Consider the following 91,286-nt stretch of genomic DNA (forward strand, 5'->3'; position numbering starts at 1 on the left):
ACGTGGGTGTTGTGGGATCTGGCGGTGCCGTACCTCGGTTTCCGGCCCGGCCCCCCCACGGGGGTGGCGGCCGGGGGGGGGCCGGTTCACCCTGCCGTCACGGGCCCGGCCGGGCCCGTGACGGCAGGGCTCAGTCGAAGCGCAGGTCGGACAGCCGCCGTTCGAGCGCGGTGACGTCGTCGTCGGGTGCCACCTCGGACGGACGGGCGGCCATGAGGGCGGCCAGCTCACCGCCCGCCCGCCGGATGCGCGCGGGCAGCCCCTCCGTGTACGTGTCACCGCCCGACCCCCAGTCCTCGGACGCCGCGTACACCGCGGTGGGGACGACGGCCGCCCGCAGGTAGGAGAACAGCGGGCGCAGCGCGTGCTCCAGGACCAGGGAGTGGCGGGCCGTGCCTCCCGTCGCCGCGATCAGGACCGGCTTGCCGGAGAGGGCCTCCGGATCGATCAGGTCGAAGAAGGACTTGAACAGCCCGCTGTAGGAGGCGGTGAAGACGGGGGTCACGGCGATCAGACCGGCGGCTCCCGTCACCGCGCCGATCGCGGCGGCCAGTGGGGGCGGCGGGAAGCCGGTCACCAGGTTGTTGGCGACGGCGACGGCCAGCTCGCGCAGCTCGACGATCTCGGTCTCCACCTCGAGGTCCTGGGTGGCGAGTTCGCCGTGGACCGCCTCGGCGAGACGGTCCACGAGCAGACGGGTGGAGGACGGGGTGCTCAGCCCCGCGGACACGGCGACGAGTTTCATACGGCACTCACCTCTTCCTGGGCTTCCCGGCCTTCCCGATCCTTGAGCAGCGAAGCGTGCGTCGGCGCGTCCGGCACCTCGGCGGGGCGCCCCTTCGCGAACTCCTCGCGCAGCACGGGCACCACCTCCTGGCCGAGGATGTCGAGCTGTTCCAGCACCGTCTTCAGGGGCAGGCCCGCGTGGTCCATCAGGAACAACTGCCGCTGGTAGTCGCCGACAGTCTCGCGGAAGGAGAGGGTCCGCTCGATGACCTGCTGCGGGGAGCCCACCGTCAGCGGTGTCTGCTCGGTGAAGTCCTCCAGGGACGGTCCATGGCCGTAGACCGGAGCGTTGTCGAAGTAGGGGCGGAACTCCCGCACTGCGTCCTGCGAGTTCTTCCGCATGAAGACCTGCCCGCCGAGACCGACAATGGCCTCCTCGGGGCGGCCGTGGCCGTAGTGGGCGTAACGCCGCCGGTACAGCTGGACCATCCGCCGTGTGTGCTCGGCCGGCCAGAAGATGTTGTTGTGGAAGAATCCGTCACCGTAGTAGGCCGCCTGGTCGGCGATCTCCGGCGAGCGGATCGAGCCGTGCCAGACGAACGGCGCTACGCCGTCCAGCGGGCGGGGCGTCGACGTGAAACCCTGAAGGGGCGTACGGAACTTCCCCTCCCAGTCCACGACGTCCTCGCGCCACAGCCGGCGCAGCAGCCCGTAGTTCTCCCGGGCGAGCGGAATGCCCTGCCGGATGTCCTGCCCGAACCACGGGTAGACGGGCCCGGTGTTCCCGCGTCCCAGCATCAGGTCCACTCGCCCGTCCGCGAGGTGCTGGAGCATCGCGAAGTCCTCCGCGATCTTCACCGGGTCGTTTGTGGTGATCAGGGTCGTTGCGGTGGACAGGATCAGGTTCTCGGTGCGGGCGGCGATGTGGCCGAGCATCGTGGTCGGGGACGAGGGCACGAACGGCGGGTTGTGGTGCTCACCGGTCGCGAAGACGTCCAGGCCCACCTCCTCCGCCTTGAGCGCGATGGCGACCATCGCCTTGATGCGCTCGTGCTCCGACGGCGTGCGGCCTGTGGTCGGATCGGGCGTCACGTCCCCGACCGTGAAGATGCCGAACTGCATGGGTGCCTCTTCTTTCCGGCAGTCGTGTGAGGTGGGGAACGCTAGGCGCCGGGCGCACGAGCGTCATGACTGTGCGTGCACGGGGTCGAGTCCTCCAGCGCCCGTCTCGGGCGAGTCTGCGTCATGCGCTGTCGCTCGTGACGGATGGTTGCCGTCGGGGCCGACCTCAGATCCGATGCCCCGTTGCCGGAAAGGAGTTCATCCATGGCGCATGAGCCGATCCTGGTGCTTGCCGCGACGGGCGGGCAGGGCGGTGCCGTGACCGAAGCGCTGCTCGCCCGGGGGGTTCGGATCAGGGCGCTGGTCCGCGACCCCGGCCGCAGTGCCGCGCGGCAACTGGCCGACCGGGGTGTCGAGGTGGTGGCGGGTTCTCTGAGCGATCCCGGGTCGCTCGCCGCGGCCATGCGGGGGGTGGCCGGTGTCTTCGCGTTCACCACCCCCTTCGAGGCTGGTGTCGAGGCGGAGGTGGACCAGGGGCGGGCGATCCTCGCCGCGGCGGCGCGGGAGCGCGTTCCGCATCTCGTGTTCAGTTCGGTCGCCGGGGCCGACCAGGACAGCGGGGTACCGCATTTCGAGAGCAAGGCGCGCATCGAGGCTGAACTGACCGCAGGTGGTGTGCCGTACACGATCCTCGGGCCGACGTACTTCTTCGACAACGCACTGGGCGGAGCGGAGCGCATCCTCGACGGTGTTCTCGATCTGCCGCTGCCGCCCGACCGGCCGTTGCAGCAGCTCGCCCGGCCGGACCTCGGCGCGTTCGCGGCGGAGGTGCTGCTCAACCCGGCTCCCTACGTCGGGCGGCGCATCGAACTGGCCGGCGACGCACCGACTCCCACTCAGATGGCGGCCGCGCTCGGTGCGGCGCTGGGACGGGAGGTCCGCCATGAGTACGTCCCGCTGTCGGCCATCGGCAATCCGGACATGCACGCGATGTGGACGTTCCTGAACGGGCCCGGCTACCGCGTCGACATCCCCGCCCTCCGTGCCGCCCACCCGGAGATCCACTGGACCCGCTTCGCCGACTGGGCGGGCCGCGCCTGGGCCACCGGGGACTGAACCGGCAGTCCGCCTGCCGGCCGGCTCGCCGGGCCGCGTCGCACGAGCGCGCCCGGCGAGCCCCGCCGCCCCCGGATCTCACGCGTTCACGCGATGTGGCGAACACTCCCCCACTGGCACGGTGTGTCCGGAAAACGCACAGGCCGAAAGGCGGAGATCATGTCGCCGGATTCCTCCCTACTGCAACCCAGGCCCTCCGGCACCCTCCACACCACGGACGCGGTGCCCAGCCACCGACGGCGGGCGTACTGGCGCGAGGCCCTGTCCGAGACGTTCGGCTCGGTGGACATGGGCGTTCCCGACGAGATCCACCGCGGCACGATCCGTACCTCACTCCTGGGCCCGATGCAGGCAGTGACGGTGGAAGGCGACCCCCTGCGGGCCCTGCGCACGCGGCGGCTCATCGCGGGCAGCGACAACGACGACTACGTGGTCGTGAAGCTGCTGAGCAGAGGTGTGGCCCGAGTCGAGCAGGACACGCGGGACACCTTCGTACGGCCGGGGCAGCTCTTCGTCTACGACATGGCGCGGCCGGTCCGGATGACCATCCCCGAGCCCTTTCGGACGAAGTCCCTCGTGCTGCCGCGCGAGGTGCTGGGTCTGAGCGAGTCGGAGCTGCGGCACATGACGGCGTCTCCCCTCGACTCCGAGACACCGCTCGGCGCGTTGCTGTCGCCGTTCCTGTCCCGGCTCGTGGACACCGCACAGACGTATCCGCAGCACACGGCCGAGTCGATCGCCCGCAACGTCGTGGATCTGCTGCAGACCCTGGCCGACGAACGGCTGGGCAGGGCGACCGAGGACACGCAGAACGCCGCGCGGGTGTCGCTGCTGCGGATCCGGGCGTACATCGACTGGCATCTCGCCGATCCCGACCTTACCCCGGAGGCCATCGCCCGGGCCCACCACATCTCCGTGCGCTACCTGCACAAGCTGTTCCAGTTGGAGGACATCACGGTCAGCCGGTGGATCCAGCAGCGTCGGCTGGAGCAGTGCCGGCGCGAGCTGGCCCGCCGGGGGTCGGCGGGGCTGACCATCGCCGCGGTGGCGCACCGCTGGGGTTTCACGAGTGCCTCCCACTTCAGCCGGGTGTTCCGGGCCGCGTACGGGGTCTCCCCCGCCGAGTGGCGCAGCTCCGCCGTACGAGGGCCCCGGATGTCCGCCCCGGGTGACGAGGCCGAGCTACCTCATGTGCGCTGAGCTGCCGCTTTTGCCATAGTGGACCTCCTGAGCACCGGCGTTCGCCGGTGTGCGAGGAGGGGACGGTCGGTGGCGGGGTCGAGCGGATCGCTGTCCCCAAGCGGTCTGCGCGGCCGGGAGGCCGAGCTGGAGGAGCTGCGGGCACTGATCGCCTCGGTGGCCCGTACCGGAAGCGGCGCCCTGGTCCTCGTCCGGGGCGAGCCGGGAATCGGCAAGACCACGATGCTCGCCGAAGCCGTCACCAGGGCCGAGGCGGCGGGATTCTCCGTCGGGGTCGGCAAGGCCGACGAACTGCATCACATCGTGCCGCTCTCGTCGCTCGCGACCTGTCTCCTGTACGGCGACCGGCCGCTGCTGTCCGGCGACGCGCTGGCCGGTCTCGCGCACCGCCACGATCAGCGGATCCGGCTGGTGGAGCGCTTGGCGGAGGCGATCGAGGAGAGAGCCGGCAGCGTGCCGGTGCTGATCGCCCTGGACGACGTGCAGTGGGCCGACGCGCTGAGCCGGTTTGCGCTGCAGCAGCTTCCGCGACGTCTGCGGACGTCGCCCGTCCTGTGGCTGCTGACCGGGCGGCAGGGCATCGGGGGACCCGCCGAGGAGATCGTCACGGCCGTCCGGGACGAACTCCCGGCGCGCACCCTGTCCCTCGGCCCGCTGTCCGGCTCGGCCATCGGCCAGCTCGCCGACGACACCCTGGGTCCGGGCGTGGACGAGCGCGTGCGTGAGCTGCTCGAAGGAGCCGGTGGAAACCCGTTCCTGGCGGTCGAGATGCTCGTCGGGCTGCGGACCACCGAGCACTCGGGAGAGTCCGTACCCCCGGGGCTGGTGTCGGGAGTGCGCGGCAGGCTCACGTCCCTGCGGTCCGCCACCTTGCGCTTCCTGCAGATGGGAGCGGTGCTGGGGCGCAGGTTCGCCTTCCACGACGCCGCCGCGCTCTGCGGCGGGCCGTCCGCCCCGCTGATCGCGGCGCTCGACGAGGCGGTGCGCGCGGGACTCCTGGACGACGACGGCGACCAACTGGCCTTCCGGCACGACCTGCTGCGCCAGGCGGTCTACGTGGACATCCCGCCCTCGGCCCGCAAGGCGCTGCACCGAGAGGCCGCGGGCCACCTCGTCGCCTCGGGACACCGGCCGATCGACGCGGTGTCGCACGTCCTACGGGGCGCCCGGCCCGGAGACGAAGAGGCGGTGGAACTGCTGAGGCGCGCCGCGGACGACGTACTGCCGGTGACGCCGGGGCTCGCGGCCGACCTGGTGACACGCGCCCTGGACCTGGCGCCCACCGCGCGGCCGTCGTGGTTCGCCGTGGGTGAGCAGGCCATCGTCTGCCTGACCCGAGCCGGCCGGAATCGTGAGGCACTGTCGACCTGCGACCGGCTGCTGGAGTGCCGACCGCCCGTGGAGACGTTCGGCCGGCTGCAGGCCGCCCTCGGCGGGACGCTGTGGAACCTGGACCTCGCCGAGGAGTTGCGCCACCGGGCCGAGACGGCCCTCGCCGTCGGAGGTGCCGCCCCGGAGGTCGAGGCCCGGCTGGCCGCCCTGCGGGCGCTGGCCCTGTCCCGCGGCCACGATCTGCGCGCGGCGCGTGAGGCGGGCGAGAACGCGCTGCCTGCCGCGATCGCGACCGGGGACCGGGACGCCCACGTGCAGGCCCTGTTCGCGCTCGGTGAGATCGCGCTCAACGCGGGTGAGAACGCCGCCGCCCTGGAGCGGTTCACGGCGCTCAGCGCTGTCGACTCCTCCTTCTTTCCCGAGGAGATCGTCGCGTACCAGCACATGGACGACTTCGCGTCCGGCGAGAGGCTGCTGCTGAAGGCGGCGGAGCGTTCCGGGGGGCTCCGCGAGGCCATGCTGCTGTGGGCCCAGGGGCAGCAGCACCTGGGTACGGGCAGGCTCGACGACGCCGAGGCCGACTTCGTGACGATGGAGCGCCTGGAGGACGACGTACAGGTACCCGTCCAGCAGGTGAACGCGCGCGTGATCCGGTCCTGGATCGCCCTGCTGCGCGGCGAGGGGGAGGCGGCACGGCGCCATCTGGCCGCCGCACGGGAGAGGCTGGCGGTCAAACCGAACCCGGGCAACAGGGCCGCGGTGCGGTTCCTGGAGGCGCTGCACGCCGACGCCGACGGGGACATCGCCCTGGCCGTCGACAGGATTCATCAGGTGCAGGAGGAGGGTCCCTTCCTCCGCTGGCGGCTGTTGCGCACCTGGGTCGACGCCGCGATACGCATGGCCCTGCGAGGAGCGGACCACGAACTCGCGCGGGACCTGGCCGCACAGGCCGAGGCCCACGCCGCACGCAACCCGGCGGTGCCCACGGCGACCGGGGTCGCGGCGCACGCCCTGGGGCTCGTGCGAGGCGACCGCGCCCTGCTGGAACGCTCCGTCGCCCTGCTCGGGGCGGGCCCCCGACCGCTGGTCCACGCCTCGGCCTGCGCCGACTTCGGGCAAGCGCTGCTGGCGGCGGGCGACCGGACCCGGGCGGTGGCCGCCCTGACCCAGGCCCATGGCACGTTCACCGCGTCGGGCGCGCACGCCGCGGCGGCACGCGTGGAGCGCGAGCTGAAGGGGGCGGGGAGCGACGGCCGCCGCGCGGCGAGCGGGCCGCGTCCCGTCCAGGGCTGGGAGGCCCTCACGGCCTCGGAGAAGAAGGTCGCGCGCCTCATCGCCGAGGGCCACACCAACCGGTCCGCCGCAGAGCTGCTCGTGGTCTCTCCGCACACCGTCAACACGCACCTGACCTCGGCCTTCCGCAAGTTGTCGGTCAACTCGCGGGTGCAGCTGGCCAATCTGGTCCGGTCGCTGCCCGACGGCTGAGCGCACGGTTGGTACGTTCACGCGATGCCGGGGCGAGCCGGGTGCGGTTGGCTGGGAAGCCCACCCCGGTCGGAGGTCGCCGACGTGCACGGAGACACCCCTGCACCGCCCACCGTCGTCCTCGTGCACGGAGCGTTCACCGACGCCTCGTGCTGGGCGGGGGTCATCGGGCTCCTTCACGCCGACGGTCTGACGGTGCGCGCCCCGGCGAACCCGCTGCGCGGCCTGGCGTACGACGCCGCCTCCCTCAGGAGCGTGCTGCGCCGGATCGACGTCCCGGTCGTGCTGGTCGGCCACGGCTACGGCGGCGCCGTCATCACCGATGCCGCCACCGACGCCGACAACGTCGTCGCCTTGTGCTACGTCGCCGCGTTCGGCCTCGACGCCGGAGAGTGCCTCCTCGACATCACGAGCCGCTTCTCGCCTGCACCAGGCGCGGACGCGCTCTTCAGCGCCACCGTACCCGCGCCGTGTCCCGCCGACGCGGACAGCGAGTTGTACATCCGCAGGGAACGTTTTCCTCACGCGTATGCCGCTGATCTGTCCCCGCACGTCACCAGTGTGCTGTCCGTGACACAACGCCCCATCGCCCGGTGCGCGTTGACCGGCAGATCGGGCCCGCCCGCCTGGGCGGCCACACCGTCCTGGTACGCCGTCGCCACCGCCGACCGCATGCTCGACCCCACCGCTCAGCGGTTCATGGCGCTGCGCATGGCGGCCACCGCCCGCTTACTGGACGCCTCACACGCCGTGCCGCTCTCCCGGCCCGATGCCGTGGCGGCGATGATCCGCGAGGCCGTGCGGACATGCATGGGGCCCGGCTCCTGCCACGGGCCTCGACACCCCTTCTGAGCAGGCATATGAGATAGCATCCCCGCTCGTCACTCGGAAGGCATCACCATGATCAAAGCGGCCGGACCTTCGGCGCAGCGCATATCCGCCCTCCTCACGGCCGCAGCCCTCGTCCTGACCGCCTCCGGATGCGCGGGCGGTTCCGGGCCCACGTCCGCCGCGGGCAAGGTCACCTCCATCACCGCTCTCGACTACTACACCGACGCGACCGAACACGCCCAGTGGAGCGAGCGGCTCGACGCCTGTGGCAAGACCCCCGGCGTCACGGTCGAGCACCGCAGCGTCCCGGGCGCGTCTCTGGTCCCGAAGGTGCTGCAACTGGCGTCGTCGCGGACCCTTCCCGACCTGTTGATGCTGGACAACCCCGACCTGCAGCAGATCGCGCAGACCGGCGCCCTGACCCCGCTGGACCGGTACGGCATCGGATCCGGCGGGTTCGCCGAGGGCATCCTGTCGGCGGGCACCTACCGGGGCAAGGTGTACGGACTGGCGCCCACGGTCAGCACCATCGCCCTCTTCTACAACAAGGACTTGCTGTCCAAGGCCGGTGTCTCCGTGCCGCGGACCTGGGACGAGCTGAAGGCGGCGGCGGCCAGGCTGACCCGCCCGGGGCGCTACGGCATGGCGGTGGACGCGAACGCCACCTTCGAGGGCACCTGGCAGTTCCTGCCCTTCCTGTGGTCCAACGGCGGCGACGAGAGGCATCTGGACACCCCGCAGGCCGCGCAGGCACTCCAGCTCTGGGTCGACCTGGTCAGGAGCGGATCCATGTCGAAGTCGGTACTGAACTGGACACAGGGCGATGTGCACGACCAGTTCGTCGCCGGGCGTACGGCCATGATGGTCAACGGGCCCTGGCGGGTGTCCGAGATGAACAAGATCAAGGACCTGCACTGGGGAGTCGCCCCCATCCCCGTCCGTCGGCCGGGGCAGACCCTGGTCACCCCGCTCGGCGGCGAGGTGTGGACCGTCCCGCAGAACGCTTCGAAGGCCCGGCAGGCCAAGGCGGCCCAGGTCCTCGCCTGTGTGAACGACTCCGCCCACATGCTCGCCCTGGCGAAGCAGAACTTCACCGTGCCCTCCCGCTCGGCGGTGGCGTCCCGCTATGCCGAGCAGGTCCCGTCGATGGCGGCCTTCGTCAAGAGCGTCGAACGGGCCCGCGCCCGTACCGGCGAACTCGGCGTCAGGTGGCCCAAGGCGGCAACCGGAATCTACACGGCTGTCCAGGCCGCGCTGACGGGCGAGCAGACACCACGGGAAGCACTCGGGCATGCGCAGCGGATCGCGACCGCTTCCTGACCGGCTCGCCCGGTGGGGGTTCCTCGTTCCCGCCCTGGCCTACCTGCTGCTGTTCTTCGGCTACCCGATCGCCAAGAACTTCGCGATGAGCTTCCAGCGGTACACGATCACGACGTTCTACACCGGTGCCGCGCCGTTCGTGGGGCTGCGGAATTACGCGGACATCGTGTCGTCGGACCAGTTCCCGAAGCTCCTGCTGACCACGGCCTTGTTCACCGTCGGTTCGCTCGCCGGGCAGTTCGTGCTCGGGCTGGCCGTCGCCCTGTTCTTCCACCGCCGGTTCCCGCTCGGCGGCGTGCTGCGCTCGCTCCTGCTGCTGCCCTGGCTGCTGCCGCTGGTCGTCTCCGGAACGGCCTGGAGATGGATGCTCGACGCCGACACGGGAGTCGTGAACCACGCGCTGCGCGACCTGCACCTGCTGTCAGCCGGCATCCCCTGGCTGACCGGCACGTCACAGGCGCTCGTGTCGGTGATCCTCGTCAACGTGTGGGTGGGCATCCCCTTCAACGCCACGATCCTGTACGGCGGGCTGCAGGACATCCCGGTCCAGCTGTACGAGGCGGCGCGGCTGGACGGGGCCGGTCGGCTCGCGTCGTTCCGCCACATCACCTGGCCGCTGCTACGACCCGTGGCCGGCGTCGTCCTGGTGCTGGGCCTGGTCTACACGGTCAAGGTGCTGGACATCATCCTCGTCGTGACGGGCGGGGGTCCGGCCGACGCCACCGAGACCCTCGCCACCAGGTCCTACGAACTGTCCTTCCAGCAGTTCGAGTTCGGGCGCGGCGCCGCCCTCGGCAATGTCCTGGTCGTCCTCTCGCTCGCCTTCGCCCTCGTCCACCTGCGCGCCAACCGCCGCGCCCTGAACGCCTGAAGGGGAGGGGAGCCCGTGAAGCGCGCACCCGCCCGGGGCCGGACGTCCACGCTCGTCGGCATCGTCCTGCTCGCGCTGATGCTGTTCCCGGTGTACTGGATGGTGAACGTCTCCCTGCAGCCGGCGAACAATGTCCTGCGGGCCGGCTGGTTTCCCGTCCACCCGGACTTCAGCGGCTACGCCACCGCGCTGCGCGAGCAGAGGCACAACCTCGTCACCAGCCTCGTCGTGGCTCTCGGCAGTGCGGTGCTGAGCCTCGCACTCGCCGCTCCGGCGGCCCATGCCCTGGCCCAGTTCCGCCTCCGGGGAACCACCGCCGTGCTCTTCGGTGTCCTGGTCACCCAGGCGGTTCCCGGCATCGTCGTGGCGAACGCCCTCTACGGCGCCTACAACGAACTGGGGCTCCTGAACTCCTACTTCGGGCTGATCCTCGCCGACTCGACCGCCGGGGTGCCCTTCGCGATCCTGGTTCTGCACGCGTTCATGCGGGCCCTCCCCAGGGAGATCATCGAGGCCGCTCGTGTGGACGGTGCCGGAAGGCTGCGCGTCTTCCGCTCCGTGGTGCTCCCGCTGAGCACCAACGCTCTGATCACCGCCGGCGTCTTCACCTTCCTCTTCGCCTGGAGCGACTTCCTCTTCGCCCTCACCCTGAACACCACGGACTCGGTCCGGCCGGTGACGCTCGGCATCTACGAGTACGTCGGCGCCCACATGGACCGGTGGAACGCCGTCATGGCCACCGCTGTGCTGGCCTGCGTCCCGGCGGCGGTGCTGCTCGTCCTCGCTCAGCGCCGCATCGCCGCCGGGATCACCAGCGGAGCCGTCGGATAAGGGCACGGTCGGGAGTGCTGGTCAGCGGACTGCCTCGGCCGCCGCGGTGATCACGCGGGTGACCACGTCGGGGCACGTGATCAGGGACAGATGGCCCGCTGGCACCTCGGTCATGTGGGCGTCCGCGCGCTCGGCCATCGCCCGCTGTTCGGCCGGGGGGATGACGTGGTCCTCGGTGCCGACGACGGCCCAGGAGGGAAGGGACTTCCACGCGGGAGCACCGGAGGGCTCCGACCCGGCGCTGACCGCGAAGGGCCGCTGCCCCGCCGCGAGGAGCCGCGCCCGCGCGGCGGGAACACCGTTGGCGAAGCAGTCCTGGAAACCCTTGTAGGCGCCGTTCGGGGCCCACTTGAGGTAGGCGTCGACGTCGCCGGACGGTCCTCCGGGGTACGGAACCAGGTTCAGGAACGTCGACGGTTCGGCCGTGACGCACGAGCCGGGCCGGGCCCCGTTGATCTGGAACACGGTCTCACCCTGGTCGGGGATGTACGCGTCGTCGTACACGAGCGCCTACACGTTGGCGCTCTTCGCGGCCGCGTTGCTGATGACCATGCCGCCGTAGGAGTGGCCGACCAGGACCACCGGGCCGGGGATGGTCGCCACGAACGAGGCCAGGGTCTGGGCGTCGTAGGAGACCTCGCGCAGCGGGTTCGGCGGGGCGTAGACGGTGTAACCGGCGTGCTGCAGGCGGGCGATGACGGCGTTCCAGCTCGATGCGTCCGCCCAGGCGCCGTGCACCAGCACGATGGCGGGCTTCGCACCGCCGTCCGGCTCCGGGGCCGCGGCCGCGGGTGCGGCGGTCACCTGCGAGGTGGCGGCGAACACCGTGGCGGCAGCGGCCACGACGCAGGACGCGGCGAGGGCGCGCGCCCGTCTCGTTCTCGGGCGAGGGAGGGATCTCATGGGTTTCTCCTGCTGAAGTGAGAGGATCGACGGGGTGGTTGCGGATCAGGCGCTAAGGCTCCGGACGGCCTCGCGGATCAGGTCCGCGACCTCCTTGGGGTGCGCGAGCATGACGAGGTGCGAGGAGTCGACCTCGACGATGGTCATGCCGGCCCGCTGGTAGCCGAAGCGCTCGACGTCGGGGTTGATGGTGTGGTCCGAGGACGACACCAGACCCCAGGACGGCTTGGTCTTCCAGGCCGCAACCGGGGCCGCCTCGGCGAAGGCCGCACCGGCCAGGGGCCGCTGGGAGACGGCGAGCGTCCGGGCGAGGCCGGGGTCCACGTCGGCGGCGAAGATGGCGGGGAACTTGTCGATGTCCACCGTCACATCGGTGCCGGGCTCGTCCGCACCCTCGACCGGGAAGGGCGTGAAGACGAGCGCCGAGGCCAGGTCGGAGTCGGGGAACCGGCCCTGCAGCTCGCCCAGGCTCTCCCCCTCCTCCAGCGCGTATCCGGCCAGGTACACCAGGGCCTGGACGTTGTCCTCGGCGCCGGCCACGGTGATGACGGCACCGCCGTAGGAGTGCCCCACGAGAACGACGGGACCGGGGATCCGGCGGACGATCGAGGCGATGTGGGCGGCATCACCGAGGAGACTGCGGTTGGGGATGGCCGGGGCGAGCACCTGGATTCCGTCGGCCAGCAGTTCGGGGATGACACGCGCGAAGCTGGAGGCGTCGGCGAAAGCGCCATGCACCAGGACGACGGTGGGTGTGGACGTGGTCATGGACGTTCCTTCCGGAGGGTGCGGGTACGGGGTGGTCATGCCGTGCGGCGGAGCAGGTACTTGTGCTGTCCCGACAGCACGAGTTCGCCGCGCTGGTTGTGGATGGTGGCGGCCGTGAAGACGACGCCGGTGTCGCCCCGGGGCTCCAGCGCGGTGACGGTGAGGGCGGGGTACAGGGTGTCCCCGGAGTGCACCTCCGCCAGGAAGGTGCAGGACAGCTCGAGGAAGCTGATGAACACCTCGCCGATGAAGTGCGGGAACAAGGTGGCGCCGGGCGCGGTGAAGGCCAGCACCTGAAGACCGTGCACCACGGGCGCGGGGTGGCCGCGGTGGCGGGCCCACTCGGCGTCGTAGTGCACCGGGTGGTTGTCCGCGGAGACCGTCTGGAACGCCGCGGCATGGGCGTCGGTCAGAGTCCGGCTGGGCGCCCGGAAGACCTCGCCGACGCGCAGGTCCTCGAAGGTCCGGGCCGGTACGACGAGGAAGTCGTCGGGGTCGAAATCGGTGGAATTGGCAGATGTCTGATCAGTCATCGGTCAGCTCTCTTCCGCTACTTGCCGTGCTCGACGTGGACCGCGAGGACGTTGGGGTCGCTGTTCGTGAAATAGGCACCGCTGGCGATGTACGCCGTCCGGCCCCGTACGGCGAGCGAGGTCGGGTTCTCCAGGCCGTCGGCGGCGGTCAGCACGATGCTGTGGCTGCCGTCGGGCCTGACCAGGGCGACCACGTTGTCCTTGTTGATCGCCGCGAGCAGGGTGTCGCCGACGCCGGTGAAGTCGAAGTCGTCGATGTCGACCAGTGTGGTGGCCCGGGTCTCGACGGGCCCGGCGCCGCCGTGGCAGGTGAGCGGGATGCGCAGCACGGTGCCCTTGTCCAGGTTGGACACCCAGACCGCCCCGTTGTGGATCTTGATGCCGTTGGCTCCCAGGAATCCGGCGGGCCGCAGCTCGGGGGCGGCGGCCCACCGGGTGGGCGTGCCACCGGCGACCGGCACCCGCCAGACGGTGCCGAGGACCGAGTCGGCGACGTACAGCAGGCCGCTGTGCCGGTCGAGGGCCAGGCCGTTGGGCAGGCTGTCGGACGGAAGTGCGGCGATGTGCTGCGGGGTGCCTCCGGGGCGCAGGCGCCACACACCGGTCAGGTCGGTGCCCGTGGCGTACAGGAAGTACAGCGTCCCGTCGTGGGTGCGGACGATGCCGCCGAGGAACGGTGAGGTCAGAGCGGGGGTGACGGACCCGGCCGGGGGTGCCGGCAGGGTCGCCAGGATGTGCGCCCGGCCGTCGGGGGTGATGCGGGCGATCTGGCGGGAGTAGGCGAAGGTGACGTCCGCGGCGCCGCCGGGCTCCAGGGCTATGTTCTCCGGCCGCTGCCCGTCGGTGATGTTCAGATGCGCGACGAAGCGTACGACCGACGGCGGGCCGGAGGCGGCGCCCGCAGTGCCGGTGAGGGTGACGGTGAGGGCCGCCGCCACGGCCGTGGTCAGCAGGACTGTCCGCGCCCCTTGTCTGGTTCCGGGCATGGTGAAGTTCCTTTCCGATGCGAGGACTCGATGTGTGTGCTCAGCCGGTGAATCGCTGGCGCAGTTCGCCGATGCCCTCGATCGTCCGGAGCGCGGAACTCCACCAGCAGAGCAGCGGTCTCCGGGGGAATCCCGGCCCAGTCGGCGGGAACGCCGTCGACGCTCGCGCAGGCCCGCAGGGTGTTTCCGTCCATCAGCTCGACCGCCCGGGCCCCGGCGTCGTTGAACAGCGGTACCGCCGCGGCGGCGTCGGTGAGCCGAGGGAAGAACAGCAGCGCGGTGTGGGTGAGCCGGTCCAGGGAGACCGTCCGGAACACCATCTCGGCGATGAACCCGAGGGTGCCCTGGGAGCCCACCACCAGTCCGCGCAGGACCTCCGCCGGGCCGGCTCCATCCAGGAAGGCGTCGAGGCGGTAGCCGTTGGTGTTCTTCAGCTCGTACTTCGCGCGGATCCGGGCGGTGAGTTCACGGTCGTCCTCGATCTCCGCCTTCAGCGCCAGCAAACCCTCGCACAGCTCGGGCTCGGCCGTGCGCAGTGCCGCGTCGGCGTCCGGGGTCGCGGTGTCCACCACCGTGCCCGACGGCAGGACGACGGTGAGGGAGGACAGCAGACAATAGGAGTTGCGGGTGACGCCGGCGGTCATGCCGGAGGCGTTGTTGGCGACGACCCCGCCGACGGTGCACGCGCTGGAACTCACCGGGTCGGGGCCCATCAGACGGCCGTGGCGAGCCAGCGTCACATTGACGCGTCCCACGGTCGTGCCGGGGCCGATCCGCACCTCGGTGCCGTCGCCGAGCACGTCGACGCCGGTCCAGTGGCGGCGCACGTCGACCAGGATGTCCTTGCCCTGGGCCTGCCCGTTCAAGGAGGTTCCGGCCGCCCGAAAGACGACCTCCCGCCGGTTGTCGCGGGCATAGCGCAGCACCGCGGCCACGTCCTCGATGCTCTCGGCGATCACCACCACCATGGGCACGAAGCGGTAAGGGCTGGCGTCCGAGGCGTACTTCACGAGGTCGGACACCGAGTGCAGCACCTTGCGCTCCCCCAGCAGTCGGACGAGATCCTTCTGCAGGGCATCGGGTGTTCCGGACGCCCGGTCGTCCATGACCCGGTCGTCGGCCGGGCCACCGGTGGCGTGCGGTCGCAGCTTTCCCGGTTCCGGATCGAGCAGTGCCATAGAAATCTCCGTCATGATTCAGGAATGACACCGGCCCACGGCAGCGGCTGGTTGCCATCGGAGTTTATGCAGACGAGAAGTGTCCGGCGCGGACCAGTGCACTACGGGAACACATCCGGTGCATTCCGAGAAAAGCGGCACCAGCGGGGGTCGACAGGTTTTCCGCGAATCAATGAACGGCAGGAGAATCCGACCTCCCGAGTGAGAAATCATGACAGCAGAAGTCGCCGGCATCACCCACCACACCGCCGAACTCAACGGCATCAGGCAGCACTGGGTGAGCGCCGGGCAGGGACCGCCGGTCTACCTGTTGCACGGCTTCCCCGAGACCTGGTACGGGTGGCGCAAGCAGATACCGGTGCTCGCCGAGCGGTTCACCGTGATCGCGCCGGGTCTGCGCGGCTACGGCGACACGGACAAACCCGCCTGCGGATACGACAAGCGGACCATGGCCCAGGACGTCGTCGCGTTGATGGACCACCTCGGCCATCGGCGTATCGCGCTGATCGGCCACGACCGCGGCGCACGCGTGGGCACCCGGTTCGCCAAGGACCACCCCGACCGGATCGACCGGTTCGCGGCCCTGGACAACATCCCCACCCGGATCATCGCCGAGACCTACGACGTGCGGCTCGCCCGGCAGGGGTACTGGTTCTTCATCTTCCTCGGCGTCCCCGACCTTCCCGAGGCGCTGATCGCCGGCCGTGAGGAGGTCTGGTTCACCCACTTCTACCGGAGCTGGTCGTACGACCCCGGCATGCTGACGCCCGAGGAGATCGCGGTCTATGTGCGCGCCTATCAGCAGCCGTGGGCGATACGCGGTTCCTGCATGGACTACCGGGCGGCGTCCCAGGATGTCGCGCAGGACACCGAGGACGCCGACCGGCTCATCGACCGCCCAATTCTGACCATGTGGGGCGAGGAGTTCAGCGCCGTCGGGCAGTCCTACGACGTCCTGGAGGTCTGGAAGGGGCTGGCGCGGAACGTGCGGGGCGTGCCCATCCCCCGGTGCGGGCACCTGTGCCAGGAGGAACGCCCCGACGTCGTGAACGCGGAACTGCTGGAATTTCTCGCCGACTGGAACAGCTGAGCCGGTAGGTCAGCGCGGCTCCACGCCGAGATCCGTATCGACCTCATAACCGAATTCGGCCTGGCCGGCCGTGGGATGCGCTATATCGGTCGCCAGGTCGAAGGCCGCCCCGTCGATCGCGTTCTCGAACGCGGACTCCTCGTGTTCTTCCTGAACGCGACGATGATGCTCGGTCACCTTTTCCACGATGTTCCGGATATGCGGGTGACGGTCGGCTGGATTCGACTCTTCGGCGTTCATACTACGCTCCTCCTTTTGAGGCATCAGTAGGTCTCGGAATCGGGAATCACATGCATCGCAGCCTCCTCCGCCGACGCGCCGGCGCCGTCCGGGCCGATGTCGGATGCGAACAGGTCGGACTCGGTGTTCTCGTGGCTGCCCTCGTCCGGCGCGACCAGGCGTCCGGCGCGCTCGTCGCCGACCTCCAGGTCGACGGGCTCACCGGCCATCCCCCAGGTGTCGCCGATACCGTCGCCCTCGGGGACACCGATGTCGGGAACCTCCTCGGCGAGGCGCTCCTCCAGGCTCTCTCCACGCCACCGCTCGGACGCCGTGACTCCCGTGTGCTCCACGGCCCAGGGCCGTTCCGGGGGCGAGTAGCCCTCGTCCAGGGGCTCGACACCAGCCCGGTGGTCGAGGGTGTCCGAGGCGTCCAGCAAGCCGGCGTCGTCCTGCACCTCGGACCCGTCCGGCTGGTAGACGTCGTCCCCCATCGCCTCGTCGGTCACCTGTGATCACTGTCCTGGTGCAGTTCGGCCACATACCCGCCGGGGAACCGCACCATGGCGTCGGAGCGGCCCCGGGCGGTGTACGGACCCCACAGCACCCGCGCGCCCGCCGCCTCGGCCTTGCGCAACGTCACGGCGAGATCCCGCACCGCGTAGCCCGTGGTCTCCCGCCCGAACGGGTAGGGAAGATGGCCGTCGGTGACGCTCACGACGGTGTTGCCGAACCCGGAGCGGATGACGATACGGCGATATGTCTCCTGGGGCAGACCGATGTCGCCGCCGTCCGCCGCCCGGCGGTCCGAGACGACGCGGCCCCCGGTGAACCGCAGGTAGGAGCCGAGGAACCCGTCCACCGAGTCGGGCGTCAGGTAGACGCGGTTGTCCGGCACGGATTGAAGGGGCTTGTACGACGGCGCCGTGGTGTGCCAGTACAGCTGGGCGTTGACGCCGCCCGGGAACTGGACGATCGCGTCCCGCCCGATCGGGTCGTCGAAGGGCGCCACGACCAGCTGTGCGCCGCTCTGCCGGGCCTGTCGGACACCCTTGTCGAAGTCGCTCATGAGCCAGCCCGTCCGCTCGGCTCCGAACGGGTACGGAGCGGGCGTCCGGAAGTCGAAGACGGACAGGGTGCCGACGGGCGACATCACCAGTTCCGACTCGGTCCTGCTGGGCGTCGGCGTGACGGTCGTGAGGACCTTGGCCGTGTGGGTCCCGCCGAAGGTCGTGCCCCAGCTGGCGACGAACGCGTCCACCTTGCCGGGGGTGACATAGACGTGCGTGGTGTCGTACTGGGGGCCCACCGCCGTGGTCGAGGCCGGCACGGCGGCCGCCCCGTCCCGAGCCGAGGACGGCGCCCCGGATCCCAGCACGCTCAGTGCCACCATGACAGCAGGCACCACCCATGCCATCGCTCTGCGCTTCATTCCCGTTCCTTTCCGCCGGAGCCGTACACATCGAAAGCTAGGCACCGAGCGCGGGAGCGATCATGCAGACAGCGCCCCGGCTCTTGCCCTTCCGGGAACAGTGCCGACCGGACGTCAGGTCCCCAGGTGCACACCGCGCCACTGCACCGGCGACATCCCGTACGTCTCGCGGAACGTCCGGCTGAAGTGGGAGGGGTTGGTGAAACCCCAGCGGGCGGCCACCGCCGCGATCGAACGGTGGGCCGCGCCGGCGTGGGCCAGCTCCTCACGCGCCGCCTCGAGCCGTCGGGTGCGCACCCAGGCGTTGACCGTGGTGCCCTGGAGCTGGAAGATCCGGTGCAGATAGCGCAGGGAGATGCTGTGCTGATCGGCGATGGCCTGGGGGGTGAGTCCGGGATCCTGCAGCCGGACCTGGACGGATGCGGTGATCCTCTCCCACAGCGCCGGCGCGGACCGACTGCTGACCTGCTCCAGGGCCAGGGTGGCCAGGATCTCCGCCGCGATGCGGGCGAGGTCGTCGCGTCGGGTCGAGTCCGCCCGGATGACCTCGTCGACGAGCCCGCGCAGCAGCGGCATCAGCAGCGCCGCCGCCCCGTCCCCGGTGTCGTCCACCACGGTCGCCGTCAGCGCGGACAGCTGCCCTTCCTCCAACCGGAGCAGGGCGCGGGGCAGCATGAGGACCCGGGCCCGCTGCCACTGGGGCAGCACGATCCGGTACGGGCGCCGGGCGTCATGGAACGCCAGCCGGCCGGGCCGGAGTTCGGCGGTGCGGCCGTCCTGAAGGAGCAGTGCGGTGCCGTCCAGTTGCAGACGCACCAGGATGTGGGTGCTGGGGGCCTCGGCCACCGTGCGGGCGCTGCGTAGGATCGTTCCCGGCCCGAACTCCTCGGTGGCGACCTGGAGTGCGCCCAGACGCTCTGCGGTCAGCTCTCCCGCCCACGGGCGGCCGCCCTCAACGGCGACCTCCAGACCCACGAAGACCTGCGACAGCACGCGTCCCCAGGCGGCGACACGGTCCCTGGGGGCAAGTCCCCGGGTGGAGAAGGAAATCCCCTGGCCGGGGGTGGTCAGCGATGCGGTCAGCACAGTACTTCTCCCATCACGCGATTCGCACGCTGCCGGTCGAGCCAGTCGGTGGGAGACAGGCCGAACGAACTGCGGAAGGCCCTGCTGAACCGGGCGGGACTGCTGAAACCCCAGCGTCGCGCGACCTGTCCCAGGCTGACGGATCCCGGTGCCTGTACGGCGAGGTCCCTGCGGCACTCGTGCAGGCGCAGTTCCCGGATCCACTGGCACACGGTGGTGTCCTCGGCCTCGAACAAGCGATGCAGATAGCGGACGGAGATGCCGTGGGCGTCGGCGACGGCCCGGGGGGTCAGACCGGAATCCGCCAGGTGCCAGCGGATGAAGGCCTTGATCCGCAGCAGCAGGACCCGGTCGGCACCGGGCAGTACGGCGAGATCCTCGCCCAGTTGATCCACGGCCGTGGCCGCCATGAGGCCGATGACGCCCTCGGCCAGCCGCTCCGCCACCGGTGTCGCGTACGCCTCGGAGGTGTCCGCCAGCCGCTCCAGCAGCGGGGCGAGCAGGGCGGTCAGACCACCGCTCGGACGCACGGCCTGCGCGGTGAGTCGACTCAGATCTGCCTCCGACGGCCCGAGCAGGTCCCGCGGGACCGCGAAGATCTTCAACCGGAAGCGCTCGGGGAAGGTGGTGCGGAAGGGCCGGACGGTCTCGAAGAACCCGATGTCACCGGCCCGCAGCTCGGTGGTGCGGCCGTCCTGTTCGACCTGGGCCCGGCCGGTGCTCTGGAGCGCCACGAAGATGTCCCGCCCGTCGCCGCGGGCGATGAAGCGCGGTGAGCGGTGGACCCGGCCCGGATCGCATTCCACCGTGATGATCCGCAGGTCGCCGAGGTGATCGGTGCGCATGGCCGCGTCATAGGTACGGCCGTCGGTGGCGATCTCCATCCCGACCAGGGTCGCGAGCACGGCGTCGTGCCAGAAGTCCAGGCTCTCGCGCGCCGGAACCGAACGGGTGCTCAGCACCTGGGCTCGCGGACTCGTGCAGGAAGCCGTCCACCAGCTTCTCTCCCCGTGGGGGTCGATCACGGTTGGCATGTGGTGAGCATGCGGTCGAGGCACGAAGCCACGCATCGGTCGGTCGACTGGTCACCGGCCCGTTCCGCACGCCCTCAGTGCAATCGGGCACCCAGAAAGGCGCAACCGGTCACGAGAGCTGCCCGAGTGGGCGGGCTGTCGTGCAGGGCATGCAGGGCCACGAAGTCGTGGACCGTGCCGAGGAACCGTACGGCGGACGCCTCGACCCCGGCTTCGCACAGATTCCGCGCGTACTGCTCGCCCTCGTCCCGGGCCACGTCGGCCTCCGCGGTGACGATCAGCGTCGGCGGCAGCCCCACCAGGTCCTCAGTGCGTGCCCGCAGCGGGGACGCGGTGGGCTCGTCGTGCAGGGCCGCGTCCGTTACGTAGCGCGCCCAGTACGTGCGCAGGGCACGGCGGGTGAGCAGGTATCCGGTGGCGAACTGCCGTTGCGAGGGGCTGTCGCAGCGGGAGTCGGTGAGCGGGTAGTAGAGCAGCTGTGCGCTGAGCCGCGGCCCGCCCCGGGACTTCGCCAGCATGGTCACGGCGGCGGCCAGCGTGGCACCGGCACAGTCGCCCGCCACGGCCACCCGGCGTGCGTCCAGGCCGAGTTCGTCGGCTCGGGAGACCGCCCGGACGAGCAGCTCGTAACACTCCTCCAGCGCCACGGGGTAGCGGACCTCCGGGGTGCGGCTGTACTCGGGGACGACGGCGCACACCTGCGCGCCCCTGACGACTTCGCTGATGAGGCGGGCATGGGTCTGCGCATCGCCCAGTGTCCACCGGCCGCCGTGCACGTACAGGAGGGTCGGCAGCGGGCCGGTCGCGCCGGCCGGGCGGACGGTCCAGAATCCGAGCAGCCCGGACGGGCCGACCGATGCCACGCGGTAGACCGCGTCCACGTCGAAGTCCCCGAACCGGTCGACCTGGGCCTCCCGGAGCGCCTGCCGCGCCGTGTCGGGGCCGAGGTCGTCGAGGGACGGGGGCGCGGCGGACGCGGTGACGAGCCGCCGCACCACGGGGTCGAGGACGACGGCCGCGCGGGAGTCACCGCCCGACCGGCCCCCGGGGGTTCTCCCCATCACGCACTCTCCTCTGGCTGGGCGGCGCCCCTCGTCGGCGGGTTCGTACGGAACCGGCCGGTCCCCGCCTCACCTGTCCTGGAGGAGGTCACGCAGTTGCTGGCGGCGGCTGATGCCGAGCTTCGGGTAGACGTTGTACAGGTGGGAGCCCACGGTACGCGGCGAGAGGAAGAGCTGTTCACCGATCTCACGATTCGAAAGGCCGCTCGCGGCCATCAGGACGATCTGCCGTTGCTGTGCCGTCAATTGCTCCAGCAGGCCGGAGGTGTCGGGGGTGGGTGCCGCTCCGCTGGCGCGCAGTTCGCGGGCGGCGGCCGTGGCGAGGGCGCCCGCGCCGAGGCGTTCGGCGGTTTCCCGCGCGGTGGTCAGCTGCTGACGCGCCTCGCGTGTCCGGCGGCCGCGCCGCAGCCAGATGCCGTAGTTGAGGCGGACGTGGGCGCGTTCCCACGGCCACCGGTCCGCCTCGTGGTTGACCAGGGCGAGGTGGAAGTGCTGCTCGGCGTCCTCGTCCGGGTCGATCAGGGCGGTGGCATGGTGCAGGAGCAGCGTCATCCTGGTGCTCGGGCGGTCCCCCTGCTCCGCCCGGGCCCTCGCGAGGATCGGCACGACGTCGGCCGTGCGGCCGGTGCGTTGGGCCGCGACCGCGAGTTCGGCGATGCTCCGGGGCGACAGGACGGGGTGCAACGGTGAACCGTCGACGGTGAACAGCTCACGCAGCTGCCGCCAGGCGCCGTCCCAGTCCCCGAGCGCGATGCAGGCGAGTCCTTGAGCGCGCAGCAGGCGTGCGTGGGTGGCCCGGTTCTCGTCCAGGCAGACGACGCGCCAGATCGGCGGGGTGAGCCAGGGCTCCGGCGGGACGGTTCCGCGCAGCGCCTGCAGGGCCAGGGCCTGTGCCTGAAGATCCGCCTGGAGGCGTGGCAGGCGCAGCACCGCGGCCTCGGCCGTGGCCTCCCGGACCAGGTCCTCGGCCTCGGTGAACCACCCGATGCTCACGAGGGTGTCGACAAGGGCGAGGACGGTCCAGCCGCGGATGCCGAAGGCACGGGCGGTCCGGAGCTGGGCGTCGCTCTCGCGGAACTGTCCCAGACACACGTCCGCCTCGTCCGCGAGGTAGGCCGCCGAGAGCGCTGCCATGCGGCAGGCCGGCGTCTCCAGGCCGTCCAGCGGTACACCGTACGCACGAACGAGGCTCTTCGGCGAGCCTGTCGCGGACTGCGGCCGGACCACCGCGCTGACCAGCGCGTCCAGTGCCTGCTGCGTTTCCGGCCGGTCCAGGTGGCTCTGCGGCTCGGTCACGAGAGGACGGGGCCGGCCGGTTTCGGCCTCCCGGACCGGGTCGGCTCCCCGGCCGCGGCCGGCCTCCCGGGCACCCCTGGCCTCCCGGGCGCCCCTGGCCTCCTGGGCACCGTCGGCCTCCCGGGCACGGTCGAGCAGTGTGGACAGGCCGGCCCGGTGTTCCGGCAGACCGGACTGGACGGCAATGCCCGCCGCCACCGCCGTCAGCGCGAGCGCGACGGACGGGCCCACCACCGGAAACTGCTCCGAGGCGTCGACCAGGAGATCGAAGGCCTCCCGCTGGGCGGACTCCAGAGACAGCGTCGAGGCCAGGGCGCCGGCCGCCGCGCAGGCGAGTTCCGGATCCCCCGGGTCCTGGACGAACCGGCCGTACAGGTCCCTGACCCAGCCGGGATCCCCCACCGCATGCGCCGCCACCACTGCTTCGGCCAGCCGGCGTGCGCGTGCCCGCGGCCGTGGGCTGAGCCGGGCCGCCTGCTCCAGGGCCCGCGCGGTGCCCACGACGTCCCCGTGCCGCCACGCGGAGTCCTCGAGCGCGGCGGCCACGGACTCGCTGGTTCGCACGGTGGCATTGGCCAAGTGGCGTGCTCTGTTCTCCGGCTGCGTGACGGCCTCGGCGAGGTCCACGTGGGCTTGCTGCCGCTCGCCCGCCGGATGCCGCGAGAACACGGCCGACCGCGCCAGCGGATGTCGGAAGACGAGGCGGTCCTCGATGAGCGAGACCAGACCGGCCGCCTCCGCCGGGGCCCACACCGCGAGATCGTCGGTGTCCAGGGCCGCCATGAGGGTGGCGACGCTCTCCCCAGGCACGGCCGCCGCGGCGTACAGCAGGGCCCGTCCTGTCTCGGGAGGCAGCGCGTCGAATCGTGCCGCGAAGGCGTGAGCCGTCAGGGGAGGACGCGCCGGCACGCCGTCGCCGCCCCCCGCTCGGGAGTCCATGGGCACACGGCGGCTCAGTTCGACCAGGGCCGAGGGGTTTCCTTCGGCTTCCTCCAGGATCTCCAGCCTGCACCGGGCGGTGGGCGCCGTCGGCTGCCGGTCCAGCAGCGCCGCGGCCGAGAGCACGCTCAGCGGGCCCAGGTGCAGCGTCTCCATACCGGGGGGCAGGCCGGGCGGGGGCGCGTCGCCGCGCACGGTGAGCAGCAGCCTGACCGGGCGACCGGCCAGGAGCCGGATCCCCGCGCAGAGCGCGTCGACGAAGGCGCGGTCGCAGGCGTGGATGTCGTCCACGCACACCAGTACCGGCCGGAATGTGGCGAGCCGGTCCAGCAACGCCAGCAATGCGGCCTGCACCTGTCCGTCGTCCGGCCCTTCGTCCGGCCCGCCGTCGTGGGAGGCGGGGTTCATGACGGCGCCCAACACCTGTCCGTGCACGGCGGGCAGGCCGGGCAACTCGTCCAGGACCGGCGCCAGCAGTTGCTGCAGGCAGGCGCGGGCGCGGCAACGGTCCTCGGCCCAGCCCTGCGCCGACAGGACGAGCATGCCGTCGCCGATGGCCCGTTCCCGGGCATGGTGGAGCAAGGTCGTACGACCGATCCCCTCCTCCCCGAGGAGCAGCAGCGCCTGGGGGCTGCCGGGCTGTCGCGTCACACACCGCAGGATCCGCTCGATCTCGCTGTCACGACCCAGGGGACGCGATGCCGCCGTACGGCAGGACCGGCGGTCGGCTTCCTCGCCGGTCGCCGGTCGGGATGGGTGGACCGTCATACACGTACTCCGGACCTGCTCGGCTGCCCACGGCTGCGGGCATGTTCCCTGGCCGAGTTCATAATCGGGGAAACGAGGCCGCGATGCTTCTGTCACATGACCGGTCGTCCGCCGTTTCCGGCCTGACCGGCGTCAGGACCGCGGGCGGCGGCCCCGCCGCGGCTTGCGTGCGGGCAGCGGCCCGTGCGCGTGCGACGGTATGTGCGCGTGCGGCTGGCCGTGACTGACAGGATGACCGGGGTCATGATCACCGGCTGGAGGAGTACGACCATGGTGCACGTGGGTCCCGACTACCCCGCCGAGCCGGGCATCCTCGGCAGGACCGCCGAGCTGTCCCGCATCGAGGGACTGCTCGGGGCGGTCGACGGCACCGGCCCGCAGGTACTCGTGCTGACCGGGGAGCCGGGAGCGGGCAAGAGCACCCTCGTCGACTGGACTGCCGGGCAGGGCCGAGCACGCGGGCTGTGGATCCTGCGCGTGCGCGGCAGCGAGGGCGAGGCCGGACTAGGGCTCTCGGGTGTCCATCAGCTCCTGCACCCGCTGCTTCCCGGCGACGCACTGCCTGCCCAGCAGCGGGAGGCCCTCGACCGCGCCTTCGGGCTGACGGCGGCGCCGGACGACGCGGCTCTCGACCAGCTGTCGCTGTGCGTCGGCGTACTCGCCCTCATCGGCGACGCCGCCGCGCGCCGGCCGCTGCTCCTGCTCGTGGACGACGTCCAGTGGCTGGACCTCGGCTCGGTGGACGTGCTGGGCTTCCTCGCCCGGCGCCTGGAGGGCAAACCGGTGGTGATGCTGCTCGCGGCCCGCGAGGACTCCGTGCCGGCCCGCTTCGACCGGGACTTCCCGCAGGTGTCCGTGGGCCCGCTGAACAGGGCGGCGGCGGGTCTGCTGCTGGATGCGCAGCCGAACCCGCCTCGCGGCCGGGCCCGCGCCCAGATCCTCCAGCAGGCCGCCGGCAACCCGCTGGCCCTGATCGAGCTGCCCAGAGCTCTTGCCCGGGGCCGGACCGGCACGGGTCAGGACGGCGGCGCCGCCCTGCCACTGACCGCACGCCTGGAGAACCTGTTCGCCGCCGACCTGCCCGGGCTGCCCGAGGCCACGCGCGAGGCACTTCTCCTGGTCGCCGCAGCGGGCACCGGACACCTGTCCGACCTCCTGCGCGCCGCTCCGTCGTCGGACGTCGTGCAGGCGCTGGACCCGGCGGAGCGCGTCGGACTGGTGCGGATCGAGAACGGCCAGGTCCTGCTCCGCCACCCGCTGGTGCGCTCGGCCATCTATCACTCGGCCTCCTTCGCCGAGCGTCGCCGAGCCCATCTCGCCCTGGCCTCCGCTCTCACCGGGGAAGCGGACCGCCGCGCCTGGCATCTGGCCGCGGCGGCGACGGGTCAGGACTCGGAGGTCGCCGACGCGTTGGCGGAGAGTGCCGAGCGGGCGCGTGCCCGGGGCGGGTACGCGGCGGCCGCGTCGGCACTGGAACGCGCCGCTCAGCTGACCCCGGCACCGGAGATGGGTGCCCGGCGCCTGCTCATGGCCGCGCAGGCCGCCATGTTCGCCGGCCATCCGCAATGGGTCGACGAGCTCAGCGGCCGGGTCGGCGGCCTGACCGAGAACCCGCGGCTGCGGGCGGAGGCCTCCCTGCTGGGCGGGTGGGCCCTGGGCGTGACACTCCGTCACGATGACGCGCTGACCCTGCTGTTCGGTGTCGCCGAAGCCACCGCCACCTCGGCACCGGACCTGGCGCTGGGTGCCCTGCACACCGCCGCGACGTCCGTCTACAACTCCGGTACGGCCTTCCACCGGGCCGAACTGCGCCGGATCGGCGCCCTGATCGGTGAAACCGGCGACCCCGCCGCCCTCGCCTGGACCCAGTCGGCCATCGATCCGCACCGCCAACGGGCCCGGCTCATGGGGCTGTTGAAGGACGCGCTGGCCGCCATGTCGCCGGAGTCCTTGGGGGATCTGACGGCGCTCGGCGGCGCGACCTGGATCCTGGACGAGACCGAGCAGGCCGTCCGCCTCCTCGGGCAGACCATGGACGTCATACGCCGCGCCGGCAGCGCGGGCACGAACGCGACCGTCACCCAGGCGCTCGCCCTCGCCCTGTTCGAGAGCGGTTCGTGGACGGCGTCCCAGGACGCGGCGGACGAGGCGTTCTGGATGGCGACCGAGGCGGGAGCCGACAACGTGACCCTGGGCTCCTGCATCCTCCAGGCCACCCTGCGCGCGCTGCGAGGGGACCATGCGACCGCGCGAGCGCAGGCCATGGAAGCCGTACGGGGCGTGGACCTGCGCAGGTCCCTGAGCCTCCAGGTCAGGCACCGGCACGCCCTGGGCATGGCCGCGTTCGTCGCCGGGGACCACGCCGACGCCTACGAGCAGCTGCGCGCCACCTTCACCCGCGACTTCCGCCCCGCTCCCGTCCACTACCACGCCTCCGTCTACTACCTGGGCGACCTGGCCGCCGCGGCGGTCCGCGCCGGCCGGACGGACGACGCGCGCACAGTGGTCGACGCCGTCGAGCACAGCCTGGAACCCGACAGGTCCCCCCGGCTGGCCGCCGTCCTCCACCGGGCCACCGCCCTGCTGAGCGACACCGAGGACGCCGAGGACCACTTCCGTGCCGCCCTCGCCGACTCCGCCACAGACTGCTGGCCCTTCGAGAGGGCGCTCACCCGACTCGACTTCGGCGAGTGGCTGCGCAGGCGCCGCCGCAGCACCGAGGCACGCCCGCACCTCAACGCGGCGCTGGAGTGCTTCCAGCGGCTCGACGCCCGGCCCTGGACCGATCGCACCGCCGCGGAACTGCGGGCAGCAGGAGCCCCGATGACGGCGGCGACGGCCGCGAGTGCGGCGGACGCACTCACCGCGCAGGAACGGCAGATCGCGGAACTGGCTGCCCAGGGCCTGACCAACCGCGACATCGCGGCCCGCCTGTACCTCTCACCCCGCACCGTCGGCTATCACCTGCACAAGATCTTTCCCAAGCTGGGTGTCCGCGCCAGGGCCCAACTCCGCGACGCCCTTTCGCCGGATCCGCCGCAGTGATCGGCTGCGACCTCGCTCGCGCCGCTTTCCACGACGCCAGTGACGATGACCCACCGCACGCATATGGACGCCGACGGCTCCGGCAACGGCGCGCTCCTGCAGATATGGGACTGCTACGACGGCGGTACCCCGGCTCCTTGGCCACCGTGTACCGGCCAATCCGCTCGGGCATCCCCGCCATCTACCGCTCCGAACTCCTCAACCATCCCCGCACGCCCACCAGCCAGGACACGGGGGCGCCGATCAAGCCTAGTCGTTCCCGGTCCGGGGTTGAGAAGGTTCTGCTGATCGAACGGGGAGTACCGGCCAATCGAATACCGCCGCGGAGGGCAGAGACGCACTCCGCATCGTGGGGCGCTGCAAAGCAGGCAGCTGGACCGCTCGTGGAGCTGGTGGCTCGCGATCAGGCGGATGCGGTGAAGCTGAGAAGGATGGGGAACCTGCCGCGAATGTCGGACGAGTCGGCTGTCGCCGGAATCAGTCCGAGCCGGGACAGACCAACGGATTAAGCGGCCAGCCGCCTTGCCCCAAACAGTGATCAATCGGCGCAAGGCGGCAAAACCGACGTGCACCATTTCTATACGGGATGTGTCAGCACCCACGAGTCACCCGGCCCGGCGCCCGGCAGCGCATGCCTCAGCCCCCAGCCGAGCCGTACTCAAGTACGGCCACCCCTCAGAAGATCCACGTAACCCTCCCCGACAAGCCACCCAGCGTGACGGAGTCCGTCGCAGCCGCCCTCCTGGAGCTCCTTCGCGCCGTGATCGCCGATCCGGGGCGGCAGCGTGCGCGCGGTCCCTGAACCAATCACCGATCCGGGGCGCATCTCCTGTCTGGACATACGCCGCCGAGACCGGCTCGCCGGAGTGATCCACGAGTACCGACACGCCGCCTGACCTGGTCGGACGAAATATTCGGCAGCCGCAGGGTCGGCACCGTCCGCCGCGAGTGCACCGACCGCCTACTCATCATGAACGAACGGCACCCGCGCACCGACCCGAACACCTACACCGACCACTACAACCGGCACCGCCCCCACCGATCCCCACACCAACGATCTCCCCAAGCCTCGGAGACCAGCCAGACGGCACCTGTCATCCCCTTCGGTGGCCGCGTCCGCCGCACTCAACTACTCGGCGGCCCCATCAACGAGCCCCAGCAAGCAGCCTGACGGCAGGAACACAAACGGCCGGATCATCAGCCCGAACCAGGGTTTTCACGCGGGTCACCCATACCGCTGCCCGGGAACCCGAGTGCCCCGGTTATCCGGATTTACCGACAGAGATCATGTTCATCTCGGTGAATTCACTGGGTATTACGCTGTCGTGAGCCATGACTTCTGAATCCACCGCAGCTCCCGACACCGACTGGTTTCGGCTGGCAATTCGAGCGGGCTTCGGCATCTCACCGGCAGAAGCGGACGCGGATTTCGCGGAGTTGCCGGGCTGCCGCGCCGCGGTCTGATTCCGGCCGGATCCACACACTTCCTCCGGTCGGTTCCGCGTCCACTCCCCCTCCTCGGCGCCGAACACACGCGTGGCAGGCCGGCCTGTGGGGCGAAAGCACGCGAGTGGCGGCGAGGTCGTGCCCATCCTTTGGTTGACGGGTGAAGATTGTGTATTAGGGTGAATGCGGTCCTGTCGATCGCCACCGAACGGCAGGACATCCCAGGGAGTTCCGCCCCGTCCGTTCCCAAGTTGCCCGTATGCCAGTCAAGTTGATCCCTGGCGTCGTATCGATACGGCGCCACAGCCGAATGGCGGACCCTTTCTGGGTGCTGGATGGGCATCCGGCACAGCGGAACCCCGTGCCGGTCATCGGCCTGTCCCCGGCAACCGCGACCGGATGTGCAGCGGTCACGGCGGTCTCCGCTCCCCACTGCTCTGACACTGAATTTCCCTCATAGTGATGACGATTCAATCTGAAGCGGGAGGCGCCCGGTGATATTCTCCCGTGCGTCGCGAGGACGCCGTGACGCACCGGATGCCACGGCGCAGTCACCGGAATCAGCAGCGCCTCCTTCCACTCCCTCGCCCCCGGCGCCGAGTGCGCTGCCGGACCTCGTGCCGCTGACTGCGGAGGAAATCGCCCTGATGCGCGCGAGTGTGGCCGTGGTCGGCGCGTACGCAGCGGACATGACGGTGTATTTCTACGCCATTCTGTTCGCACGCTACCCCGAGGTGCGCGGGCTCTTCCCGGACAACCTGGACGTCCAGCGCGACCGGTTGCTGCGCGGGCTGCTGCAGATCGTCGACCTCGTCGACGACCCGGAGAACCTGATCCGGTTCTGCGGCCGGCTCGGTCGCGACCACCGCAAGTTCGGGGCGCTGAACGGCCACTACCCCGCGGTGGGCGAGTGCCTGCTCGCAGCCCTGGCCCGCTACGCCGGTCCGGCGTGGAGCCCTGAGCTGGCCGCCGCATGGACGCACGGATACGGCGTCGTCGCACAGGTGATGATGCACGCCGCGGGGGAGGACGCCCGCACGGCGCCCGCGGTGTGGGAGGCGGAGATCATCCACCACCTGCACCGCGGCCATGGCATCGCGGAAATCACCGTGCGGCCCGACGCGCCCTACCCGTACACGGCAGGCCAGTACGCGAGCGTGGAGACGCCCTGGCACCCCAAGACGTGGCGCTACTACTCGCCCGCGCACGCGCCGCGACCGGACAACACCGTGACCTTCCACGTGCGTGCGGTCGCCCAGGGCCAGGTCAGCCAAGGCCTGGTCTACAGCGCCAAGCCCGGGGACGTGGTGCGGCTCGGACCCACTCAGGGCGACATGACGCTCGACCCGCGCAGCGACCGGGATCTGGTGTGCGTGGCCGGCGGGACCGGCATGGCCCCCATCAAGGCCCTGGTCGAGGACGCGGCCCGCACCGGGACAGAGCGCTACGTCGACGTCTTCGTCGGCGCTCGGACCGCCGAGGAGCTCTACGGCCTGGACGACATGCTCAGGATGTCCCAGCGGCACCACTGGCTCTCTGTGCGGGCCGCGGTGTCGCACGAGCGTATTGCGGGGCTGGAGGGTAGCCTGCCGCGGGTGCTGAACGAGTTCGGGCCGTGGTACCGGCACGAGGCGTTCCTCTCCGGCCCGGTGGACATGGTCACGCAGGCCGGCGCCACCCTGGCCCGGCAGGGCATCCCGCAGGAGCGGATCCATTTCGACCCCTTCGACGTGCCCGCACTCGAGGCCGCGTTACTGCCCCGGAAATTGCGGGAACCGCCCGAGGACTGAGCGTCCGGCCGACCCGGCCCCGGCCGTGCGGCCACTCGCTTGCCGCGCCCGCCTGCCGGACTCGGCATCGCCCCTTCCGCTCCCGGCCGTGCGGCCGCCGTACCACCGCCGGCGCGCCGGGCTCGTGTGAGCACCAGACCCCGAGCAGGAGAGAATCCGATGCAACTCCCCCCTTCGTCCGGCCCGGCTCCGCGCCGACCGTCGGCGCACGAGGCCATCCTGGCGGCCGCCGAGGTGTTCATCCGGCAGTACGCCGCCGAGAACCCGGGCGCCGGCGACCCGCGTCGGCGGCTCGCGGAGGTCACCGCGGAGGTGGAGCGCTTCGGCACGTACGAACACACTGCGGCGGAGGTGGCGTACGGCGCGCGGGTGGCCTGGCGCAACGCGGCGCGCTGCATAGGCCGGCTCTACTGGAACAATCTGATCGTGCGGGACCTGCGGCACGTCACGCATCCCGACGACATCGCCAGTGAGTGCTTCGAGCATCTGCGGATCGCGACCAACGGAGGCCGTATCCGGCCGGTCATCAGCGTCTTCGCCCCCGATCGCCCCGGCCGTCCCGCCGCCACGCTGCTGGGCGAGCAGTTGGTGCGCTACTCGGACGACCCGCGCAGCACCCACCGGGTGGCGCTGGCCCGGGACTTGGGCTGGAAAGGCGGTGAAACACCCTTCGAGATACTGCCGTTGCTGGTGCAGCCCGGCTCCGGCCTGACTCCGGAGTTCTACGAGGTGCCCGAGGACGCCGTGCTGGAGGTGCCGTTGACGCATCCGCACCATCCCGGGTTCGCCGCCCTCGGTCTGCGCTGGTACGCGGTGCCGGCCGTCAGCGACATGTCGCTGGAGATCGGCGGGGTCACGTACCCGGCCGCGCCCTTCAACGGCTGGTACATGGGCACCGAGATCGGCTCGCGCAACCTCGCCGACACCGACCGCTACAACCTGCTGCCCGCCGTCGCCGAGCTGTTCGGCCTCGACACCCGCAACGAGCGCACTCTGTGGCGCGACCGCGCCCTGGTCGAGCTCAACCTGGCGGTCCTGCATTCTTACGAGCAGGCGGGGGTGAGCATGGCCGACCACCATACGGAGTCGCGGCGGTTCCTCGCGCACGTGGACCGCGAGAGGCGGCACGGGCGCCCGGTGCCGACCGACTGGAGCTGGATCGTCCCGCCCCTGTCCGGAGGGGCGACCGCGGTGTTCCACCGCTACTACGACCCCGAGGATCCCGAGCTACGGCCGGCCTTCGTGCACCGGACCGCAGAGGTGCCGCAGGGGTGCCCCTACGGCGCAGCCTGAGAGGGCGTTCCGCCGCGCGCGACCACGCCTCGCCTACCTTTGTCCGACCACCTCGCCCAGCCACCGCGTCAAGGTTTCGCGAACCTCGTCCGGATCGGGGTCCTCGGCCGCCCAGGCAGCGTAACCGTCGGGTCGGACCAGTAGCGTGGGCCGCAGGCCGGCTGCGGGGGATGCGGTCACCACCCGCCCTTCCCACGGCGCGGCGACTGCGGCGACGTCGCGGCCCACCAGTACGAACGTGCCTCGTCGCAGGGCCTCATACAGCCGTGCCGGTTCCCCTGCCAGTCGGAGGTCCGGTACCCGGCGCCCGGCAAGCGGGTGGGAGCCCCAGGGTGCGGGGTAGGTGATCCCGATGCCGGAGATGCTGCGGGACGCACGCGGCTCTATGACACGTAGCTGGTGCGCGATGGCGGCCAACGAGGCGCGCAACGCGCGGACTGCAGGTGACCCGGTGATGACGGCCGTGAGGAGTGCGTGACTGACGTGCAGCACCCTTCGGGCCACCGGATGGCGCTCCGTGTGGTAGCTGTCCAACAACTCGTCATCAGCCCAGCCGCGCACGACAGCTGCCAGTTTCCAGCCGAGGTTGGCGGCGTCCTGCATCCCGGTGTTCATGCCCATGCCCCCGGCGGGCGAGTGGACGTGCGCGGCGTCGCCCGCGAGGAACACCCGCCCTTGCCGGTAGCGGGGTACCTGTCGTTCGTCGCTGTGGAAGCGGGAAACCCAACGGGCATCGTGCATCCCGAGGTCGTCACCGATGGTTCGCCTCGTGATGTCCCGGACCTCCTCCATCGTGACCGGCGCATCGTCGGGCAGCTGCTGCTGTTGCCGGTCCCAGGCGATGACCCGGTACCAGCCGTCCCCGAACGGCGCGAAGAAGGTGAAGCCGTGCTGGTTCGAGGCGAAATTGAAAGCTTCGTCAGGGGCGCGTTCAAGCAGTACATCGGCCAGCATCACGGAGCGGATGGCCGACTTGCCGGGGAACGGCATGCCCAGGCTCCGCCGGACGGTGCTGCTCGCTCCGTCGGTACCGACCAGGTAGCGCGCTCGAAGTGTGGCCGTGGCACCGTCCGGATGGTTCGTTTCCGCGTCCACGCCGCCCGGGTCCTGCCGTATCCCTGTAACCCGGGTCCCCCGCACTATCGTCGCTCCCGCTTCCTCGGCCCGGCGCAGCAGAAGACGCTCCACCTGCCATTGGGGGACGATCAGCAGGAACGGAAAGCGTGTGCGAAGGCCGGAGAAGTCGATGCTGATGCGGCCGAACGGATGCAACGCCCGGACCGGTGAGCCGAGAGCGAGTAGTTCGTCGGCCAGGCCCCGGGCGTCGAGTTCCTCCATGGTTCGTGCGTGGATGCTGAAGGCGCGGCTCAGGTTGGATTCGTGATCGCGCCGCTCCACCAGCGTGACGTTGACCCCGGAGTCGGCGAGGTCGCCCGCCAGCAGAAGCCCGGTTGGCCCGGCACCGATTACCAGAACATCCACCGCTGATGCCCCGTGTTGGTCCGAAGAGCCACGAACTGACCCGCCGTTGGCATCCATATTCGTCAGTATCAGCCCCGGTTGTCGGATTTGCTAGTTGAGCCGGCGGACCGCGCATCTGACCGTTTGCCATCCGAGGACCTCAACATTCCGCCGACCCGAAGCGTCCTCTCGGCACCGCATGGATAGGAACGGCGGCCGATCGCGTGCGAGCTGGTTGTTCCCGGTACCATCGGAAATCCCGCTCTTGGGGTCACAACTCGGTGAGTCCGAGTTGGCGCAGCATGCCGAGTTCGTCGCTGCTGCCCCAGCGTTCGACGAGCTTTCCATCGCTGTCGAAGCGGCTGATCTGCATGCCCCGGTAGCTTGCCTTCCTGCCGGTCGCCGGCCGTCCCATCAGCGGCCCCAGATGCGTTCCGGTGATGGTGTAGGCAAAGGCCAACTCGTCGTCGGTGGCCACCAGATGCTCCACTGCGACGTGCAGGTCGGGAAAGGCTGCCCGGAGATCGGCGAACATGGCCTTGTACCCTTCGGGCCCCGGCACCTGTCCTGGGGCTGGATCATGGTCGATCGAGTCGGGTGCGACGATCTCGTCGAGGGCCGCGAGGTCGCCGGTGATGACCGCCTCTGCGAAAGCTGTCTGTGCGGCGATGTTCGTTTGCTGAGACATGGGCATTCCTCGGGCTCGTGCCGGCCACCGGTCTGCCGCCGGCCGCGTGAACGCGGGAAGACCGGTGAAACGGCACCTGGTCGGTCAGGCGCGTGCGAATTCAAGGAGGTCGTTGTTGAACCGCTCCGCGAACTCCGGCACCATCGGCAGTCCGTGCGGAGCACCGGAGTGGACCTTGAAGGTCACGTCCTTGACCAGTTGCGACGATTTTTTCGCGGATGCCACGATGGGGACGATCTGGTCGTCGTCGCCGTGAATGATCAGCGTGGGGATGTCGAACTCCTTGAGGTCCTCCGTGAGGTCAGTCTCAGAGAACGCTCTGACACAGTCGTAGGCGCTCTTGACGCCTACCGTCATGCTCCAGAGCCAGAACTCGTCACGGGTCCCCTGTGACACGGACGAGCCTTCGCGGTTGGCACCGTAGAACGGAGCGCTGAGGTCCTTGTAGTACTGGGACCGGTCCGTCAGCACACCTTGCCGGATCTCGTCGAAGACCTCGATCGGCAGCCCCTCCGGGTTCGCTTCCGTCCTGAGCATCAACGGGGGGATCGCACCCAGCAGGACCACCTTGGCCACACGCCTCGAGCCGTGCCGACCGATGTAGCGCGTCACCTCTCCGCCGCCCGTCGAGTGACCGACCAGGATGGCGTCGTGGAGATCAAGGTTCTCCAGGACCGATGCCAGGTCGTCGGCATACGTGTCCAGGTCGTTGCCCATCCACGGCTGGTCGGACCGTCCGCCTCCACGTCGGTCGTGGGCCACGGCCCGGAAACCGTTGTCCGCCATCAGCTTCAGCTGCGGATCCCACGCGTCCGCGATCAGTGGCCAGCCGTGGGAGAACACCACCGGCTGACCCGCCCCCCAGTCCTTGAAGAAGATCTGTGTGCCGTCCTTGGCAGCGGCAAAGGCCATGATCGCCTCGCTAGCACTTGTTCGGACTACACCCTTCATGGCCATTCAGCGCCCGATCCGGGCATGTGCGTACCACGTCCGACCAGCAGTGAACGCCCGTGAGGGCGAGGGCGATATTGGTGAAGGCAGTCGTTCAGTACAGCCTCCTCCCCACGCTACTCGGGACATCCCGCTTCAGCACGCCATGGCAGGCCACAGTGAGCACACACCCGTGGCTCATATCGAACGGGGCATGGAGTCCGGCATAACGGGCTAAGGTAGGCATCAGGAGACAGGCCACAACAGCATTGCTCGGCCCGTCTCTGAGCTGTCCGAGGGTCCTCAACGAGAGCTTCGCGGGTTGGATCGCCCAGGGGCGGCTCTGGGGACGACCAGGCCGTCGCCGGCCTGGCCAACGCTCAGGGAGCTTGGCCCCCGTTCGCCGCCGGGGACTCGACGGCCCCAAGTTGGAGGAGGTTCGGTCGGGACTCAGACCGCAACGGCGTCGGCCCTGGCGATCCAGCTCATGTGGTACCGCGGCAGTTCCGGAGCATCAGATACACCCCGCTCCTCCAGAGTCAGGACCTGGAAGTGCCCTGGGATGCCGAGCGCGTCGCAGCCGGTTTCCCAGTTCGCGCACCATATCCCCAGCGCTGCGGGAGCGTAGAACCGCGACGTGGTGGTGCTGTAGAAGTCGAGGCGCTTCATGGCCTGTCCGGCCTCGTCGGTGACGGCGACGCCGCGAGTGGACTGTCCGTTGAAGGCCGACGGCGACCATTGGCAGCTCTCGTAGGTACGCCCGAACAACGCGAACGGCGGGGCATCGACGGCCAGTGGCGCTGGATGCGGGAGTCCGCGAAGAACAACGATGTCAGAGGGAGCCGGCCACTTTGCAACCGCTGTACGACGCGAATGGTCAGCGGCTTGAAGCGTGACCGGTAACCGACGGCGCAGACACAGATCACGTGGTCGCGCTCGGGGTCGAAGCGGCTGCCGAGCTGCTCCCGGTGAGCGTCGATCAACTGGCCGCTCTGGTAGGAGCGGCAGGAACGTCGTGAGCGCGTGATCTCGACGGCGGCGAGATCGTCACGCCGCAGCGGCACCGCCTCGTTGGGCCGCAGCCCCAGCTTCACCGTGATCACGTCGAACGCGGCTGTCGCGAGCAGAACGATGCCGATGCCGGCCGGCAGCCAGAACAGGGGTACCTGCCAAAAGTCAATCAGCTGTCCCATGGCCGCCATGACCAGGAAGATCGCCGTGGCGACCGCTGGCGGGATGTACGGGAGCCAGGCAGTGGACTGCAGTTACGTCTTCGTCCGCTTCAGCACGGTGCGCGACTTGTGGGCCACGTCCGGTGATACACCTGATAAGTGCACACCATCAGCGTGTGACTCAGCGCCGCGTCGAGCCGTGCAGCCTTGCCGCCAGGGTGGCCTGTCCCGAACGATGCGGCCACCAAGGCAGGAGACAAAGCGGTGGTGGCGTCAAGGTCCAACGTTGAGGCGTTTGGAACTAGATGCCCGGATTGCACGTAACCGCACGCTCTGATACCTCGACGTGAGTGGACATCCGTCCGTCTGCCCCGCCGGGTTGGCCTGAACTTGCGGCGTCCGCCATCACTTCTCGGCGCGCTGGGTGATGGCCGCCTCGGTACCGTCCCCCAGGAACTCGTACCAACGGCGTTCGAGGCAGACATAGCGCACGTCCGCTTCAACGAGGCTGAGGAAACCCGACACAGTCTCGCTGAGACGTTGTTGCAGCCCCCGGTCGGCCAGCGTTCCGTCCTCGGTGAAGGCTTGGTAGCTGTTGGCCAAGCTGAACATGTCCGGGTAGACGCGGGTGCCCAGGTGTTCCAAGGGAACCCGCAGAGCCCACAACCCGCGGTTGCCTCCGACCAGCGACGGCGAGGCGGAGACGAGCAGCGCGTGCTTGGTCTTGAACGGCTGCGGCCGGACACGCGAGACCCAGTCGATGGCGTTCTTCAGTACTCCCGGCACGGACGCGTTGTACTCCGGCGAGGAGATGACGAAGGCATCGCTCTGCTCAAGCCGGTCCCGTAGGGCGAGAGCGCCAGGCGGCAGCCCTTCGTCAGCCTCCATGTCACCGTCGTACAAAGGCAGGTCGAAGTCGCGCATTCTGGCGAGGTCGACGGCAGCACCGGTGTCGGAGATGAGCCGGGCCACGAGGGAGGCGAGGCGAGCGTTGGCAGAATCAGCCCGCAGAGCCGCTCCGAAGACCAGGAACCGCAGCAGGCCGGGAACCGAGTCCGTGGGCATGGGGTCCGTCCTTCCGTCGCGGGCATGCGCCTCCAAGAGGGCGCCCTACCCACCAGTGTCGTTGCCCGGCCGGCATCGTGCGACGGGGCGAGGAACCGACAGGCCCGAGCCAGGTCAGAACGATGGCTCGGCGGCCCCCGCGCGAAGTGATGCACCCTCGGCACTGGCAGGTCACCTCCATGCGATGCTCACGGAAGCTGAGGCCGACGGCATCGACGGCAGCGCTGAGGGCAACGGCGACGGACAGCAGCGGTACTCAACAGCCCAGCGCGGCACTGAACAAGTGCCGGCGCCCCAGCCCACCAGACTTGCCCGCATCTTCTCCAAGCGCTTGGCCGCAGGTTCAAGTCCTACCGGTGGGCGCCCACCCTCGCTTTCCCTTGGGAGTGTTTTCTGCTGGTCAGGGCAGGTGCCGCACGCAGAGAAGCGCCAGACCGCCCCCGATGACCGCTGAGAGGATCCGGCACTGTCCGGCTGTCACCGGGTTCCTGCGGGCGGCTGCGGCGAATACCCGGAGAAGTTTTCCAGCCGCCGTCAGGCCGTGCAGGCAGCGCGGGGAGGGAAGATCGAGCCAGGATCGCTGCCGACGTCCCGAAGCTGCCTCGAGATGAACGGAGCAGACAGGCGTGCGATCATCTGGCGGCTGGCACGGCGCCCTCGCCAAAGGCAGCCACGTCTTGTGGCGCCATGTCCTCATGGAGGCGGATAAACCGCACCTGGTGCCGCCAGGCCTCCGGTCCTGGCCAGTGTCCTCGTCGATCTCCGCGGCCAGTGCGGATTCGACGAGGACAACGTTGAGCGGTGGCCGAGACGTCCACGACGTTGTGAATCGTACGCGCTCCCGCGGGTGCCCAGGATCGGCAGCCGTGAGCCAGCCGACGAGGCGCCGGGCCGCCTCTGGGGACAAGGTGAGTGCTACAGGCGACCAGATGCAAGGCTCCGTCCCGGATATAGCGGCCCACCGAGAGGCTCTGCGGGCTGGGCGGGGTGCCCGTGATCTGCTCCACGGCAACAGTGCCCTGGCTCGCCACATCAATCATCAGGTGGGAAGATGGTGATCGAGGCGAGATAGATGTGATGGAACCTGAGATCGACTACAGAGCGGTGTTCCAAGCACTTCCCGGGGCGATCGCACTGTTCACCCCCCAACTTGTCTACGCAGACGTCAACGAAGACTTCCTGCGCACGTTGGGCCGCACACGCGGACAAGTGATCGGCCGCTACCTTCGCGACGACTACGCCGATATGCCGAACGACCCCGGCGCGGCCGTGGTACGCAACATCCAAGCGTCAATGCGCCAGGTGGCTGACAGCGGTGTGCCCAACACCATGGAGCTGCAGCGCTACGACATTGAGGACCCTGACGAGCCCGGGGTCCGGGGCGAACGCTACTGGAGCATGATCAACGTTCCCGTCTTCGACTCGGCCGGGCGAATGACGCTGTTGATGCACCGGCTGGAGGAAGTCACCGAACTCATTCGCGCCCGCGAAGTCGCACTGAGCCTGCAGGAGGCGATGCTGCCCGCTCCTCGCCCGGTCGGCCGCCACCCGGCAGCCGTACGCTACCGGCCGGCCATCGACACGCTGAACGTTTGCGGTGACTGGTACGACCTGGTCGACCTGCCGGGCGACCGCATCGCGGCCGCCGTCGGCGACGTCGTAGGGCATGGCTTGTCCGCAGCCCAGGTCATGGGGCAACTGCGCAGCGCGCTGAGCGCCGCCTCCCGCGCCGCCGACGGCCCCGCCCGGGCCCTGGAGGTCCTCGGACTGTACGCCCGCTCCGTCGACGGCGCCGAGAACACCACAGTGGCCAGCACGTTCATCGACTGGGACACCCACAGCATCACCTACAGCAGCGCCGGCCATCCCCCGCCAGCCCTCCTGCATATCGACGGCACCGTCGAGTTCCTGGAGCAGGCCACCGACCCTCCTCTGGGCGCCCGCCTCGAACACGGCCCTCGGCTCCAGGCCACCGTGCCATTCACCGAAGGCTCCGTGCTCGCCCTCTACACCGACGGCCTCATCGAACGACGCTGCGAAGACATCGACATCGGCCTCGCCCGGCTCGCCGACGCCCTGACTCGCCACCAGGCAGCCGACGCGGGAGCGCTTGCTGACGCCCTGCTCTCCGACTTGCTGCTGCCCGGCGGCGTCACCGACGACACCGCCTTGGTCATTGTGCGCCTGTGATTGAGCAGGTGGCTTTCACGGGTTCCTCGCCCCGCCCGTAGCCGATCGCATCAGTGGCCACGGCAGCAACCGAGTAGCGTTCAACAAAGGCCCCTGACCGTAATGCCTGGTCAGGGGTCTTCGGGCAATGGGTGCGCTCAGCGAAGGCCGAACCCTCGGTGACCGCCGATAGTCAGTTCGTCTTGCCGAGTGTCAGCTTGATCGGAGGAGTGCCGAGCACCTTCTTGCCTCGCGTGCGGGACGGCGTGTACGTGGGGTGGCCGGCGGTTGACCGACCGAGGGCACCTGCGGGCACCGCCGGTACCTTCTTCCCTGTGGACGGACAGCTGAGCGATGCGGAACTCGATGAGCTGGTCGAGCAGGCCACCGTTGACGCCTACGACGGCGAGGAGCAGCTCACAGGCCTTTTCACGATGCTCGCAGAGCAGCTGGCTGTTCCGTTCAAGTCGGTCGTTCTCGGGGTCGAGGTCACCGTGAAGAAGGTGGACCTGCTGCCCGGCAGCCAGATCGTGGCGGTCTGCACGCGCGGCAGGCACCGGCAGGCGATCGGCATTCTCGACCTTCCGTTGCCGGATCCGGCGCCCGAGGGGGCCGAGTGGATCGAGGCCTACCGGCACTGGGGCCCCTGAAGGCACCCAGGTCAGTGGCCGCCCGACAGCGCCGGCTGGTAGCCCTGATCGGCGAGCCAGGCCCGGGCCCGGCCCTGCTGCCGCTCCGCGGAGAACAACCAGTACCGCTGCAGCTGCGCCGGCGAAGTGGCCAGCATGTCCTTGAAACGGCGGAACGCTCCTGGACCCTGGATCGCGATGCCGAGGAACCGGGCGAGGTCCGGGTCGTCGAGGGTGGTGATGAAGTCCTCCATGTCGCGGTAGGCGTCCCGCGATCCCTCGCACGGGACGTCGAGCCACCGCTCAGTGCCTTCCGGTTCCTCCTCGTCCCATGACTCCTCTGTGTCCGCGAGGGCAGGCCGGCACTCACCGGTGTCCAGGTCGATACGGCCACCACCCCAGGCCGGGTCCCCTTCGAGCAAACTGGAGAGTTCCTCCAGGTCGACCGGCAGCGGCCGCAGCAGGCAGAGGGCAGGGCCGCCCGCAGTGTCGAGCTGTTCGGCGAGGACCTCGTCTCCGGGCCAGCCCCGTTCGCGCAGTGCGGACGAGCACGCGGTCGCTGCCTCCCGGGCGCCGGGCAGGCCCCGGGACACTGCTGCGGTGAGTGCGTCTCCACACTGCTGCAGCACTCCGACGGGGTCATGCGCACGCAGCAGGGCGAGCAGGGACGGGCAGTCCGCGTTGTGGCGGGCGGCGCGGAGCGCCTTCAGCGCGTGGTCGGTCCATGCCTCGGTCACGCCCGCGAGGCTACTCCCCCGAGTTCTCGGCTGCGCTCGAACACAGGGACCTCCGCCGTGCGCTGCGAGCGCCGCCGTCTCCGGTGCGACAATGCGCTGGAGAGCACAGCGGACAGGGCCACAAGCAGGCACAGGCGGCCGACGTTCGGCCCGGAACCGTGGCCTCATCCGGCACCGTCTGGCGAGTGGTCGTACTGGGACGTGTGGTTCGCCGTGGCGTGCGTGGTGGACTGCGGCGGCAACTGGGAGGCCTTCGATGTTCGCCTGACGCGGACCGGCTGCTCGGCCGGCTCCTGCCGGACGGCGGCCCAGCCGGCTCGCTCGCCGAGGAGGACGTGGAGCGGTTCTGCTGGTACGAGCTGCCGGTCAAGTGGGTGGCAGAGCTGCGGCCGAGCGAGGTGACGCCGACACCTCGGAAACCACCCGCGAGATCCTCGCCGCATGGCAACACTCGCCTGATCAGGGGCGGGCCGCCTACCGGCGGGCGGTGGACGCCTCCCCTGTGACCCCGCCGGACACCGACCTGCTCACCTGGGGGCCGGTGATGGGCATCGACGAGGCCGTCGCCCGCAGCAACGCCTCCCGGCTGCTGGAGCAGGCGCTGGACGACGGCGCACTGGTGCCCGGCACCCGCGGCTACGCCGCCGCACGCATCGAGCACGTGGAGCGCTGGCTCACCACCCCGCATCCCTCGCACGATGGACGCACCCCGCTCGATGCCGTCCACAGCGAGCGCCGCCGCACCTGGGCCGAGGCCCCACCCGACGCCCGGCGTCGTCTGCGCGGCACCGTGATGGACCTGCTGAGCGTGGCGCCCGAGACGGCCGCCGACACGGCCGAACCCCTGCGCCGGCTACTGGAGGCGGTAGGCGACGGGGTGACGCTGACCCAGGCCGGCTACCTGCCGCGGACTCTGGTCATCGAGGCCGCCGAGCGCTACGACTGGTATCTGCCGGGCATGGTGCCGCGCACCGAGTACGACGTCGTTCGCCTCGCCGAACTGCATGAACTGGCCCGCGCGGCTCGGCTGCTCGCCAAGCGGCACCGAAAGCTCGCCCTGACCACCCGCGGCCGACAACGCCTCGCCGACCCGGCCCTGCTGCAGGCCACGGCCGCCCGCGCGTGGTTCGGCGACGGTGTCCGAGCCGAACTCGCCGAAGCCGCCGCGGCGGCCCTGCTCGGCGGAAAACTCACGCTCGACGACCTCACCGCCGCCGTTCACACCCTGGCCGCCGAGGTGTTCACCCTCCCCGACGGCTCCGCGCCACCACGCGACGACACCCGCCACTTCCTGTGGCAGTGGCTGCGTCCCGGCGAGGCCCTCGGCTTCCTGGCGTACCGTGACCGCCGCCGCGCCACAATCTCCCTCACCCCCACCGGCCGAGTCGCCGCCCGCACCGCGCTCCGAGAACGTGCCCGAGCCCCGCGGACCGCACCCTGGACGTGAACCTCCCGTTCAGGTCCGGGCGGGCAGTACGCAACCGAGTTTCAGCAGCGCGGCGCGGACGGCCGGCAGGTCGCCGGGGGCCACCATGAGATGCCTTGGGCCGATACGGGAGCACAGCGCGCCCGCCCTGCGGTCCTTCGCGATCATCACGGCCTGCGCCTCGTCCACGCACTCCAGCAGGTGGCACGTACCCAGATCCCGTACCTTCTCGGCGCGGGAGGCGGCGTCGGCCAGCAAAGCCGTGACGGTCTGCGGCAGTTCCTCTCCTGTGCTGGTCTCGGCGAGGAAGCGGCGCAGCTCCTCCAGACCTCGGCCCGCGTGGAGGGCCTTCAACAGGGAGGCGGTGGACAGCGTCCAGACACGGTCGGTGGACCGGGTTGCGAACGCGTCGAGCAGCAGCGCCTCGGCGGGGGCCAGGCCGTCGAGTGCCACGATGTCGAAGTTCGGCAGAACCCTGACCGGGCTCCGCGCCCCGGCGGCGGGCTCCGGGCCCGGTCGGTAGGCGTCGGTGCGCCCCGTCGCGTACGCCCCGAGCGGGTTCAACCGGATGGCGAGCAGCCCGTCGTAGCGGCTGAGCCGCTGAAGCCAGTCGGCACCCCACATGTGGCGGAAGTCGTCCCGGGCGCCGTCCGGGTCGATGTACCGGACGTCAACGAGGCCGAGGGTGGCCGCGTACTCGAACAGCACACACAGGGTGTAGCGGCCCTGCAGCACCGGCCAGTCGTGGTGTCCGTCGTAGCCGAGGCTGCCGTACTGCGCGTCCTCCAGGTACAGCGTCCACAGCGCCCGCTCGGAACGGACCAGGTACGGGTCATGCCCTGCGGTACGCATCGCCTTGAACAGCTCGTCCACCGCCATCCATTCCCCTGGCGTGCAGCACTCGGCGAGCGCCGCACCCACCGCCCTGCGGCGCGGGCCGGCCGCGCTGAGGACGTTCGCCGCGCGCTGCCCCTTGACTGCCTCGATGCGGCTGAACTCGTCCAGTGCCCCGTGGCTCAGCCAGCGCCGCCACAGGTGCCGGATCGTCTCGTGGGCGGGCGCGACCAGCGCCTTGCGGCCCCGCGCGGTCAACTCCAGTCGGCCGCCCGACAGTTCGGCAAGGCCGCCGGCCTGGAGCAGCAGCGGCCAGGCGAATGCCCTGACCGCCTCGCCCTCGTAGAAGTCACTGCCGGTGAGGACCTCGCCCAGTGCGCGGAGGGTGGCCGCGGAGGGGCGCTTCGTCTTGTCGCCGCACCGCAGCCTGCCCGCGGCAACCAGCTGCAGCACGGCCGCGAGCTCCGTTCTTGCATCATGCTCCATCGCCCGCTCGGTCCACACCGCCACAGCCCGCTCCTCCCCGCCACGGCTCGCCTCGGCTCACCCTATGACGCTTGATCGCTGCCTCCGGTCGGCTCCGCTGCCGTGGCCCATCCGCGCCCGAGCCCACCCGCGGCGGCGATAGGGTCCGCCGTGTGAGCGAGTACCAGTACTACGAGTTCCAGGCCCTCGACCGGCCGCTCAGCCGCGAGGAACAGGAGCAGCTGAGAGCCATCTCCACCCGGGCCCGGATCACCGCCACCAGCTTCACCAACACCTACGACTGGGGCGACCTGAGCGCCAATCCGCGCAAAATGGTCGAGCGCTACTTCGACGCCCACCTGTACGTGACCAATTGGGGCACCCACCGGCTCATGCTCCGCCTGCCCAAGCAGACCTTGGCCCTGCCGGCGGTGCGGCCGTACTGTCTCGACCACCACATCGAGGCCTGGACCACCCGCACCCACCTCCTGCTCGACCTGACCAGCGAGGACGAGGGCGGCGACTGGATCGAGGGCGCCGACGACTCGCTGTCCGCCCTCATCGGCGTACGCGACGAACTCACCACCGGCGACCTGCGCCCCCTCTACCTGGCCTGGCTCTCAGCGCTCGCCGCCTGGGAACTCGAAGACGACGACGAAGAGGAGTACCGGACCTGCCCCGAACCGCCCGTCCCGGCCGGGCTCGGCGAACTGACCGCCCCGCAGCGGGCGCTCGCGGATTTCCTGCGCGTGGACGACGACCTGCTGGCAGTCGCGGCCCAGGCCAGTCCCGCCGCATCCAAGAAGCCGACCAGGCCTGCGAAGAAGGAACTCGCCCCGCTGATCGCCGCAATGCCCCAGAAGGAGAAGGACGCTCTGCTGCTGCGGCTCGCCCTCGGCCCGGAACCTGGGCTGCACACCGAACTCCTGCACCGCCTGCGCGGCGCCGACGCCCCCACCACGGTCCCCGGGCGCCGGTCCGCCGCCCACCTCCTGGACGCCGCCCACACCCTGCGCACCGAACGCCGGCAGCGCGCCGAACACGAACGGGCCACCGCCCGCGCCCGGCATCTGACCGCTCTCGCAGGCGAGGCCGAATCCGTCTGGCAGCAGATCGAGGCGCACATCGCCACCAAGAAGACCAGCTGCTACGACCAGGCCGTCAGCCTCCTCGCGGAACTGCGCGACGCCTACGCCCACGCCCCACAGCACACCGACTTCCACCAGCGCCTGGCCCGCCTGCGCGAGGACTACCAGCGCCGCCCCGGCCTCATCCACCGCCTCGACCGCCACGGCCTACGATAGGCCGCCTCGTCCCCGGCACCGATCGAGCCGCGTTGCGCCCTCCCCACCTCAGTGAGGCAACGTGAGCGCCTGAACGTGCACGGCCCCAGGGAGCGCTGAGACTCCACGATGATCTCCTTCATCCGGTTCGCAGAGCCCCGGCCGCGAAGGAGTGAGGGTGCTGTGGAAGTCGTAGTCGCGGCTGCCGTACCAGCTGGGCACTGCCCGGTACTGCTTCCATTTGCTGACGCACCGTTCTGCGGTACTGCCCCGGTGGTAAGGGCTCGCAGAGAATCAACATGCTGCTTTGATCCCTGTGAGGCTGCTGTTCGCGAGGAGGGCGGTGACGTCAGCGGGCGTCCGGACCTGGCTGTCTCTGTGTCCGAGCGAGTTGACGGCTGACGATAGGGTCGTCGTGGCTCAAGACGGACTCGTCCTCTGAGACCTCTTTCAGCGCACGCCGACAAGCGGCTGGGCCACCTCCTCCGTACCCGGAAGCCGGCAGCACTCCGCCCCCATCGCCTCGTCCGGTCCCGGCACCCTCGGCCACGGCAGACGCTCTGCGTCTCCTTCCCCGGAAGCGGGTACGAACCGCTCATGCAGCACAACAGCGCGCGCCTGAAGGCAGCGTGGATCTGCCTGCTCATCGTCGGTGCCGGCATCCTCGTCTTCGGTGTCGTCGCCGCGGTCGCACCGGGGGCCGGCGACAAGCAGCTCATGCGGGCCGACGGTGTGGCCGCGACCGGTATGGGCCTGTTCGGTGTGCTGATCACCCTCGTACCGTTCCGCCGCGGGGAACGGTGGGCGTGGTATGCGCAGTGGTACTACCCGGCGTTCTGGATCGCCCACTTGGGGGGAGGACTGCCGCCGGGCAAGGACCATGTCCACCAGGTGGTGTCCATCGTCCTGTCGCTCGCCGGGCTGCTGCTGCCGGTTCGCGACTTCTTCCCCCGCGTGACGACCACCGCCTGACCTGAGTACCTGTCATCGCTCGTGCATGCCCGAGCCGGTGAACGGGTCCGTGGGCGTAATCGCAGGTGTTCTGCCCGCTGTTCGAGCGACGGGGTGAGAGGAGTCCTGCCGGCGGCCCTGTCGCGTCTGATCCTGCGTCTCGCGCGGAAGCACCCGCTGTGAGGACACCGCCAAGTGCCGGCACGCAGCCATCTCCGAGGCGGGCCTCGCGGATACACGAAGTTAACTTCCCGGACTCGGGTGTGAGACCGGTCCGGCCGACGATCGCAATACCTATCAAGCGACAGGTATCTGTCGACCGATCGGAGGTGCGGCGATGAGCCGGCCCGAACTCCCCCTTGCGCAGGACCCTGGCGACGGTGCCACGACCGGCCACCCCCTCTTCGGCTACCAGCAGGAACTCCACCGCGGCGTAGGCAGCTTCGCGTCGTTCGCCGCGGGGTTCTCCTTCGTGTCGATCCTCACCACCGTCTTCCAGCTGTTCGGGCTGGGCTTCGGTCTCGGCGGCGCGGCGTTCTTCTGGACCTGGCCGCTGGTCTTCGCGGGCCAACTGCTCGTCGCACTCTGTTTCGCCGAACTGGCCGCACGTTGGCCCATATCCGGGGCGATCTACCAGTGGTCGAGCCGGCTGGCCGGCACCACGACGGGCTGGTTCGTCGGCTGGATCATGATCATCGGGCAGATACTCACGGTCGCGGCGGCCGCGATCGCGGCACAGGCGGTACTGCCGGGCATCTGGTCCGGGTTCCAGATCGTCGGCGGTCCGGGCGCCGATCCGTCGGTGGGCTCCCCGACCGGCGCGCAGAACGCGGTCCTGCTGGGATGCGTCCTGCTGGTGATCACCACGGTGGTGAACATCCTGGGAATCCGTCAGATGGCCGCCGCCACCAGCTTCGGCGTCACGGTCGAGATCATCGGCGTGCTCGCACTGGTGCTGATTCTGTTCTTCCTGCCCGAGCGTGGTCCGCAGGTGGTGGCCCATCCCACGGGCTGGGCCGGTCACGGCGGCTACTTCGGGGCCTTCCTCGCGTCCTCACTGATGGCGGCGTACGTGATGGTCGGCTTCGACTCGGCGGGCGAGCTGGCGGAGGAGACCCACCGCCCGCGCCGAACCACTCCCCGGACCATCCTGCGGGCCCTGATCACCTCGGGTGTCGGCGGCGCGTTGCTGATCCTTTCGGGGCTGATGGCGGCGCGCAGCCTGACCGACGGAAAACTGGCGGCCGGTGGTCTGTCCTGGGTGCTCACCGACCGGCTCGGCGGGGTTCTGGGCCGCCTGCTGCTGTGCTGCGTGGCGGTCGCTGTGTTCGCCTGCACCCTGGCCGTGCAGACCTCCGGGGCGCGGATGATGTACTCCATGGCGCGCGAAGGCGCCCTGCCCTTCCACCGGCGCCTCGGCAAGGTCTCGGCCCGCACCGGTACGCCGATCACCACGTCGGTGGTGGTGGGCGTCGGCGCCGCGATCGCGCTCGTGGTCAACATCCGCCAGTCGGCGGTCTTCACCGCCCTGTCCAGCCTCTGCATCGCCCTGCTGTACCTGGCCTATCTGGGCGTGACGGTGCCCCTGCTGGTCACCCGGATCCGGCGAAGGGGCAGCGGCGGGCTGCCGACAGGCGTCGACGAGACCGGCCGGCCTCTGTTCTCGCTGGGCCGGTGGGGAGTGGCGGTCAACACGCTCGCCGTGCTCTACCAGGCCGGCATGACGGTCAATCTGATCTGGCCCCGTGCGGAGATCTACGACCTCACCGGCGGCACATGGTGGCTGCGGTGGAGCGCCCCGCTGTTCATCGGGCTCAGCCTCGCCGCCGGTGCCGGCTACTTCCTCCCCCGCCGGCTGCACCGCCGTATCGAGCTGAGGCACGTACCGCACACGCACACCGAGCCGCCCCTGGACGCGCAGGCCGTCGCCGAGCCCGCCTGATGAGCGCCCGTGTGACACGAGGGGACGCATCGATGACGTACCGACGAAGGGACGACGGGACACTCCATGACCCCCACCGAGAGCTCGACGGCCGTACCGCAGCACGGCCGCTACCCGACCGGGCAGGCTCCCGCCCGCGCCCGTGATCTGCACCTGACCGACAGCGTCCGAAGCGCCCGCGACGACGCCCGCGCCCAGGGCGGGCAGGCCGGCGCGTGGATGCCGTACCTTCCGGCGTCGGACAGCCCGTACTGCCCGCCGGGTGTGGACGCGGCCGCCCTGGTGTGGGCGGAGACGGTGGCGCCCGGCGGCTACACGCACAAGGTCCTCGCCCGCGGTACGCGGCTGCGCTTCGACGACCCGAGCGGTGACGCCTGCGCCCACCTGCTGCTCTTCAACGCCCTGGAGCCGGTGGAGCGGCTGAACGTCGCCGACACCCAGAAGGTGCCGTGGCAGGCGTATCCGGGCCAGAACCATCCGCTGCTCTCCGGTGACGGCCGAATCCTGGCGGTGGTCAGCGCCGACTCCTCCGGCCGGCACGACGCCTTCTGCGGCACCACCACCGACGCCTGGAACGAGCGCAAGTACGGTGACGCCCGCCCCGAGGGGCCATCGCCGTCCGGCCGCGGGCTCTTCCTCAAGGCGGCCGCCAAGCACGGTCTGAGCCGGCGCGACCTGCCACCCGGCCTGTCCTTCTTCCAGGGCGTGCGCGTCGAGGCGGACGGCACCCTGGCCTGGCAGGGCAGCGCGGGGGCGGGTACGCATGTCGAACTCGTCGCGGAGATGCCCCTGTTGGTGCTGGTCGCCAATGCCGCCCATCCGCTGGATCCTCGTCCCGGCTATGTGGTCGGCCCACTGCGGGTGCACGCCTGGCGCGGTGCCCCGACCGGCCGAGACGAGCCGCGGTTCACGGCGACTCCGGAACTGCACCGGGCGTACCTCAACACCGTCGACTACTGCGAAGCCCGGGGGTTGTGACATGGCGACCACACGGACCGGGACCAGGCCCGTCAGCTGCCCGACCGCCGCCGGCGGCACGGTCGCCTCCACCGTCCCGGTCGGCGCCGTTCACGCGGAGGGCTCCCCCCTGGACTGGGGTGCGAGCCTGGTCGAAGGCGAAGTCGTCCTGGACGAGACGGTGGCCCCCAATGCGCCCTGGTCGGCGGTGGTGCGGACGGGGCACGTCCTGACGATCGTCGATGTCGGCGGCAACCAGTCGGCCGACTGTCTGCTCTACAACGCCGACGATCCCGAGGAGCGCTACAGCGTCCCCGACACCCTGGCCTGGCAGGGCAACGCCTATGTGCGCACCGGCACCGTGCTGCGCAGCAGCGAGGGCCGCCCGTTGATGACCGTCGTCGCCAACGAGGTCGACCGCCAGGACACCATCGGCGGCGCGTGTGGCAAGGAGTCCAACACCCTTCGCTACGGCCATCATGTGATGTTCCAGCACGGCTGCCGTGAGAACTTCCTCGCCGAGGCAGGGCGGCGTGGCCTCGGGGTGCGGGACATCGTCTCCAACCTCAACTGGTTCATGAACGTGCCCGTCGAGGCGGACGGCGCGCTGGGCATCGTGGACGGCATGTCGGCGCCGGGCCGCCGGGTTGCGGTGCGCGCCGAGACAGACGTGCTGGTGATGGTGTCCAACTGCCCGCAGATGAACAACCCGTGCAACGACTTCAACCCCACTCCGCTGCGGATGATCGTCGTGGAGCCGGCACCGGCCGACGTCGACCCACGGTCCGCGCAAGCCGCTCGCACCGCGAAGGAGGGCGCGTGATCCGCCCCACCGCCGTTCTCGTCGCCAACCGCGGTGAGATAGCCCGCCGTGTGATCCGCACCGCCAGGAGGATGGGCCTGGGCACCGTCGCCGTCTTCTCCGACGCCGACCGGGCCGCCCCGCACGTCCGCGAGGCCGATCACGCGGTCCGCATCGGTCCGGCGCCCGCCCGCGCGTCGTATCTGCGCGGGGAGGCGATCATCGAGGCCGCGCTCGCCCATGGCGCGGACATCATCCACCCCGGCTACGGCTTCCTCTCCGAGAACACCGTCTTCGCCCGTGCCGTGGAGGAGGCCGGTCTGCGTTTCGCGGGACCGACCGCCGACCAGATCACCGCCTTCGGTGAGAAGCACACCGCGCGCGCCCTGGCCAAGGCCGCCGGAGTGCCGCTGCTGGCCGGGACGGAGTTGCTCGCAAGCGCCGAGGAGGCAGTCACCGCGGCCTCCTCGATCGGGCTGCCCGTGATGGTCAAGGCCACCGGCGGTGGCGGCGGCATCGGCATGCAGGCCTGCGCCACCGCCGACGAGGTACGCGGGGCCTTCGCCCGCGTCGCGGCACTCGCGGAGTCCAACTTCGGATCCGCAGGGGTGTTCCTGGAGCGCCTGGTGCGCCCCGCCCGCCATGTCGAGGTGCAGGTCTTCGGCGACGGCACCGGCCGGATCGCCGTCTTCGGCGACCGGGACTGCTCGTTGCAGCGCCGCAACCAGAAGGTGATCGAGGAGGCCCCGGCCCCGGCCCTGCCTCCTCATGTGCGGGCACTGCTGCACGACTCCTCCCGCCGGCTGCTCGCCTCGGTCGGCTACCGGGGCGCGGGGACCGTGGAGTTCGTCTACGACCCCGCGCGCGAGGAGGCCGCCTTCCTGGAGGTCAACACCCGCCTCCAGGTCGAACACCCGGTGACCGAGGAGGCGTACGGCGTCGACCTCGTCGAACTCATGCTCGCCCTGGCCCGCGACGGCGGGGTCGAGGACGCGGTGTTCGAGCGGGAGTGGACGGCCGCCGGGCATGCCGTGGAGGCCCGCGTCTACGCCGAGGACCCCGGCAAGGAGTCGCTGCCGTCCTCGGGCCTGATCACCCGGGCGGCCTTCCCCGGCCAGGGCGCCGACGACATGCCCGGCGTGCGCGTCGACGGCTTTGCCGAAACCGGTCTGGAGGTCTCCCCGTACTACGACCCCATGCTCGCCAAGGTGATCGCGAAGGGCCCCACCCGGGAGGCCGCGTTCGACGTGCTCGGCCAGGCCCTGGCCGCGAGCCGGGTCGACGGCATCGTCACCAACCTGGGCCTGCTGCGCGAGCTGACCTCGCGGGGCGAGGTGCGCGAGGCCGTGCACAGTACCAGCACGCTCGCCACCACGGCCGACCCCGATCCGCGCATCGACGTCCTGGTGCCAGGCGCGATGACCACTGTCCAGGACCTCCCGGGCCGACTCGGCTACTGGCACGTGGGCGTGCCACCGAGCGGCCCCTTCGACGCCGTCTCCTTCGCCGAGGCCAACCTGGCCGTCGGCAACCCGGCCCAGGCGCCTGGCCTGGAGGTCACCGCGGGCGGGCTGACCCTGCGCTTCTCGGCCGCCACCGTGGTCGCCGTCACCGGCGCTCCGGTCCCGGTCACGGTGGACGGCAGCGCGGCAGCCCTGTGGGAGCCGGTCACGGTCGCGGCCGGCGCCACTCTGGCGCTCGGTGCCTGCCGGGGGCCGGGCCTGCGCAGCTATGTGGCCGTCCGGGGCGGCATCGACGTACCCGAATACCTGGGCAGCGCCTCCACGTTCACCCTCGGCGGCTTCGGCGGGCACGCCGGTCGGGCGCTGCGCGCCGGAGACGTACTGCGGCCCGGAACTTCGCCGACCGCCGGCGGCGGCCCCACCCCGCCCGAGCGCCGGCCGGCGATCACCTCGCACTGGCAGATCGGTGTCACCGAAGGGCCGCACGCGGCGCCCGAGTTCTTCACCCGCGAGGACATCGACACCCTCTACGCCACGGACTACAAGGTCCACCACAACTCGGCCCGCACCGGCGTCCGCCTGATCGGTCCCAAGCCGCGGTGGGCCCGCCAGGACGGCGGTGAGGCGGGCCTGCACCCCTCCAACATCCACGACACGCCGTACGCGGTGGGTGCCCTCGACTTCACCGGCGACACACCGATCATCCTGGGCCCCGACGGACCGTCCCTCGGCGGGTTCGTCTGCCCCGCGGTGGTCGCCAGCGGCGAACTGTGGAAGCTCGGCCAGCTCCGCCCCGGCGACACCGTCCGCTTCGTACCGGTCAGGGAAGCCGAGGCGGCCGCCCTCGATGCCCGCCGCTCCTCCCCCACGCTGATCAGCACGGGCGGAGACGGCGACGACGGCGTTCTCGGCCGCCTGGAGGCCACCGATGCCCGCCCCGCCGTCACCTACCGCCGGGACGGCGACGACAACGTCCTGGTCGAGTACGGCCCCATGGTGCTCGACCTCGGCCTGAGGATGCGGGTCCACGCCCTGCAGGAGACCCTCGCCGCGCACACGCCCGACGGCGTCCTCGACGTCACCCCGGGCATCCGCTCCCTCCAGATCCACACCGACGCCCGCCGACTCAAGGCCCGTGACCTCACCGCCCTGCTGCGAGAACTGGAGGGCGAAGTCCCGCCCAGCGACGAACTGGTGGTCCCCTCCCGCACGGTGCGGCTGCCGCTCAGCTGGGACGACCCGGCCACCCGGCTCGCCATCGAGCGGTACATGGCCGGGGTGCGCGATGACGCCCCGTGGTGCCCGTGGAACATCGAGTTCATCCGCCGTGTCAACGGCCTTCGGACCGCGGACGACGTCTACCGCACCGTCTTCGACGCCTCCTACCTGGTGCTCGGCCTCGGCGACGTCTATCTCGGCGCCCCCGTCGCCACCCCGCTCGACCCGCGGCACCGCCTGGTGACCACCAAGTACAACCCGGCCCGCACCTGGACCGCGGAGAACTCCGTCGGCATCGGCGGCGCCTACCTGTGCATCTACGGCATGGAAGGCCCCGGCGGCTACCAGTTCGTCGGCCGCACCGTGCAGATCTGGAACCGGTTCCGCAAGGGCGGCCTCTTCCAGGACTCGCCGTGGGCGCTGCGCTTCTTCGACCGCATCGAGTGGTATCCCGTCACCGCGGAGGAACTGCTCGAACTGCGGGCCGAGACCGACGCCGGGCGCGGTGACTTCCCGACCGAGGAGGGCACCTTCTCGATCGCCGAGTACAACGCCTTCCTCGCCGCGGAGGCCGACTCGATCGCCGCGTTCCGCCGGCGGCAGAGCACCGCCTTCGAAGCTGAGAAGCAACGCTGGCGAGCCGCGGGAGAGTTCGACCGCGACGACGATCCCGAACCCGTGACCGCCACTGCTGCCGTCACCCTGCCGGACGGCGCGGTCCCCGTCACCGCGCCGTTCACCGCCACCGTCTGGCAGATCGCCGCCGCACCGGGCGCCACCATCGCGAGCGGCGATGCGATCCTCTCCCTGGAGGCGATGAAAATGGAGTCGACCGTGAACGCCCCCACCGCCGGGACACTGCTGGAGATCTACGTCAAGCCCGGTGAGCAGGTCGCCCCCGGCCAGATCCTCGCGGCGGTGCGGGCATGAACGCCATGACACCGGCCGCACGCGTCCAGGCCGCCTACGACCGGATCGAGGGCGTCGGCCGGCCCGACATCTGGATCAGCCTCAGGCCACGCGAGGAGGTGCTCGCCGAGGCGGCCGGCATCGACCCGGCGCTGCCGTTGGCCGGCCTGGTGGTGGCCGTCAAGGACAACATCGACGTGGCCGGCCTCCCCACCACCGCGGGCGCCCCGTCGTACGCCTACGAACCGCAGGCCGACGCGCCCGCGGTGGCCCGGCTGCGCGCGGCCGGCGCGGTGGTGCTCGGCAAGACCAACCTGGACCAGTTCGCCACCGGCCTGGTCGGCACCCGCAGCCCCTACGGCGCGGTGCGCAACGCCTGGGACGCGGCCCGCATCTCCGGCGGGTCGTCCTCCGGATCCGCCGTCGCGGTGGCGCTGGGCATCGCCGACATCGCACTAGGTACCGACACGGCCGGCTCCGGGCGGGTGCCCGCCGCCCTCAACGGCATCGTCGGCGTCAAGCCCACCAAGGGTCTGGTGCCCGTGACCGGGGTGGTCCCCGCCTGTTACACGCTCGACTGCGTGACCGTCTTCGCCCGCGACCTGCAACTCGCCCGCACCGCCGCGGAGTTCGTCGAGGGCCCCGATCCGGCCGATCCGCTCTCCCGCACCGGCACCCAGCTCCCGCCGCCCCCCGCGCGCCCGCGGATCGCCGTACCGGCTGGGGAGCATCTGAAGGGCATGGCCGGCGGCTGGCACGAGGCCTTCGACGCTGCCGTCGCCCGCCTGGCGGGCACCGGGGCGGAGATCGTCGAAACCGACATCACCCCGCTGCTTCAGGCCGCGGAACTGCTGTACGGCGGCGCGTTCGTCGCCGAGCGGTACGCCGCCGTGGGCGCGCATCTGGAGAAGCACCGCGACCTGATCGGGGCGGACCTCGATCCGACCGTCGCCGCCATCGTGCTGGCAGGCCGGGAGAAGACCGCCGCCGACTGGGCCACCGACGCCGCCAGGCTCGCCGCGCTCGGCGCCGCCGGACGCGCGGTGCTCGACGGCTGTACGGCTCTCCTGACGCCGACCACCACCTGGCATCCCACCCTCGACGAGGTGGCGGCCGACCCGGTCGGCGCCAACGCCCGGTTGGGACGGTTCACCAACTTCGCCAACCTGCTGGACTGCGCCTCGCTCGCCGTTCCCGCCGGGTTCGTGGACGGCCTGCCGTTCGGCGTGATGTTCACCGGACCGGCCTTCTCCGACCGCGCCCTGGCCGTGCTGGCCGAGCGGTTCGCCAACCCCGGGGTCGACCTGTTCGTGGTCGGCGCCCACCTCACCGGCCAGCCGCTCAATGCCCAGTTGGTGCAAGCCGGCGCCACATTGGTCGGCCCGGCCCGCACCGCAGACGGCTACCGGCTGTACGCCCTGGCCACCGAGCCGCCCAAGCCCGGCCTGCTCCGGGTCACCGAGGGCGGGCGCGACACCGGCGCCGGGGCGGGTCACGCCACGGCGTCAGGCGGCGACGCGCGGACGGGCGTCGAGGGCGAGATCTGGCGGCTGCCCGCTGCCGGGTTCGGGGCGTTCACCGCCGCCGTGCCCGCGCCGATGACCATCGGCACCGTCGAACTGGCCGACGGGCGGCAGGTCTGCGGCTTCCTCGTCGAGCCGTACGCCGTCGAGGGCGCGCCCGACATCACCCGCTTCGGTGGCTGGCGGGCGTACACGGCGTCCGCGTGACCGGAGGCCGCGGGGCGGACACCTGGTGGCAGGATGGGGGCCATGACGACGACGCGTCCCCGTCAAGGCAGGCCCCGGCACACGCCGCCGTCCGACCCCGGCACCTCCGCCCGGGAACAGATCCTCGACGCCGCCGGGGCGCTCTTCGTCGACCATGGGATCACCAGCACCAGCACCCGCATGATCGCCGAGCGGGTCGGCATCAGGCAGGCCTCCCTCTACTACCACTTCGCCACCAAGGAGGAGATCCTCGCCGAGCTGCTGGCGACGTCTGTCCGGCCCAGTCTGCAGATGGTGGACCGGATCCGGGCGCTGGTGCCCGAGCGGGCGAATCCGGCCGCCGCGCTGTACGCCGTTGCCGCGATGGACGTACGCACCCTCTCCCGCACTCCGTACAACATCGGCACGCTCTATCTGCTGCCGGAAGTGCGAGCCGAGCGGTTCAACGCCTTCCGGACCGAGCGAGGCCGTCTGCAGTCGAGCTACGGCACGCTGGGCGCCCTGGCGGCGACCGAGGACGTCGCGCGCGGCCTGCCCGCCGAGCGGCTCGGTGAACTGCTGATCCAGCTGGTGGAGGTCGTCATCCAGATACGGCGCTCCCGTGAGCCGGACGCGGCTGACACCGAGGCCATCGCGTCGTCGTGCCTGCGCCTGTGCGGGCTCGGAGAGGCGGCGGCGGCCGCCGCCCGGGAGGAGGGCCGAACGCTGCTGAGCAGCCTGGACTGACCGCCGGCCCACCGCACGCCCTCCAGTGCCGCTGTGCAGCAGCTCAGCCTTCACCAGGCCCTCGGTGGACGCGCAGTGCCTCGTCCCGCTCGAGCGGGAGCCGAAAGAGCGTTCCCGGATCGGCACATGTTGCCACCGCCTCGGGCGCCGCTTCGGTGGCCGCGAGTGTCCACGCATGCCGGCGGCCGGCGCAAGGAGTCCCACTGAAGCCACGACCGTCCCGGCTACCGGTGCCGCCACGGCCACACCAGCGCCACCCGCGCCCCGACCCCCGTCGCACTCCCCACGCCTACCTGCGCGAAGACCAGGTACTGCGGCATCTGCCCGCCCTGGCACCCGCGCCTCACAGGCCACAAGATCGTCCCGGCCGGGCTGCCGTGACCAGGGACGCAATGCAGCTGCCCACACCGGCCCAGGCGACCGCTCATCTCCGCAGCGAGGCGATCTCGCGGACGGCCAGCCTGTGACGGGGCTGGCGAGTGGCAGCCCGCACTGAAGAGCGGAATCTGTTGGTACTCCTGCGCGCCAGTCGCGCCACGTCAGGCGCCACACATCGCCTGGCAGAACCGCCGTTGGCGCAGATCACGCCAGCGGGAAAGGAAGATCATGAAGAAGCTCACGAAGCGCATCGCCCTCACTGTCTCCTCCATTGCCGTCGCCGGTGTCACCGTCCTCGGTGCCGCGGGCACCGCTTCGGCCGCGCCGCTTGCATCCACGCACGCCCAGCGCCCTGCCGAAGGGGGCGTGGCCGGTGATTACAGCTGGGACCACGGTGTCGGCTACCTGCTCGAGCAGGGCTACTCCTGCGACGAGATCCGCGGCTGGCACAAGGACCACCACGGCACCGATGCGACCCGGCACGACTGCGACGGTCTCTCCTACCGCGATGGTCGCTTCTACCGCTGGGAGGGCGCGGGACACGGCCGGTAGTTGGACCGGTCGTACGACCACGACCGGAACCACCTCGAGCACGACGGCCGCAACAGAGACCACTACGACCTGAGCCGTGACGGCCGGTGAGACGGCTACCGGCCGAGGTCGTGAGGACGGGCTTCGAGTGCCGCGCCACTCATCGCGCGATGCGCCCGTGCCGTCCGGCGCCCGCGGCCTGCTGCACCGCCTCCGCCCGCGCTGCCTCTTCGCCACAGGCCGGAGCGAGGCGCCGCCGAGCCACGCCCAGGGTCGGAAGTCGATGAAGAAGTCCTTGAAGGCCGTAGAGCGGCGGATGGCCGTACAGCTGGCCCTCTCGCGCGCCTCGTCAGTGCCCCTCTGCGTGTGTCTCCGGTATGAGCCCACTGATCCCTATGTCGTCCGTGCCGTCTTCTTCGCCGACTGTGACGAGCCGGTCGAATGGGTTCTGGGGCGGGAACTTCTGGCTGATGGCCTGAAGGGTTGCGCAGGCTGTGCGGACGTCCGGATCTGGTCGGCCGTGGGGCGCGGTGACCAGTGGATGTACCGAGTCCGCACACATGGACTGGCATGCCGAACCGGCGCACCTGCTCCCCACGGCTGACCGCCGACCATCCATGCTCTGACCAGCTTCGTATCGACACCCTGCGCAGCCTCGGGCGCTCTCCGTCTACGAGAAGGACTGGGCCCAGCACATTCCCGGTATGTTCAAGCACCGGATCACCACACACAGCGTCTGGACGTGCCCGCGGCGCCCGGAAGCGGGACTCACCGGATGTATCGCCGAGTGCTGACGCCCACCGGGACTCACCCATGCGCTGACAGTCGGCCTGCGACGAGTGACGCGGACGAAGGACCGGCATCCGGCGTGCGCAACTCGGCAAAAGCGCGCGTCAGTCGGCAGCGGCCATGGACGAAGTCGGTGGGATCGGCAGTAGCAGTCGGTTCGTATCCCGAGCGGCGGCCACGCGGGATGTGGTCACTACAGCCAGAGCACTCTCGGGCGCGGTGAGCGGCTCGACGGGCGTTGCGGATCGACCCCAGCGAGGCCACCAGCACGTCGGCGTCACCGGTGGACCCGTCCGAAAGCTCGGCACGCCGCACATGTCCGGCGGCGTCGCCCTCAAGCGACGACACGCCCAACCCGCAGCGCAGGTCCACCCCGTGGTCGCGCTGCATCTGCGCTGCGATCTCCCCGATCACCCCACCGAGCGCGCCGACCAGTGGCGCCGAACCCCGCTCGACCACGGTCACCAGCGCGGATGAATGGCGGCGGTGGGCGGGGCCGGCCGGCCTCGGCGTGTCAGGCGACATCCGCCATGTGCGCGGCCTCGGCCGCCCGTACGGCGTCCGCCGACGCCTGGGTGCGCGCCGTCCACTGGCCGTGGGCCCACATCAGCAGGCCGGCCAGCGGCAGCACCGTCCCGAAGGCACAGACGCCGGACCATCCGTAGGCGGTGTGCAGTGCGCCGGCGACGGCGGAGGAGGTCGCGCCGCCGACGAAGACGGTAGTCATGAAGACGGTGTTGATCCGGGCTCGGGCATCGGCGCGCAGGGCGTAGATCTCGGCCTGGCTCAGCACCTGGTGGCACTGCACGGCGAAGTCCAGCAGCACCGCGGCAACAGCGAGCAGCGCCACGCTGCCGTGCCCGAGCGCGGCGAGCACGAACGCGCACGAGGCGAGCAGCAGCGCGACGCCGCTGGCGGCTCGGCCGTGCCCACGATCGGCGATCCGCCCGGCGACCGGCGCGGCGGCAGCACCGCCGGCACCGACCAGCGCGAACAGGGCGATCTGGACCTGGCCGAAGTGGTGCTCGTCGATGAGCTCGTAGGCGATGGCCGTCCAGAACGTGGTGAACGCGCCGAACATCGTCGCCTGGCACAGGGCCCGGCGACGCAGCACGGGCTCGCTGCGCACCAGCCCGCCCAGGCTGGCCAACAGCGCGACGTAGCCGGCCGCGTGGTCCGGCGCGCGCTGCGGCAGCAGCCGGCGCAGGACGACGGCCAGGGCGAGCATCACGACCGCGGAGATCACGTAGATCGCACGCCAGCCGAGCAGGTCAGCGACCAGGCTCGACACCGTCCGCGCGAGCAGGATGCCGGTCAGCAGACCGCTCATGACCCGGCCGACGACCTTGCCACGCTGGTCGGCTGGGGCCAGGTGAGCCGCCAACGGCACGAGGACCTGCGCGACCACGGACGTGGTCCCCACCAGCACCGAGACGGCGAGGAACATCCCGAACACCGGGCTCGCTGCGGCGAGCAGCAGCGCGGTCGCCGTCACGAGCAGCGTCCGCGTCGCGAGCCTGCGGTTCTCGACCAGGTCGCCGAGCGGCAGCACGAACAGCAGGCCGAGGGCGTACCCGGTCTGGGTCAGTGTCACCACGGTCGTGGCCGCGCCCTGGCTGACGTCGAAGGAGCGGGCGACGAGGTCGAGCAGCGGCTGCGCGTAGTAGAGGTTGGCGACGGTCAGCCCGCAGGCCACCGCCAGTACCAGGGTCAGTGCGGGACTCATCCGCCGCGGTGCGGCCTTCTCGGGCACACCCACCAACTGACGCATATCTGTTCACCTTCCGGACGTTGTTCCGGAAGCAACGCTAGGAAGGCGGCGGCCGACGAAGAAGGGTGTGTTGCACCCCCTCCCAGCCAGGGTGCGACACACCCAGGCTCTCCCCCTGAAGGCGGCGGTACCGTTGCGGGTATGACGAGGGCGAACGAGCTCGGCAACTTCCTGCGCGCCCGTCGCGACCTGGTCTCGCCGGAGCGGGCGGGCCTGCCGTCGCACACCTCCCGCCGGGTCAAGGGCCTGCGACGGGAGGAGGTCGCGCTGCTCGCCGGGGTCAGCACCGACTACTACACCCGCCTCGAGCAGGGCCGCGAACGGCATCCCTCGGAGCAGGTGCTCGGTGCCGTCGCCCGCGCCCTGCACCTCGACGACGACGCCGCCGCGCACCTGTTCCGGCTGGCCCAGCCCGCGCCGCGAACCGCCGCCGGCCCGGTGACCACCGTCAGCCCCGAGCTGCGGCGGCTGATGGACCACTTCCTGGACCTGCCGGCCTGCATCGTCGGCCCGGCACTGGACATCCTGGCCGCCAACCACTCCGCCGGGCAGCTCTTCAGCGGCTTCGCCCGGATGGACAACCAGCTGCGAATGCTGTTCCTCGACCCGGCCGGCCGCCGGTTCTACCGGGACTGGGACCGCGCCGCCCGCGGCCTGGTCAGCAGCCTACGCGCGCAGGCTGCCCCCTTTCCTGATGACCCGCGCGTCGCCCAGGTCATCGGTGAACTCTCGTTGCGCAGTCCGGCCTTCGCCGACCTGTGGGCCCGGTACGACGTCCGGCCGTGCACCAGCGACGACAAACCGCTGTGGCACCCGCAGGTCGGCGAGATGTACCTGCACTACGAGGCGTTCACCGTCGCCAGCGCCCCCGGCCAGCGACTGCTGGTCTACTCGGCTGAACCCGGCACCCCCAGCGCCGACGCCCTCGTCCTGCTGCGCGCTCTCGCCGACGACCCCCGCCCCGGCCGGCCCGCACGAACGGCAGCCAAGGCACCCACCGCGCGCACAACCTGATGACGGAGGGAAAGCTCCTCGCCTGAACTGCGGCCGGTCGGCCCGGAGCCCCCCGGTCGCCATCGATCACCGGGGCTGACGCCTACAACCGCCTGGAGTCGACCGTGGCGGGGCGGCAGGTCGTGAACGAAGACGTGGTCAACCTCCCCAACTGGCTCTTTCTCCGGTTCCGGGCGCGCCGCACGGACGGGACGTGGAGCCCGTGGTTCTCCCCCGGCACGCACACCCTCCTGGACCACCGGCACACCCTGGATCTGCGCCGAGGCACACTCGCACGGTCCTCCCGCCACCGGAACGACGAACTGGGTGTGCTCAACGTCGAGCAGACCCGCCTGGTGCACATGGAGGACCCGCACCTGGCCGCACTGCGGACGGTATTCACGGCCGAAGACTGGACCGGGCAGATCGAGATCGAAAGCTCTCTCGACGGTGATGTGATCAACGGCAATGTGCACCGCTACCGCGCCCTCGACCGCCACCACCTGAACCACGTGCGAACCGGCGCGCAGGAACCCCACACCATCTGGCTGTGCTGCCGCACCAGCACATCGGACATCACCGTCGCCCTGGCCGCCCGGACGACGGTCCGCGCGGACGAGGCTCCCGTCTCATCAGTGCTCCGGCCCACCCGCCACCGCGCCGTCCACCGTCTGGTCGTCCCGATCTCCCGCGGCAGGCCCGTCACCGTGGACAAGACGGTGGCACTGCACACCTCGCGGGACACAGCGATCAGCGATGCCCTCGGCGAGGCCGTCGAGCGGGTGTCCGTGGCGGCGGACTTTCCGGCCTTGTTCGACTCCCATGTCGCGGCCTGGGAGCGGCTGTGGCGACGCACGGACGTACAGGTGCCCGGAGAGGCCGGCCGCATCCTGCGCTTCCATCTCTTCCACGTCCTGCAGACGCTGTCACCGCACACGGCGGAGCTGGATGTAGGCGTGCCTGCCCGGGGTCTGCACGGCGAGGCGTACCGGGGTCATGTGTTCTGGGACGAGCTCTTCGTCCTCCCCTATCTGAACCTGCACCTTCCGGAGGTGTCCCGGGCGCTGCTGAATTATCGCCACCGACGCCTCCCCCGGGCCTGCGCGGCGGCGAGCGCGGCCGGCAGGGCCGGGGCGATGTATCCGTGGCAGAGCGGCTGCAACGGGCGCGAGGAGTCCCAGGAATGGCATCTCAACCCCGCCTCGGGCCGCTGGCTGTCGGACCACTCGCGCCTCCAGCACCACGTGGGTTCGGCGATCGCCTACAACGTCTGGCAGTACTGCGAGGCCACCGGCGACACGGAGTACCTGCACACCAAAGGCGCGGAAATGCTGCTGCAGATCGCCCGCTTCTGGGCGGACCTGGCGGTCTTCGACCATGAGACGCGCCGCTACCGGATCCGCGGTGTCGTCGGCCCCGACGAGTACCACGACGGCTATCCCGGTGCCGCGAAGCCCGGGCTGGACGACAACGCGTACACCAACGTCATGGCCGCCTGGGTCCTCACCCGCACTCTGGTGCTCGTGCGGCGCCTTCCCGCATGGCGGCGTGAGGAACTGTTCCAGCGGGTCCGGCTGAGCGCCGACGTCCTGCCGGAGTGGGAGGAGGTCTCCAGACGCCTGCGGGTGCCCTTCCACCAAGGCGTCATCAGCCAGTTCGAGGGCTACGACGACCTCGCCGAACTCGACTGGGGCGCCTACCGCGCACGCTACGGCACCATCCGGCGGCTGGACCGCGTGCTCGAGGCCGAGGGCGACACGGTCAACCGCTACAAGGCGTCCAAGCAGGCCGATGTCCTCATGCTCGGCTACCTGTTCTCGCCCACGGAACTGCGTGCTCTGTTCCGGCGTCTCGGATACCACCTGGACGACGAGATCTGGCGCAGCACCGTCGACTACTACCTCCAGCGCACCAGCCACGGCTCGACCCTCAGCGAACTCGTCCACGGCCTGGTCCTCGCCAGAGCCAGACGTGCCGACGCATGGCAGTACGTCCACGAAGCCCTGGAGGCGGACATCGCCGACATCCAGGGCGGCACCACGGGCGAAGGGATCCACCTCGGTGCCATGGCCGGAACCCTCGACCTGATCCAGCGCGGCCTGACGGGACTGGAAACACGCGAGGACGCCCTCTGGCTGGACCCGGTGCCTCTCCCAGCGCTGTCCGAGTACGGATTCCCGCTCCACTATCGCGGTCACTGGGGTGTCGGCGTGCGCCGCCGAAGCGGGCAACTGGAGATCGCCGTACCCGACTCGGAAGAGTCGGCGATCCGCGTGGTGCTGGCCGACCGAGCAGTGACCATCGCCCCGGGGGAGACGTGCACGCTCCTTCTGCCGAACGACTGACGCTGCGGCGGTCGCCGGCTCGGCCACCATTAGGATCTCCACTCGCAGTTCGTTCTCCGGTGGCTACGGGCCGGGGCTGCCGCGTCGTTCCGAGTGGCGTGGCGGGGAGCCCGACGTACCGGTATGGAGGGTGATGGCGAGCCAGCACGCCCAACCGACGGGTTGCAGGGCCCAATAGCTGACGGCGCGGTACAAGAGCGTCGCGGCGATCGCCGGGCCGGGCCGGAGACCGTACAGCACGAGCAGTGCGGACAGGCTCGTCTCCACGATGCCGAGGCTGCCCGGGGTCAGGCGCAGGCTGCCGGGGATCTGGGTGAGGACGTAGGCGAGCAGCAGGCTGTGCCAGGGCACGCCGATGCCGAGCGCCCACAGGCTGGCAGCCAGACAAGCGACGTCGAAGACCCAGTTCAGCAGCGCGAACGCGAACGGTCGAAGCCAGGGCCGCAGGCCGGGTTGCAGACCGCGGGCCTGTGCGACCAGCCGGGCGAGTGCCTCCTGACCTTGCTGGATGCGGCGTGAGCGCGTCCCGGCACTCGTCCAGACTCGTCCCGCCGCATGGCGGAAGCCCGAGAAGCGGGATGCCCCGACGACGGCCAAGGCGATCCCCAGGAGCACCAGCGCACCGGCCACGGGAAGCAGAACGGTGCGCAGCCCCGCCGGTCCCGCCGCGACCACGCCGGCGACGAGCAGGACGGCCAGACCGAGTACCGCCAGCGCACCGGCCACCACCAGCACGGCGGCCGCGAGTACCTGCTCCACGCCCCTGCGGCGCAGTTGCCGGAAGACCCAGGCGGCCGAGAACGCCGCCCCTCCGGGCAAGGCACCCGCGACGGCGTTGGCGGCCACCACGATCGCCGTCGTGCGCCGCAGGCTCCAGCAGGTCCCGCCCGCCCCGAGCAGCCAGCGGTACATGGCGGCGAAACACACGATCGACAGCACCTGGCACACCACGGCGCCCGCCATCGGTAGCGGATGCACTCCCGCGATGAGGTGGTAGGCCTGCGCCAGTTCACGCCGCCGCAGGATTGCGATGAGGACCACGGCCGCCGCGAGGAGAACGGCCACCGACCACCACAGCGGGCCTGGTCGCGCGGGACGTCCCTCCGCCCACCGGGCACCGCCCACCGCTTCGGGCTCCTGCCGCCCGGACATCGGCCATCACTCCCGCCAGGCAGCGTGAGGGTTCGGATGCCGAAGGTACGCGACGACTCGGGCCGGCACAGCGCGCCTCGCCGCGGTCACCCGGCACCGCGGTCCCGGTCCCCCGGGCTCTTCCCTGACGTACCCGATGGATCACAGACGCGTCCTCAACATCGCCACACTGATCACCAGGCGCCGAACACGCCCCACCGCATCCATACGGTGCCGACGGCCCCAGCGGTCGATCGCGTGGCAGACGGGAGCGCACAGCACTCCGTCGGAGACATCCAGTCCGCTGTCACAGCCATTCCGTGCGCGGTTCGCTGCCCAAGCCGAGAACGACGAAATCCGCGTGGAGCACCCATGGAAGAAGTTGCCGTGCCGGAACCGGCTGATCCACGCACGAAGCTCTCCTGCCGGCTTCCTCGCCGCAGTCGGCCGGCACCGGCTCCCCGGCCCACCGGTGTCTCGAGGTCCGACATTCCGATCTCCAGGTGACCGCCTGGCTCAGGATCTGGACACCATGGCCGCACGGATGAGCCTGGTCGCGCCGCTCTCCGCATCTACTGGGCACGGTCGTGGATCACAATCCGCCACCTGCGCCCGGGACTCCGGCTTCATTCCCGAAGTCGCCAGGCCCCGTGGCAGGAGCACGGCGCCCGCCGCGCCGTCAACCAGTGCCCGGCCTGGCCATGCGTCTCCAGCATCGCGTGTGACTCCTCCCGTGAAGACAACCTGCGCCTACCTGCTGTGCGGGGCAGGTAAGTCCGAACTCGCACTGATGCTGTGCGTGGTGAAGGAGCGCGGTTCTGCCAATCGCCCGCCTCTGGGTCAATGTGGTCGATATCGTCGACCGATACCGGCCGATACGTCACACTGAGCGGCGGAGGGGGACGGGCGCGGCGGCGGTGCGGCGGCGCGCCATTCCGGAGTACGCGCTGCCTTGGGGAAGGCGGTGTCGGGATCAGCAGGGGGACGCGTGACACAGTCGCTGCCGGGACAACGTCCTGCCCACGAGCAGGGGTTCACTGGCCGTGCGGGGCTTCCTGTCGTCGTGGTCGGGGCGGGTCCGTACGGTCTGTCGGTGGCCGCGCATCTTCGGGCGGCCGGGGTACCGGTCCGCATCTTCGGTGAGGTGATGGGCAGTTGGCGGCACGCCATGGCCACGGGCATGTTCTTGAAATCGACTCCGGACGCGACCGACCTCTCCGCACCGGAGCCCGGTGGGCGCCTCGCGGACTTCCGCCGGATGCACGGTGAGCCGGAGCTGACCGAGCTGACGCCGATCCCGTGCGACGTGTTCGTGCGGTACGGGATGTGGTTCCAGAAGCGGTACGTCGGCGAGGTGGACCCGGGCCGGGTCGTGACCGTCGAACGGGCCCCGGCAGGTCGAGGGTTCCTCGTCCGGCTGGATGACGGACAGGAACTGCCGGCCGCCGCCGTCGTGGTGGCGACCGGCCTGAACGGGCTCGCCGAGATCCCCGAGGAACTGCGGGCTCTCGCCCCCGAGGGACCTGGTCCGGCTGCCCTGGTCTCGCACACCAGCCACCACACCGACCTGTCTCCTTATGCCGGTCAGCGCGTCGCCGTGGTCGGCGGTGGCCAGTCCGCCCTGGAGAGCGCCGCGTTGCTGCACGAGGCCGGCGCCGAGGTACAGGTGCTGGTGCGGGGACCGCGCGTGCTGTGGGGGACGAAGCCGGATCTGGCCCGGCCCTGGACACAGCGGGTGGCCAGGCCGGCTTCGCCCCTGGGTACGGGATGGGTCCTGGCCGCCGTCTGCAAAGCCCCGGGAGGAGTACGCAGGTTTCCCGCGGCCGCGCGCATGCTGCTCTTCCGCCGCGCGTTGGGACCGTCGGGCGGATGGTGGCTGCGGGACCGGGTCGAGAACATGGTGCCGGTCCGTACGTCCACCCGCGTCACCCGGGCGGAAGCGGAGGGTACCGGAGTACGCCTGGAACTCTCCGGGCAGGGCGGGGCGGAGACGACGCTCACCGTGGATCACGTTCTCGCGGCCACTGGCTATCGCCTCGACCTGGACGCGGTCCCGTTCCTGGCGCCCGCGGTGCGCGCCACCCTGGCCTGCGTCCGCGGCTCGAAGGCACCCCAGTTGTCCGCATCGCTCGAGTCGTCAGTGCCGGGCCTGTACTTCACCGGTTCGCTCGCCGCCCCGATGTTCGGCCCAATGATGCGGTTCGTAGCAGGGACGGAGTTCGTCGCCAGGCGCATCACCCGGCACGCCTCCCGGCTCTCCGTTCCCGGCTGATCGACGGCGCCGAGAGCGAGACACGCCGTACCGTCGGGTCAGCGAAAGGCGGAACCCCTCGCACAACCAGCGTTCACGAGCCGGGCGTCACGATGCCTGTCGTGCCGTGAGGCGCCGACGTGCGCCGTAGGCCGCCGCTCCGAGGGCGAGCACCGCCGCTCCCCACGCCACCGATGTCGCGGGCAGGGTGAAGGCCAGGACCAGGCAGCCGGCCAGCCCGACCGTGGGGATGACGCGCGGCGGCTGGTTCTCCTCCTGGGTCAGGGTCCAGGCGGAGGCGTTCGCCACGGCGTAGTAGGCGAGCACGCCGAAGGACGAGAAGCCGATCGCGCCGCGCACGTCCGTGGTGGCGGCCAGGACCACCACCACGGCGCCCACCAGCAACTCCGCTCGATGGGGCACCTTGAACCGTGGATGCACGGCGGACAGAGCATGAGGCAGGTGACGGTCCCGGGACATGGCCAGCGTGGTCCGCGAGACACCCAGGATCAGCGCGAGCAACGACCCAAGTGCCGCCACCGCCGCCCCAACCCGAACCACCGGGACCAGCCCCGGCACCCCGGCCCGCCGTACTGCCTCGGCCAGCGGCGCGCTCTCCCGCGCCAACCCGTCCGGGCCGAGGACGGCCAGCACGGACACGGCGACCGCCGCGTACACGATCAGCGTGATCCCCAGGGCCAGGGGAATGGCCCGAGGGATCGTGCGGGCCGGGTGCTTCACCTCTTCGCCCAGGGTCGCGATCCGCGCGTACCCGGCGAAGGCGAAGAACAGAAGCCCAGCCGCCTGCAACGCCCCGGTGACGGAGGCGTCCGATCCGATGTCCAGCCGCCCGGTCTGTGCAGTCCTGGAGGTCAGGCAGGCCACCACCACGGCTGCCAGCACGGTCAGGACCACGGCGACGATCGCCCGCGTCAGCCACGCGGCCTTCTGCACACCCACGTAGTTGACGGCGGTCAGCGCCACCACGGCAGCCACCGCGACGGCGTGCGCCTGGGCCGGCCACACATATGACCCCACGGTGAGTGCCATCGCCGCGCACGAGGCGGTCTTGCCGACCACGAAGCCCCATCCGGCGAGGTAGCCCCAGAACTCGCCCAGCCGCTCACGGCCGTACACGTACGTCCCACCGGACTGCGGGTAACGTGCCGCCAGCCTGGCCGATGACGTGGCGTTGCAGTAGGCCACCACGGCGGCGACGGCCAGCCCCACGAGCAGTCCCGAGCCCGCCGCCCGCGCGGCCGGCGCCAGGGCGGCGAAGACCCCCGCACCGATCATCGAGCCCAGCCCGATGACGACGGCATCGAAGACGCCCAGCCTCCGCTCCAGCACAGCAGTTCCACCGCCCTGCGACGCCTGACTCACTCCACACCACCATCTGCCGACATCCGGGACCGCGAGACGATACCTGTCGGGGATGAACAGCAGGTCGCGCGCGTCGTGCTCCTAGCCGGACACGAGTCGGCCGGGCATGGTGCTGCTGACCTGTCTGCTCCTGCTGACCGTGGCAGCGGCCGCATGTGCCTGCCGGCTTTACGCTTCCAGTCCCCGGCCGGTGTTACTGCAGTTCCACGTGCGCTACCGCCATATGCGACCCGGGTCTGTGACCGCGATGCCTGAGTTGCGGCGTGGATCGGGTCCCGGCAGGCTGTAGCTGGCGATCGACCTTGATGACGTGAGGAGGTGATCGGGTTGCAGGACCATGCGCGCCCGTTCAGCTCTCCGAAACGTTGGTGTGGGTGACGTGTGCCGCCCTAATGGCCGGTGTCCCAGTGGGTCCGGTCGTGATTATGCAACGACCGGTCCAGCCCGGGTATCAACCGGACGAGACCCGGCTTCGCAATCCCCGTCCCGCTCCGGAGCGGATGCGTGGAGTGCTTCTTTGTGAATGCACTGCGGACTCGCCGTTCGATCCGTGGTGTCCGCTGACCATGTGGTCGGCCGTAACCCAGACGGGTGACGTGTACGGCAACGGTCGCCACACCTGCCGCCGGCGACAAGGAGCCGCAGAGCATGGGTGGAGAGCAGAAGACACTCGTCATGCTGGCCGGAATCGCGCCGGCAGCCGGACTCACCAGCCCCGCTTTCGGGTCCGGCGCCGCTCACTCGCAGGCCCCGGCCACCGCGGCCACGAGGTCAGGGACCTCGGTCGTGGAATGGAACCGCGAGCTCATCACCATCCTGGGCGATCCGAAGGCGCAGCCGGCCACCGTCCAGCCCACGCGCAGCCTCGCGCTCCTTCAGGCTGCCGAGTACGACGCGGTGGTGTCGATCACCCGGTCCGGCCCCGCCTACGTGTTCTCGGTTCCGGCACCGCGAGGCGCTCGTCCCGATGCCGCGGCGGACCAGGCAGCCCACGATGTGCTGGTCGCCCCGTACCCGGCCGAACGCGCAGGCGTGGACCAGCGGCTGAGCAGCCAGCTGTCCGCGGTTCCGGACGGCCCGGACAAGCAGGCGGGTATGACGGTGGGAGCCACGGTCGCCCGCCGGCTGATCAGCCTGCGGTCCCACGACGGGTCCTCGGCGAAGCCGCCTCGCTTTCGTCCCGGCGACAAGGCCGGTGACTACCGGCCCGCCCCTCCGGACTCCCCGACACCGGTGTTCACCAACTGGGGCTCGGTCAAGCCGTTCGTGCTGACGAGCGGACGCCAGTTCCGCCCGGCACCGCCACCGGCCGTGAGCAGCGCCGAATACGCCACCGCCCTGAACGAGGTCAAGAACCTGGGGAGCAAGTCCAGTAGCACCCGCGCCCCCGATCAGACGGCAGCCGCGAAGTTCTGGGCGGCGGCGCCCGTCTGGAACGTCTGGAATGAGATCGCGCAGAACCTCGTCACTTCCCAGAACGCGAGCCTGGACCGGGCGGTGAAGGTCTTCGCCCGGCTCGACCTCTCCCTCGCCGACACCACGATCGCGCTGTACGACGCCAAGTACGCCTACCGCGTATGGCGGCCCGTCAGCGCCATACGGCTCGGCGGTACGCACTACAACCCGCACATCGTCGGCGATCCCCACTGGACCCCCTTGGTGACGACCGCCCCGGACCCGTCGTATCCCAGCGCCCACGCCGCCCTCAGCCAAGCGGCGGCAACGACGCTCACCAGGCTCTACGGCGCGCGGCATCGTCTCGCGGTGACGTCGAAAGGCACCACCCGAACCTATGCCGGCTTCCAGGACGCGGCCACCGAAGCGTGGCTCAGCCGGATCTGGTCCGGCCAGCACACTTCGATCGACAACCGCGCGGGCCGACAACTCGGCTTCCAGGTGGCCGACTTCGTGGCAGGTCACCTCTGACCGTCCGCACCGGGCGACATCGATGCGCAGCACGGCGGCGGCCGGAGGCCGGCGGCAGCGGGAGCCCCGGCACCGTTGGCAGGGCCACGCTGCACATGGGAACTCCTGTCCGGTCCGAATCAGTCAGGGCGGGACGCGGAGAAGGGAGCGCAGCCGTGGCCATCTCTCGTCGTGACGTCCTCAGGCTGTGTGGCGTGTCCGCGCTGGCCGGAGTCGGTACCGGCGTTCCTCCGGAGAAGGCGGACTACACCCTGCGGATCGCGACCGGTCAAGTCGAGCTCGCGCCGGGCACGATCGTGTCGAACACGACGTACAACGGCCAGTTCCCGGGGCCGCTGCTGCGGTTCACCGAAGGCCGCCCGGTCGTGGTCGACGTGCACAACGACACCGGCACCCCCGAACTGCTGCACTGGCACGGCCAGCGGGTTCCCGCCGACGTCGACGGGGCCGCCGAGGAGGGCACTCCGTACATCCCCGCCCACGGGATGCGGCGCCTGTCGTTCACCCCCGGACCGGCCGGTTTCCGCTTCTACCACACCCATGTGGCAGCGCTCGGTGACCTGACCCGGGGCACGTACTCCGGACAGGCCGGCCCCGTCCACATCGAGCCGAAGGCCGACCCCGGCGCCTACGACCAGGAGGTGTTCCTGACGCTGAAGGAGTTCCAGCCCTCCCTCAGCCACGGCGGGGACATCCCGCAGACCTTCCTGGCCGGTTCCCCGGTGCCCGCGCTGAAACGCAAGGGCGAGCAGGCCATGGCCGACTCCCTGGCCCGGGGCATGCCGCGCGGTTACGAGGTCGGCTACCGCGCCTTCGCCGTCAACGGCCGCAAACTCGGCCACGGCACTCCGGTCAGGGTCAGGACCGGACAGCGCGTGCTGTTCCACGTCCTCAACGCCAGCGCCACCGAGATCCGCAGCCTCGCCCTGCCCGGCCACACCTTCAAGGTCGTCGCGCTCGACGGCAACCCGGTACCCCGCCAGGCCGACGTACCAGTGCTGTGGATCGGCACCGCCGAACGCGTCTCGGCCGTCGTGGAAATGAACCACCCGGGTGTCTGGGTGCTCGGAGACACGTCGGACGACGACCGGAACGCCGGCATGGGCACGGTCGTGGAGTACGCCGGCCGCAGCGGCACTCCGCGATGGAACGCGCCACCCTCATTCACTTGGGACTACCGCACTTTCGCCGACCCCGGCTCCACGAATCAGCGACCCGACCACACGATCGACCTGCTGGTGGAGAAGCGCAACGCCGCCGAGAGGGGATTCAACATCTGGCCCCTCAACGGCGTCCCCTTCTCACTGGACACCGACAGGCCGGTCCTGGACGTCGAGCGCGGCAAGCGGTACCGGATGCGGCTGCGCAACGCCTCCGACGACATCCACCCCGTCCACCTGCACCGCCACACCTTCGAGGTCACCCACATCGCCGGCACCCCCACCCGCGGCCTGCGCAAGGACGTCGTCATGCTCGGCGGCTACCAGACCGTTGCCCTTGACTTCACCGCCGACCAGCCGGGACTGTCCCTGTTCCACTGCCACCAGCAGCTCCACATGGACTACGGCTTCATGATCCTGCTGCGCTGCTCCTGACCATGCCTGGCCGCTGGCCACCAGCCAGAGAGTCAAGGTGCGCACCGGCACGCCGAGTGCTCCGGCCACCGGATCGAGGACGGCGTGCACGACCGGCATGAACCGTCGGAGCAGGACCACCTTGGCGTACCCGTAACGGTCCAGCAGTACTTCCGCACGGTCCGCCCCAGCCCGAAGGCGGTGGATGCGCACTCCGGGGAGAGCGACGCGGCGGAGCGCACGACGACCCGGCTGGCACCACCAAGGTGTCGCCGGGCAGTAAGAAGCCGCCGCTTTGGCCGCCGTTACCGGCCCGCGTCACCCTGCTGCCGACCGGACCGGGACAGCGGCTTCCCGCTGAATCCGGCGACGATCGGGAACCCTCTACGGCAGACCCCTACCGCTGGTAAGGGCCACTCACCGAGCGACGTCCAGTTCCGTGTACATCCCGGCCGCGTAGTGACCCGGGACATTGCACAGCAACTCATAGCGACCCGGTCGCAGCGTGACCGTGGTCCAGGCAGCCGCACCAGAGGCGATGCCGTCTCCAGCGCCACTGCCACAGGTGCGGGACGCCTCGCCAAGGCTGCCGGCTTCCGATACCCGGCCGTCGGAGCCGATGGCACGTTGTCCTGCGGCCTGCCCCGCCGGCAGCGGCAACACGATCGCCTCGTGCGTGAGGGTCCCCGCATTGATGACGCGCACTGTGACCTTTCCTGCCGGAACGGTCGAGGGGTGGGCTACCAGACGCATCATGCTCATGCCGTACCAACCTGGGTGGCCGTTGTTCGGTGCGGGCCAGTTCGGGCCCCGCATCATGCGTCCCGTATCCCACACGGTCACGTCGACCGCACTGCCTGTCGCGGCCGGCGCGGCGCATCGCGCGCCCTGCGCTCGCCAGGACGCCGGTCCCGCCCTGTGAAAGGCGCCGGACGCAGCCATCAGACTTGTCGTGGCGACACCCAGCACCAGGGCCGCCGCGGCGATGGCGATCGCCGCCCAGACCTCTCGGCGGCTATGCGGATTCATCGGTGCTCCCGAAGCAGCGCGAGTCGGCGTTTGTAGTCGTCCTCGTCGATCTCCCCGCGCGCAAACCGCTCGGCGAGGAGGCTCTCGGCCCGTCGCTCCTGCCAGTCGCCAGCGCCAGGCGGTGGGGGCGAGCCCGGCTGCTGATGACGGGCACCGGCGAGGTAGCGCACGAGTGCGACGAGGCCAACGATCAGGACGGCCCACCATGGTCACTCCTGCCGGTGGCGGGCCCGGCGGAACCTGTCCAGGCCCTCGGACAGGTCCACGATCGGGTCGGGGTAGTCGAGCGCGGCGCGGTCCGCTCCGGACAGCTTCCACGGCTCGTGCACTGCGGGCGCGTCGATATTCCTCAGTTCGGGCACCCAGCGGTGGACGTAGGTGCCGTCGGGGTCGTACCGCTTGGCCTGGACGACGGGGTTGAGGACCCGGTTGGGCCGGGTGTCGGTCCCGGTACCAGCCACCCACTGCCAGTTGAGCTGGTTGTTGGCGATGTCACCGTCGACCAGCCAGTGCAGGAAGTGGGCGGCGCCGATGCGCCAGTCGACGTAGAGCGTCTTGGTCAGGAAGCTCGCGGTCAGCAGGCGGGCCCGGTTGTGCATCCAGCCCTCGTGGCGCAGTTGCCGCATCGCGGCGTCGATCACCGGGTAGCCGGTACGGCCTTCCCGCCACGCCTCGATGTCGGCCTTCGCCGTGCGCTCGGTGCGCCAACGGTCGCCTTTGGTGCGGTAGTCGGCACGGGCGGCGCCCGGGCGGGCGGCGAGCACCTGACGGTGGAAGTCGCGCCAGGCGAGCTGCCGAACCAGCGCCTCGGCGCCCCGTCCGCCGCGGCGACGGGCCCGGTGCACCAGTTCTACTGGGGAAAGGGTACCGAAATGCAGATGCGCGGAGAGCCGGGAGGTGGCGTCTGCGGCCAGGTCATCCCGGGTGTCGTCGTAGGCGTCCAGGCCGTGCCGCCAGTAGGCGGTCACCCGCTTGCGGCCCTCGGTCTCTCCGCCGGGCTGCAGGGCGGGCGAGACCCCGGTGACCTCGCTGCGGGCGGGCACCGGCTCGCCCTTCACCTGGTCGGGCACGTGCACGTGGCGCGGGGCGGCCACAGCCGTGCGCAGGCGGGCCTGTGCCCACTGCCGGTAGTACGGAGTGAAGACGGCGAAGTGGTCCGACAAGGAGGGGGTCACCTCGCCGGGCGGCACGGCCACGGTGACCGCGTCCTGGACGAACAGACGGCGGCCGCCGGACTCCAGGGCCCGCCGGAGCCGGTGCTCCCGCCGGGTGGCGAAGGCGCTGTGCGCCGCCGCCATGTACACCTCGTCGGCGTCCGCCTCCCGCACCGTACGGCACACCTCCTCCACTAGGTCGCCGGAGCGCACCACGAGGCGTCCGCCGCGCTCACGCAGGGAGGCGTCCAGGTCGGCCAGGCAGTCGGCCAGGAAGGCGCTGCGGTTCGGCGTGGCGAACCCGGCAGCTTCGACGGCCAGGTCGCGCACGAAGAGCGGGACGACCGCGTCGGCGGACTTCAGCGCCGCGTGCAGCGGCGGGTGGTCGTGCAGGCGCAGGTCGGAGGTGAACAGGACGACCGAGACGCGCATGGGCTTCAATTTCTCTCCACTGTCCTCCGGCGGCGCGGCGCTCCCGGAAGCGGCGCGGCCGGCCGTGAGGGGCTCATCTGTGCGGGGCATGATCGTGCTGGGCACGGGCGGCGGCGCGGACGATGTTACGGGCCATGCCTCCGAAGACGACCGCGTGGAAGGGCGAGACGCTCCACCAGTACAGGTGACCCAGCAGTCCACGGGGGTGGAACAGCGCCCGCTGCCGGTATCGGACAGATCCGCCGCCGCTGCCGTCCACGCGCATCTCCAGCCAGGCCAGACCCGGCAGCCGCATCTCGGCGCGCAGCCGCAGCAGCCGGCCGTACTCGATCTCCTCCACCCGCCAGAAGTCCAGCGAGTCGCCCACCCGCAGCCGCCGGGCGTCCCGTCGGCCCCGGCGCAGGCCGACGCCGCCGACAAGGCGGTCGAGCCAGCCGCGCACGACCCAGGCCAGTGGAAAGGAGTACCAGCCGTTCTCACCGCCGATGCCCTCGATGACCTGCCACAGCGCCTCCGGCGCCACATCCGTCTCGCGTTCGCGGATGTCGGCGTACAGGCTGCCGCCTGCCCAGTCCGGGTCGGTCGGCAGCGGGTCGCTGGGGGTGCCCGGCACGGAAGCCGAGGACCAGCGCGTGGCGACCTGGGCCTCCCGAACGCGCTGCAACGCAAGGGCCACTGCCTGGTCGAACCCGAGCGGATGGCCGGGCGGACTGGGCAGGTACCGGTCGATGTCCCGCTCCCGGCAGACCACTTCGTGGCGCAGGGACTCCGTGAGCGGGCGGGCGATCGAGGCAGGCACCGGGGTCACCAGGCCGACCCACTGACTCGACAGACCAGGTGTCAGCACGGGCACGGGCACGATGAGCCGCCGGGGCAGCCCTGCGACGGCGGCGTACCGCTGGATCATCTCCCGGTAGGTGAGCACCTCCGGGCCGCCAATGTCAAAGGCGCGGCTGACGTCGGCGGGCAGACGGGAGCAGCCCACCAGGACGCGCAGGACGTCCCGCACAGCGATGGGCTGGATACGGGTGTACACCCAGCGCGGGGTGACCATCATCGGCAGCCGCTCGGTGAGATAGCGCAGCATCTCGAAACTGGCCGAGCCGGAACCGATGATGACGGCGGCGCGCAGGACGGCGGTCGGCACACCCGAGTCGAGCAGGATGCGGCCCACCTCGGCGCGGGAACGCAGGTGGGGGGAGAGATGCGACTCGGCGACCCCTTCGGGGGTCAGCCCGCCGAGGTAGACGAGGCGGCGGACGCCGGCCCGGCGGGCCTGCTCGCCGAAGACGCGGGCCGCTTCACGGTCGGTCTGTTCGAAGTCGCGGCCGGTGCCGAGCGCGTGCACCAGGTAGTAGGCCACGTCCACGCCGTCCATCGCCCGTGCCACCGACGCGGCGTCGAGGACGTCGCCCTGGACGACCTCCGCCCGGGCGGCCCACGGATGGTCGCGCAGCTTGCGCGGCGTGCGCGCCAGGCAGCGTACCCGGTACCCGGCGTCCAGCAGCTCAGGCACGAGCCGACCGCCGATATAGCCGCTCGCGCCGGTAACCAGACAGGTCGGCGCCTCGTGAGCCGTCGCCCCGTCCCCGGTCGTCGTCCTGGTCGCCTCGTCCGCCACGGGTACCGTCCCTGTACTCGCTCGTGCGCCGGTGCACCGCATCGCGCTCTCCTGAACTTCTACAGTGCTGGCCGCCCGGCCGGATGCGCCTCGTGCGCACGGTGATCGGGTGACGTCCGCAGCCATCAGCGCCACCGGGGAAAGGACCGCCCTGCACGACCGGACCGGCCCATGCATCACGCCGCACCCGGCCGGCACGCTGATCACATGGCGTCCGACCTCAGTACGCCGCACGCGCGCTGCGCACCCCGCTCACGCCGCAGCCCGCCGCCTGGCGTGGGGCCGGCTCCTCCCACGGCCCGGTCCGGGCACTGCTGGCCGTGCCGACCGGCGCGTCTGCGAGGAGATCGCCGCGCGTCACTGGCCGCGCGCGGAACAGGTGGTGCCCCGGCTGAGGCGCAGCGCCGACCACGGGCTCTGTGGTTCGGTGTCGCGACCGGTATGGCCACGTTCGGCGGGCGGACGCGGTGGCAGGCCGCCGTCCGCGCCGTCGCGTCGCCAGCCGTGGCCTCGGCCACCGTGAACACCCTGGCCAAACGGTCCGCGGGGCGCACCCGCCCGCCGCTGGATGGTGTACCGGCGGTGCGGCACCTCCCCCGCCTGCCGTTCACCACATCGTTTCTGCCCTACTACCAGGACGTGTACGACCACGTCCTCAGGGCCACCGGGTGGACCGAATCTCTGCGGCATGGTCACATCCATCATGGAGACCAACCTGACGGTTCAGGGCAACCGCATGAACCTGATCATGAAGAAGGTGACCAGTTGGGCCTCGATTGTGGCCGTACCCACGGCCGTCACCGGTTTCTACGGCCAGAACGTCCCGTATCCGGGCGTCAACAGCCATGCAGGATTCCTCACTTCCACCGGTGTCATAGTCATCGCGTCCGTGCTGCTCTACTGAGCCTCCTTCAAGCGCAAGGACTGGATCTGAGCTCTTGCCGCAGCGAGGGCCCTGCCCGTTCCGGCGCCTTACCCGCCCCGCCGACTTCCGCCACCCGGCGCACCGATGGCGTGCCCTGCCCGAACCAGGGGCAACCGGATAGCGAAGGGACAGGCCGGACCGGGGGCGGCCCGGCGATGACGGCACCGAGGAGGTCGTGGCGATGCAGTGGTGGGGCTTGATGGTCCTCCTGATCGCGCTGGCGGGTCTGCTCACAGCGGCGACGCTGGCAGTCCAGGCCAAACGCCGCGGGGGAACGGTGATCGCGGTGCGCTCGGCCCGCTATCCCCGCCGGGAGGGACCGCGGTGATCACCCTCATTCTCGCGTCGGAACTGACCAAGCGGGTGGTCGTGACGCTGAGCGGCGACGCCGTCGCCCAAGTCCGGGACACCGTGTTCGACGCGCGGGCGGGCCGGATCAGCGGCTTCACCTTGAGCGGGCGCGGTCTGCTCGCCGGCCCGCTCAAGAAGAGCCTGCCGTTTTCCGGGGTGCACGCCATCGGACCGTCCGCCGTGATGATCCCCAGCGAGGCCGTCGTGGAGGAGTCGGACGTGGTCGTGGGCGCCGGCGAAGCCGACCGCGGCCAGGTCATCGGCGCACCTGTTCTCACGGATCACGGAACCGCGATGGGCACAGTGCTGGACGTCGTGATAGAGACCGGCACGAGCGGACGAGTCATCGGCTTCGAGATGGCCAGCAACGAGAATCCGGACCACCGCAAACGGAAGGCGTTCGTCCCGCGCGGCGAGACACTGGCCGTCTCCGGGCGGGCCCTGGTCGTCCCGGCGCACGCCCGCCGCTTCATCGCCGACGACCTGCCCAGCTTCGGCGCCCAGGTCGAGGCGTTCCGCGCGCACACGGCGCAGCCGTACACCGACCCGACCGTCAGCGCGGAAGGGGGCCGACCATGATGCTCTTCACACAGGCCAAGGGCCTTCCCGTGATCACCGCCGAAGAAGCCGAGTCCCTGGGACGGGTGGAGAGCCTGACCATCGACGTCCGCACCGGGGACATCGCTTGCCTGCGGCTGTCCGGTGCATCCGGACACGCCCGGGTCATCGTCTGGGACGCGGTCGAAGGGATGGGACGGGATGCCGTGATCGTTCGTTCCCGTGCCGCCGCCGACCCGAGTCGGCGCGCGCTCCCCGACCATCAAGAGGCCCTCGGGCACCGCGTCCTGACGGAACACGGCGCCACGCACGGCACGGTAAAGGACATCGCCTTCGACGACACGACCGGAGCCGTACTGACGCTGTACACGGCGCTTGGCGACATCTCCGGAGACCGTCTCATCGGTCTCGGCTCCTACGCCGTGGTGGTGTGTGACGAGCCCGTCCGGCAGGAGTGACCGGGGCCATCGCTGCGCCGGACAATGGCGAGCCCGGCCTGCCGGAAGGCCAAGGCACTGGCCGAGTAGCCCACCCGGCCACGCCCGGCAGGCCGGGGAAGACGTCGAGGGCCAAGGGTGTGCAAAGCCGTCGATCGCCACTCCTGATCGACGGCTTTGCCAGCAGGCTCTCGGAGATCCGGCGGGAACGAGGTGTCGGTGTGGACCGCCTGTCCGGCCGGTCCCGGCCGTTATTCCGTGCTGAGCATGCCTTCGCGCAGGCGTGCCAGGAGCCGCTTGATCAGACGGGAGACGTGCATCTGGGAGATGCCGAGGCGTTCGCCGATCTGTGCCTGGGTCTGTTCCTCGACGAAGCGCCAGTGGATGATCTTGCGGTCGCGTTCGTCGAGTTCCGCGATCAGCGGTACGAGGGCATGGAAGTCCTCGACCAGTTGCAGGGCCTCGTCCTCGTCGCCGATGAAGTTCGCCAGCGCGGCCTCGCCGTCCTCGCTGCTGTTGATCGCCGCGTCCAAGGAGGCCGACTTGTAGCCGTTGGCGGCCAGTTGAGCCTCGACGACCTCGTCCTCCGGAAGGCTCATCAGCTCAGAGAGCTCTTTGTTCGTCGGCGTCCGCCCCAGTCGGGTGCGCAGCTCCTCGTTGGCCCGAGCCAGTTGGGAGCGGGCTTCCTGGAGCCGTCGCGGCACGTGCACGGCCCAGGAGGTGTCACGGAAGAACCGCTTGATCTCCCCCACGATGTACGGGACGGCGAAAGAGGTGAACTCCACTTCCCGGGACAGCTCGAACCGGTCGATCGCCTTGATCAGCCCGATCATGCCGACCTGGACGATGTCCTCCATCTCCTCCGGCCCCCGGCTGCGGAACCGGCCGGCCGCGTAGCGGACGAGGGACATGTTCATCTCGATCAGCGTGTTGCGCGCGTAGCTGTACTCGGGCGTGCCCTCCTCCAGCACGGCCAACTGACCGAAGAACAGTTTCGACAGCTCCCGCGCGTTCTTCGGCGCGACCTTGGACGGGTCCGCGATCTCCGGAACGTCCACCGTCTGCTCGGCAGTCCGTGTGATCGTCGTCGGCGTCATGCGCCCCTCCCGGTCGTTGGGTCTCGTCCTCGCCGGCACATCGTCCGGCAGCACCCGCCTACCCCAGCCGCCGATCAGCACTCCTCGAACCTCCGTCAGTACGGGCCACGGCAGTCGTCCACGTCAGACGGTGAAACGGTCCGGATCGGCGGCCTTCCAGTCGGTCGCCCACGAAGGTGGTGGTTCGGCGAGCAACTGCCCCGGTTCCAGCCACTCCGACATCTCCTCGTACGAGCGCTCGGTGAAGGGGTCGACGCGTCGACGGAGCATGTGAGGACGCAGGTCCGCGGCCTTGCCGGAGAACTCGGCCGCGTCGAAACCGGCGTCCTGCGTGCGGCAGCCGAAGTACCCGGTGCCTATCTCCCACACGAGCTCGCCGCCCGGACGCAGGTGGAACTCCGACAGGCCGCCCTCACCGGTGTCCTGCGCGAAACCCCCTGCCGCCGCACCACCGAATGTCGACGCTGCACCGGACACCCACCGCCCGCACGAAGGCGAGCGGGAGCGCCGCGAACCACCAGGAGGGCGAGATCCAACCGCCGCGGCCGAAGCCGACAGAGCGGTCACCAGAGTCAGTACGACGACTCCAACGCGTGTCACACCCGGCGCATTGCCCGGATGGCGGTCGCCATGCGCTCTGAAGTCTGGATCCGCCCCTGGCCCTGAGGGCGCCGCCGCTCCGTCCGTCGCCTACTGTCTCTCTAACCACAGCAGCCGGATGTCCGCGCCGGCCGCTTACGACCGGGGGCCCCCGGTTCCGAGGACGTAAAGCCATGGGTCCTACCATGAAGCGACGCCCAGGCGGCCCACTTCGGTCGGGGTCGGCCGGGAAACGGCTTGCTGCCCCTGCCGTCGGGTACACAGCGAATTGATGAGGGTGACCTCAGCAGCGTCCGATACCCAGTGAAAGCGATGTGTTCGTGACCCGTCTCGACGGCTCTGGCGATGACCGTGTGGAGGGGCCGGGCGCTGGCCCGGACGCCGTCGCGCTGGAGATCGCGGACGCCGTGGAGAGTCTCACGAACCTGTGGTTGCTGGCCGCTCAGGAAGCGCCCCTGCGCCTGTCCCTGCACCAGCTCCGCGCTCTGCGGACGCTGGAGGCGGCACCTGAGCTGAACCTCACCGCTCTGGCCGAGCGGCTGCACATAGGGCTGCCCACGGCCAGCCGGCTGTGTGACCGGCTGGAAGCGGCGGGAATGCTGGAACGCGCACTGCACCCGCGGAATCGCCGTGAGGTACGGCTGAGCCTCACCGCGCAGGGACGACGGGTGCTGGACGACGTGGCGTCGCGCCGGGCCCAGGAACTGACGGCTGCGCTGACGGCCTTGCAACCGGCGGAGCGGTCGGCCCTGCGTCGGGGGCTGAAGGCTTTACTCGCCGCTCAGAGAAAGGTATCGCCCGCTCCGGACGATGCGCCTGGCGAGCGGTGACGGGGCTGGTCCAGGAATTCTGGACCAGCCCTGCCGACGGCCCTGCGAGACCTCCGGTCCGCTGATTCCGTCGCGGTCTCGTGCGGCGGGCTCCGCGGGCCGCGCACAGGACCTGGCGCGGTGGGCGCCCGCCGCCGAGGTCCCCGGTCGCCGAGCGGAGGCCGCGGGCGCCGGCTCCCAGGCGGCCGCCAGGCTTCATGTGAGCAGACTGCTCGGACAGGGGTCTCTTCGACCATCGCCAGGAGCGGGGCGGCCCGGAGTCGGGCCCTCCGCGGACGGGAACGGTGCAGGGTCATCCCGGGACCGGCATCGGCCGCATGCCGGTCCGTGTCTCCTGTCAGGGGCTCCGGAGCGGAGCGGTGCGGCACAGAAGGACGCACACGTCGTCGTCGCGCTCCGACTCATGGACAAGGGGTTTGAGGAGGGACTCTGCGCTCGCGTCGAGGTCTTCGAGGTCGGGTTCGTCCAACGCTGCCAGGGTCCGGGCGAGCAACTCGATCCCGGCATCGATGCCTTGGGCACGCCGCTCGACCAGGCCGTCGGTGTAGAGCACCAGCGTGGAGCCCGGTTCGATCTCGGTCGTGCGGTCCTCGTACTCGAAGGGGATCGGGACGCCCAGCATGACCCCGGGCCTGTCGTCCAGGACGCGCACGGCGCCGCCGGGAGCACGGACCACGGCCGGCGGGTGGCCGGCGGCGGCCCACGTCACCTGGGGATCGTCCGGTCTGAAGCGCGCGATCGTGGCAGTGGCGTAGAGGTTGGGCTGCTGGTGGCACAGCATGCGGTGCAGCCGTGTGAGGATCCGGGCGGGGCTGGTCTCGTCGATCGCGTACGCCCGCAGTGCCGTGCGCAGCTGGCCCATGATGACGGCGGCGCGCAGTCCGTGCCCGGTCACGTCTCCTATGACGGTCAGCAGGCTGCCGTCGGGCTGGAAGAAGGCGTCGTACCAGTCACCGCCGATGTTGAGGCCGCGGGTGGCGGGCAGGTACCGGGCGGCCAGGTGCAGGCCGTCCGCCGAGGGCAGGTCGGTGAGCTGGGCGCGCTGGAGTTCCTCGGCGGTGTCCCGGTGCTGTTCGTAGCGCAGGGCGTTGTCCAGGGCGATGGCCACACGGCGGGCCAGTTCGAGCAGCATGACGCTGGTGTCGGCGTCGAAGCGGTCGCCGGGTGCCGTGAGCGTCAGGACACCCAGGGATCGCCGCACGGTGAGGGGGATGCACAGCAGAGGCCGGTCCGGCGACAGGGCGGAGGGCGGGCGGTCGTCGATGCCGGGCAGGTCGCCAGGGTGCGGTCCGGCGTGCTGCGGGCGGTCGGTGCGGGCGGCGGCCACCGCGGCGGCGGAGTGGAGGTCGTTTCCGGCTGTCTCCTCGTCTTCGTCGAAGAGCCACACGTCGACCTGACTCGCGTACTCCGGAACGAGGAGGTCGGGCAGGCGGCGCACGATGTCCCGGTGATCGAGCGACGCGGTGACGACCGCGCTGGCGTTGGCGAGGAAGGTCAGCAGGCGTCGTGCCTTCTCCGCCTCGCCGCGCGCGGCCCGTTCCGCGTCAAGCAGTTCCTGTTGGGTCAGCGCGGCGGCGTCCAGTTCGGCGTGCAGGGCCAGCACGCCCTGGTTGGTCTGGTGCAGTTCCTCACGGTGGAGCTGGAGCAGCTTCTCCGACTCGTCCAGCTTCTGCAGAACCGCCGCGGTCTCCTCGTCCGCTGCCAGCAGGGCTTCGGCGGACGCGGTCGCGGTGGCGTCGGGGTGCGCCGGGCAAGGCGGGTCCTGTGTCAGGGGACCGGGGCAAGAGAGGGCCAGGCGCCACGGCGAGGCCTGTCCCGGGGACGGCGTGGCCGGTTGTACGGCAGCCTGTACGCGTACGGGCTTGTCCGGGGCTGATTGCCGGACGGTGAGGGTGAGTTCGGCGCCGCCTTGGCCGAGAGACTTCCGCAACTGTGCGGTGAGGGCGGTGAGGAAGCGCGCCCGTCCGATATCGGGCGCGCCCAGGGAGGCCGTGAGGTGTGCCGCGAAGCTCCGAGCTCGGGCGGCCTCGGTGGGTGTGGTGATCTTCCGGATGTCAGGCGGGATCATGGCGTCGGTCCACGGGGTCGGAGGCCAGGACGGCCACGCTGGTGTCGTCGCGCACTGGGTTGGCGGCACTGCTGGCATCACGCAGGATGGTCGCCGCGACCACTGCCGGTTCATGGGCGAGGAGGCCGAGATCGTTCGGCGGTATCCATCGGCTGGGCAGACCGTCGCTGTGCAGGACGAGCAGGTCACCGGGCCGCCAGGGCCGGCGGCGTACGGGCACGGACGCCGGGAACTGGGCGCCGACGATGCCCGGGTGGGAGACCAGGTGGTCCCATGAGTCGCCGGCGTGCAGGCGGGCTCCGATGTTGCCGACGCCGGCGAAGGCCAGTTCTCCGGTGTCCGTGTCGACTTGTGCCACCGCGACTGCCGCGCCGCGGGTGGCCCGAAGGGCCGGGTGCATGTGGCGCAGGATCTCCTCCGGTGGCAGGTGGGCCGAGCGGTGCAGCTCGTCGGCGGCGGCACTGGACGCGTGCGCCGCGTGCGCGCCGTGGCCGAGGCCGTCGGCGAGGATCAGGGTGAGGCGGCTGCCCGCGCGGGCGCAGCTCCAGGCGTCTCCCGAGTGCTCGGCGTGGCCGAGGGGGACGTTGATCCCTCCCGCTCTCGGGCCCTGCCGGTTCCCTTCCCGACGCGTTGCCGGCTCCTGGTCGAAGCGGGCGACCGCGACGGTGCCACGGGAGGTGCTGTACAGGTCGAAATCGCTGGCTATGCGCATGCACGTACCCAGGCCGGCGCCGAGTGACGCCTCGCTGGTCGAGTACCCGTCGCGCAGGGCCGCGGTGATGTCGGGGATGCCCGGGCCGTAGTCGATGGCTGCCACCTGCACGGCGGGGGCGCGGGTGGCTCCAGGCCGGTCGACGAGGTCGATCAGGACCCGACCGCCGCTGGCGTGCTTGACCAGGTTGGTGGCCAGTTCAGTGGCGACCAGGGCCGCGACCGCGGTGCGGTGCGGGTCGAGACGGGCCTGGGCGCTGGCCGCCTCGACCGCCACCCGGACGTCCCGTACGCGGGTGGAGTCGTGCACCGGAATGTCCCAGACGCGTCCCATCACGCCCCCGGCCGTGCCGCGGGTACGCCTGTGGTCCAGGCGATGACCGTGACAGTCGTGCCCCGGCCCGGCTCGGTGTCGATCTCGAACTCGTCGACGAGGCGCTTGGCACCGCTGAGCCCGAGCCCCAGGCCGCCGCCACTGGTGTACCCGTCGGTCATGGCAAGCCCGACGTCGCGGATGCCCGGACCGCTGTCGGCGAAGGTCAGCCGCAGCCCCCGGCTCACGCCTCGGTTCAGTGGCGTGATCTCCACGTGTCCGCCGCCGCCGTGGACCAGGGTGTTGCGGGCCAGTTCGCTTGCGGCCGTGACCAGCTTCGTCTGCTGCACCAGTCCGAAGCCGAGGTCGGCCGCGCTCTGGCGTACGTGCTGGCGCACCCACGCGAGGTCCGCGTCCGAGCGGATCGGCAGGCTTGTCTCGACGGCGGGGTCGGAAGCCGGCATCACGTCGCCCTCTCGCGTGTGTCCGAGGCGCCCGGCGTGGACGTTCCAGCAAGGATTTCCAGGGCGCGGTCGACGTCGAGCGCGGTGGTCAGTCCGGGCAGGGTGAGGCCCAGCTCGACCAAGGTGATCGCCACGGCCGGCCGCATGCCGGCGACGACCGTGCGGGCCGCCAGCAGACTGGCGCTGACCGCGATCTCGGCGAGGATCCGGCCAAGGAAGGAGTCGACGACCTCCACACCGGAGATGTCGATGATCACGCCAGTCGCCCCGCTGCCGGCGATTCGGTGACTGATGTCCTGCTGGAGTTGCTCGGCCATGCCGTCGTGCAGCTCACCCTGAAGGCTGACCAGCAGGGTGTCCCCCAGCGCCAGGACCGGCACTACGGTCGCGTGGCCCGGGAACGGAGCGGTCACCGCATGCTCGCACGGGGAGAGACCTCGATGCCCAGCCGGCTGAGGGCGTAGGCGAGGGCGTCGGCGAGTGAGGCGCGGGTGAGAACGGAACTGAGATCGATGCCAAGTTGCACGATGGTCTGTGCGATGGCCGGCCGGATGCCGGAGACGATGCACTCGGCGCCCATCAGCCGCGCCGCGGCCACCGTCTTCATCAGGTGCTGCGCGACGAGCGAGTCGACCGTGGGCACACCGGTGATGTCCAGGATGGCGTAGCGGGCCCGCTGGTCCACGATGCCCTCCAGCAGGGACTCCATGACGACCTGACTGCGAGCGCTGTCCAGCGTGCCGATCAGCGGTACGGCGACGACGCCCTCCCACAGGCTGATGACCGGCGTGGCCACTTCGAGCAGCTGCTGCCGCTGCCGTGCGATGAGCTCCTCGCCCGAACTCAGCGCCGTCTGCATCACCACCAGCCGCAGGGTGCCCATCAGGGCCGTCAACGCCAGCAGGCCCTCGGCCGCCTCGGGCGTTGAGGGGTCGGAGTACTCGCCCCGCAGCAACTCGGCCGCCGGGGCCCGCAGGGCGGCCACCTCGTCCGCGATCCGGGCCGGACTCCATCCCGCCCGGGTCTGACTACCGGACATGCGTCCCAACTGGTCGCGCACGCCGTCGAAACCGGACGAGGTGATGTCCTCCAGGCGTCCGGACAAGGCTACGTCGGACAGCGCGTCCACCACTGCCTTGCACGCATCCACCGCTTCTTCGCGCGATACGGTGAACACCGTCCGGAAGAGCGGCGCATCGGCCCAGCGCTGAGCGATCTGCTCTCGGCGGCGCTTCAGGAAAATCCCCAGCCGGCGCGCCGTCGACTCGACCGCCTCCTGCTCCGACACCTTCATCGCCTCCTCCTGTACAGGGCCGTCGATCGACCACGCCTGAGACTGGATTATTGCCTCATGGCAAACGTTAGCGTCGACGGTCTGGTGCGAACAACACGGGATCGGCACACATCAAAGTGCCCGGCCGGCGATCCTGCCCGGGGTCAGGTGCCGTGCCAGTCGAGGCAGACGACGAGCGCGTCGTCGTCGGGCACACAACGACCGCGGTGGCCGGTCAACTCCCGCAGGATGGCGCGCGGGACATCGGCGGCCGGCAGCAGCCGAGTGGCCTGGATCGCCCGCGCAAGGGCGACATCGCCGTACGCCTCACCCTTGGGGTCGGCAACCGCGTACACCCCGTCGCTGACGAACACGAGCCGGTCACCGGGCTGGACTTGGAACTCCTGAGCCACGTAGTCGGTCTCCTCGAACATGCCCAACGGAAGCTGCGCCTCGAAGGTGACGTGTTCCACCGCGCCGCCGCGCAGCCGCAGCATCTGCGGCGAGCCGGCGTCCACCACCTCGGCGCGGCCCGTCGCGAGGTCGAAGTCGAACATCAGCACCGACAGGTAGCTGCGGCCCCGGTAGTGGGCGTACACCGCCTGGTCCGCCAGGGCGGCCTGGTCGTCGATGGCGAGCCCGGCGCGGCGGGCGTTGCGCAGGGCGTTGATGGCCAGGTTCGTCAGCAGGGAGGCTTCTATCCCCTCCCCCATGCCGTTGGTGACGTACAGCATCAGGCGGTCGGCCGTGGCGGACCAGTCGAAGTTGTCACCGAAGATCGCGTACGCCGGCTCCAACTGCCCCGCCAGTTCGTACTCGCGGCGGGAGCAGGAGCGTCCGGGCAGCAGCTGCCACTGCATCTCGGCGGCCAGGGTGAGCCGGTCCTTGCGCCGCGCCTGCACGTAGATGTCGGTGTCCCGCTCCGCGACGAGCAGCTCGTGGCCGACCACCTCAGCGATGTCGGAGAGTTCACCGAGCAGTTCCCGGACCCCGCCCCTGTGCGCGAGAGTCACGGACAGCACTCCCAGCCGGTCCCCGCGCACGCTGACCGGCAGGTGCACCCGCACGCGGCCGCCGGAAGCGGATTCGACGACCGGTTCCTGGGCACCGAAAGCACGGCCCGCCACACTGTTGTGCACGGACACCGGCTCCCCGGTGTGGGGCACCGACACAGGCTGAAGCACCGTCAGCCCGTAGTCGGCCATCAGCAGGTCGACGGACTCCGCGCCGTACTGCTCGACCAGCACGCGACGGACGGCGTCGAGCAACTCGTGGGATGCCGCTGTGCGCAGAGCCCGCTCAGCGGTCACGTATCTGTTCACGGTGGTAAACACACCAATCCTTCGGTGGACACGTACCGGCCTCGCTCGCGAGGAGGCCGCTCGGTAGCCGCGCCAAGCCGTTCAAACCATCTGTTGCCGTTGCGGGTGCCTAGTACGCTGGCGACCGTCCCAGTGCCTGCGAGAGTGTGACAGTGACCGCATTCCGTCCCCGCCCGGAACCCGTCGAGGTCGCCCGAGTGACCGCGACGGCCGGAGAGTTGCTGGAAGTCCTGTGGGGCCGGGCCACCACCGCGCCGGCGTCGGCGTCGCAGATGCGGGTGCTGTTGACCCTGGAGCACCAGGACGGTATCAACCTGCGCGCCCTGTGTGACGCGCTCTCCTCCGCGCCCCCCGCGACCAGTCGGCTCTGTGACCGGCTGGTCGCGGCCGGCTTCGTCGAGCGCGTGATCGGCAAGGCCGACCGGCGCGAGGTCCGGCTGCACCTCAGCAAGCGGGGCCGCGCCTTCCTCGACGAACTGCGCACGCGCAGGGAGCAGGAGCTGCAGACGGTGCTGAGGCTCATGCCCGTCGGCAAACGAGCGGCGCTGCTGGAGGGGTTGGAGGCGTTCTGCGACGCGGCGACACTGCAGATGGACGACAAAGACGCGCGGACCGGCGACCGCACGGCCTGAACGCCGGGTCGCGCCACCGGGCCTCCCGACCCTCCTGGGCGTCGATGGGTGGTGCGCGGAGCGGTTGCCGTCCGCCGGAACATTCCACATCCCTCCTCGTGCGGTACGGCACGGCTGGTTGGTCGGTCTTCGGTCATTGTTCCCGCATGGCAACGAACGTCTTGGGGGCTTTCACGGCTTCGGATACCCCGAGACCGCCGTCGATCGACCTGCGGACTCACCTGTAAGTGGAACGCGTCTGATCCCGGCCCTGCCGGGTAAGCGGACAAAAGCACCCATTGAGATCGGAGGTGAGTGATGGTGCCCTCCTTCACGGAGGATGTGCACCGGCCCGCCAGGAGTCCTCGAACAGCCGAGGACGCACGCGGTATCACGCGGATCTTCCTGTCCGTCCTGGAGCCCGACGACTCCGCTCAGGCGGAGGCGATACTCCTCGCGGTGTCGGAACTCGTCACGAACGCCATCCGGCACGCCGGCGGAGTGACCGGCTTCGGACTGCGGGCGGACGAGGAAACCGTGACCGTACGGGTGGCGGACGCCAGCCCCACGCCTCCTCACCGGCGCAACACTCCGCTGTGGGAGCCCGGCGGATTCGGCTGGCCGCTGGTCCTGGAACTGGCGCAAGAGGTACGAGTCAGCACACACAGGTCCGGCAAGACGGTAGAGGCCGTGCTCGCGCTGGCCCACTGAACCCGGCTCTCCACACCGCAGGAGGCCGGTGCCAACTCCGCCGCCCTCCAGATCTGCAGCGCCCTCTCCGACGTCGTGCTGCTCGCCGCGACCGGCGCGGCCTTCGCCTCCCTCGGCGACGGCCGACCCCGGTTCCCAACCGACAGCCTTCCTTCGCCCCACGGGGCCGCACCCATGAACGCCCCTCCGGCCGGCCCGAGGACGACCGGCTACAGTGCGCGAGACGGCAGCCTGGTCAGGGAGGGGAAGCGTGACCGACACCAGCAGCGCCAGGCCCGCCGAGGGTGAAGCACAAACACCGCAGCAGGGCCGACTGCACCGCCTGATGCGCTACATCCCCCTGATCGCCCCCGTCCTGCTGTGGGCCGTGCCCTGCTGGGTGCTCCTGCACAGCAGCCAGCACTGGCCGCTCCCTGTCACGCTGGCCGGCACCGTGCTGTTCTCCTCGGCCTGATCGGTATGCCGCTCGCGATGGTGCGCAGCCACGGCCGGCGCCAGCTCGGCTGGGGGTACGCCGAGGCCCGCCGCGTGCCACGCGTGCGCCGACTCGACGTGCAACTCCCACGGCTGGGTGCCGGGTTGGACGGCATCCGCGTCGTCCTCATCACCGACACCCACTACGGCCCGCTCGATCGCGCCCGCTGGTCGGCGCGGGTGTGCGAGACGGTGAACGCCGCGCCCGCGAGGCAGCTCCCGCCGGCCACGGATTCCGCCAGTGGTGCGCAACGGCTCGCAAAGCGCGGGACGACCGGCGCAAGGAGATCGCCACACTCGTCACCGGATTACGCGAGGGCCCGCAGCGTGCCTTGCTGATCACGGTCGCCATGCTGCACGGCGCCCACGCCGACGTCGTCCACCAGGCGGCCCAACTCTTGCTCAGCACCCTCAGGCACCCACTGGACGAAAACCCGTTACTCCAACGCAAGGACCTCGCCGAGCGGCTGCGTGAGATTTCCGCCGGTACCGGGCCGGACGGTCACGTGCGCTTCACGGAGCTCGACTACGACGCCGCGATCCGCGCCTACTTCTGGGATCACATGCCCGAACTGAGACAGCATCTCGGCACCTGGGCCGCGGGCAGCGTGGACTTGAACGACCCACACGTCACCCGGGAGGTCCGTGACGGACTGGTGGCGCGGCTCGCCGCGCAGTATCTGCGGACCGGACGCGGTGAAGGTCTGGCCTCCCTGTCCGAGGACTGGAGCACCACGACCACGAGCAGGGCCCTGCGGGTGGCGATAGATCATCCGTGCAGGTCGCGGCCTTGAGTGCTGATCTCCGACTGTGCTCAGCGCTCGCGCCGACGTCTTCATCTGCGCAGGGCACCCGGGGGCATCATGATCTGTCGTGCTGCTGCGCCTGGCCTATCTTGTTGCGACCAACACCATTGCGTTCCTGCGCCTGCTGCCGATGAGCAGCACGGAGAAGGACATCGAGATACTGGCGCTGAGGCACCAACTGCTGGTCCTGCAGCGCCAGGTCGGCAAGCCCAGGTTCGAGGACACCGACCGCGCCGTCCTCGCCGGCCTGCTCCACCACCTCCCCGTGGAGAAGCTGCGGCGGCTCCTTCTGTTGGTACGCCCAGACACGATTCTGCGCTGGCACCGCAACCTGCTCAAGCACCGCCATGCCGCGACCTGCGTCCCGAAGCGACACGGACGCCCACCTACCGTTCTATCGATCCGCGCCCTCTGCGCCTCGCCCGCGAGAACAGCTCGTGGGGGAATCGCCGGATCCACGGTGAACACGCAGCCCTGGGCATCAAGGTCGCCGCCTCCACGGTGTGGGAAATCCTCAAGGAGCACGGCATCCCACCCGCCCCCGCACGACAGAGCACGACCTGGGCCGACTTCCCACGCAGCCAAGCCGATGCACTGCTCGCCTGCGATCTGGTGACCGTTGCGGAGCTGGGCGAGGGCGAGCAAAGCCTGATGCCCGAGCGGGTGGCGCCGAGCGCGTGTGGAGCGGCGAGGAGGCTTGGTCGCCACCGAGCCGCGCACTCAGCGTGCGGAACGGCGAAAGCGGCTCCTTGGAATGCGGCGACGGAGAATGCGTGACTATGCTGGATTTAGCTTCATCGGGGGCTTGAACCAGGGTGTCGACTCCACTGGCCGCCCCACAGCCCGAGCGCACCGCGACGCTCTTCAGCGTCCTGCGCTCGTCACCATGCGCTTCTCGCACTTCCCAGGGAGTATTCCCATGGCTGCTCAGACCGCCTCAATCGTTCTTGAGCCCGAGGCACAGGAGCTCGCCGACGCGACCTCGCACCATCCGTTCCTGTACGAGCTGGATCCGACCGCAGCCCGCAAGGTCCTCGACGACCTCCAGGCCGCACCGGTCGACAAGCTGCCGGTCGACGAGGAGTGGGTCACCGTACCGGCCACCGTGGGCGACGTACGGGTACGCATCGTCAAACCGCAGGGCGCCACCGGAACGCTGCCCGTCGTGTTGTACATGCACGGCGGTGGCTGGGTACTGGGCAACGCCGGCACCCACGACCGCCTGGTGCGCGAGTTGGCGGTTGGCGCACGTGCGGCGGTGGCCTTCGTCGAGTACACGCCGTCACCTGAGGCCCACTACCCCGTGGCCATCGAGCAGGGCTACGCCACCGCGCAGTGGATCATCCGCGAGGGAGCGTCCAAGGGACTGGACGCACAGCGCATGGCAGTGGCCGGGGAATCGGTCGGCGGGAACATGACCGCTGCACTCGCCCTCATGGCCAAGGAACGCGGCGACGTCAAGTTCGTACAGCAGTCCATGTACTACCCGGTCACGGACGCAGCCATGAACACTGGTTCCTACGACCAGTTCGCCACCGGCTACTACCTGAGCCGCAAGCTGATGGAGTGGTTCTGGGACGCCTACACGACCGACCCGAACCAGCGCGCGGAGATCACCGCGTCTCCCAACCACGCCACCACCGAGCAGCTCACCGGCCTGCCGCCCGCGCTGCTGATCGTCGACGAGGCCGACGTGCTGCGCGACGAAGGTGAGGCGTACGCCGCCAAGCTCCGAGCAGCCGGCGTGCCGGTGACCACCGTGCGCTACGACGGCACGGTCCACGACTTCATGCTGCTCAACTCCCTCAGCCAGTCCAAAGCCGCCCGCGGAGCCATCGACCAGGCCATTCTGTTCCTGCGCAACGCCCTCGGAACCGGCCAAGCCTAAGGTCTGCGACCACAGAAGCTTTACTCCTGAACTGCATGGTGGAATACGGCCGCGGCGACCGCGCCCGCCAGATGCAAGCGCCGCTCCGTCCAGTCCAGGCACGTGCGTACCTGTGGTGCCGTTTCCTGGGTGATACCCGTGTCCGTGAGTCATGCGGCGCCCGAGGGAGTTAGGGCCGGGCCGAACCTCCGCTCCGAAAAGCCCTGTTCGGTCATCGCATCGGTGATCGCCACGGACTAGGAGCCGCCGAGGTGATCTTAGCAGATGCGGGCGAAGGCCACAGCACGGTGCTGGCGGCCCCTCGGCATCCAACCGAACGGCAGGCAGAGCCGCGGCCGAAGAGGTTGGACAGCTTGGAGTGATGTTCCGAACTTGATCGCCCGGACGAGTAGTCGCCGGACGTGAACACAGCCTTCGGCCGGGCGCGAGCCCGATTCCGCGACCGTGCAGGTCACCGACCGCTACGGCACCGCCCGCGCCGGCTTGTAGGCGCATGAGACGGTCCGCCACGGGATCGCCGAAGGCTGTTGGGTCGCCGGTGGGGAGTCTGTTCCGGCAGGCCCTGAGTGAGCCTATTCCAACCTCAGGTTCCGCTGACTGAGGGCTATGACGGGCTACCTCCAAGCGGTCGTGAGGTAGCACCGGCGCCCAGCCCCTCCCATATAGAACAGAAACTGACCTAGATCCCGCCTAACGTCGCGGCTGGCAATCAACATTGGCGGAAGGGCCGTGATGTCTGAGCAGACCAACTCCGCGCCGGCGGGCTACACCACCGTTGCCCCCTGGGTCGTCACCGACGACACGCGGGCCTTCCTCGACTTCGTCTCCCGGGTGTTCGGGGGTGAAGAGCTGGCGCGAGTGCCCACCGAGGATGGTTTGATCGGTCACGGCGAGATTCGAGTCGGCGATACCGTCGTGCTGGCCTTCGACCGGCACACGAACTGGCCCGCCATGCCAAGTCTGCTGCGCGTGTTCGTCACCGACGCTGACCAAGCCTTTTCACAAGCCGTCGAAGCTGGCAGCCATGTCGTCACGCCTTTGGCCTACGACGCCTTCGGACAGCGCGGAGGCCGTATCAAGGACCCGTTCGGCAACATCTGGTGGGTGGTCAGCCGCGTCGAGGACGTCTCTGAAGAGGAGATGTGGAAGCGGCTGCAGGACCCCGTGTACGCCGAAGTCATGCGTGTGGCTCAGGAGACACTCGACACCGAGCTCAGCGGTCAAGACCGCGGACGCAGCAGTGCTCGGGCCTTCCCCCGTGATGGTGGACACGCTTCGTTGATCACGCGGCGAGCGTGAGCTTAGCCGCGTGGTGTCGGCGTTCGTATTCGTTGGGGCTGA

General features: G+C 70.5%; 75 protein-coding genes and 5 pseudogenes. 42 read left to right on the top strand and 38 right to left on the bottom strand.

Going from position 1 to position 91,286, the window contains the following annotated elements:
• Window positions 1–130: 130 nt before the first annotated feature.
• Window positions 131–745, bottom strand: coding sequence for an FMN reductase (locus tag ABT288_RS11335; RefSeq protein WP_351605245.1), 615 nt, complete (start codon window positions 743–745; stop codon window positions 131–133).
• Window positions 742–1,848: an LLM class flavin-dependent oxidoreductase gene (locus ABT288_RS11340; protein WP_351605248.1), complete on the bottom strand. Its 1,107-nt coding sequence runs from the start codon at window positions 1,846–1,848 to the stop codon at window positions 742–744. The genes ABT288_RS11335 and ABT288_RS11340 overlap by 4 nt, the downstream gene beginning before the upstream one ends.
• Window positions 1,849–2,052: 204 nt before the next feature.
• Here ABT288_RS11340 and ABT288_RS11345 point away from each other — a divergent pair, with 204 nt between their 5' ends.
• The 7 genes from ABT288_RS11345 to ABT288_RS11375 all read left to right on the top strand — a co-directional run bounded on the left by ABT288_RS11345 (window position 2,053) and on the right by ABT288_RS11375 (window position 10,774).
• Window positions 2,053–2,904: an NmrA/HSCARG family protein gene (locus ABT288_RS11345; RefSeq protein ID WP_351605250.1), complete on the top strand. Its 852-nt coding sequence runs from the start codon at window positions 2,053–2,055 to the stop codon at window positions 2,902–2,904.
• A 159-nt stretch (window positions 2,905–3,063) separates the two neighbouring features.
• On the top strand, window positions 3,064–4,104 hold the full coding sequence (locus ABT288_RS11350) for an AraC-like ligand-binding domain-containing protein (protein ID WP_351605252.1): 1,041 nt from the start codon (window positions 3,064–3,066) through the stop codon (window positions 4,102–4,104).
• Between the two features lie 69 nt (window positions 4,105–4,173).
• Window positions 4,174–6,921, top strand: coding sequence for an ATP-binding protein (locus ABT288_RS11355; protein WP_351605254.1), 2,748 nt, complete (start codon window positions 4,174–4,176; stop codon window positions 6,919–6,921).
• A gap of 84 nt (window positions 6,922–7,005) precedes the next feature.
• Window positions 7,006–7,773: an alpha/beta fold hydrolase gene (locus tag ABT288_RS11360; protein WP_351605257.1), complete on the top strand. Its 768-nt coding sequence runs from the start codon at window positions 7,006–7,008 to the stop codon at window positions 7,771–7,773.
• A 48-nt stretch (window positions 7,774–7,821) separates the two neighbouring features.
• Complete coding sequence (locus ABT288_RS11365) at window positions 7,822–9,072, top strand: sugar ABC transporter substrate-binding protein (RefSeq protein ID WP_351605260.1); 1,251 nt, start codon at window positions 7,822–7,824, stop codon at window positions 9,070–9,072.
• Window positions 9,044–9,943, top strand: a complete 900-nt coding sequence (locus ABT288_RS11370) for a carbohydrate ABC transporter permease (protein ID WP_351605263.1) — start codon at window positions 9,044–9,046, stop codon at window positions 9,941–9,943. The genes ABT288_RS11365 and ABT288_RS11370 overlap by 29 nt, the downstream gene beginning before the upstream one ends.
• 15 nt (window positions 9,944–9,958) lie before the next feature.
• Window positions 9,959–10,774 (top strand): carbohydrate ABC transporter permease, encoded by an 816-nt coding sequence (locus ABT288_RS11375; protein WP_351605266.1) that lies wholly within the window; start codon window positions 9,959–9,961, stop codon window positions 10,772–10,774.
• Window positions 10,775–10,795: 21 nt separating this feature from the next.
• On the opposite strand, the gene ABT288_RS11380 is transcribed toward ABT288_RS11375, so the two are convergent.
• From ABT288_RS11380 to ABT288_RS11405, 6 genes and pseudogenes are all read right to left on the bottom strand, one after another.
• Entirely contained in the window at window positions 10,796–11,278 is a 483-nt protein-coding gene (locus ABT288_RS11380; protein WP_351605269.1) for an alpha/beta fold hydrolase, read from the bottom strand.
• Window positions 11,279–11,284: 6 nt separating this feature from the next.
• Window positions 11,285–11,677 carry an alpha/beta fold hydrolase gene (locus tag ABT288_RS11385; RefSeq protein WP_351605271.1) on the bottom strand — a complete coding sequence of 131 codons (393 nt, stop codon included), beginning with the start codon at window positions 11,675–11,677 and terminating at the stop codon, window positions 11,285–11,287.
• A 45-nt stretch (window positions 11,678–11,722) separates the two neighbouring features.
• Window positions 11,723–12,445, bottom strand: a complete 723-nt coding sequence (locus ABT288_RS11390) for an alpha/beta fold hydrolase (protein WP_351605273.1) — start codon at window positions 12,443–12,445, stop codon at window positions 11,723–11,725.
• A 35-nt stretch (window positions 12,446–12,480) separates the two neighbouring features.
• Window positions 12,481–12,978 carry a MaoC family dehydratase gene (locus tag ABT288_RS11395; RefSeq protein ID WP_351605274.1) on the bottom strand — a complete coding sequence of 166 codons (498 nt, stop codon included), beginning with the start codon at window positions 12,976–12,978 and terminating at the stop codon, window positions 12,481–12,483.
• A gap of 17 nt (window positions 12,979–12,995) precedes the next feature.
• Window positions 12,996–13,964, bottom strand: a complete 969-nt coding sequence (locus ABT288_RS11400; RefSeq protein WP_351605277.1) for a hypothetical protein — start codon at window positions 13,962–13,964, stop codon at window positions 12,996–12,998.
• Between the two features lie 59 nt (window positions 13,965–14,023).
• Window positions 14,024–15,142 (bottom strand): annotated as a pseudogene (locus tag ABT288_RS11405) (FAD-binding oxidoreductase); the annotation flags it as partial.
• Window positions 15,143–15,353: 211 nt separating this feature from the next.
• On the opposite strand from ABT288_RS11405, the gene ABT288_RS11410 reads away from it, so the two are divergent.
• Complete coding sequence (locus ABT288_RS11410; protein ID WP_351605280.1) at window positions 15,354–16,232, top strand: alpha/beta fold hydrolase; 879 nt, start codon at window positions 15,354–15,356, stop codon at window positions 16,230–16,232.
• A 9-nt stretch (window positions 16,233–16,241) separates the two neighbouring features.
• Here ABT288_RS11410 and ABT288_RS11415 read toward each other — a convergent pair whose 3' ends face one another.
• From ABT288_RS11415 to ABT288_RS11445, 7 genes are all read right to left on the bottom strand, one after another.
• The gene (locus ABT288_RS11415; protein ID WP_351605283.1) at window positions 16,242–16,472 is read right to left on the bottom strand and encodes a hypothetical protein; all 231 of its coding nucleotides are present in this window, start codon (window positions 16,470–16,472) and stop codon (window positions 16,242–16,244) included.
• 23 nt (window positions 16,473–16,495) lie between these two features.
• A complete protein-coding gene (locus ABT288_RS11420) occupies window positions 16,496–16,945 on the bottom strand; it encodes a DUF5709 domain-containing protein (protein ID WP_351605417.1) in 450 nt (149 codons plus the stop codon).
• 11 nt (window positions 16,946–16,956) lie between these two features.
• On the bottom strand, window positions 16,957–17,883 hold the full coding sequence (locus ABT288_RS11425) for a glyoxalase (RefSeq protein WP_351605286.1): 927 nt from the start codon (window positions 17,881–17,883) through the stop codon (window positions 16,957–16,959).
• A 114-nt stretch (window positions 17,884–17,997) separates the two neighbouring features.
• On the bottom strand, window positions 17,998–18,969 hold the full coding sequence (locus tag ABT288_RS11430) for a helix-turn-helix domain-containing protein (protein ID WP_351605288.1): 972 nt from the start codon (window positions 18,967–18,969) through the stop codon (window positions 17,998–18,000).
• The gene (locus ABT288_RS11435) at window positions 18,963–20,003 is read right to left on the bottom strand and encodes a helix-turn-helix domain-containing protein (RefSeq protein ID WP_351605291.1); all 1,041 of its coding nucleotides are present in this window, start codon (window positions 20,001–20,003) and stop codon (window positions 18,963–18,965) included. Before ABT288_RS11435 ends, ABT288_RS11430 begins: the two co-directional genes overlap by 7 nt.
• 74 nt (window positions 20,004–20,077) lie before the next feature.
• A complete protein-coding gene (locus tag ABT288_RS11440; RefSeq protein ID WP_351605293.1) occupies window positions 20,078–21,064 on the bottom strand; it encodes an alpha/beta hydrolase in 987 nt (328 codons plus the stop codon).
• Between the two features lie 69 nt (window positions 21,065–21,133).
• The gene (locus ABT288_RS11445) at window positions 21,134–24,067 is read right to left on the bottom strand and encodes a helix-turn-helix transcriptional regulator (protein WP_351605295.1); all 2,934 of its coding nucleotides are present in this window, start codon (window positions 24,065–24,067) and stop codon (window positions 21,134–21,136) included.
• A gap of 270 nt (window positions 24,068–24,337) precedes the next feature.
• Between ABT288_RS11445 and ABT288_RS11450 the strand changes: the two genes are divergently transcribed.
• The 4 genes from ABT288_RS11450 to ABT288_RS11465 all read left to right on the top strand — a co-directional run bounded on the left by ABT288_RS11450 (window position 24,338) and on the right by ABT288_RS11465 (window position 31,641).
• Window positions 24,338–27,112 carry an ATP-binding protein gene (locus ABT288_RS11450; protein ID WP_351605298.1) on the top strand — a complete coding sequence of 925 codons (2,775 nt, stop codon included), beginning with the start codon at window positions 24,338–24,340 and terminating at the stop codon, window positions 27,110–27,112.
• Between the two features lie 1,332 nt (window positions 27,113–28,444).
• Window positions 28,445–28,576, top strand: coding sequence for a hypothetical protein (locus tag ABT288_RS11455; protein WP_351605301.1), 132 nt, complete (start codon window positions 28,445–28,447; stop codon window positions 28,574–28,576).
• A 629-nt stretch (window positions 28,577–29,205) separates the two neighbouring features.
• On the top strand, window positions 29,206–30,348 hold the full coding sequence (locus tag ABT288_RS11460) for a globin domain-containing protein (protein ID WP_351605303.1): 1,143 nt from the start codon (window positions 29,206–29,208) through the stop codon (window positions 30,346–30,348).
• Window positions 30,349–30,507: 159 nt separating this feature from the next.
• A complete protein-coding gene (locus ABT288_RS11465; protein WP_351605305.1) occupies window positions 30,508–31,641 on the top strand; it encodes a nitric oxide synthase oxygenase in 1,134 nt (377 codons plus the stop codon).
• 33 nt (window positions 31,642–31,674) lie between these two features.
• On the opposite strand, the gene ABT288_RS11470 is transcribed toward ABT288_RS11465, so the two are convergent.
• From ABT288_RS11470 to ABT288_RS11495, 6 genes are all read right to left on the bottom strand, one after another.
• On the bottom strand, window positions 31,675–33,123 hold the full coding sequence (locus tag ABT288_RS11470) for an FAD-dependent oxidoreductase (protein ID WP_351605308.1): 1,449 nt from the start codon (window positions 33,121–33,123) through the stop codon (window positions 31,675–31,677).
• Between the two features lie 250 nt (window positions 33,124–33,373).
• Window positions 33,374–33,790, bottom strand: a complete 417-nt coding sequence (locus ABT288_RS11475; protein ID WP_351605310.1) for an ester cyclase — start codon at window positions 33,788–33,790, stop codon at window positions 33,374–33,376.
• Between the two features lie 84 nt (window positions 33,791–33,874).
• Complete coding sequence (locus tag ABT288_RS11480) at window positions 33,875–34,702, bottom strand: alpha/beta fold hydrolase (protein WP_351605419.1); 828 nt, start codon at window positions 34,700–34,702, stop codon at window positions 33,875–33,877.
• Between the two features lie 468 nt (window positions 34,703–35,170).
• A complete protein-coding gene (locus ABT288_RS11485; protein WP_351605312.1) occupies window positions 35,171–35,389 on the bottom strand; it encodes a hypothetical protein in 219 nt (72 codons plus the stop codon).
• Entirely contained in the window at window positions 35,386–35,913 is a 528-nt protein-coding gene (locus ABT288_RS11490; protein ID WP_351605315.1) for a hypothetical protein, read from the bottom strand. Before ABT288_RS11490 ends, ABT288_RS11485 begins: the two co-directional genes overlap by 4 nt.
• A 384-nt stretch (window positions 35,914–36,297) precedes the next feature.
• Window positions 36,298–36,957 carry an NADPH-dependent FMN reductase gene (locus ABT288_RS11495; RefSeq protein ID WP_351605317.1) on the bottom strand — a complete coding sequence of 220 codons (660 nt, stop codon included), beginning with the start codon at window positions 36,955–36,957 and terminating at the stop codon, window positions 36,298–36,300.
• 1,074 nt (window positions 36,958–38,031) lie between these two features.
• Here ABT288_RS11495 and ABT288_RS11500 point away from each other — a divergent pair.
• On the top strand, window positions 38,032–39,147 hold the full coding sequence (locus tag ABT288_RS11500) for a PP2C family protein-serine/threonine phosphatase (protein ID WP_351605422.1): 1,116 nt from the start codon (window positions 38,032–38,034) through the stop codon (window positions 39,145–39,147).
• 314 nt (window positions 39,148–39,461) lie between these two features.
• Window positions 39,462–39,776 carry a hypothetical protein gene (locus ABT288_RS11505; RefSeq protein ID WP_351605320.1) on the top strand — a complete coding sequence of 105 codons (315 nt, stop codon included), beginning with the start codon at window positions 39,462–39,464 and terminating at the stop codon, window positions 39,774–39,776.
• Between the two features lie 11 nt (window positions 39,777–39,787).
• Here ABT288_RS11505 and ABT288_RS11510 read toward each other — a convergent pair whose 3' ends face one another.
• Window positions 39,788–40,492, bottom strand: a complete 705-nt coding sequence (locus tag ABT288_RS11510; protein WP_351605323.1) for a UPF0158 family protein — start codon at window positions 40,490–40,492, stop codon at window positions 39,788–39,790.
• Between the two features lie 487 nt (window positions 40,493–40,979).
• On the opposite strand from ABT288_RS11510, the gene ABT288_RS11515 reads away from it, so the two are divergent.
• Entirely contained in the window at window positions 40,980–41,939 is a 960-nt protein-coding gene (locus tag ABT288_RS11515) for a hypothetical protein (protein WP_351605325.1), read from the top strand.
• Between the two features lie 9 nt (window positions 41,940–41,948).
• Here ABT288_RS11515 and ABT288_RS11520 read toward each other — a convergent pair whose 3' ends face one another.
• A complete protein-coding gene (locus tag ABT288_RS11520) occupies window positions 41,949–43,205 on the bottom strand; it encodes a helicase-associated domain-containing protein (RefSeq protein WP_351605328.1) in 1,257 nt (418 codons plus the stop codon).
• Window positions 43,206–43,390: 185 nt separating this feature from the next.
• Between ABT288_RS11520 and ABT288_RS11525 the strand changes: the two genes are divergently transcribed.
• The 10 genes from ABT288_RS11525 (at window position 43,391) to ABT288_RS11570 (ending at window position 56,711) form a co-directional block, all read left to right on the top strand.
• Window positions 43,391–44,521, top strand: coding sequence for a hypothetical protein (locus tag ABT288_RS11525; protein ID WP_351605331.1), 1,131 nt, complete (start codon window positions 43,391–43,393; stop codon window positions 44,519–44,521).
• 576 nt (window positions 44,522–45,097) lie between these two features.
• Window positions 45,098–45,472 (top strand): hypothetical protein, encoded by a 375-nt coding sequence (locus ABT288_RS11530; protein WP_351605334.1) that lies wholly within the window; start codon window positions 45,098–45,100, stop codon window positions 45,470–45,472.
• 316 nt (window positions 45,473–45,788) lie between these two features.
• Window positions 45,789–47,393, top strand: a complete 1,605-nt coding sequence (locus ABT288_RS11535; RefSeq protein WP_351605336.1) for an amino acid permease — start codon at window positions 45,789–45,791, stop codon at window positions 47,391–47,393.
• A gap of 66 nt (window positions 47,394–47,459) precedes the next feature.
• Window positions 47,460–48,371, top strand: coding sequence for an urea amidolyase associated protein UAAP1 (locus tag ABT288_RS11540; RefSeq protein WP_351605338.1), 912 nt, complete (start codon window positions 47,460–47,462; stop codon window positions 48,369–48,371).
• A gap of 1 nt (window position 48,372) precedes the next feature.
• The gene (locus ABT288_RS11545) at window positions 48,373–49,173 is read left to right on the top strand and encodes an urea amidolyase associated protein UAAP2 (protein WP_351605341.1); all 801 of its coding nucleotides are present in this window, start codon (window positions 48,373–48,375) and stop codon (window positions 49,171–49,173) included.
• Window positions 49,170–52,763, top strand: a complete 3,594-nt coding sequence (gene uca, locus ABT288_RS11550) for an urea carboxylase (RefSeq protein ID WP_351605344.1) — start codon at window positions 49,170–49,172, stop codon at window positions 52,761–52,763. Before ABT288_RS11545 ends, uca begins: the two co-directional genes overlap by 4 nt.
• A 5-nt stretch (window positions 52,764–52,768) precedes the next feature.
• On the top strand, window positions 52,769–54,472 hold the full coding sequence (locus ABT288_RS11555; RefSeq protein ID WP_351605425.1) for an allophanate hydrolase: 1,704 nt from the start codon (window positions 52,769–52,771) through the stop codon (window positions 54,470–54,472).
• 42 nt (window positions 54,473–54,514) lie between these two features.
• Window positions 54,515–55,198, top strand: coding sequence for a TetR/AcrR family transcriptional regulator (locus tag ABT288_RS11560; RefSeq protein WP_351605346.1), 684 nt, complete (start codon window positions 54,515–54,517; stop codon window positions 55,196–55,198).
• Between the two features lie 606 nt (window positions 55,199–55,804).
• Window positions 55,805–56,128: a hypothetical protein gene (locus ABT288_RS11565; RefSeq protein WP_351605348.1), complete on the top strand. Its 324-nt coding sequence runs from the start codon at window positions 55,805–55,807 to the stop codon at window positions 56,126–56,128.
• A gap of 295 nt (window positions 56,129–56,423) precedes the next feature.
• A complete protein-coding gene (locus ABT288_RS11570; protein WP_351605428.1) occupies window positions 56,424–56,711 on the top strand; it encodes an SsgA family sporulation/cell division regulator in 288 nt (95 codons plus the stop codon).
• Between the two features lie 422 nt (window positions 56,712–57,133).
• Here ABT288_RS11570 and ABT288_RS11575 read toward each other — a convergent pair.
• Window positions 57,134–57,361: pseudogene (locus ABT288_RS11575) on the bottom strand (FAD-dependent oxidoreductase); the annotation flags it as partial.
• A gap of 49 nt (window positions 57,362–57,410) precedes the next feature.
• Window positions 57,411–58,667 (bottom strand): MFS transporter, encoded by a 1,257-nt coding sequence (locus ABT288_RS11580; RefSeq protein ID WP_351605351.1) that lies wholly within the window; start codon window positions 58,665–58,667, stop codon window positions 57,411–57,413.
• Between the two features lie 141 nt (window positions 58,668–58,808).
• Here ABT288_RS11580 and ABT288_RS11585 point away from each other — a divergent pair, with 141 nt between their 5' ends.
• Window positions 58,809–59,681: a helix-turn-helix domain-containing protein gene (locus tag ABT288_RS11585; protein WP_351605353.1), complete on the top strand. Its 873-nt coding sequence runs from the start codon at window positions 58,809–58,811 to the stop codon at window positions 59,679–59,681.
• Between the two features lie 65 nt (window positions 59,682–59,746).
• Window positions 59,747–62,005 carry a glycoside hydrolase family 65 protein gene (locus ABT288_RS11590; RefSeq protein WP_351605429.1) on the top strand — a complete coding sequence of 753 codons (2,259 nt, stop codon included), beginning with the start codon at window positions 59,747–59,749 and terminating at the stop codon, window positions 62,003–62,005.
• A 63-nt stretch (window positions 62,006–62,068) separates the two neighbouring features.
• Here the strand turns inward: ABT288_RS11590 and ABT288_RS11595 are convergent, their stop codons facing one another.
• On the bottom strand, window positions 62,069–63,157 hold the full coding sequence (locus tag ABT288_RS11595) for a lysylphosphatidylglycerol synthase transmembrane domain-containing protein (RefSeq protein ID WP_351605356.1): 1,089 nt from the start codon (window positions 63,155–63,157) through the stop codon (window positions 62,069–62,071).
• A gap of 1,042 nt (window positions 63,158–64,199) precedes the next feature.
• Here ABT288_RS11595 and ABT288_RS11600 point away from each other — a divergent pair.
• Entirely contained in the window at window positions 64,200–65,408 is a 1,209-nt protein-coding gene (locus ABT288_RS11600; RefSeq protein WP_351605358.1) for an FAD-dependent oxidoreductase, read from the top strand.
• A gap of 87 nt (window positions 65,409–65,495) precedes the next feature.
• Here the strand turns inward: ABT288_RS11600 and ABT288_RS11605 are convergent, their stop codons facing one another.
• On the bottom strand, window positions 65,496–66,737 hold the full coding sequence (locus ABT288_RS11605; RefSeq protein WP_351605361.1) for an APC family permease: 1,242 nt from the start codon (window positions 66,735–66,737) through the stop codon (window positions 65,496–65,498).
• A gap of 681 nt (window positions 66,738–67,418) precedes the next feature.
• Here ABT288_RS11605 and ABT288_RS11610 point away from each other — a divergent pair.
• On the top strand, window positions 67,419–68,696 hold the full coding sequence (locus ABT288_RS11610) for a vanadium-dependent haloperoxidase (protein WP_351605364.1): 1,278 nt from the start codon (window positions 67,419–67,421) through the stop codon (window positions 68,694–68,696).
• 155 nt (window positions 68,697–68,851) lie between these two features.
• Window positions 68,852–70,291 (top strand): multicopper oxidase family protein, encoded by a 1,440-nt coding sequence (locus ABT288_RS11615; RefSeq protein WP_351605366.1) that lies wholly within the window; start codon window positions 68,852–68,854, stop codon window positions 70,289–70,291.
• 396 nt (window positions 70,292–70,687) lie between these two features.
• Here the strand turns inward: ABT288_RS11615 and ABT288_RS11620 are convergent, their stop codons facing one another.
• The 3 genes from ABT288_RS11620 to ABT288_RS11630 form a co-directional block, all read right to left on the bottom strand.
• Complete coding sequence (locus ABT288_RS11620; RefSeq protein WP_351605368.1) at window positions 70,688–71,299, bottom strand: sulfocyanin-like copper-binding protein; 612 nt, start codon at window positions 71,297–71,299, stop codon at window positions 70,688–70,690.
• Between the two features lie 209 nt (window positions 71,300–71,508).
• On the bottom strand, window positions 71,509–72,885 hold the full coding sequence (locus tag ABT288_RS11625; RefSeq protein ID WP_351605371.1) for a cryptochrome/photolyase family protein: 1,377 nt from the start codon (window positions 72,883–72,885) through the stop codon (window positions 71,509–71,511).
• A gap of 73 nt (window positions 72,886–72,958) precedes the next feature.
• Window positions 72,959–74,506, bottom strand: a complete 1,548-nt coding sequence (locus ABT288_RS11630; RefSeq protein ID WP_502972740.1) for an SDR family oxidoreductase — start codon at window positions 74,504–74,506, stop codon at window positions 72,959–72,961.
• 688 nt (window positions 74,507–75,194) lie between these two features.
• Here ABT288_RS11630 and ABT288_RS11635 point away from each other — a divergent pair.
• The 4 genes from ABT288_RS11635 (at window position 75,195) to ABT288_RS11650 (ending at window position 76,798) form a co-directional block, all read left to right on the top strand.
• Complete coding sequence (locus ABT288_RS11635; RefSeq protein WP_351605373.1) at window positions 75,195–75,410, top strand: CorA family divalent cation transporter; 216 nt, start codon at window positions 75,195–75,197, stop codon at window positions 75,408–75,410.
• A 196-nt stretch (window positions 75,411–75,606) separates the two neighbouring features.
• A complete protein-coding gene (locus tag ABT288_RS11640) occupies window positions 75,607–75,759 on the top strand; it encodes a hypothetical protein (protein WP_351605434.1) in 153 nt (50 codons plus the stop codon).
• A complete protein-coding gene (locus tag ABT288_RS11645; protein ID WP_351605376.1) occupies window positions 75,756–76,361 on the top strand; it encodes a PRC-barrel domain-containing protein in 606 nt (201 codons plus the stop codon). Before ABT288_RS11640 ends, ABT288_RS11645 begins: the two co-directional genes overlap by 4 nt.
• On the top strand, window positions 76,358–76,798 hold the full coding sequence (locus tag ABT288_RS11650) for a PRC-barrel domain-containing protein (RefSeq protein ID WP_351605378.1): 441 nt from the start codon (window positions 76,358–76,360) through the stop codon (window positions 76,796–76,798). Before ABT288_RS11645 ends, ABT288_RS11650 begins: the two co-directional genes overlap by 4 nt.
• 230 nt (window positions 76,799–77,028) lie before the next feature.
• On the opposite strand, the gene ABT288_RS11655 is transcribed toward ABT288_RS11650, so the two are convergent.
• Entirely contained in the window at window positions 77,029–77,874 is an 846-nt protein-coding gene (locus ABT288_RS11655) for an RNA polymerase sigma factor SigF (RefSeq protein WP_351605381.1), read from the bottom strand.
• Window positions 77,875–78,159: 285 nt separating this feature from the next.
• A pseudogene (locus ABT288_RS11660) lies at window positions 78,160–78,327 on the bottom strand (FMN-binding glutamate synthase family protein); the annotation flags it as partial.
• A 467-nt stretch (window positions 78,328–78,794) separates the two neighbouring features.
• Between ABT288_RS11660 and ABT288_RS11665 the strand changes: the two are divergent.
• Window positions 78,795–79,304, top strand: a complete 510-nt coding sequence (locus tag ABT288_RS11665) for a MarR family winged helix-turn-helix transcriptional regulator (protein WP_351605384.1) — start codon at window positions 78,795–78,797, stop codon at window positions 79,302–79,304.
• 337 nt (window positions 79,305–79,641) lie between these two features.
• Here the strand turns inward: ABT288_RS11665 and ABT288_RS11670 are convergent, their stop codons facing one another.
• The 6 genes from ABT288_RS11670 to ABT288_RS11695 form a co-directional block, all read right to left on the bottom strand.
• Complete coding sequence (locus ABT288_RS11670) at window positions 79,642–81,372, bottom strand: PP2C family protein-serine/threonine phosphatase (RefSeq protein ID WP_351605386.1); 1,731 nt, start codon at window positions 81,370–81,372, stop codon at window positions 79,642–79,644.
• Window positions 81,359–82,417 carry a SpoIIE family protein phosphatase gene (locus ABT288_RS11675; RefSeq protein WP_351605389.1) on the bottom strand — a complete coding sequence of 353 codons (1,059 nt, stop codon included), beginning with the start codon at window positions 82,415–82,417 and terminating at the stop codon, window positions 81,359–81,361. Before ABT288_RS11675 ends, ABT288_RS11670 begins: the two co-directional genes overlap by 14 nt.
• Window positions 82,417–82,860 carry an anti-sigma regulatory factor gene (locus ABT288_RS11680; RefSeq protein ID WP_351605392.1) on the bottom strand — a complete coding sequence of 148 codons (444 nt, stop codon included), beginning with the start codon at window positions 82,858–82,860 and terminating at the stop codon, window positions 82,417–82,419. Before ABT288_RS11680 ends, ABT288_RS11675 begins: the two co-directional genes overlap by 1 nt.
• Window positions 82,860–83,273 carry an STAS domain-containing protein gene (locus tag ABT288_RS11685; protein WP_351605394.1) on the bottom strand — a complete coding sequence of 138 codons (414 nt, stop codon included), beginning with the start codon at window positions 83,271–83,273 and terminating at the stop codon, window positions 82,860–82,862. Before ABT288_RS11685 ends, ABT288_RS11680 begins: the two co-directional genes overlap by 1 nt.
• Window positions 83,270–84,154: an STAS domain-containing protein gene (locus ABT288_RS11690; RefSeq protein WP_351605397.1), complete on the bottom strand. Its 885-nt coding sequence runs from the start codon at window positions 84,152–84,154 to the stop codon at window positions 83,270–83,272. The genes ABT288_RS11685 and ABT288_RS11690 overlap by 4 nt, the downstream gene beginning before the upstream one ends.
• Window positions 84,155–84,297: 143 nt before the next feature.
• Window positions 84,298–85,455, bottom strand: coding sequence for a PP2C family protein-serine/threonine phosphatase (locus tag ABT288_RS11695; RefSeq protein WP_351605400.1), 1,158 nt, complete (start codon window positions 85,453–85,455; stop codon window positions 84,298–84,300).
• 146 nt (window positions 85,456–85,601) lie between these two features.
• Here ABT288_RS11695 and ABT288_RS11700 point away from each other — a divergent pair, with 146 nt between their 5' ends.
• The 7 genes and pseudogenes from ABT288_RS11700 to ABT288_RS11735 all read left to right on the top strand — a co-directional run bounded on the left by ABT288_RS11700 (window position 85,602) and on the right by ABT288_RS11735 (window position 91,244).
• A complete protein-coding gene (locus ABT288_RS11700; RefSeq protein WP_351605403.1) occupies window positions 85,602–86,087 on the top strand; it encodes a MarR family winged helix-turn-helix transcriptional regulator in 486 nt (161 codons plus the stop codon).
• A gap of 297 nt (window positions 86,088–86,384) precedes the next feature.
• Window positions 86,385–86,777: an ATP-binding protein gene (locus tag ABT288_RS11705; protein ID WP_351605405.1), complete on the top strand. Its 393-nt coding sequence runs from the start codon at window positions 86,385–86,387 to the stop codon at window positions 86,775–86,777.
• 250 nt (window positions 86,778–87,027) lie between these two features.
• Window positions 87,028–87,542, top strand: a pseudogene (locus ABT288_RS11710) (metallophosphoesterase); the annotation flags it as partial.
• On the top strand, window positions 87,434–88,045 hold the full coding sequence (locus ABT288_RS11715) for a hypothetical protein (protein WP_351605436.1): 612 nt from the start codon (window positions 87,434–87,436) through the stop codon (window positions 88,043–88,045). The pseudogene ABT288_RS11710 and the gene ABT288_RS11715, both read left to right, overlap by 109 nt.
• Window positions 88,046–88,124: 79 nt before the next feature.
• Window positions 88,125–88,687: pseudogene (locus ABT288_RS50170) on the top strand (integrase); the annotation flags it as partial.
• A gap of 289 nt (window positions 88,688–88,976) precedes the next feature.
• The gene (locus ABT288_RS11730; RefSeq protein WP_351605407.1) at window positions 88,977–89,945 is read left to right on the top strand and encodes an alpha/beta hydrolase; all 969 of its coding nucleotides are present in this window, start codon (window positions 88,977–88,979) and stop codon (window positions 89,943–89,945) included.
• Window positions 89,946–90,677: 732 nt separating this feature from the next.
• Window positions 90,678–91,244: a VOC family protein gene (locus ABT288_RS11735; protein ID WP_351605410.1), complete on the top strand. Its 567-nt coding sequence runs from the start codon at window positions 90,678–90,680 to the stop codon at window positions 91,242–91,244.
• Window positions 91,245–91,286 lie beyond the last annotated feature (42 nt).

The organism is Streptomyces sp. NPDC001093 (assembly GCF_040298985.1).
In the GTDB taxonomy this organism is placed as follows: Bacteria; Actinomycetota; Actinomycetes; order Streptomycetales; family Streptomycetaceae; genus Streptomyces.

Coding starts and splice junctions, on each gene's coding strand:
- ABT288_RS11335 (WP_351605245.1), bottom strand. CDS start 745: ATGAAACTCGTCGCCGTGTCCGCGGGGCTGAGCACCCCGTCCTCCACC.
- ABT288_RS11340 (WP_351605248.1), bottom strand. CDS start 1,848: ATGCAGTTCGGCATCTTCACGGTCGGGGACGTGACGCCCGATCCGACC.
- ABT288_RS11345 (WP_351605250.1), top strand. CDS start 2,053: ATGGCGCATGAGCCGATCCTGGTGCTTGCCGCGACGGGCGGGCAGGGC.
- ABT288_RS11350 (WP_351605252.1), top strand. CDS start 3,064: ATGTCGCCGGATTCCTCCCTACTGCAACCCAGGCCCTCCGGCACCCTC.
- ABT288_RS11365 (WP_351605260.1), top strand. CDS start 7,822: ATGATCAAAGCGGCCGGACCTTCGGCGCAGCGCATATCCGCCCTCCTC.
- ABT288_RS11370 (WP_351605263.1), top strand. CDS start 9,044: ATGCGCAGCGGATCGCGACCGCTTCCTGACCGGCTCGCCCGGTGGGGG.
- ABT288_RS11385 (WP_351605271.1), bottom strand. CDS start 11,677: ATGAGATCCCTCCCTCGCCCGAGAACGAGACGGGCGCGCGCCCTCGCC.
- ABT288_RS11390 (WP_351605273.1), bottom strand. CDS start 12,445: ATGACCACGTCCACACCCACCGTCGTCCTGGTGCATGGCGCTTTCGCC.
- ABT288_RS11395 (WP_351605274.1), bottom strand. CDS start 12,978: ATGACTGATCAGACATCTGCCAATTCCACCGATTTCGACCCCGACGAC.
- ABT288_RS11400 (WP_351605277.1), bottom strand. CDS start 13,964: ATGCCCGGAACCAGACAAGGGGCGCGGACAGTCCTGCTGACCACGGCC.
- ABT288_RS11410 (WP_351605280.1), top strand. CDS start 15,354: ATGACAGCAGAAGTCGCCGGCATCACCCACCACACCGCCGAACTCAAC.
- ABT288_RS11415 (WP_351605283.1), bottom strand. CDS start 16,472: ATGAACGCCGAAGAGTCGAATCCAGCCGACCGTCACCCGCATATCCGG.
- ABT288_RS11420 (WP_351605417.1), bottom strand. CDS start 16,945: ATGGGGGACGACGTCTACCAGCCGGACGGGTCCGAGGTGCAGGACGAC.
- ABT288_RS11425 (WP_351605286.1), bottom strand. CDS start 17,883: ATGAAGCGCAGAGCGATGGCATGGGTGGTGCCTGCTGTCATGGTGGCA.
- ABT288_RS11435 (WP_351605291.1), bottom strand. CDS start 20,003: ATGCCAACCGTGATCGACCCCCACGGGGAGAGAAGCTGGTGGACGGCT.
- ABT288_RS11440 (WP_351605293.1), bottom strand. CDS start 21,064: ATGGGGAGAACCCCCGGGGGCCGGTCGGGCGGTGACTCCCGCGCGGCC.
- ABT288_RS11445 (WP_351605295.1), bottom strand. CDS start 24,067: ATGACGGTCCACCCATCCCGACCGGCGACCGGCGAGGAAGCCGACCGC.
- ABT288_RS11450 (WP_351605298.1), top strand. CDS start 24,338: ATGGTGCACGTGGGTCCCGACTACCCCGCCGAGCCGGGCATCCTCGGC.
- ABT288_RS11455 (WP_351605301.1), top strand. CDS start 28,445: ATGACTTCTGAATCCACCGCAGCTCCCGACACCGACTGGTTTCGGCTG.
- ABT288_RS11460 (WP_351605303.1), top strand. CDS start 29,206: ATGCGCGCGAGTGTGGCCGTGGTCGGCGCGTACGCAGCGGACATGACG.
- ABT288_RS11465 (WP_351605305.1), top strand. CDS start 30,508: ATGCAACTCCCCCCTTCGTCCGGCCCGGCTCCGCGCCGACCGTCGGCG.
- ABT288_RS11475 (WP_351605310.1), bottom strand. CDS start 33,790: ATGTCTCAGCAAACGAACATCGCCGCACAGACAGCTTTCGCAGAGGCG.
- ABT288_RS11480 (WP_351605419.1), bottom strand. CDS start 34,702: ATGGCCTTTGCCGCTGCCAAGGACGGCACACAGATCTTCTTCAAGGAC.
- ABT288_RS11485 (WP_351605312.1), bottom strand. CDS start 35,389: ATGAAGCGCCTCGACTTCTACAGCACCACCACGTCGCGGTTCTACGCT.
- ABT288_RS11490 (WP_351605315.1), bottom strand. CDS start 35,913: ATGGGACAGCTGATTGACTTTTGGCAGGTACCCCTGTTCTGGCTGCCG.
- ABT288_RS11495 (WP_351605317.1), bottom strand. CDS start 36,957: ATGCCCACGGACTCGGTTCCCGGCCTGCTGCGGTTCCTGGTCTTCGGA.
- ABT288_RS11530 (WP_351605334.1), top strand. CDS start 45,098: ATGCAGCACAACAGCGCGCGCCTGAAGGCAGCGTGGATCTGCCTGCTC.
- ABT288_RS11535 (WP_351605336.1), top strand. CDS start 45,789: ATGAGCCGGCCCGAACTCCCCCTTGCGCAGGACCCTGGCGACGGTGCC.
- ABT288_RS11540 (WP_351605338.1), top strand. CDS start 47,460: ATGACCCCCACCGAGAGCTCGACGGCCGTACCGCAGCACGGCCGCTAC.
- ABT288_RS11545 (WP_351605341.1), top strand. CDS start 48,373: ATGGCGACCACACGGACCGGGACCAGGCCCGTCAGCTGCCCGACCGCC.
- ABT288_RS11555 (WP_351605425.1), top strand. CDS start 52,769: ATGACACCGGCCGCACGCGTCCAGGCCGCCTACGACCGGATCGAGGGC.
- ABT288_RS11560 (WP_351605346.1), top strand. CDS start 54,515: ATGACGACGACGCGTCCCCGTCAAGGCAGGCCCCGGCACACGCCGCCG.
- ABT288_RS11565 (WP_351605348.1), top strand. CDS start 55,805: ATGAAGAAGCTCACGAAGCGCATCGCCCTCACTGTCTCCTCCATTGCC.
- ABT288_RS11570 (WP_351605428.1), top strand. CDS start 56,424: ATGGCCGTACAGCTGGCCCTCTCGCGCGCCTCGTCAGTGCCCCTCTGC.
- ABT288_RS11580 (WP_351605351.1), bottom strand. CDS start 58,667: ATGCGTCAGTTGGTGGGTGTGCCCGAGAAGGCCGCACCGCGGCGGATG.
- ABT288_RS11585 (WP_351605353.1), top strand. CDS start 58,809: ATGACGAGGGCGAACGAGCTCGGCAACTTCCTGCGCGCCCGTCGCGAC.
- ABT288_RS11595 (WP_351605356.1), bottom strand. CDS start 63,157: ATGTCCGGGCGGCAGGAGCCCGAAGCGGTGGGCGGTGCCCGGTGGGCG.
- ABT288_RS11610 (WP_351605364.1), top strand. CDS start 67,419: ATGGGTGGAGAGCAGAAGACACTCGTCATGCTGGCCGGAATCGCGCCG.
- ABT288_RS11620 (WP_351605368.1), bottom strand. CDS start 71,299: ATGAATCCGCATAGCCGCCGAGAGGTCTGGGCGGCGATCGCCATCGCC.
- ABT288_RS11625 (WP_351605371.1), bottom strand. CDS start 72,885: ATGCGCGTCTCGGTCGTCCTGTTCACCTCCGACCTGCGCCTGCACGAC.
- ABT288_RS11635 (WP_351605373.1), top strand. CDS start 75,195: ATGGTCACATCCATCATGGAGACCAACCTGACGGTTCAGGGCAACCGC.
- ABT288_RS11650 (WP_351605378.1), top strand. CDS start 76,358: ATGATGCTCTTCACACAGGCCAAGGGCCTTCCCGTGATCACCGCCGAA.
- ABT288_RS11655 (WP_351605381.1), bottom strand. CDS start 77,874: ATGACGCCGACGACGATCACACGGACTGCCGAGCAGACGGTGGACGTT.
- ABT288_RS11670 (WP_351605386.1), bottom strand. CDS start 81,372: ATGATCCCGCCTGACATCCGGAAGATCACCACACCCACCGAGGCCGCC.
- ABT288_RS11675 (WP_351605389.1), bottom strand. CDS start 82,417: ATGGGACGCGTCTGGGACATTCCGGTGCACGACTCCACCCGCGTACGG.
- ABT288_RS11680 (WP_351605392.1), bottom strand. CDS start 82,860: ATGCCGGCTTCCGACCCCGCCGTCGAGACAAGCCTGCCGATCCGCTCG.
- ABT288_RS11690 (WP_351605397.1), bottom strand. CDS start 84,154: ATGAAGGTGTCGGAGCAGGAGGCGGTCGAGTCGACGGCGCGCCGGCTG.
- ABT288_RS11705 (WP_351605405.1), top strand. CDS start 86,385: ATGGTGCCCTCCTTCACGGAGGATGTGCACCGGCCCGCCAGGAGTCCT.
- ABT288_RS11730 (WP_351605407.1), top strand. CDS start 88,977: ATGGCTGCTCAGACCGCCTCAATCGTTCTTGAGCCCGAGGCACAGGAG.
- ABT288_RS11735 (WP_351605410.1), top strand. CDS start 90,678: ATGTCTGAGCAGACCAACTCCGCGCCGGCGGGCTACACCACCGTTGCC.